This is a genomic window from Pseudomonas sp. GW822-FHT03F08, assembly GCF_058801265.1.
Genome location: NZ_JBXANC010000002.1, coordinates 55793 through 164939 on the forward strand (window position 1 = coordinate 55793; position 109147 = coordinate 164939).

Genomic DNA, 109147 nt, shown 5'->3' on the forward strand with positions numbered 1-109147 from the left:
CACGCCGTCCTCGTGCCAGAAACTCTTGATGTGCAAGCCGTGCGGGTTGCTGCTGCCGCAGCCGAAGCAGACGCCGTCGGGGGCGGCGGTGTCTTGCAGGGAGGTGTCGAGGGTGGACATGCCGGGGTCATCCTTAAACTGTTAGCCGAACCGGGCGGATTCTAACCCCGAATAAAGGATGAAGCGTGATTTAGTCCGGCGCCAGATCCCCATACCAGTAGGCCGCCGTGACACCACCATCCATGAGGAAGTCGCTGCCGGTGATGAATGTGCCCTCGGGTCCCATGAGCAATGCGCCGACTGCCGCCACTTCATCCGGTGTGCCGCCACGACCGGCGGCGCTGCGTTCGATCATGCGCCGGTAGCCTTCACCGCGCGGGCCGCTCAACTCATCCCGGGCCAGTGGCGTGAAGATGATGCCCGGGCTGATCGTATTGACCCGTGCACCCCGTTTACCCCAACGCACGGCCTCTGCCATGACCCGCAGCGAGTTGCCGCGTTTGGAGACTTGATAGGCGTGCAACGGGTCGCTGATGCGCTCGGCCGACAGCATCGGCAACGCCAGCAGTTCCTCGGTCGGTGTCGTGGCCAGCGCCTTGTTCTGTTCAGCGCTCAGTGCCGGCAAGCGGTGACCGGATTGCGAGGCAATCACGATGGCCGAACCGCCGGCAGCGATGACATGGCCGAATTCCTCCAGTACGACGGCCGTGCCGTACAGGTCGACGCGCAAAATGGTTGCGGCTGACGCTTGCGAGGGCGAGACCCCAGCCGCATGAATCACCCCGCTGATGTCACCGAGGGCGGTAGCGGTCTGGACCAGCGCTTGCACCGAGGCGCGAGAGGCGACGTCCACCACGGTGGTGGTCACGTCGAAACCTGCATCGAGCAAGACCTTTGCTGCTGCATCGGCGTTTTCCTGCTTGAGATCGGCCAGCACCACATGCTTGCCGGCACTGATGCGCCGGGCAATCGCCTGGCCGATGGCGCCTGCACCGATCACCACGATCACTTTCGCTGAGTTGTTCATGGGTTCATCTCACGTGAGAGCCGGATTCCCGACGAGGTGAACGACTCTATATTGCTGCTGATTGCTCAACAATATAGGGTTGGCTGCATGCCTTAGTGAGGGATTTTCATCAATGTTGCGCGCAGATCTGCCGGGCCTTACCGCCTTCATCGCCATTGCCGAACAGCGCAGTTTCAGTGGCGCAGCGCGGGTGTTGGGAGTGTCTTCGTCGGCGCTCAGCCATTCGATGCGCAACCTGGAGGCGCGCCTGGAAATGCGCCTGTTCAACCGCACGACGCGCTCGGTGTCGCTGACCGAGGCGGGGGAGCAGTTGCTTAACGGAGTGCGGCCGTTGATGAATGATCTGGCGAACGTGGTCAACGAGGTTACATCTGCCCGGATCAGCCCTTCAGGGTCGATCCGCATCAGCGCGTCGGAGTCGTCGATCCGGCCGCTGATTCGCCACGTGGTTCCCGAGTTCATTGCCCGCTATCCGAACATCCACATCGAGTTCGTGGCCGACGCTGCGCTGCAAGACATTGTCGGCGACGGTTTTGATGCCGGCATCCGGCTGATCGATGACGTGCCACGCGACATGATCGCCATCCGCTTCGGGCCGGACGTGTGTTTCGCTGCCGTGGCTTCGTCGGACTACCTTCAACAGCATCCGGCGCCACAAGCGCCGCAGGATCTCAAGGCCCATCGCTGCATTCGCTTTCGCTTCACCGGTGGTGGTCTGTTTCGCTGGGAATTCAAACAGGGCGAACAAAGCGTCAGCCTGGATGTGGAAGGTCAGTTGACGATGGACAACCTCAACCTGATGGTCGAGGCCGCGCTGGCCGGTGCGGGAATCGCCTGGGTGCCGCAGTCACTGGTGGCGGAGGCAATGCAGGCCGGGCGGTTGGTTCGTTTGCTGGAGCAATGGAGTCCGAATTATTCCGGGCTATGTCTGTATTACCCGTCTAACCGTCATCCGCCCACCGCGCTGCGGTTGTTCGCTCAGGCCGTGCGGGACTGGGCGAGCCAGGGTGTGTCGTAGCTTTGCGTCAGATCAACAACCCCGGCGTATCGCGGCGCATCAGTTGCGCTGCGCCAGGTTGCGTTGAAACTCTTCGAAGCTGCACGGCAGCGTCGTGGCCTTGCGCTTTTTCGACTTGTCGCGCTCGTCCGGCAGTTGATCGCTGAGCTCCCAGACCTCGAGCATCTTCGCGTACTCGAAGGCGTGGCGCGGGTCGGTCTGAATCCAGTGCTGGAATTCCAGGCGCTCGTCAGGCGTGCAGGTTTCGTCTTGCAGGCGCAGGCACCAGTGCGCCGCTTGCGTCAGGATTTCTTCGTCTGCGTCGTTCATTGACGGTTCCCAGGATGGCCGAAGCGAGCAATTTACGTGGCGTCTTGCAAAAAAAACGTCAAAGCACGGTGAGGATTTAGTCCGTGTCGCGGACAGAACGCGCGCCCGCCGGACAGATCGCGCCGCCATTTACGCTTTTCGAAGATTTGCCATATTCAGTCACATTGCGTTGTAGATAGTGGGCAGCCCAACCGGTTTCCAATGAGGCTGCATCGTGTTTCCACGTCTTCTGTGTTCGCTGTCCGTGTTGAGTCTGTCCATCGCCGCCGCCCACGCGGCCGACCTTGATACCCCGCGCCTGAAGGGCATCGACAACTTCCGCGATATCGCCGGTATCACCACGGCCTACTCAACGACCCACGACGGCACGATGCGCGCCGGTGTGTTCTACCGCTCCAACGCGCTGACGCCGACGGCGTCGGACCTGGCGACCCTCAACGGTCTGGGCATCAAGGCCGTTTACGACTTGCGCACCCCCAGCGAAATCGCCGGCACGCCGGACACGATGATCAGCGGCGCGACCTACCAGAACATCGACATCATCGGCGCCACCACCTCGGGTGCGAACATCACCACCGTCTCGTTCAAAAGCGCGGCCGATGCGGTTGCGATGATGCAGGAGACCAACCGTGCGTTTGTCAGCGACGCCGGCATGCGCGGTCAGCTCAATGTGCTGTTCAACGAACTGGCCGGCGTCGACGGTGCCGCGCTGTTCCATTGCACCGCCGGCAAGGACCGCACCGGCTGGACGGCCGCTGTGCTGCAAAGCATCGCCGGGGTCGACAACGCCACGATCATGAGCAACTACCTGGCGACCAACGATTACACCGCCACCCGTGTGGCCAAGACCCTGGCGATGATGCCGCCGAGCATGGCCGCGATCTACGCGCCGCTGCTGGGCGTGGAGGCCAGTTACCTGCAAGCCGGCCTGGATCAGGTGACCGCGCAATACGGCAGCATGGACAACTACCTCAAACAGGGGTTGGGTCTGTCTCAGGAAACCATTTACGTGCTGCGCGGAAAAATGGTCGAGTACAACAGTCTGCCCGGTCAGGCAGGGCTGATCGGCAACGCCGCCGCCGGTGCGCAGCTGTTGCAGGAATTGCAGAACAGTAAGCTCTCGGGCACCTATAGCGCCTACAACTACTACCTGCAATCGGCCATCGACGCTGGCACCCTTGGCGGCGTCGAATCCACCGTCGGTGGTCAGGTGCACGCCGATGCGGCGAGTTACTTGCTGCGTCAGAACGCAATGATCGAGCAGGCCGCCGCACCGTTCGCCAGCGGCACTGATCTGAAGATCGGCCAGTACCGGTTGTGGAGCACCGCGCTTGTTGGCTACCTGGGCACCGACGGTTCGGCCCATGCGCAAAGCAGCAATGAACACAGCCAGGGCCTGATGGTCGGCGTCACCCAGCGCTTCTCCGAGCAACTCAGCGCGCGCGGCGGGATCGGTTATAGCAAGGGCACCGTCGGCGGGGCGGGCGGCGAGTCTGATACAGACTTCACCTTCCTCAATCTGGGTGCCCGTTATGGCTTCACCAGTCTGGAACGTGGTTTGTTTGCCGATGCCAACCTCAGCGCCGGTTACGTCGATTACGACAGCAAGCGCGACCTCGGCGGCGGCCTCGGCTCAGCGAAGGGCGACACTCACGGCAACCTCAGCGGCGCGACGCTGGCCCTGGGTTATCGCCTGCCGCTGAACACTGTGATTCTGGAGCCAAGCCTCGGCGTGCGCGTCAGTCGTCTGGATCTGTCGGGCTTCCAGGAGAAGGGCAGCGAACTGGCCCTCGACGTCGACGACATCCAGCAAACCCGGCGCAGCGCCGTGGCCAATCTCGACGTCTCGTTTGCCCCGATGCCCATGGGCGCGTGGCAACTGGTGCCGGGCGTGCGGGTCGGTTATGAGCGTGTGCTCGGCGATCATCAGGTCGACAGCGAAGGGCACCTGCTGGGGCTGGATATCGAACAACGCGCGGCGTTCGACAACCGCGATCAGTTCAGCGGCGGCGTCAACCTGATGGCCAACCTCGGCGCACTGAGCCTGGGGGCCGAAGTCGGTGCCAGCGGTGGGGGCGACAGCCGCGGCTTCAGCGGCGGGCTCAAGGCCAGTTATCAGTTCTGATCAACCTGAAGGTGAAGAAAAAGGACTGCCTCAGCGCAGTCCTTTTCGCATTTCTGCGGGGCTCACGCCGTAGGCATCCTGAAAATACTGGCAGAACCGGCCGACGTTGCTGAATCCGTATTGCTGGGCCACATCGGTCACCGAAGACGATTGGCCGTGCTTCAGCGCTTCGCAGGCCCGCTCCAGCCTGACCTGGCGCTGATACGCGACAATCGAGGTGCCGACGAATCGCCGGAAGCCTTCCTGCAAGGCCCGCAGGCTGACGTTCACCAGTCCTGCCAGATCCGTCCCGCTGACCAGCTGCTCGGGATGCGCCTGAATGTATTCGATGGCCTGCTTCACATGTCGAGGTGCAATCGATGCCTCGGGGCGGCGCAAGGCTTCGCTGAAGTTGTGCGGCCAGGCTTCCAGCACCGCGTCCACCAGCATTTCCCGCAGGCGCGACGGCATCAAGGAACCGGCGTTCAACAACAGATCGAACTCGGTGCCGGTGGCCAGATCGATCAGCGCGCGAATGCCCTGAAACGCCGGGCTGTTCAGATCCACCCTCGGCTCGAAATGCAGCTTGTGCACGATCGGTCGGCCCAGCAGTGAGGACAGGCGTTCGGTGAGCGCTGCGCGGCTGATCGACATGCCGTGCTGGGCGTGATTGTCGACGAAACGCATCGAGCGCAGGTCCGCCTTGTCGATGGCCAGCCCGATGTGCGGCAGGCCCAGGGATTCGGCCGAGTCGTTGAAGATGATCCGGCCGGCAGTGGGAATCACAAAGGTGATTTCATCGTAGGGCTCGGGGAACGCCACGGTGAAATCGCCCCGGTAATGCATGCGCCGGAAACTGACCCCGTCGTGCCGGCCGTACACGCCCCCGATGATGATGTCCTTGGGCGGTGGCGGTGTGTCGCCATAACGATTGCCGAACATGCGGGAAAACAACGCGCCGAAGTCGTCGCAGGACATATCGGCGGATCTGAGGATGATGGTCTGGCGCGTCGGGCTTGAGTACACCGGGAGGGTCACCTTGGCAGTCGGGGCAAAGAGGCGCGAGGACGTTAGCAACCGAGAGTGACAGCGACATGACACAAACGGATTACGGCGTTTGCCAGTGCGCCTTCAGGAAGTCGATAAACACCTTCACCTTGCGTGTATTGCGCCGATGGGCCTGATACAGCACGTAGATCCACGGTCCGAAAGCGCTGGGCTCACGCCAGTATTCGGGCATCAATTCCACCAGTTCGCCCCGGGCGAGATACGGCGCGGCGCTCCACTGCGGGAGAAATTGCAGGCCCTGGCCGTCGAGCAGGCAGGCCAGCAGGAAATCGTAATTGTCGCTGGCGATGCGCGGTGTCGGCTGGGTCATGCGCAGGCGTCGCTCGCCTTGCTTGACCCACCAGAAATGCCGGTTGAGCAACGGATGACGGAAGATCAGCCAGTCGTGCTGGTGATAGTTGTCCAGTGACACATCGCTGCCCTTGCGCGCCAGATAGGCCGGGCTGGCGCAGAGCTGTACGCGGTTTTCCACCAGCGGTTGAGCGATCACCCCCGGCAGGTCGATCGGCCCGTCACGCAGCGCCAGGTCGTAGCTGCCATCGACCGGGTCGTCGTAGTTGTCGCTCAGATCCACTTCGAGATTCACCTGCGGATGCTCGTTCAGGAAGCGACAGCACACCTGATTGAGAAAGGCCGGTGCGAAGGAGGGTGGGGCGATGATGCGCAACTCGCCGCGCAATTCGTGCTTGAGCTGTTCGACGCCTTCGCTCGCCAGTTGCAGTTGCAACAGCGCCTGACGCGCGCCTTCCAGATAGATCCGCCCGGCCTCGGTCAGTGCCATGCGTCGTGTCGTGCGGTCGAACAAGCGGCTGCCGAGTTCCTCTTCCAGTTGCGCCACGGCCTTGGTCAGGGCCGACGGCGTGTTGCCGAGCACCTCGGCGGCACGGCTGAAATTACCGTGTTCGGCGGTGGCGACGAACATGGTCAGGGCGCTCATTTTGTCCATTGATCTATTCCTGGCGGGCACAGAAGTTGTGCGTGAGACGGCATTCAGTTATCCGGCGGGCTTGGCTAATCTGGCCTCAGCCTAACAAAAATAACGAGAACGCTCATGAAGCAGCTTCTGACCCTGATGGTGTCGTCCGCACTGGCTTGTGCCTCGCTGGAAAGTCTGGCGGCCACCGACCTGATCCTGCACAACGCGAAGATCTACACCGCCGAACCCGGCCAGCCGTTGCAGCAGGCTGTAGCCATTGAGGGCGACAAGGTGGTGGCGGTCGGTTCGGATGCGCAGGTGCTGCGCCTCAAGACCGCCGACACCCGCCTGATCGATCTGGGCGGCAAAGTGGTGATGCCCGGTTTCATCGACTCTCACTCCCACACCATCAAGGGCGGCTTGCAGCTGCTTCAGGCCAATCTCGATGGGCAGATGCTGCCGCTCGATGAGCTGGAATCGCGGTTGCGCCAATGGCGCGAGGACGGCAAGGCCCGACGCGGCGAGTTTCTCAGCGTCGGTGGATTGCCCTCGACCTACTGGAGCCAGACCGACGCGCTGGAACAGCGTTTCAATCAGGGCGAGTGGGCTGATCAGCCGCTGTTGCTGCTGGGCTGGGACCTGCACACCGGTTGGGCGAATCGGGCGATGCTCAAACGTGCCGGCATCGATGCGGCGCGCATTCAGGCCCTCAAGCCCGAAGAGAAAGACACCCTCGGTCATCACCCAAACGGACAACCGAACGGTTTTATGGTGGATGCCGGGCTCTACCCGGTGCAGGCCCTGTTGCCGCCGCCGACCGATGAAGCGCTGCTGGCGGGCGGTCGTGCGGCGCTGGATTACTACAAGAGTCTGGGCATCACCGGGTGGATGGACCCGCTGGCCAACGAACTGCCCGGCGCCGATGTGAAAAACGACTCGCTGGGCGTCTTGCCAACCTATAAGACGCTTTCGGAAAACGGCGAACTCACCGCCCACGTCGCCGCGTTGCTGATGGCCGATTCGAAAGCCACACCCGCCGACCTCGATGAGCTGGACAAGGTCCGCCAGCAGTTCCTCGGCGTGCACAACCTGACGCTGCCGGGCATCAAGGTGTTCGCCGACGGCGTGGCCGAATCGCCCGCGCAAAGCGCAGCCATGCTGGAGCCTTACAAGAACTCGAAAAAGTCCGGCGAGTTGCTGATCGACCCGGCGCACTTTGGCGAGCTGGTCAGCGCCGCCGACGCCCGTGGCTGGCTGGTGCACATCCACGCCATCGGCGACCGCGCGGTGCGCGAATCACTCAACGGCATCGAGCAGGCGCGCAAGGATCGCCAGAGCGGCATCGCTCATTCGATCACCCATTTGCAGATGGTCAACCCGAAAGAGTTCGCCCGCTTCAAGGCGCTGAACGTCATCGCGTCGATGCAGATGTACTGGGCCAGCGCCGATGAATCGAGCATGGATCTGGTCAAGCCGTACGTCAGCGCCATGGCCTTCATGTACACCTATCCGGCGCGCTCGCTGCTCAAGCAGGGCGCCACCATTGCCGGTGCCAGCGACTGGCCGATCACCACGCCGGAACCTTGGAAAGCCATTTACCAGGCCGTCAGCCGCAAGGGCCCGAAAGGCGTGCTCAACGCCGCCGAAGACATCGACCGCCAGACCATGTTCCAGGCCTACACCCTGAATGCGGCCAAGGTTCTGCGCCTTGAAGACAGCATCGGCTCGCTCAAACCCGGCAAGCAGGCCGACCTGATCGTGCTCGACCGCGATGTGTTCACGGTCGCCCCCGAAGCCCTGCGCGACACCCAGGTGCTCAACACTTTCTTCGCCGGCCGCGAAATCTATCGCCGCCAGCCGTAAGCCGCACTCCGATTACAACGCTAAAAAAGGAAACCCTTTCGTGAACCTTCATTGCTTCGTCACAGACACCCATAACCCGCAAACCCGTGGGCACCAGATCGGTGACGCCTTCAGCGCGCAGATTCGCCAGACCGTTGCGCTGTATCTCGACTTTTTCGATCAACTCGATATTCCGTCGCAGCAAGTACGCGACATCGGCGACGCCAGCCTGAAAGCCCTGGAAGACTGGAGCCCGGCACTGGCCGAGGAAATCGTCGCCATGGCCGAAGGCGCGGATCTGCCGCTGTGGCAGCTTGCGGCCCTGAATGCCCGCACCGAAATCCTTGCCGTTATGCCATCGACTGAAGGCGAATGCTCGACGGCGGTCTTCGCCCCCCAGGGCTCGGCGGCACCAAAAACGATTCAGACCTGGGACTGGCACGACACGCTGGTACCCAACGGCCTGATCCTGCAACTCACCACCGACGCCGGGATGACCGTCAAGCTGTTCACCGAATTCGGCATGCTCGGCAAGATCGGCGTGAACAGTGCCGGGCTCGGGCTGCACTTCAACATTCTTCACCATGCCAGCGACAACGGCGCCGCCGGTGTACCGGTGCATGCGATTGCGCGACGGATTCTGGAGCAGGCGCGCAGCGTCGATGAGGCCATCGAACTGGCGCGTTCGGCGCGGGTCAGCGCGTCCACGGTGTTGACGGTGTTCTCCCGCGCCGACTCGACCCTTCGTGCCGCCAGCATCGAGCTGTCGCCAGCCGCCACAGCCGTGGTGTTGCCGAACGCCGAAGGCTGGATCACCCACACCAACCATTTCCTCGATCCGAGCCTGAGCGCTGGCGAACGCACGCCGGACGCCTCGACCACCTACGCCCGCATCGACCATGTGAACGCCTTGCTGAGCGGCATGACCGAGGGCGACCTGATACTTCGGGCCGATGCCATGTGCGGCGCGGCCGGCGAGGAAGCACCGATCTGCTTCCGCCCCGATCTGAGCATGCCGGCCACCGAGCGTTGGGAAACCTTGCTGACCATTGGCATCGACACCGAACTGGGCGTCCTCGAATACGCCGCCGGCAACCCGAAACAGTTGGCCAGAAACGGTTACCAGCGTTTCTGAAACCCTGAAGCAACGCCCCGAAAAACAACAACAAGAGGAGCACCCCACATGGCCAGTCACCCTGAACGCACGGCGGGTTCACCGTCGGCGCTGAGAACCTTCTTCGTCTCCGGCATGGGCACCGCCCTGGAGTTCTATGACTTCGTGATCTACGGAACCGCCGCCGCGCTGGTGTTTCCGAAGGTGTTTTTCCCGCAGATGGATCCGCTCACCGCGACGCTCGTTGCCTTTGGCGCGTTCGGCGCGGGGTTCTTCGCCCGGCCGTTGGGCGGCATGGTGTTCGGGCATTACGGCGACAAGCTCGGCCGCCAGAAAATGCTGGTCATCACCTTGTTGTTGATGGGGCTCAGTACGTTTCTGATCGGGTGCCTGCCGGGCTACGCGTCGATCGGTTTGGGCGCGCCGGCGTTGCTGGTGTTGTTGCGGCTGGTGCAGGGCTTTGCGGCGGGAGGCGAGTGGGGCGGGGCGGCGCTGTTCGGCATCGAGTCGGCACCCGTGGGGCGTCGAGGGCTGTGGGGCAGTTTCACCAGCATGGGCATCGGCATCGGCGGGATTCTCGGCTCGGCGGTGTTCGCTGTGGTCAGCGTGGCGGCCAACGATGACCTCGCCGGTTTTGCCTGGCGCATTCCATTCTGGTTGGGCGGTGTGCTGGTGCTGGTCGGGCTGTATGCACGGTTACAGAAACCGGCGCAGTCGCTCAATGAACCGAACGTCCACGGGCGCATGCCGTTGATTGAAGCGTTGCGTGCGCGACCTCGGGCCATGTTGCTGTGCACCGGCATCGCGTTTGGCTACGTGACCATCGCGTATATCGGCAGCACGTTCTTCCTGTCCTACGCCACGCAGTTGGGTTATGGCAGCACCGATGCGCTGATTTTCGACATCGCGCTGTCGGTCGCCATTGTCATCACCGCGCCGCTGTTTGCCTTGCTTTCCGACCGCATCGGCCGGCGCAAGGTGATGATCCTGGGGGCGTTCATCATGGCGGCCGGGTTCTTCATGTTCTTCCCGTTGGTGGGTTTGAAAAGCCTGTTGATCTCGACGCTCGCCTACATCGTGATCGGTGCCTTCATGGGCGCAACGCAAGGGCCGATCCCGGCGTTTCTGGCCGAGCAATTTCCACGGGACATGCGTTATTCAGGGATGTCGGCGGCGTACCAGATCGGTGCCGCGCTGGGAGGCGGGACGGCATCGAGTGTGGCCACGGCCATTCTGATCGCCAACAACCACGACGCGTTTGGCGTAGCAGTTTACGGCGCGGTGGCGTTGGGGATCGTGGCGGTCTGCTCGTTCTTCCTCAAGGAAACCGCGCACTTGAGCCTGGAAGAAATCGATGCGTCAGTGACGGCTGCTTCGATAATCCCGCCTGCCGTGCAACGCTGGGAAACACGGTGAGGCTGGCGCCGCCCCTTCTTTGCAGAAGCGGGCGGCGCTCTATCCTCAGGTGTGATGGATGTCCCGATCCTTGGTTTCCGGCATGAAGAAAATGCCGAGAATCGCCGTCATCACTGCGATGACAATCGGGTACCACAGGCCGTAATAGATATCCCCGGTGGCCGCGACCATGGCGAACGCCACAGTCGGCAGGAACCCGCCGAACCAACCGTTGCCGATGTGATAGGGCAGCGACATCGAGGTGTAGCGGATGCGCGCCGGGAACAGCTCAACCAGCCACGCCGCAATCGGGCCGTAAACCATGGTCACGTAGATCACCAGCACGGTCAGCAGGAGCAGCACCATCGGGTAATTGGTCTTGGCCGGGTCGGCTTTTTCCGGGTAACCGGCCTCTTTCAACGCGGTGCCGAGGCTGGCGGTGAAGGCGTCGTTGCGGGTCTTGAAGTCGGCGGCCGGCATGGCGGTGCCTTCGAAACTTTCGATGACCTTGTCGCCGATACGCACCTGAGCCACGGTGCCCGGTTCCGCCACCACGTTTTCGTAGGGGATCGCCCGTTTGGCCAGGATGGTTTTCGCCAGGTCGCAGGAACTGGTGAATTTGGCCTTGCCCACCGGATCGAACTGGAACGAGCACTGGTCAGGGTTGGCGACCACTTTGACCGGGTTCTTTTCCTGGGCGACGAATACGTCAGGGTTACCGTACTGGGTCAGCGCGTGGAAGATCGGGAAGTAGGTCACCGCCGCCAGAATGCACCCGGCCATGATGATGCCCTTGCGCCCGATGCGATCGGACAGGCTGCCGAAAATCACGAAAAACGGCGTGCCGATCAGCAGCGAACCGGCGATCAGCAGGTTGGCGGTTTGCGGGTCGATCTTCAGTGTTTGCAGCAGGAAAAACAGCGCGTAGAACTGCCCGGTGTACCAGACCACCGCTTGCCCTGCGGTGCCGCCAAGCAGCGCCATGATCACGATTTTCAGGTTGTCCCAACGGGCGAAGGATTCGGTCAGCGGCGCTTTCGAGGATTTGCCTTCGGCCTTCATCTTCATGAACACCGGTGACTCGTTCAGTTGCAGACGGATGTACACCGACACGGCCAGCAAGAAGATCGACAGCAGGAACGGAATCCGCCAGCCCCAGGCCTCGAACGCCTCGGTGCCCAGCGCGGTGCGGCAGGCCAGAATCACCAGCAGCGACAGAAACAGCCCCAGCGTCGCCGTCGTCTGAATCCAAGACGTGAAATACCCGCGCTTGCCCTTCGGCGCATGCTCTGCGACATAGGTCGCCGCGCCACCGTATTCACCGCCCAGCGCCAGACCTTGCAACAATCGCAGGGTGATCAGAATGATCGGCGCCGCGACCCCGATGGTCGCGTAACCCGGCAGGAACCCCACAATCGCCGTCGACACCCCCATGATCACTATCGTGATCAGAAACGTGTGCTTGCGCCCGATCATGTCACCCAACCGCCCGAATACCACCGCACCAAACGGCCGCACCGCAAAACCGGCGGCGAAGGCGAGCAGGGCGAAAATGAAGGCCGTGGTCTCGTTGACCCCGGCGAAGAAGTGCTTGGCGATGATCGCGGCGAGCGAGCCGTAGAGGTAGAAGTCGTACCACTCGAACACCGTGCCGAGGGAGGAGGCGAAGATGACCTTGCGCTCCTCTCGGCTGACGCTGTGGTGCGGGGCACTGCCGGTGGACATGCTGTCGAGTACTGCCATGGGTGTTCTCCGTCGTGCTTGTTGTTGTAGGCCGGAGCACCTAACAGTGTTGCTGTACCCGTGGCCTGGGGGTGTTGCGCTTCACCGGGTGGGTGGCGCGCGGACAGACTGACGGCCTCGCAGATTGGGCGAGGTTCTATTGAGCATAATTGGGTTTGGGGGGATATCCAGTTGCGAAGAGCTATCAAACAACTCGGTGACGGCGGGGGGAGACCCCGCCGCTGGGTATTACTCGGTCGGTACGACCTTATCCAGAACCTGATTCACCGCCAGTTCCGCCAACATCACAACCTGCGCAATACCCTGCGCGGTCTTGCGGTGGGGGCCCTGGAGGAGGTCGGCGAAGTTGTTGAGCATGACGTTGGCCGAGCCGAGGGTTTCGACGGCGTCGACCAGCAAGGATTCGTTGTTGCTGGCCGGGTTGGCCTGGTAGAGGCGGTTGGGGGAGTAGGGCGCGGCCATCATGTGGGCTGATATCGGGCCGAGGTGGTAGTCGAGGGCGCGGTTGGCGGCTTCGTTGAATCTCTTGGAGTCAGGGCATTCGTAGGGGGACGTTGGGTCGGTGATGCTGGCCGGTTCGGTGACCGGGGGATTTGGAGTTGCTTTGAACATGTTCATTCTTTTCCTATGGTGAAGCCGCCAGACCCGAGCTACTAAACAAGGGGGGAGGCAGCTGTGCGCAGGTTAGTAGACCGGGGAAAAGAAGAAAGCCGGCGTGCCCGGGGGCACCCTACGCACAGCCACCATCAAATCCAGGTATTGAAATACCTGACTGACAGACACTTGTGCATTCTTCAAATACCAACGGGCTACTAAACCCGATCACTGCGAATCAGTGACCCGATCCAAGTTACCGGCCGACCCCAAGGCGCACAAGCCGGCGGATTCTGGCGTAGCCGTAGGCTCTGGCGCAAGGATTTGTGGGCAATTGCGCGTAACTCCAGGTGTCTTTAAACACACGCATCGAAACCTGTTTATCAGCCAACAAAACACGCTGAAACATCCGTCAGAAATCACCCCGAAAACCACCATGGCTTCAAACCCGCCGCCGTGTCTGTAAACTGGCCGCCCGAAACGGCGCGCGATGGCGCCGTCCTCACTGCCAGCGAAGGACTTTCCCATGGCCAACCAAGACATCACCTACACCCCGGATCCGGATGCAGACTCGATCTCTTCGGACGTGACCGAATTCAACGGCATCCTGATGTCGACCCAGATTCCGACCCGTGCCGACGGCAGTCTGGAACTGGGCGACGTCACTGCGCAAAGCGAATGCACGCTGCAGGCATTGAAAGTCGCACTGGAAAAGGCCGGCAGTTCGATGGACCGCGTGCTGCACCTGACCATCTACCTGACCGACATGGCTGACCGCGCCGCATTCAACGAGGTGTACAAGCGCTACTTCGCCAAGCCTTGGCCGGTGCGCGCAGCGGTTGGCGTGGCGGCGCTGGCGGTTGAAGGGATGAAGGTGGAAGTGACTGCGATGGCCGCGAAAGCCTGATTCAGCCCCGGATGATCGTTCCCACGCTCTGCGTGGGAATGCCTCCATGGACGCTCAGCGTCCTGCCGTGGAAGGGACGCGGAGCGTCCCGGGCTGCATTCCCACGCGGAGCGTGGGAACGATCTGAACGATCTGCGTCCGGGCGGGTTTAAAACAGCCACCCGGCAGCACAGGCGTGCCGGCCACGCGTTTCGCGGCTACAATGCGCGCCTCGACCGTGACAGCCTGACTAAAAAAACATATGTCCTTGCCCAAACATCACCTGGAACTGCTCAGCCCCGCCCGTGACGTGGCCATCGCCCGCGAGGCCATCCTGCATGGCGCCGACGCGGTGTACATCGGCGGCCCGAGCTTCGGGGCGCGCCACAACGCGTGCAACGAGGTGAGCGAAATCGCCGAACTGGTGGAATTTGCCCGTCGCTATCACGCGCGCATCTTCACCACCATCAACACCATCCTGCACGACAACGAACTGGAGCCGGCGCGCAAGCTGATCCATCAGTTGTACGACGCCGGCGTCGATGCGCTGATCGTCCAGGACCTGGGCGTGATGGAGCTGGACATTCCACCCATCGAGCTGCACGCCAGCACCCAGACCGACATCCGCACCCTTGAGCGGGCCAAGTTCCTCGATCAGGCCGGTTTCTCGCAACTGGTACTGGCCCGTGAACTGAACCTCAAGGAAATCCGCGCGATCGCCGATGAAACCGATGCCGCCATCGAGTTCTTCATTCACGGCGCGTTGTGCGTGGCGTTTTCCGGCCAGTGCAACATTTCCCACGCGCAGACCGGGCGCAGTGCCAACCGTGGCGACTGCTCCCAGGCCTGCCGTCTGCCGTACACCCTGAAAGACGAAAAGGGTGGCGTGATCGCCTACGAAAAACACCTGCTGTCGATGAAGGACAACAACCAGAGCGCCAACATCCGCGCACTGGTCGAGGCCGGTGTGCGTTCGTTCAAGATCGAAGGTCGCTACAAGGACATGGGCTATGTGAAGAACATCACCGCCTATTACCGTCAGCGCCTCGACGACGTGCTCAACGACCGTCCGGATCTGGCCCGCGCCTCTAGCGGCCGTACCGCGCATTTCTTCATGCCGGACCCGGAAAAGACCTTCCACCGTGGCAGCACCGACTACTTCGTCAGCGAGCGCAAGATCGACATCGGCGCGTTCGATTCGCCGACCTTCACCGGTCTGGCGGTGGGCACGGTCGAGAAAGTCGGCAAGCGTGACATGCAAGTCATCACCCACGAGCCACTGTCCAACGGCGACGGCCTCAACGTGCTGGTCAAGCGCGAAGTGGTGGGTTTCCGCGCCAACATCGCCGAAGCCAAAGGCGAGTTCGAGGAAGAAGGCGAGAAGCGCTACCGCTACCGCGTCGAGCCGAACGAAATGCCGGAAGGCCTGTACAAGCTGCGCCCGAACCATCCGCTGAACCGCAACCTCGACCACAACTGGCAGCAGGCCTTGCTCAAGACTTCTGCCGAGCGTCGTATCGGCGTGAGCTGGCTGGCGAAGCTGCGTGAAGAACGTCTGGAACTGACCGTCACCAGCGAAGAGGGCATCAGTGCCAGCGTTGCGCTGGAAGGCCCGTTCGGCGTCGCCAACAAACCGGAACAGGCGCTGGACACCTTGCACGACCTGCTCGGTCAACTCGGCACCACCGAGTACCACGCGACCTCGATCAAACTCGATGCGCCACAAGCGTTCTTCATCCCGAACTCGCAGCTCAAGTCGTTGCGCCGCGAAGTGATCGAAGCGCTGACCGCCGCCCGTGTTGCCGCCCACCCGCGCGGTGGACGCAAGGCTGAAACCACGCCACCGCCGGTGTACCCGGAGGCGCACCTGTCGTTCCTGGCCAACGTCTACAACCAGAAGGCTCGCGACTTCTACCACCGCCACGGTGTGAAGCTGATCGACGCCGCGTACGAAGCACACGAAGAGGCGGGCGAAGTGCCGGTGATGATCACCAAGCACTGCCTGCGGTTCTCCTTCAACCTGTGCCCGAAACAGGCCAAAGGCGTGACGGGTGTGAAGACCAAAGTCGCGCCGATGCAGTTGATCCACGGCGACGAAGTGCTGACCCTGAAGTTCGACTGCAAACCGTGCGAAATGCACGTGATCGGCAAGATGAAGGGCCACATCCTGAATCTGCCGCAGCCGGGCAGTGTGGTGGGGCATATCAGCCCTGAAGACCTGATGAAGACCATTCCTCGGGCACCGCACTGATGTAACAGGCAAAAAAAACCGGTGACGATAGTCACCGGTTTTTTTATGCCTGCCAGAAACTCAACTGGCTTCGTAACGCGATCCCGTTGTCGGCGCCGCTTCGCCACTCAACGCATCGACCATCGGCGGATGCTCCTGCGCGGCCTGACGCAGATCCTCGGTCACCCGCAGCTCGGCGCCAGTTGGCGAGAAGGTTGCCGCTGCTGCAAACGGAGCAGGATTGGCCGGCACCGGACGCTTGCCACGGCGCCAGAAGAAGAACGTCACCATGCTCAGGTTGACCAGCGCGAAGGCCCAGAACAGGCCGCTTCCGCCATGGGCGTTCATCGCCGGCGAAATCAGCAGCGGGCTCATCGCCGAGCCCAACGAGTTGATCAACAGCATGCCTTGAATCATCGGCACCAACGTTTCGACCGGTGCACGGTCGGCAGCGTGGCTGACGGCGACCGGGTACAGCGCGAACACGCCGCCGCCCAACAGGAACAGAGCCGCCGCGAGCATGGCCGAGGACAGCGGCACCAGCACGATCACCAGCGACAGCACGGTGCACGCGGCGCACAGCACGGTCAGCACTTGCAGGCGATCCTTGCGGTCGGACCAGCGCCCGACCGGGTATTGCAACAGCATCGCGCCGAGGATCGTCCAGGCCATCATGCTGCCGACTTCGCCGACGTTCAGGCCGATGCGTTGCAGGTACAGCGGCAGCAGGGTGTAGATCGCCGCGATGGTGACGCCGGAGCCGAAGCAGCCGACCAGCCCGGTCGGTGATACGCCGAGCAAGGCCCGTGGCTTGAGCGGTTCGACCTGTTCCAGCAACGGCGACACGCGCGGCAGGATCACGATCGGCAACACCGACAACGTCGCGAGCATGCCGGCCACCATGAACGGTGCGGTATCGCCCAGGCCGGTGATTTTCCCCAGCGTGGCCTGGCCGAGCACCCCGGCGCCGTAGAGGACGATCATGTACAGCGCCAGCAGACGCCCGCGAATCTTCGCGTCGCCGGCCAGCAGCAGCCAGCTCTCGATCACCAGAAACACGCCGACCGTGGCCCAGCCGTTGATCAGGCGCAGGACGACCCAGCCCCAGGTGTCATAAAACAGCCCTTGCAGCAGGATGGTCGCGGCGATCAGCGAGGCGAAGCTGCTGTAGGCGCGGATGTGGCCGATGCGCAGAATCAGCCGGTCGTTGAAGATCGCGCCCAGGGTCAGGCCGATGAAATAGGCCGAGGAGACGATGCCGATCATCGTCGCCGATTCGCCGGCAGCGCCCAGGCGCAAGGTGGTCAAAGAAGACAGAAAGCCGTTGCCCAGCGCAACGATGAACAGCCCGAGCAGGGGCGCCAGCGCCATGGCCAGCAAACGCGGTGTCATAAAAACCTCAAGTGATCGAACAGCGGAACGTGCGCCTCTGCGCATGCGAGTGCCAAGCCGAAGTGTGTTGAAGACAAGCGACCGCCGAACGGGCAGGACGATTGAGCCTGGCGCACTGTGTGAAAGTGGCCGGCTGTTCAAACCTGAGGGTTGTCATGGCTGCGGGCAGGCGCCGGTCGGGCGACTGCAAGAGGAGGCGCGATTTTAAGCCTTGTGTGGCGTTTGCCAAGGTGCCGGGCCTGCGACGCTGGGACGCAGGCCCGGCCGATGTTGCCCCGAATGCCGGTCAGCCCACGGACTTCAACGGAATCGGCCCCTTGAGCCGGTCCGTCATCGTGGCGCAGTACCAGTCATCGAACTGGCAGACGCCGGTCTCCGCTGTTTCCGAGAACGGCCCCGGTTCATAGGACGGAGAGGTCACGCCACGCTGGGTACCTTCGACCAGCGTGCGGTCCTGATCATTGGTGGCGACCCAGACTTTGGTCAGGCGTTCGAGGTCGTAATCCACGCCTTCCACCGCCGTGTCCGGCACCAGCCATTTGGTGGTGACCATGGTTTGCGTGGCGCTGATCGGGAGCACCCGGAAGCTCAGGGCGTGGTCGCCGAGGAAGTGGTTCCAGGTGGACGGGTAGTGGAAGTAAAGCAGCGCGCCGATGTCCGGTTCGGCGGTCTTGTCCAGGCGCCCGGCCACCGCAGGTTTGCCGTCCATGGTGTAGCTGACCGCCCCGGACGACATCGGGATGCGGGTCATGCGGTACTGGCCGTTGATGTCCATCACCAGTCGGCTTGGCAGCCCGGCTTTCTCGCAGGTGTTCCAGTAGGCCGTCAGGTGCGGATCATCTTCGCCGCCGGCGCCACCCACGGACGGGTTGTCGACGTAGGATTTCAGCAGTTCGGGGTGGGAGCCGTCGCAGTGGTAGCACTCGCGGTTGTTCTCGAACACCAGTTTCCAGTTACCGTTCTCGATGATGGTCGACTCGAAAGCCACTTTGCAGTTGTCCAGATAATGCGGGGCAATGAACGGGCTGACGGCCTTGCGAAAGCCTTCGAAGTCCGGCGCCCTGGTGGCGACGCAGACATAGATGTAGCTGTGCACGATTTCGCAGTGCACGGATTTGAGGTTGTACTGCGCCTTGTCGAAATCCGGGCCCATGTTGCCGGCGTACAGCAGGTTGCCGTCCAGCTCGTAAGTCCACTTGTGGTAGGGACAGACCATCTTCGCGACTTTGCCGTGCTCGTGTTCGCAGATCTTGGCGCCGCGATGGCGGCAGGCGTTGTGAAACGCCCGGACCTCGCCATCCTTGCCACGCACTACGGCGACCGGGTAATCGCCGATCTGCAGGGTGAAGTACTGGCCGGGCTTGGAAATTTCGAAGGTGTGGCCGGCGAAAATCCAGTCTTTGTGCCAGATCTGTTCGAGGTCCTGGCGGTAGACGTTTTCATCCTGGTAGAGGGCGCCCGGCAGCGAGTGCCAGGGTTTGCGCTGTGCGATCAGGTCAGCCACGGTGTCTTTATTGTTCATTGTTATCCTCGTCATGCGCGTAGGGCCGGAACGGGTTCCAGCCTATCTGTGCCAGGAAAGCCGTCACAAACGACATTTCCGGTGGGCAATCGATGCGTTGAGGTTATGGGTGAGGGCGCGCGAAAACCGGCTCGAGCGTGGCGATGGCCGACGCAGACTGATCCAGATTGCGAATGGCCTTTTTCACCGCGAGGCTGCGTTCGCGGCCGAGGCTTGAGGCGAACTGGTCGAATTTCTGCTCCAGTTCTTCGCGGCTCAGGGCCGTTTCGGGATCGCCGCGTGCGGCGGTGATCGGGCTGACGAGCACGTTGCCGTTTTTCAGGGTGACGGTGACGCGCGAGAGGATTTCAGTGGGGAACCGCGCGGAAATATCGGCCGCCTCGACGATCTCGATGCGTGCGCTCAGGGCGCGAATGTCGGCGGCGTGAATGGATTCGCCAGTGACTTCGTCCGGCCCGAGTTTGCCCCTGACGATCAGCGCTGCCAGCGGAAAGGCCAGGGCGTATTGCGCCTGATCGGCATCCGCCGGGGCATGACCTTGCAGGCACATCGACTCGTAGAAGGTCTCGACGCGGATCGTTTCGATCACCTCGGCATTGAGCGCTGGATTCTCCTTTTGCAGTTGCAGCATCGCGGTCAGCGCCGGTTGCGCCCAGCGGCACACCGGCCAGGGTTTGAAATACTGACTGTCGATTTCCCAGCGCTGACCGAGGTCGAGCCAGTGCTCGGCGACCGAGGCGTCCTCGACGGTTTCCGCCGGCGCACCGGTTACGCCTTCCATGGCCATCAGCAGGGCATTCAATCCGACAAAGGCGCCACTGCCATGGGCGTCGCGCAACATGGTCGGAAACGCGATCAGGCGCATCATCGGGCAACGGGCGCTGAAGTACTCGGCGATGCCGAGTGCATGGCGGAATGTCGTCTCGTCAAAACCCAGCAGCCGGGCGCCGGCGCAGACCACGCCAATCGCCGAAAAACCGCCGGACGCGTGATAAGTCGGGGAGGTCGCCATCAGGGCTGTTCCGGCGCGCAGTCCGGTTTCATAACCGAGGCACAACGCGCTCAACAGTTCATGCCCGCTAATGTCCTTGCCTTGGTGATGCAGGGCATCGGCGAGGGCAAGGAGAGCCGGTACCACGGTCGCGCCGGCGTGCCCCTTGGATCGGAAGTGGCCTTCGTGGGCATCGAGGCTGTCGGCGGAAAAGCCACCGGCCCAACCCGCGCCCAGCAGATTGACGCGCTGACCGTCGAACAGCAGGCGGCTGCCGTACTCGCCGGCGGGGTAGTGTGAAACGGCAAAACGGCGCAGCGCCACACTGGTGTCGTTGGACGCAGCACCGGCCATGACGCCGACGATATCCAGCAAACTGTTCTGCAGGATCTCCCGGGTCTTGGCCGGCGCCTGGAGGAAATCAAAGTCGCGGCAGAATTCGTAGAGTGACATTCAACAGTTCCTTCCTGTGAGGGGAACCGGCCAGATCCCGGCCGGCGCCGCTCCACAATGAGTCAGGAAGGTGATGCCGCTCCAACGACATTTTCGTCGGGCAATTGATAACTAAACCGATGGCTAGCGGCGCGGAAACTTCGACAGGATCCAGTCGCGAAACCGGCGCAGGGCGTCTTCGTTGTCCGCCGTCTCTCGGCAGCTCAGGTAGTGCCAGCTGTTGCGCAACTGCACTTCCTGTTCAATCGGGCGCACCAGCAAGCCGCGCTGCAACAGCGGCGCAACCAGGTGATTCCAGCCCAGTGCGATGCCCTGATGGGTCAGCACCATGCTGATCAGCAGGTTGTAGTCGTTGGCATTGAAAATCTGCGGGCTGGTCGCCGGGCGGTCGTCGATGTCGATGGACTGAAACGCCAGCCACACGCCCCAATCGACATGCTCGGCGACTTGCGAGCGACCATAAGGGCTCAGGTTCAGCAGGGCCGAATCGCGCACGCCTTCGATGGTCGAGATTTCCGGGTGCTGCTCCAGGTACTGCGGCGTGCACACCGGGTAGATCAGGTCGTGGCACAGCGGGTAGCTGCGATAGCCTTCGCGGATGCGCGAAATCTTGGTGATGAACACGTCGGGTTGCACGCCCGGTTCCATGGTCAGGAAATTCTGGGTGGTGATCAGGTTCAGCTCGATGCCTTCGCTCTGGGCGAAGAATTCCGGCAGGTGATTCGACAGCCACAGCGCAGAGAACGCCGGGGAACAGCAGATGGTCAGCACTTTCTTGCCGGACTGGCTGCTGCGGATGCGCTCGGCGGCCTGGGCGATGTTCACGAATGACAGCTGCGCGGCGTCGAAAAACAGCGCACCCGCCGAAGTGAGCTCGACGGCCCGCCCGACACGGGTGAACAACTGCGCCCCCAGGTAGCTTTCCAGTTCGCGGATCTGCCGGCTGATGGCGGCTTGCGAAACGCACAATGCTTCGGCGGCACGGGTGAAACTCTGATACTTGGCGGCAGCGACAAATGCCTTTACGGCCCTCAAGGACGGCATCTTCAGCAAGATGGTGTCAGGGTCGACATGCTTGGTCATTCGTACGGCCTCCTCACGATACGGCTCCCCGGCGAAGCGCGACGAGGGTAGCCCAAGCCTGCGCGCAGGGATATGCCGGCGTCGCAGCAAGGATAGTCGCAGTCGCTGGTGGGCGATGCCCGCTGCAAGGGGCGGATGCCGGCGTGATCGATAACCCGACGTTATCAACTTGCCCCTGTAAATGTCGTTGGATTAAGCGCGGGGATGCTAATAAATTTGAAACGTCCCTCGTTCCTGGGGTCCCAAAAATAATAAAAGGAAACCCGTCGTGACGACATATGACTATTACCGCTGCCGCTTAAAACCAGTTTCGCTCGATTGCATGTTGCTTGAACCCGAATATGCACAACGCGATGGAGGCAAGGTATGACTCGCTCCGACGAAATAATCTGCGTCAAGAATGTATATAAAGTCTTCGGCTCACAGCCAGCACTGGCCATGAAGTTGATAAAAGAAGGTGCATCGAAAGCCGAAGTATTCAAAAAGACCGGGCAGGCCATTGGTGTGTTCGATGCCAACTTCTCGGTCAAGCGAGGCGAGATCTTTGTCATCATGGGTTTGTCCGGTTCCGGCAAATCGACCATGGTCCGACTGTTCAATCGCCTGATTGAACCCACCGCCGGCAGCATCTTTCTGAATGGTCGGGAAATCACCGGTCTGGGCGACAAGGACCTGTTGCAGGTGCGCCGCAAAGACATGGGCATGGTCTTCCAGTCGTTTGCCCTGATGCCGCACATGAGCGTCATCGACAACGTCAGCTTCGGCCTGGAAATCAGCGGAGTCGGCGAAAAGGAACGTTACTGCCGGGCCATGGGCGCCCTTGAACAGGTCGGGCTTTCCGGGCAGGAAATGTGCTTCCCCCATCAGCTCTCCGGCGGCATGCAACAGCGGGTCGGCCTGGCCCGGGCGCTGGCTAACGATCCGGCCATCCTGCTGATGGACGAAGCGTTCTCCGCGCTCGATCCGATGATCCGCAGCGAGATGCAGGGCGAGCTGATCAAGCTTCAGGCTGAGCAGGATCGCACCATCATTTTCATTTCCCACGACATTGAAGAAGCCGTGCGCATCGGCCATCGCATCGCGATCATGGAGGGCGGGCGCGTGGTGCAGATCGGCACGCCCCGTGAATTGCTGTGCAACCCGGTGAACCAGTATGTCCGGGATTTCTTCAACGGTTTCGACACCAGCCGGATATTGCGGGCAGGCGATATCGCGCAAACCGATTCGGGCATTACGTATGACCCGGCCCGTCAAACCCCGATCAAGGCCGACGCTTCCTTGCGCGAGATCTTTCATATAGTCGCCGCTTCTTCAACACCGATGCCGGTGGTCGATGAAGTTGGACTTTATAAAGGGTCGATCTCGCAGGGGCATCTTTTAAGTTGTCTCGGTAATAACTGAACGCTTGTTTAACAGCGCTTCTGTTTAAAAAGAATGATCACGCAGTACGCAAGTGCGAGGTAGCGTCATGTCCGACTTTAACTTTCTGGATCCCTTCCAGAGTTTGAATATTCCTCTGGGGTCGTGGGTTGAAACCGCCCTTAAATATCTGGTGCATAACTTCCGGGATGTCTTTCGATCGATTCGCTGGCCGGTCGATCAGGTGCTCGACGGCGTCCAGTGGGGACTGCTTTCGTTGCCGCCGACGGTCTTCATCATCATCGCCGGGCTTATCAGCTGGCAGATCGGCGGCAAACGCATCGCGATCTTCAGTGTGGCGACGTTGACCGGGCTCGGACTGATCGGCGTGTGGAGCGACGCGATGGTCACCCTGGCGCTGGTGCTGACCTCGCTGTTGTTCTGCGCGGTGATCGGGATTCCGCTGGGCATCCTCTGTGCCCGCAGCGACCGTACGGAAATGATCATCCGCCCGGTGCTCGACGCCATGCAGACCCTGCCGGCGTTCGTGTACCTGGTGCCGGTGGTGATGCTGTTCGGCATCGGCAACGTGCCCGGTGTGATTGTCACGATCATCTTCTCTGTCGCGCCGCTGGTACGGCTGACCAATCTCGGCATTCGTCAGGTGCCGGCGGACAAGGTCGAGGCGGCGCGGGCCTTTGGCTGCACACCGATGCAGATGCTGATGAAGGTTCAACTGCCGCTGGCCGCGCCGACCATGATGGCCGGGTTGAACCAGACCTTGATGCTGTCGCTGTCGATGGTGGTGGTCGCCTCGATGATTTCGGTCGGCGGGCTGGGGCTGATGGTGCTCAGCGGCATCGGTCGCCTCGACATGGGCCTGGCCAGTGTCGGCGGGGCAGGGCTGGTGTTGCTGGCGGTGTTCCTCGATCGCCTGACCCAGGCCATGGGTGAACGCAGCAGCGATCTGGCCACCGGGCAGCGCTGGTATGAGAGCGGGCCGGTCGGCCTGGTCATGAAGTTGAAGAAAAAGAAGAACGTTGCTCGTGCGGTCATTAACTGAACCTTTCTGCTCACCGATCAAAACTCCAAAGCGTGGTGAAACATGAAACTGGCAAATCTCAAGAAAAGCGTCGTGGCGAGTCTGGTTGCTTCCCTGCTGGGCACGGTCCTGTGTTCCGCAGCGTACGCGGCTGACGCCAACAAGCCCGGCGCCGGTGTGTCGATCACGCCGATTTTCCCGACCATCGCCGAAGAGCGTTTTCGCGGTGAAGTGGTCATGGCCGGGCTCAAGGAACTGGGCTACGACGTCAAGCAGCCTAAGGAGACCGACTACCCGGCGATGTTCCTGGCGCTTTCTTACGGCGACGCGGATTTCACCGTGCATGAATGGGAAAACCTGCACGAAGCCTTTTATGAAAAGGCCGGCGGCGATGACGTGATGGTCAAGGTCGGGCAGATCATGAAGGGCGTGTTGCAGGGTTACCTGATCGACAAGAAAACCGCAGACGCCTATCACATCAAGGATCTGTCGGATCTGAAGAAGCCGGAGATCGCCAAACTGTTCGACAGCAACGGTGACGGCAAGGCCGATCTGACCGGTTGCAACCCGGGCTGGGGCTGTGAAGTCATGGTCGAGCACCACATGAAGGCCTATGGCCTGGAGCCCACCGTCGTCGACAACCGAGGCTCGTACTTCGCGTTGATGGCCGACACCATCGCCCGCTACCAGCAAGGCAAGCCCGTGCTGTTCTTCACCTGGGTGCCGCAGTGGATTTCCAGCGTGCTGGTCGAAGGGCGCGACGTGGTCTGGCTGCCGGTGCCGTACACCGACCTGCCTGACGGCAAGGAAAGCAAGGACACCTTCTACGAAGGCAAGAACCTCGGCTTTCCGGTGGACACGATCAATGCCGTCATGAACAAGGAATTCGCCGAGAAGAACCCGGTGGCCCGCAAGTTCCTCTCCGAAGTCAGCATCAGCACCGCCGACGAAAGTGCGCAGAACCTGAAGATGCAGCAGGGCGAAAAGTCCCTGGCCGACATCAAGCGCCACGCCGCCGAATGGATCAAGGCCCACCAGCAAAGCTACGACAGCTGGCTGAGCGATGCGCGCGCGGCGGCCAAGTAAGCCGGTTCGATTTGTCCTCCCTACGATAGACGGTTCAACACTATGAAAGTCAGTTCGCTACCTGCCGATGATGACAGTTGTGGCTGGTTCCACCTGAGCCGCCCACGCAGCCCCGAGCCCGGTCATCGGGGACATCGCTCGGCCCGTTGGGTGATTGTCGGTGCCGGTTTCACCGGGCTGGCCGCTGCACGGCAACTGGCGCTGAGTTTTCCTGATGACGAAGTGGTGCTGGTCGAGGCGCAGGAAGTGGGGTTGGGGCCGTCCGGTCGCAATGCCGGTTTTGCCATCGATCTGCCCCACGACATCGGGGCCGAGGACTACATCGGCGATATCGACCTGGCCCGGACCAGTCTGAAACTCAATCTGGCCGGCCAGTCGATCCTGCGTTGCCTGGTCGACCGGTTCAACATCGAGTGCCAGATGAAAGCCTGCGGCAAGTATCAGGCCGCTGTCGAAGAGCGTGGCATTGCGGTGCTGGAGGCTTATCGCCGGGGGCTCGACAAACTCGGTCAGCCTTATCAGATGATCGATGCGGACGAGTTGCCCTCGCACCTGGGGACGCACTTTTATCGCAAGGCCTTGTACACGCCCGGTGCGGTGCTGGTTCAGCCTTCGGCGCTGGTGAAAGGGCTGGCGGACAGTCTGCCGGCGAACGTCACCTTGTACGAACGCACGCCGATTCTGGAAGTGGAGTACGGCCGCCAGACGGTTCTCAAACACGCTTACGGCAGCATCACCGCCGACAAACTGATCCTCGCCAACAACTCGTTCGGCATGCGTTTCGGCTTTCTGCAGGGGCGAATGCTGCCCATCTACACCTACGCCAGCATCACTCGCCCGCTGACTGAAGAAGAGCAGGCGCGCCTGGGTGGCAAACCGTTCTGGGGCGCGATTCCGGCCGATCCGTTCGGCACCACGGTGCGCCGCACGCCGGACAACCGCTTGCTGATCCGCAACAGCTTCAGCTTCAACCCCGACGGGCGCAGCAACAGCAAATACAACGAACGCTTCGTGCACCGTCACCGAGCCTCGTTCGATCAGCGCTTTCCGATGCTGCCGGGCGTGCCGTTCGAATACACCTGGGGCGGGGCGCTGGCCATGTCGAGGAACCACAACGGCTTCTTCGGCGAACTGGCACCGAACGTTTACGGCGCGCTGGGTTGCAATGGCCTGGGCGTCACCCGGGGCACGGTCACCGGCAAGTTGCTGGCCGACTGGCTGGCCGGGCAGCGTGACGAACTGATCGATTTCCTGCTGCAAGCGCCGGGGCCCAACGGCAATCCACCGCAACCGTTTCTTTCCCTCGGGGTGAACATGAACCTCAAGTGGGGGCAGTACCGCGCCGGTCGAGAAAGTTGAATGAGGTCTTCGAGTCATCGAGGGCTTAGCGATTGAACACTGCAAACACTGGAGAAAACCCTATGAACTTTGACGGCATCTTTACCCCCGCCATTACGCCTTTGTCCGCCGATGGCCAGATCGATTATTCGGCCTTCGCCGAAGTGGTCGAATACCTGATCGAGTCGCAGGTTCACGGCATCGTCATCGGTGGTTCGACCGGCGAGTACTACGCCCACACCACCGCCGAACGGCTGAAAGTGGCCGAACGCGCCAGGGAAGTGATCAACGGCCGCATCCCACTGGTGATTGGCACGGGCGGGATCCGCACCGAAGATGCAGTGGCCTTCGCCGAGCATGCCAAGTCGATCGAAGCCGACGCGATTCTGGTGGGCTCGCCGCCGTATGCCTTGCCGACGCAAAAGGAAATCGCCGCCCACGTGCTGGCCGTGGACAAGGCCGCCGGCCTGCCGATCATGCTCTACAACTATCCGGCGCGGATGGGCGTAGCGATGGGCCCTGAGTTCTTCGATGCGATTGCCGGTTGCAAGAACATCGTCGCGATCAAGGAAAGCTCCGGCGACACCGCCCAGTTGCATCGTCTGGCGCATTCGCATCCTTCAATCCAGCTGTCCTGCGGCTGGGACGACATGGCCCTGGAGTTCTTCGCCTGGGGCGCGCGCAGCTGGGTTTGCGCCGGTTCGAACTTCATTCCGGCCGAGCACATCGCGCTGTACGAAGCCTGCGTTCTGGAGAAGAACTTCGACAAAGGGCGGCGGATCATGTCGGCCCTGTTGCCGCTGATGGACGTGCTGGAAAGCGGCAAGTTCGTCCAGTCGATCAAGCACGGCAGCGAGCTGGTCGGCCTGCGTGCCGGTGGCGTGCGCAAGCCGATGCAGCCGCTGGAAGCGTCCGAGAAGGAAGTGCTGGAAAGCGTGATCAAAACCCTCAAGCAGAATGTGGCGCGCATCGTCGCGGAGGTTTGAAATGGCCGATCTTCTGAGTCAAGCGCAATACCGCGAACTGGCGGCGAAGCTTGAGTTTCGCAATCAGGCGTTCATCAACGGCGAGTTTCGCAGCGCGCTGTCCGGCAAGACCTTCACCACAACCAACCCGGCCACAGAAGCGGTGTTGACCGAAATTACCGCGTGTGGTGCCCAGGACGTGGACGTTGCTGTCGCCGCCGCCAAGGCTGCGTTCGAAGACGGACGCTGGCAGGGGCTGGCGCCGTCGGCGCGCAAATCGGTGTTGCTGCGGTTTGCCCAGTTGCTGGAAGACCACTCTCATGAACTGGCGCTGCTGGAAAGTCTCGACAGCGGCAAACCGATCCGCGAATGCCAGAACATCGACGTGCCCGAAACGATTCATACCCTGCGCTGGCACGCCGAACTGATCGACAAGATCTACGACTCGACCGCACCGACCGGTAACGGCGCGGTGACCATGGTGGTGCGCGAACCGATTGGCGTGGTCGGCCTGGTGTTGCCGTGGAATTTCCCGCTGCTGATGCTCGCGTGGAAGATCGGCCCGTCGCTGGCCGCTGGTTGCTCGATTGTGGTCAAACCGGCGAAGGAAACCACCCTGAGCACCCTGCGCGTAGCCGAGCTGGCGCATCAGGCGGGGATTCCGGCCGGCGTGTTCAACGTGGTGCCCGGCGGCGGCAAGGAAGCGGGCGAACCGCTGGGCCGTCACCCGGACGTTGCGATGGTCAGCTTCACCGGTTCGACCGATACCGGGCGGTTGTTCCTCAAGTATTCCAGCGAATCCAACCTGAAACGCATCGTGCTGGAGTGCGGCGGCAAGAACCCGGCGGTGGTGATGAACGATGTCGAAGACGTCGATCTGGTCGCCCAGCACGTGGTCAACGGCGCGTTCTGGAACATGGGCGAAAACTGTTCGGCCTCGTCGCGGCTGATCGTGCATTCGGACATCAAGGACGAATTGCTCCAGCGCGTGCAGGTGCATCTGGCCGACTGGAAAATGGGCGATCCGCTGGACCCGGAAAACCGTCTGGGCTCGATGATCAGCAAGGCGCATTTCGAGAAGGTCCGCTCGTACCTCGACCATGCCCGGGACGAAAACCTGTCGGTGCTGGCGGGGGGCAACACGGCCGACAACATCTTCGTCGAGCCGACCATCGTCGATGGCGTCAGCCGTGACAGTCGTCTGTTTCAGGAAGAAATCTTCGGCCCGGTGCTGAGCGTGACCACGTTCACCTCCGTCGACGAAGCGATCAGCCTGGCCAACGACACGGCTTATGGCCTGGCCGCGTCGGCGTACACCGGCAGCCTGCGCCATGCACTGAAACTCTCGCGGGGGATCCGCGCCGGCATCGTCACCGTGAACTGCTTCGGCGAAGGTGATGCTTCGACGCCTTTCGGCGGCTACAAGGAGTCGGGTTTTGGTGGGCGTGACAAGTCGATCTGGGCCCATGACCAGTACACCGAGCTGAAAACCATCTGGATCGACGCGTCCTGATCCATCGCGGTTTTTCGCAGGTCACTTTCGCCCCGATCGGTACGCGCGTACCGGTTGGGGCGAATTGCGTTCATTCCCGAGTATTTTGCCGCCCCGGCGGTTAGCATGGCGCTACAACAATGAAACCGATGGACCACACCTTGATCGAACGACGCCAATTCAGCGGTGGCATGAAGGGCAAGAACCTTCGCTACCTGAACGAGCCCGCCAGCGGGCCGGGACGCATGACCCGCACCGGGTTTGTGCTGCTGGAGCATTTTTCCCTGCCAGCGTTTACCCAGGCGCTGGACACCATCATTACCTCGAATCTGCTGCGCCCCGGTCTGTTCTCCACACGCACCTTCGGCCTGAGCGATGGCGAGGTGATCAGCGATCTGGGCCTGGTCATTCGCCCGGATGCGCGACTGGAGGCGGGCGCGATACAAGAATTGGATCTGCTGGTGATCTGCGGCGGCTACCGTACGGAATTGAAGGCCAGTGATGAGTTCGTCGGCCTGCTGAAAATGGCGGCCGAGGCTGGCGTGTTGCTCGCCGGGTTGTGGAATGGTTCATGGTTTCTGGGCCGGGCAGGGGTGCTGGAAGGGTATCGCTGTGCGATCCACCCGGAACATCGGCCGGCGCTGGCAGAAATCTCCAAGGCCACCCAAGTCAGCAGCGAGCCCTACGTGATCGACCGCGACCGGTTGACGGCGTCGAGCCCGTCCGGGGCTTTTCACATGGCGCTGGACTGGATCAAGGGCCTGCACGACAAAGCGTTGGTCGAAGGGATCGAAGACATTCTGGCGTTCGAGGAATCGCGCTACCGGCGGATCAAACCCACCGAAAACATCAGCGTCAGCGCGCCGTTGCGCGAAGTGGTGAAGCTGATGGATGCCAACCTGGAAGAACCGCTGGAGCTGGAACAACTGGCGGTGTATGCCGGGCGTTCCCGGCGTCAGCTGGAGCGGCTGTTCAAGGAACAACTGGGCACCACGCCGCAGCGTTATTACATGGAACTGCGCATCACCGAGGCCCGGCGTCTGCTGCAGCACACCGAGCTGTCTCAGGTGGATGTGCTGGTGGCTTGCGGGTTCGTCTCGCCGAGTCATTTCAGCAAGTGCTACAGCGCCTATTTCGGTTATCGGCCGTCCAAGGAAAAACGGCTCGTCAAATGATAAGAACAAGGTGCATATCGTGGACACCCGAAGTCGCAGCGCTGACACGCTGCCGGAGCTCCACCGGATACAGTTCCGAGACCGGCCCACCGCGGCATGGGCGATAAGCCGGCAACGTTGCACGGTTCAACGCTTGAGCAGATCCAGCGCGACGTCGACGATCATGTCTTCCTGACCGCCGACCATGCGCCGCTTGCCCAGCTCGACAAGAATGTCGAGGGTCTTGAGACCATATTTGGCGGCGGCAATTTCGGCATGCCGCAAGAAGCTTGAATAGACGCCGGCATAACCCAGTGCCAACGTTTCACGGTCGACCCGCACCGGCCGGTCCTGCAGCGGGCGGACGATGTCGTCGGCGGCGTCGAGCAGCGTGTAGAGGTCGGTGCCGTGGTTCCAGCCGAGACGTTCGGCGGCGGCAATAAAAACCTCCAGCGGCGCGTTGCCGGCACCAGCCCCCATTCCGGCCAGACTTGCATCGATCCGGTCGCAGCCTTCCTCGACGGCGGTTATCGAGTTGGCGACGCCCAGCGACAGGTTGTGGTGGGCGTGCATGCCGGTTTCGGTTTCCGGTTTCAGAACGGCTTTGAAAGCCCGGAAGCGCTCGCGAACATCCTGCATGTTCATCGCGCCACCGGAGTCGGCCATGTACACGCAGGTGGCGCCATAGCTTTCCATCAGCCGGGCCTGGGCCGCCAGGTGCTCAGGGGCGATCATGTGGCTCATCATCAGGAAACCGACGGTGTCCATGCCCAGCTCGCGAGCATATTCAATGTGCTGTTTCGAAACGTCGGCTTCCGTACAGTGCGTGGCGATGCGCACCACCCGTGCACCGGCGTCATAGGCGGCCTTGAGGTCGTGCACCGTGCCGATCCCCGGCAGCAGCAGGGTGGTGATTTTGGCGTGCTCGAGGACATCGGCCGCCGCTTCGATCCATTCCAGATCGGTATGGGCAGCGAAACCATAGTTGAAGCTCGAACCCTGCAGGCCGTCGCCGTGAGCGATTTCGATCGAATCGACCCTGGCCTTGTCCAGTGCGCGCGCAATGTCCTGCACATTCTGAAGAGAGTACTGATGGCGGATGGCATGGCTGCCGTCGCGCAGGGTGACGTCGGAGATATAGATTTTCTTGCCGGGATTGAATGTCATGTCGGGCCCCTCAGGCGTTGAGCATCGACTGCGCCATGCGCTCGGCGGTGGCCAAGGCAGCGGAGGTCATGATATCGAGATTGCCGGCGTACGCAGGCAGGTAATGGGCGGCGCCTTCGACCTCAAGGAATACCGAGATTTTGAGGCCGCTGAAGCGCCCCAGTCCCGGAATGTTCAGAGGTGTCGATTCGGCAATGACGTCAAACTGAACCTTCTGTTTCAGGCGATAGCCCGGCACATAGGCCTGGACTGCCGCCACCATCTCCTCGACGGAAGCCTCGATCTGCGCCTGATCGGCGGTTTCGGACAGCACGAATACCGTGTCACGCATCATCAGTGGCGGTTCGGCGGGGTTCATGATGATCATCGCCTTGCCTTTGGAAGCCCCACCCACCATTTCGATGGCCCTGGAGGTGGTTTCCGTGAACTCGTCGATGTTGGCGCGGGTGCCGGGGCCGGCAGACTTGCTGGCGATCGAGGCGACGATTTCGGCGTAGTGAACCCGGGCAACACGGGATACGGCGGCGACCACTGGAATGGTCGCCTGACCACCACAGGTGACCATGTTGACGTTGAGTCGATCCAGGTTTTGCTCCAGGTTGACCACTGGAATGCAGTAAGGGCCGATAGCCGCCGGAGTGAGGTCGATCAGGCGGATACCCGGCTTGATCGAGCGCAGGCGTTTTTCGTTCTCGATATGGGCGCTAGCCGAGGTGGCGTCGAAGACGAAATCGATGTCCTTGAACGCGTCCATGCGGGCCAGGCCTTCAACCCCCTCGTGGGTGGTCGCGACGCCCATGCGTTCGGCGCGGGCGAGGCCGTCGGATGCAGGGTCGATCCCGACCATCACCGCCATTTCCAGGTGTCTGGCGTTGCGCAGAATCTTGATCATCAGGTCGGTACCGATGTTGCCGGAGCCGATGATGGCGACCTTGAGTTTGGTTTGACTCATGGGAGCAATCTCTCAAATTGGCCAGGCCACGACAGCCTGGCGCAGAAGGACGGGCAGGTCAGATGAAGCGGCAACGGATCTGGCCAAGTCGGGTCAGGTGCAAGTGCAGGCTGTCCCCGGCCACGACAGGCGTCATCGGCCCCAGGGCGCCGGAAAGCAGCACCTCACCGGCCTGCAAGGGACGGCCCATCCGGGCCATGGTGCGAGCCAGCCACAGGCAGGCGTCCACCGGATTGCCGAGGCATGCGGCACCGACACCGATCGAAGCCGTGGCGGCATTTTTTTCCAGCAGCATGCCTTCCAGCCGAAGGTCCAGCGAGGCGAGTGGAGTCGGCTGTTTACCCAGCACATACAACCCTGATGAAGCGTTGTCCGCCACCGTGTCCACCAGCGATATGTTCCAGTTCTCGATGGCCGAGTCGACGATTTCCAGCGCAGGCACCACGTACTCGACCGCCCGCAGCAGTTCCGCGAGGGTCGTATCTTCATATGGAAGATCGCGGCCCAGAACGAACGCAATCTCGCCTTCGGCCTTGGGCTGGATCAACTGACTGATCTGGATCTCACCGCCATCGGCGATTTCCATATCGGCGAACAGCATGCCGAAATCCGGTTGATCGACGCCCAGTTGCTGTTGCACGGCAGCCGAGGTCAGTCCGATTTTACGGCCGACCAGACGCCGCCCCTGGGCCAGGGCCCGTTGGGTGTTGATCTCCTGTACGGCATAGGCGCCGGTCAACGAATCGATACCGAAAGTGGACGAGATCCGTGCACAGGGCTCGCGTTGCTCCCGTGCTCTGGCCAAGGCAGCGGCGGCGTCTTGCAGAGGCTGCAAAGGGAACTGGCTCATGCAATTTTCCTCAGCAGCCGAGGCTCGTCTGCGACGACTTCAGCGCCGGGGCTCCATTGCAGCTGGAACTTGAGTTCGTTGATGGCCCGATCCAGATCCGCAGCCTCGACCATGGCGAAGGTGAATTTGTCCGGGCGCACCACGGCGATGGCTCCGCTGGAGAACCCCGAGCGTTTGAACCACGCGACCATCTCACCCTGCACATCCTCCAGTTCGACCAACTCTTGGGTATTGGAACGATCGGTACCGGCGCCCTGTGGACGGGTGCCGAACGGGAAGAGGGTGGCGAAGCGTGTGTGCTGGATATCCAGCAGTTTCCGGGACGCCTGACTCAGGTGGACGCGTGGATCGACCTCAAGACCGATCAAGGCAAAACCGTCGCCCAGCAGGTCATCGAGTAATACGCGCTGGCCTTTGAAGGTGCGGACTTCGGGTTGCGGAATCATCCGGCCTTCCGGCGAACGCCGATGGCGGCGAGGCATGCCCAGATAGCTGTCAGGGGCATAGGTCGGGGCCGGTTTGAAACGGCCTTCGCGAACATAGCGGCCGAGAAATGGCGTCGCCAGGACGGTCTTGACCAGCAGGTTGCGCATCAGGCTGGAAACCGGGCTGGACATCGAGACGAAGTCCTTCATCTGCACCGAAATATCAATCATCGCCTTGGCATGGTGGAAGCGTTCGCTGCCATAGGTGTCGAGCAGCCGCTCACCGGCTTGCCCCTTGATCACGGCGTCGATTTTCCAGGCGAGGTTGTAGGCGTCACGCACGCCGGAACTCATGCCCTGGCCCATGAACTGCGGCGTCATGTGGGCAGCATCGCCGGCAATCAAAACCCGGCCCTTGCGCCAATCCTTCGCCACCAGCGCGTTGAAGGTGTAGACCAGCTTGCGTTTGACTTCGAACTTGTCCGGATCGACGTAACGGCTGATCAGGTTACGCACCACGGTCGGGTCTTCCATCTGTTCGCGAGTCTGGCCGGGCATCAGCATGAATTCGAAGCGATGGAAACGACCGGGCTGAGGACAGCAGACCGTCGGGCAATCAGGGTCGCAGATGAAGCTGAAGTAGGGCAGATGACGCAAGGCATCCTCGCCTTCCTTCATTTCCAGGTCGACCACAAGCCAGGGTTCGGGAAAGTTCTTGCCGCTCATGCCGATGCCCAAGGCCTCACGGACCGTACTGCGGCCGCCGTCAGCCCCCACCAGATAGCGCCCGCGAATGGTTTGCGGATCCGGATCGATTTCGCAGGCCTGACGGGCATCCGTCGCATCACTGAAACGGAAGGTGCTGGTGGCCTGATGGGTCACGGTCACCCCATGTTCATCCTGGGTGAACTGCGTGAGTTCACGACCACGGGCAACCCGCACATTGGGATAGCGCTCGAGCAGATCGCTCAGCGTGGTTTCCAGCCAGGGCTGGTAAAGGAAGTTGATGATCGGCCAGCCGTAGGGGCGATCGAGGCGCCAGTACTGGCCGAGGATCTTGCCATTGGCCAGCACCCACTGAGCGGGCGTATCGACTTGCATGTTGGCTGAAAGCTCGGAGGCAACGCCGGCCGCCTGCATGACGCGCATGCATTCGTCGTCCGTATAGACCGCCCGGGCGTTGCCATAAAACATGGGCTCGCGTTCCAGTACCAGCACCGACAAACCACGCTTGCCGAGCAGATGCGCGAGCGTGGCGCCCGTCGGGCCAAGCCCGGAAATAATCACATCGACGCTCGTTACAGACTCGTTTTTGTTATTCATGACGATATCTCTCTTACAGCGGTGAATATTCGGGCTTGAGCAATGAACGTGTGCCGCGGGCGAAGTTGGCCAGGTTGGTGGTCAACGTGTGCCAGGCACCGCTTTTCTCCGGGCGATGCCCCCAAAGGCTGATGCCTTGATAGGAGGTTGTGCGCCACTGCGCCTCATCGACCACCCTGGCGTTGCAACCCAGTTCCAGCTCGAAACCGCTGGGGCTCATCACGTAGAACGATTGCTCACGGTCGTTGGGGTGCTCACCGATTTCGTGGGCCATTTCGAAACCGAGCGTGCGGCAGCGCAAATAGGCGTTGGTCAGTTCGCTGACCGAGGTGGTCAGCAGGTTCATGTGTTGCACACGGGTACGAATCGGATCCATCGGCAGGCCACGCAAACGGGCGATGGCAATCGAGTGGTGACGTTCGTTGACCCGGAAGAAATCAATGTCCAGGGTCACTCCGGCAATCCGCTCGGCGATGTGGTCGCTGGCTCGTGCATCAAATATTTCCTGCCAGAAACGCTGCATCTGCTGCGGTTTGCGCGAGGTGATCGCCAGGTGGCCCATCCCGGCGGACCCGGTGATAAAACCTGCACTGAGCATGTTCAGTGGCTTGTCGGTCAGCAGCGGCTCCCAGAACAGCTCGACGGCCATGCGTTTGGGGCCGAGCACCCGCCAGAACCTTTTCACGCCGCGTTGTGCGGCTTCTTCCGGCTGGCTGGGTTGCGCTTCGATACCGAGGCGTTGCAGGCGCTTGAGGACTTCATCGAGGGTGGCCTGGTCGCGTAATTGCCAGCCGACGGCAAGAAAATCTTCCTGCGGACCGCGCTGGATAATGATCCGCCGCTGGTGCTGATCCATACGGAAAGCCAGGGTTTGCTCGTCCGAACTGGCCAAGTGCAGACCGATGCCGTGCTGGAGCAGCTCACGCCAACGCGCCAGGTGGCGAGACTCGATCAACGCATAGCCCATGCTGCTGGCGCCGAAGATGTCCGGCGTTGTTCGACTGATCGTTGCTTGATTGTTCATGACGACAACTCAGCGCGCTGTGCGACTGGCGAGGAACGCCAGGGTCACGGAGTTGAATTCGTCCGCACGTTCCCACTGCACCCAATGACCGGTCCGGCTGAACAGGTAGAGGTTGCAATCTGGCATGCGACTGCGTAGCGCCTCGCCACCGCTGGGACGGTTGACCTTGTCTTGCGCGCCCCAAAGCACCAGGGTCGGAACCTGGCAATGCTTGAGGCGTGAATCGCGGGTGAAGTCCCAGCGCGAGAAGCGGGGAATACCGGTTGGCCGGCGCAGGGGAGGGGCCGCAATGACCTGCGGGTCGATACTCGCCTCGAAACGTTCGCGGATCATTTCGTCACTGACCTGGCTGCCGTCATACACCAGGTAGTCGCGGATAAAACGCGTGATCTTGGCCAGCGTCGGGCCTTCACCGTTGTAGTAGTCGAGCAACAGCTTGAGACCGGGTGTCGGCAGGCTGCGAGTGGTATTGACGCCACCGGGGCCCATCAGCACCAGAGCCGACACCCGGCCGGGTGCATCCAGCGCCATGCGCAAGGCACAGGCACCACCCAAAGAGTTGCCCACCACGTGAGCGCTGCTGATGTTCAGGGTGTCGAGCAGGCCGAGCATCGCGCCCGCCAGATCGCCGAAGGGGTCCTTGCGATCCACACCTTTGGTGGATCGGCCGTAACCGGGCATGTCGACCACAATGACGCGGAACTGCCGGGCAAGCGATTCGATATTGCGCGAGTAGTTTGAGAGCCCCGAGGCTCCCGCTCCGCCACCGTGAAGCATCAGCAGGGGATGGCCGACGCCCGTTTCGCTGATGAAAATCTGCCGACGACCCACTTGTACCGTTCGCGAGGTCAGGGCAGGAAGAGGTTCTTTATTGTTCATTGTCAGTTCCTGGCGTAAGGCACTTCGACCCGGGCGGTGGGTCAGTGCTTGCGACAGACTCTAACACTCAAGATTAGAATTGAACAACGGTGTTCAATTATCTTTTTTCGGGCAATAAAAAAGCCAGATTCCCCAAGGGATCTGGCTCAAGAAAATCAGCGTAGGACTTCAGGCTGCGAGAAGGGGCAGATCGTGTGTAGCGATGCCGCGCGCTTCATCCGCTGGCACGCCGAGAGCCCTGAGAATGAATTCGGCCATATCGGAACCCGCGTCGCGCCAGGTCTTGTGACCTTGAAGTACCAGCATCGTGGCCCCCAGTACGCCACCTCCGATCATCGCCATCACCGAAGGCAGTTGCTCCTGTCTAAAGCTGTATTGCTCACTGGTCAGGCCGCTGAGCACATCGTGCATAGGTGGACCGCCCCACATCTGTTGCAGCGTCTCATTGCTGGCCCCGTAGCGCACGATGAATGCCCCCCAGTGCGGCTCTTCATGGGCGCGGCGGATATACAGGCGGATACCGGTGGCCAAGCGGACGGCAGGGGACGCATGGGGATCTGTACTGCGCGCGGCCCTGTCGTTCATTTCGGCACTGAGCTGGCTGGCGACATCTTCGAACAGCGTCTCCACCGAGTTGAGGTTGTTGTAGATCGTGCCGCGCGCTACCCCGGCGATCTGTGCCAGTTCGCTGACATTGACCTCTTCGACACGTTTCTCGACAAACAGCCGGATCGCAGCTTCATGGATGCGCTTCTGCACGGGACTGAGTTTCAAAGCAATGAGCTCCAACGGAGAGATTCAGGACATTGAACAAGCGCGTTCAAAATAAAGCAAATCAGCGTTTGCCGATCATTGACATAATTGAACACAAATGTTCAATATTGATCTCAAGAGCTGTGCGGCCACCGAGCACGGTTCTTTACCCAGTGGCCGCAGGCGCTCGGTCGAAGCCCAAACAAGAGAGTCAGCATGTCAATCAAGCAAGGCCGTATCGATGTCCACCATCACATCATTCCACCTGCATTCGTCGATGCGATGAATGCCAGAGGGCTGCACTCCGTTGCGGGAGCGCCGCTGCCAGACTGGACCCCGGAAAAATCCATTGAGGTGATGGATGCGAACGGCATCGAACGGGCAATTACCTCGCTGTCTGCGCCCGGCGTCCACTTCGGTGACGGGGTCCAACAAGCCAGCGAGCTGGCGCGACGCTGCAACGAGTTCGCTGCGCAGATGCGTACACGCTATCCGAGCCGCTTCGGCAACTTCGCGGTGCTGCCGATGCCGTTCACCGAGGCCGCCTGCCGTGAAGCCGTTCATGCGCTGGACGTGCTTAAGGCCGAGGGCATTGTTTTGCTGGGCAGCACCGACGGGGTGTTTCTGGGTGATCCGCGCTTCGACGAACTGATGGCCGAACTCGACCGCCGAAAAGCCGTGGTATTCATCCATCCCAACATGCACCAGACCAGCGAAAGCATCGGTCTGCAGACCCCGGGATTTCTCATTGAGTTTCTCTGCGACACCACGCGCGCGGCGGTCAATCTGATCCTTGGCGGGACCATGGAGCGCTATCCCGGCATTCGCTGGATTCTGTCCCACTCCGGCGGCTTCCTGCCGTTTGTAGCCTGGCGTGTCTCGCTGGCCAACATGTTGCCGGAATTTCAGCAGCACGCGCCGCAAGGCGTCATGACCTACATCCGTCGCTTTTACTTCGACACGGCGTTGTCACCGTCACCTTATTCCATGGCGGCGCTCAAGGAACTGGTGGAGCCGTCACACATTCTTTTCGGCAGTGACTATCCCTTCGCCCCGGCTCCCGCCACGGCGCTGCAGTGCCGGACGCTGGAAAGCCTGGAGATGTGGTCGCCGGCGATCATGCATGGCATCAACCGTGCCCATGCACTCAGTCTTTTTCCGCAGTACAGCCAGCCAAATGAAGTGGTCACCCCGGCACCGATCTATGAGGGCGAATCCTTCTCTCAACGCTTGCGACGCAGCATGACCCGACCGATCGGTGCGCTGGCAGAGCGGATGCGCAAACGCTGAACCAAACCCGTCGCCATGGATGGCCGGCGACCTATCTCATCATTGAATCCAACGATCCATCCGCGTGCCTTGGGTGTTCGCGCCCACCAAAAAAATAACAAGAGCCAGATCATGACAATAAGAAATCAGCTTTGTGTGCTGGGGCTTTGCCTCACCTCCACTCAACTCCTGGCCAACGGCCTGCAAATCAACGAACAGAGCATCAGCTCGGGAGGCAAGGCTTATTCCGGTCGGGCTTCTGATGTGCAGGACGCCTCGATCGTTTACGGCAACCCCGCCGGCATGTCCCGCCTGGCGGGTGAACACGTCAGTGGCGGTCTCAGTTTCATTGATGTCAGTTCGCGCATCAGCAACGTCAATACCACGGTGTCGGGCACTTCGCACGGCGATATGGTGCCTGATCCGATCGTCGTGCCATCGGGCTTCTACACGCTGCAACTCAACGAGGACTGGCACGTTGGGTTTGGGGTTTACGCCCCGTTTGGCGGGAGCACGGACTACGAAAGCAACTTCCAGGGACGCTACCGCAGCTCGCAGACTCAGGTGAAGGTCGTCACCTTGCAGCCGACGGTCAGTTACCGGATCAATGATCGACTGTCCGTGGGTTTTGGGCCGACGATCAACCGCCTCGACGGGCTGCTCGAAAGCAAGATCGCCAACAGCGCGGTGGGCGGGCAGGGCGACGGGACTGTCAAAGTCACCGGCGACGACACAGCCATGGGCTTCAGTCTGGGCATCCTGTTCGACCCGCTCGACGACCTGACCCTGGGGCTAACCTATCACTCCAGAGTCGATTACAAGCTGAGCGGAAAGACCAAGGTCTCAGGTGCCAATGGATTGCTGGCACCGATCCCGGGGCTGGGGCTGCCGGGGCTCAACGGCAAATATGACGCGAGCCTGGATTTCACTTCACCGGAAACGGTCGATGCCTCGGCGACCTGGCGCATCAATGATCGACTGGATGTCTCCGCCGGTGCGTTGTGGAGTCGCTGGAGTCGCGTGCAGGAATTGAGGGTGCTGAACTCCGGTGTGCCACAGGCCTATGGCCCTTTCGATACGATCCTCGAAACCCTGAAGTGGCGTGATACCTGGTCGTTCTCCACCGGCATGTCCTATCGCCTGAACAAGCAATGGAAGGTTCGTGGCGGGATCGCCTATGAGCCGACGCCGATGCCCAATCAGTACACGTCCACCCGTGCACCAACGGGAGACCGGAAGATTTTCACCGTTGGCCTGAACTGGCAGATGACCGATCAGACCTCTCTGGATCTGGGATACGGCTACATCCACGAAGATCCGGTAAAAGTGTCACAGGACACGTCCCAGGGTGGGCTGCGTCCGGGTTACAGCACCACCTACCAGAACACGATCAACGGACTTGGGCTGCAGTTGAATCACAGCTTCTGATCAGTCTTGCTCGACGACAAGATTGCGCTGGACACCCAGATCGACAATGCCGTCCGCGCTACGGATTCTCGCCTCGACCCTGTCGCCCGGCTTGAGGTAGCGCTCGCGGCTGGCCTGGGCCTTCAGAAACAGTTTCCACTTGAGGGCCTCGGGCAGCAGGGTGGCAATGCGCTGGGTGGCGGGTGATGGAATGGCCAGCGCACAGCCGGCCGGAGTGCCTGTGGCAATCAGGTCTCCGGCCGCGAGGTCTTGCACGGCAGACAGTTCTGTCAGGGTCTGCGCAGGGGTGTAAACCATGTTCGCGGTATTGTCCTCTTGGCGCAGTTGGTCGTTGACGGTCAGGCGCAGCTGCAGGGCCTTGAGGTAATGCATCTGGTTGGCTTCCAAAAGACACAAATAAGGTCCGACCGGACCGAAGGTGCGGAAACTTTTGCCTTTGTAGAACTGCATCTGCGGAATCTGGATGTCCCTCGCCGAATAGTCATTGACGATGACCAGTCCGGCCACGAACTGGTGCAGGTTGCTGTCGTCAATCTGGACCGGGCCGTTGATGTCGCTGCGCATGACCAGGCCCAGTTCAATCTCGTAGTCGAGAAAGCGGACATGGCGTGGCTTGATCAGGTCGCTGTCGGCCGGGCAAATGCAACTGGCTGCCTTGGTAAACATCATATTGTACGACTTGGCGTCCGGATCCATCCCGGACTCGATCATGTGCTGACGGTAGTTGGCACCCTGACAGACAAACTGCTGGTTGCGGGTGACCGGGGAGAGCAGCCGCACTTGATTGAGTTCGAGTGTCGGGCTCTTTAGGTCGCGCAACTGCTCGATGCTGACTTGCCGGATGAACTCGCCGGTTGTCGCGTATTGCCCAGAAACGGGCGTGATGCGCTGATTGTGAATACGTCCCCATTGGACGGTGTTCTGATATTCGAAACGGACAACCTGCACAGCCATGACAACGACTCCTGGGGGGTGAGGAGGGGGCCAGCGCCAACCTCGTGTGGTTTGCGACGCTGCAAAATCAGGCGAACAGGCGTGCCAGTGTGATCAGCTTGCGCACGCTCAGATCCGGACTGCGGCGAAGATGGCGGAACAAGGAAAGAACATTCGCCGGTGTCAGTTTCGGTTTGGTAAAACTTCTGGGCATGGATTTGCCCCACTGGGACATCGCCGCTGCGCTGATACTGTGCACACCTGTGGGCTGGTCGGCAGTGAATCGGTCACCATCACAATAGTGCTCGTGCTTGTCGCCGAACGGGTCCTGCCAGTAATCGAAGATCTGGCTTCCAAGAATGTGCCGGCCAATACCCCAGGCATGGCGCCAACCCCGATCCCGAAGAACCTTCTGGCCCATGCCGACGGCGTCCAGATCGACCACCTCATAAGCGCTATGGCTGTAGGCCGGCATGAATCCCTGGGCCAGGGCCAGCGTGTGATGGTCGGCTGGCGTGTCGCCCAGATTCAGACGCAGGAAGGCCACCGCCGGCGAACCGTCAGGCAACAACTGCACATCGCTGGGAATGAATCCGAAGTGTTGTGTGTACCAGGCGCAGGTGCGCTGGAAGTCCGCCACTTCCAGCACGAGATGGCCAAGGCGGATGATCTCCGGTGGAGCAATCGGCGGACGCTGGGTTGCATTGATGCGCACCACGCTATCCCCAAGGTTGAGTGGCAAGGGCGAGCGATGGGGCCTGGAGCCAACCACTGACTGACCATGAAGGGCCTCGACGAGAAAACCGGACGGATCGCGCAAGGTGACTTGTTCGCCACCGCCGGGGTGATCGCACGGCATGATGGATGATGCTTGCGGTAACAAGCTCAGACGCTGCAGGTCGGGACGGGAATCGACGCTCAGACCGAAACCAATAAAACGTGGCTTCTTGCCGCGATGTACGCGATAGCAATAGGGTGCCGTTCCGGTACCACGCAAAAGCAGCAGATCCGCATTGTGCAGAACCGTCAGCAGTCCGAAGTCCTGAAGAAAGCGCTCGGTCCGTTCCAGATCCGGCCGCTCGAAAATCAGATGAGTCAGCGCATGGGCGCGCACGGTGGGTGCCTCGTGGCGTGCTGGCTGCAGGTTTTTTTGTACATTAACGGGCTGCTGTGCGGGATTAAGCTTCACTACGGGAGCCTCCAGACGCAGGAATACGGCACAGCACAAATTGAACATGATTGTTCAATTTGAGTCAAATTTGTAGTTCTGATGGATTTCGGAGTAAGCATAAATTTTCTCGGCCTGGCCGAGATCAGTTTTCTGCAAGCGCCCATGGACATGGTTCATTCATCGTGAATGCCAAGGTCTGCGCAAGTTTCACGCATGTCCATGGGTTGACATCTTTCCTTTACATCGATGAGCCGTTTGGCGTGCTACTTCAAAGGTGATCGGCGTCGATGATCGCTTTGGCGAAGGTCTGCGGACTTTCCTGCGGCAGGTTGTGGCCGATGCCGCCGTTGATCAGACGGAACTCGTACTTGCCGGTGAAGCGTTTGGCGTAGTCCTCCGGCGCCGGGTGCGGCGCGCCGTTGGCATCGCCTTCCAGAGTGATGGTCGGCACGCTGATCGAAGGCGCGGTGGCGAGTTTCTGCTCCAGCGCTTCGTACTGACTTTCGCCCTGCACCAGGCCCAGGCGCCAGCGGTAGTTGAACACGGTGATGGCGACGTGATCCGGGTTTTCCAGGGCCTTGGCACTGCGGTCGAAGGTGGCATCGTCCAGCGCCCATTTCGGTGAGGCGGTTTGCCAGATCAGCTTGGCGAAATCGTGGGTGTTCTTGGCGTAACCGGCAGCACCACGGTCGGTGGCGAAGTAGAACTGATACCACCATTGCAGCTCGGCCTTGGGCGGCAGCGGGTTCTTGCCGGCGGCCTGATTGCCGATCAGGTAGCCGCTGACCGACACCAGCGCTTTCACTCGCTCCGGCCACAGCGCCGAGACGATATCCGCCGAACGTGCGCCCCAGTCGTAGCCGCCGAGCACGGCAGTTTTGATCTTCAGCGCGTCCATGAAATCAATCACGTCACTGGCGAGCGCCGCCGGCTGACCGTTGCGCACAGTCTTGTCGGAAAGGAAGTGCGTATCGCCATAACCCCGGGCGTACGGCATCAGCACGCGATAACCCTTGGCCGCCAGAATCGGTGCGACTTCATCGTAGCTGTGAATGTCGTAGGGCCAGCCGTGCAGCAGAATCACCACCGGACCATCGGCCGGGCCGGTTTCGGCGTAGGCCACGTCCAGCACACCAGCCTTCACATGCTTCAGCGCGCCGAAAGGCAGGTCGGCTTTCACGCTGGCGGCTTCAGCCTTGACCGGTTCCGGCGCCGCCGATTGCGCGTTGGCGAACGCGCCGAACTGCATCAGGGCGGTGGCGAGAATCGACAGGCCCAGCAGGCGACGACGGGTGTTGCCGGTAGCGGTGGTGTGCAGTGCATGCTTCATGGGAAGACTCCTTTGCAATCGACGGGGGCCGGATTCGGTGTGAACCCTTCTGAACTGGAGTCCAGTAAAGCCCGGCGATGTATCCGCGCTGTTTCCGGTTTGGGCGCCAGATGCAGGCGGGTGTATCCGGGACGGGTGCGTACACACTGAGATACAAACCCGTTGCAATGCGCCGGTTGCTGCACAAATCTTCTAAACGCGCTGGCGTGAAGCGCGGTAATTTAGCCGTTGAACCCATTTCTCTGGAGCCCTGCGTGGACAAACGCAACTGGATCGACCTGTCCCAGGATGCCGACACCGGGATCGAGTCGATTCGTGCCCATTTCCAGGGCCATGCCTACGATCCGCACTGGCATGACAGTTTCCTGGTGGGCGTGACCGAGCAAGGGGTTCAGCAGTTCGATTGCCGGCGCGTGCGGCACTTCAGTACGCCGGGCAAGGTGATCATGCTGGAGCCGGAGGAAATCCACGATGGGCATGCGCCGACCGAGGAGGGTTTTACTTACTCCATGCTCTATTTCGATCCGCACTGGCTGGAGCGCGAGTTGCTTGCGCTGTTCGAACACGTGCCGGACAACAGTCAGCTCGGGTTCGCCGACACCCTGAGCCAGGACCCGCGCCTGGCCACTTCCATCAATCAGGCCTTTCACGCCCTGCATCACGGCGACTTGCGCATCGTCCGGCAAAGCGCTGTCGACCACTTGCTGGGTTCTTTGACGTCCCACCTCGACTGGCGCAAGCGTCAGGTGTTCGATCCGCGCTTGCCGCGGGTGGCTCAGGTCGCGCGGGATTATCTGCATGCTCATGCTTTCGAAGATATCGGACTCGATGATCTGGCCCGGGCCTGTGGGGTTGATCGTTTTCGTCTGACCCGGGCTTTCAAGTCGGCCTTCGGTCTGGCGCCCCATGGCTACTTGATCCAGCTACGACTGGCTCGGGCCCGACAAATGCTGGCGCGAGGCGAAACGCCCGCCAACGTCGCCAGCGCGTTGGGGTTTGCCGATCAAAGCCATCTGGGCCGCTGGTTTCGCCGCGCCTATCACCTGACCCCGGCCGACTACCGCAAGCGCTGCTCAAACCTTCCAGACTGAACGTCTCGCAACCGCGACCATGGCCTCCTGTTTTGATTCGGAGTTCATGCCATGGAATCGTTGTTACCCTTTCTGCTGTTTTCCTTCGTTGCCTCGATCACCCCGGGGCCGACCAATATTCTGGTGATGAGCCACAGTTCGCGGCGCGGGATGGTGGCTACGCTGCCGATCATCCTTGGTGCCTGTCTGTCGGCGGCGCTGGTGGTGCTGGTGGTCGGGCTCGGTGTGGGTGAAACGCTGCTGCGCTATCCCCGCGTGCAGCAGGCCATGGCCTGGGCCGGGGTGCTGTGGTTGAGCTGGCTGGCGTGGCAGATTTTTCGCAGTACGCCGCCATCGCTGGGCTTGGCAACGGCGGGTGATGACGGCTTCAGCGTGTTCGGTGCCGCCGGCCTGCAATTGATCAACCCCAAGGTCTGGATGATGGCCGTGGCGGTGGTGAGTGTGTTCGGCGGGAACGGTGACGAACAGGCGCGGATGGTGCTGTTGGCCTTTGTGTTTCTGCTGGTCTGCTTGCCGTGCATGACGGCGTGGGCGTTGCTGGGGGTGGGCAGTGCGCGGTTCTTTGGTTCACCACGGGCATTCAGGCGAATGAATGCCGGGCTGGCGTTTTTGCTGTTGTTGTCGGCTTGGTTGACGGTGTTGGTGTAGCCCCCCAGAATCGCGCCCCGTTCCGGCCACTGGTGCCGGACGCTCAACGTAAAAGGGGTAGCGGTTGAACGAACAGACATTGTCCATGCGCCTGGAGCGTGTAGCTGCGCACGTACCCGCCGGGGCGCGCCTGGCCGATATCGGCTCGGATCACGGCTACCTGCCGGTGGCGTTGATGCGTCGTGGCGCCATCGAAGCAGCGGTGGCGGGGGAGATGGCGTTGACGCCGTTTCACTCGGCCGAGCGCACAGTGCGTGAAAACGATCTGGGTCAACAGATCACCGTGCGCCTGGCCAATGGCTTGATGGCGATCGAGCCGCAAGACGGAATCACCGCGATCAGCGTCTGTGGCATGGGCGGCGAGACCATCCGCGACATTCTCGAGGCAGGCAAGGCACGTTTGAGCGGCCGCGAACGCCTGATCCTGCAACCCAACGGCGGCGAGCAACCCCTGCGCCAATGGCTGATGGACAACGACTACCGGATCCTTTGCGAGGAACTCTTGCGGGAAAACCGCTTCGACTACGAAATCATCGTTGCCGAACGCGACGGGCCGGTGACCTACACCCCTGAGGAACTGTACTTCGGACCGTTGCAGATGCAGGCGCGCAGCCCGGCGTTTGTCAGCAAGTGGCAGCACAGACTGCGTCATAAACAGCAGACCCTGAGCCACTTCGGGCGTGCGCGGCATGCCGTGTGCGAAGAGAAGGTGCAGGACCTGGCCCGGCAGGTGCGGTGGATCACCGAAGTGCTCGCTTGAGCCCGACTCAGGGCTGATATCATTCAACAACTTTCAAGCAGGGCAAAACACCATGAACCGTCAGAAGAAGCTGCAACAGTTATTCAAGGAAAAAGCCAAAAAGGCCAACGCCAAACTGGCGCCGAAAAGCAACAAGCCGAAGTACATCAGCAAGGCTGACCGGTTGAAAATGGAAGCTGAAGCGGCTCAGGTCTCGGTCGTTTCCACTGAGTGAACGAAAAGGGGACAGATTTATTTTCAGAAAATAAATCTGTCCCCTTTTGTCCCTTTTGTCCTTGTTCAGGGCTTGATCATGGGGCGCCATGGGTTGAAGGGGGCGGCCTATCGGCCTTTCTGCCGACAAAGCCCATTTCAATCGGCGTCCTTATGTAAAACACAGAGAAATCTTCCGTCTCCAGGCGCTTGAACAGTCTGTCGGACTCTTCTTCGGTGATCGCCATTCGGATTTCCGTCGGCTGATCCGCCAGTTCAAAAAAGTGCGAGGAATGCAGTCGCCCGGTATGGCCGAAACCTTCGATGGCAGTGGAGAGGGTCGCACCGCGCAGGCCTAGCTCCTTTGCCAGATCGACAATCCAGTCGCCGAGCATCTTTCCTTGATGACGACGGTTTTGTTGAGTGAAGAAAATCACCAGAAAACCTTTCATTTCGGTCTCCTTAACGCGTGCCAATCAATTGATAGGACAACAGTCCCGCCGCAGTCATTGCCAACGAACCGACGACGTGCAATGAAATCGAGCCGAGCGCCCAGAGCAGTCTGCCTTCCTGAATCAGGGCAACGGTTTCGGCTGAAAATGTGGAAAAGGTCGTCAGCCCGCCACAGAAGCCGGTGATGATCAGCAGCCGCCATTCGGGGCTCAGCGAAGGGGAGGCTGCAAGGAATGCGATAGCCAGGCCGATGATGTAGCCGCCGACCATATTGGCAACCACGGTGCCCGGTGGAATCGCGGGGAACAAGGCGTTTAGTTTCATGCCAAGGATCCAGCGCAACCAGGCGCCCAGTGACGCACCCACGGCAATGACCAGAAGTGATTTCAGCATACCGGGCTTACCTCTTCAGACCGTTGCGGCCAAACAGGTAGCGGAGGGGAAAAGCAAAAAACAGCGGGTTGAATAAAGGGAATCATGATCCTGTCCTGTAGTGGGGGACAGGGAAGCAGGCACGCCTACGCACCCTGTCCAGGGTTCACGTAGGCATCATCAGCACGAGGCGGTTTGAGGAGGAATGCCATCTCCTGCAAAGATCCTAAAGCAATCAGACACGGCACTTCAACGACCAAAAGGGGACAGATTGATTTTCCAGAAAATAAATCCTGAAAATAAATCTGTCCCCTTTAAAGAAGAGATTTTTCTGCAAAGTATCGACTGGGCACTTCTCCCAGCAAGTGCTTGAACGCCGTTGTGAATGCACTCGAGCTGCTATAGCCCAACATCATCGCGACCTGTGTGACCGACTGGCCTTTTCCCAACTGCACAACCGCAGAGAGCAGGCAGGCCTGCTGTCGCCATTCGATGTAACTGATGCCCGTGTGCACTCGAAACTGTCGGGTAAAGGTTCGGCGGCTCATGCCTGCACGTTGGGCCATTTCGTCGATACCCACCTCCAACGAGGGCTGGGCCAGAAATTCGCGGCATACCCGCGCAAGACGCGGTTCTGTCGGCAACGGGGCGTTGAGTGACAGCGCGGGCATCCCGGCAATTTCATGTAGCAGTAATCCCATCAGATGACCGTCGCGCCCCTGAGTGGAATAGCGCGCAGGCACATCGATTGCCTTCAGCAACAACTGGCGCAACAACGGCGATACGTCCAACACCTGACACTGATCCGCCAGCCCGAGACGCTGCGCCGCATGTTTGCGGATATAGGTGTTGTGGAGCGTGACAGGGCCGCGCATCTGCATGGAATGAGGCAGTTGCGCCGGGACCCAGATGCCGCGCTGAGGCGGGACGACCCAGTTGCCGTGATCGGTAAAGACGGTGATGACGCCACTGGCAGCATACGCAAACTGTCCACGCGGGTGGTCATGCAACGGGAACAGCGTTCCATCCGCGTAGTCACGTGCGGTCACGACGGCATCGCGGGGTGTGTTCTGGTAGGTCGGTACGGTTTTTTCGCGCATGGCCCGATATTAATGAAAGTTGGCCTGTGACTGAAAGCAGGCCAGGTCGATTGCTTGCATATTTCTCCTGGCACGAGCATTTCCGCTATGCGCTGGGGAAACACTGAATATGCAAAAGAAGCACTTTTTACTCGCCGTCCTGGTAACGGCTGTCTGGGGATTGAACTTCCCCGTCACCAAGCTCGGGCTGGCCGGTATCGACCCTCTGCTGTTGACGGCGTTGCGTTTCGCACTGGCAGCGTTGCCCTGGGTGTTTTTCGTCAAGCGTCCGCAGGTTGCCTTCGGATGGATCGCGGCCTATGGACTGATCTTCGGTGTCGCGATGTGGGCGTTGATCAATCAGGGGATCGCATGGGGCGTACCGCCGGGTAGCGCGTCGTTGCTGATCCAGTTCAGCGCGTTCTTCACGCTGGGCTGGGGCGTGCTCTTCTTTGGAGAACGCTTGGGACGGCTTCAGTTGACTGGCAGTGTGTTGGCGGCTGCAGGACTGGTGGGGATCGTCTTGTGCAGTCCCGGCGATGTACCGAGGGCTGGTTTTGCCCTGGTGATTGGCAGCGCAGTGGCCTGGAGCATGGGCAACGTGATCATCAAGGTTTCCAGAGTGCGTGAAATCTTTGCCTTCGTCGTCTGGGCGAGTTTGTTTCCACCCATCCCGCTCTTGCTGTTGACGTGGCTGCTACACGGTTCCGCTCCTTTCAATGCGCTGCCTTCGCAACTGAATGGCATGACGCTGTTTTCACTCGCGTTCCAGGTGTACGCCGCGACGCACTTCAGTTACTGGGGATGGAACCTGCTGTTGCGTGAATATCCGGTTTCGCGCGTGGCACCGTTGTCGCTGCTGATTCCGGTATTTGGTATCGTCAGTTCGATGGTCATTCTCGGCCAACACCCTGGCCCCTTTGATTGGGCGTTTATCTTGCTGGTTCTACTGGCGCTGGCCTTGGGTTCAGTGAAGTTGCCCTTCACTCAACAGCGTTCGGCTCCGCAAGTGTCCACATCCCGCTGAGGATCTGCGCTTTCAGCCGGTTTAACCGCATCAGGCACTCGGCTGCACCGGTTTGGCCAACTCAATCCCCGCCGCCCCCAGCCGCTTGAGAATCTCGAACAACAAGTCACTCTTGGTCTTGCCGACAATCCGCGGGCTGTCGACGTAACCGGTCACGGTCAGGGTGATGCCATCGGGCGACAGTTTGCTGAAACGCACGAACGGCGCCGGTTTGCCGAGGATGGTTTCGTGCTCTTTGTAGGTGTCGAGCAACAGGTTTTTGACCTGTTCGGGATCGATGTCCAGCGGGAACATCAGCTCCAGCGTCGCCACGCCCTGGGCGCTGCCGCCGAGGGTGACGTTGCGCAGATTCTGCGAGATCAGTTGCGAGTTGGGCACGATTACGATGGAGCGATCGCTGAGCTGGATCTCGGTGGCGCGCACGTTGATCCGGCGGATGTCGCCCTCGACGCCGCTGATGCTGATCAGGTCGCCGACCTTGACCGGGCGTTCGGTGAGCAGGATCAGACCGGAGACGAAGTTCTTCACGATCTCCTGCAGACCGAAACCGATCCCCACCGACAGGGCGCTGACGATCCACGCCAGGTTGGTCCATTTCACACCCAGCGAAGACAGCGTCAGCAACACCACCAGCGCATAACCGATATTGGAAAACAGCGTGCTGAGCGAGGCGCACATGCCCGGGTCCATGTCGGTCTTGGGCAGGAATTCGTTGTCCAGCCAGCGGCGCAGGGCACGAATCAGGTAAATACCGATCAGCAGCGCGAGCACCGCGTTGAGCAAATGCCCGGGAACAATGTTCAGTTTGCGCAGGCCGGCGCCACCGAGAATCGCGCCGATGTTGGTGGCCAACTGGCCGAGGGTGGTGCCGATGCCGCCGACGAACAGGGTGATCACCGCCAGCAGCAACAACGCGGCGCGGCCCACGCCGGCCAGCAGGGTCGAGGCTTGTTCGAGGCGCCGGTCGCCGACCCCCAGCAGTTGCTTCAGTGCCTTGCCGCTGGAGTGGCGGGGCGAGAAGAAGTATTCGCAGCTGTCCTTGAGCAACTGCATCAGCAGGTAGAAACCGGAAAACACGATAAACGCCCACACCAGTTCGTAGGTAATGAACCGGGCCAGCGACACATACCCCGTCAGCAACGCCCCCAGTGAAATGACCATCGCCAGTGTCGCGAGGGTGTAGACCACGCCGGCGAACGTGTTGCCCGTCACCTGTGCATCGCCGGCCGCCGCCAGCGCCTTGCGCACCTTGCCGACGCGCATCAGCAGCACCGTGACGATGCCCAGCACCACCAGCGCAATCACGCCCCGGCCGGTGATCACGATCTGACTGCTCATGCCGGACGCGTTGCTGACCTGCACCGCCGTCACCAGCACCAGCAGCGTGGCGGACAGGATCCGGGCGAACGGCTTGAGTGTCTGCGCCACCGGCTCGGCAATCACCGGCAGCCGCCACGACGGGTGCTCGGTGGACAGCAACGCGCGGCTCAGGCCGGTGATCATCACGCAGGCATACACCACTTTCTGGAACTCGTCGGAAAACGTCGCCAGCATTGGTGGCAACGGCACATGCCGCGTGCAGGCGTAATACAGCAGCTCCAGGGCGATGGCCGTGGTCGCGAGGGTAGCCAGCGCCGAGGCAAACGCCAGCGAGCTGCGGCGCAAGCGTCCTTCCGGCATGCGATGAATGCACACCCACGCCAGCCAGCGGTCGGCGAGCCGGCGGCCCAGTGTCCAGATGATGAAGGCCAGCACCACCAGCACACTGGTGTAGAACCGTTGCCCCGGCTGCCAGGCCTCGGTGCCGGTTTCCTTGATCTGATCGACGAATGAGCGCAGGCGCTGGCGATCGTCAGGGTCGGGATCGACCAATGGTGCCCAGAAGCCGGGGCTCAGGATGCTGTCGGTGCCGAGGGTCAGCTCGCTTTCGAGCAACGTACGGCGAATGCTGGCAATTTGTGTGATCAGGTCGGTGGCGTTCTGCTTGAGTGTCGCCAGGTTCTTCAGGGCGGTGTCGACTTTGGTCTTCTGCTCGATCAGCGTCGCCCGTTGTGCGGCGATATCGGCCTGTTCAGCGGCCACCGTTTCCGCCGGCGTCGCCCCCAATACGCCCAGTTGCACGGTCAGTTGTGCCTGCTGCGGCAGCAGCGACGCCGACAACCGGTCGATGTCCAGAATGAACATCTGCACCCGATCCTGCGGGCCTTCGAGCTGGTTGTAGTTGTTGGCGGACGAGATTTGCTGCTTGAGGCCATCGAGACGTTGTTGCAACGCTTGCAGATCGTTTTGGCCGACCCCGGGAAGCGGGGCGCCGATGTCGATTGTGCTCGACAAGTCAGCGGCCGACACGGTTGTCAGGCCCGGGCCGAGCAGGGTCAGAGCGACGAATACCAATGACATCAATGCATTGCGCATGGGACTGGCTGATTCCGGTTGATCACACAATCAATGAGGTTAGGTGATCAGGCGCCTGCTGCATCATTTTCTGTTGCTAATCCTGGCTTAATGCGTGTCCGGTGATATCGCCGGGCATCGAATTGAAAGCACTCTTTTTCGCGACTAAACTCCCGGTCATGAAACGCTATCTGCGGTTTTGTCTCATCTTCCTGATCAGCCTGGCGCTTCCCCTCAGCGGGATGGCGGGCGTGCAGGCGCCGACAGAACCCTGCCCGATGCAAGCCATGGGCATGGCGATGATGGACGGCATGAACATGGATTGCTGCAAGGACATGAAAAGTCCTGCCGACCATGGCACTCCCTGCAAGCCAGGCCAGGAGTGCAAGACCGGCGGTGTGCTGCAGGTCTCGATCCTCAAGCCGCCCGTCACTGTGTTCAGCCCCGTGACGCTTTCATTCTTCAGCGATTCCCTGCCTGTAGCGACCCCGTCCGGGGTCTGGCGACCGCCCCGCGTCTGATTCCTGTCTCCCTTCGAAGCTCATTCCGCCCAGGCGGAGTGGATTGGCTGTGCGTGTGTTTTTCACCGCGCGCAGCGGACGATCACAGGAATCGTAAACATGAAATTCAAGTGCAATTGCACGGGGTGGCCGTTGGTGGCCAGTCTCGCGGCAAGTGTGCTGGCGTGGCCGGGTTTTGCCGCCGCGCTGACACTCGATGAAGCGCTGCGGCTGGCGGAAACCCATGCGCCGTCGCTGAATGCGCAAGACGCAAAAATCCAGGCCGCCAGCAGCGCCGCCATCCCGGCGGGGGAGTTACCCGATCCGAAACTGGTGCTGGGCGTGCAGAACTATCCCGTCGGCGGCCCGGATCGCTACAGCCTCAACCAGGACTTCATGACCATGCAAATGGTCGGCTGGCGCCAGGACATGCCCAACGGCGACAAGCGCAAGGCGCGCATCGAGGTCGCCGACGCGGCCATCGAGCGTGCCGCGGCGGAACGTCGCGTCGAGCGCCTGAAGGTTCGTCAGGCCACGGCACTGGCCTGGATCGGCAGTTATTCGGTCGAGCGCAAACAGGGTTTGCTTCAGGACTTCTACAAGGAAAACCGTCTGCTGAGCGACACCGTCCGGGCGCAGATCGCCGGCGGCCGCGCGCAACCTGCCGACGCCGTGACGCCGAAGCAGGAAGCCGCCCGACTGGCGGAGCAGGAAGACAACCTGACACTGGAGCGCACCCAGGCCCGAGCAGCCCTCAAACGCTGGATCGGTGCGGCCGCCAACGACAGGCCCGAAGGCAACTTGCCGCAATGGTCGGTCGACCCCGCCACCTTCAACCATCAACTGCAACACCATCCCGAACTGGCCGCGTTTGCGCCCATGACTCGCGAAGCGCAGGCAAAGGTGCAAGAGGCGGTGTCCGAGAAAAAGTCCGACTGGAGCTGGGAAGTGGATTACCAGCACCGTGCCCGCGAGTTTGGCGACATGGTCAGCGTGCAGTTCTCCTGGGATTTGCCGTTGTTTCCCGAGACCCGGCAGAACCCGAAAATCGCCGCCCGACAAGCCGAGCTCAGCCAACTGGAAGCCGAGCGCGAAGCCCTGTCCCGTGAGCACACCGAGCAATTGGAAAACCAGTTGGCCGACTACGCGCGCCTCGACCGGGCGCTGCTGCGCAGTCAGCAAAGTCTCGTGCCGCTGGCCAAAGAGAAAGTCGACTTGAGCCTGGCCAGTTATCGCGCCGGCAAGGGCGATCTGAACGCGGTGGTCAGCGCCCGCCGTGAACTCATTGAGGCTCGCTTCCAACAGATCGACGTGGAAGAACAGCGCGCGCTGACCGCTGCGCGTCTGCACTTCGCTTATGGGGAGACCCGCCTGTGAACCGACCCAATTTCAATGGCTTCTGGCTGGCCGGTCTCGCCCTCGCAGTGGGCGTTGCCGCAGGCTATGGCGTGGCTTATCAGCGCATGAACGGCGAACCCGGCGCAGCTCCGGAGCAGGGTGCCACATCGAAAGCCCTGTACTGGTACGACCCGATGTATCCGCAGCAGAAGTTCGACAAACCGGGCAAGTCGCCCTTCATGGACATGCAACTGGTACCGCGATACGCCAGCGACGGCGTAGGCAATGCGACGGTCAGCATCGATCCGGGCCTGACCCAGAATCTGGGCTTGCGCACGGCAAAGGTCACGCGCGGGGCCTTTGCCTCCAGCCTCGATGTGACGGGCGTACTGGCGTTCAACGAGCGGGATGTAGCGGTGATCCAGACGCGTACCAGCGGGTTTGTCGAACGGGTTTATGCCCGGGCACCGGGGGATGTGTTGGCGGCAGGCGCGCCGTTGGCAGACATTCTCGTACCGGACTGGGCGGCGGCGCAGACCGAGTTTCTCGCCCTCAAGCGCAGCGGCGACCGGGACCTGATCACAGCGGCGCGTCAGCGTTTGCAACTGACCGGCATGCCATCGAACCTGATTGCCCTCGTGGAGCGCAGTGGCAAGGTTCAGCCGAACCTGACCGTCACCAGCCCGGTGGGCGGCGTGTTGCAGGAACTCAACGTGCGCACCGGCATGACCGTGGCGAACGGCGAAACACTGGCGCGGATCAACGGCCTGGGCAGTGTCTGGCTCGCCGTGGCAGTGCCGGAATCGCAGACCGGTTCAATCACCGAAGGGCAGTCCATCGAAGCGCGACTGCCGGCGTTTCCCGGCACCGTGTTCAACGGCAAGGTCAGCGCGATTCTGCCGGACACCAACCCCGACAGCCGCACCGTGCGCGTACGGGTCGAATTGGCCAACGCTGATGGACGCTTGCGGCCGGGGATGACCGCTCAAGTGCGGCTGAACCGCTCGACCGGGCAAGACAACCTGTGGGTGCCGACCGAAGCGGTCATCCGCACGGGCAAGCGTGCTCTGGTCATGCTCGCTGAAGAGGCGGGGCACTACCGCCCGGTAGAGGTACGTCTCGGTCAGGAAAGCGACGGCAAAACGGTGATCCTCAAAGGTCTGGAGGAGGGGCAGGAAGTGGTGACGTCCGGCCAGTTCCTGCTCGATTCCGAGGCCAGTCTCAAGGGCATCGTCGCCGAGCCGCTTGAGGTCGACGGGAACGCCTCGGGGAGCCAGCCATGATCGCCGCGCTGATTCGCTGGTCCGTGGCCAACCGCTTTCTGGTGCTGCTGGCGACGCTATTTGTCACGGCCTGGGGCGTGTGGTCGGTGCAGAGCACGCCGATCGATGCGCTGCCGGACTTGTCCGATGTGCAGGTGATCATCCGCACGCCGTACCCCGGACAGGCGCCGCAGATCGTCGAGAACCAGGTGACCTATCCGCTGACGACCACCATGCTTTCGGTGCCGGGGGCGAAAACCGTACGCGGTTATTCGTTTTTCGGTGATAGCTTCGTGTACGTGCTGTTCGAGGACGGCACCGATCAGTACTGGGCGCGCTCGCGGGTGCTGGAATACCTGAGCCAGATCCAGAGTCGCCTGCCGGCCAGTGCCAAACCGGCGTTGGGACCGGACGCCACCGGGGTCGGCTGGATCTATCAGTACGCGTTGGTGGATCGCAGTGGCCAGCACGATCTGGCGCAGTTGCGCGCGTTGCAGGACTGGTTCCTCAAATTCGAGCTCAAGACCCTGCCCAACGTCGCCGAAGTCGCTACCCTCGGCGGCATGGTCAAGCAGTATCAGGTGCAGCCCGACCCGGTGCGGCTGGCCAGTCTCGGCATCACCCTGGCGCAGGTGCGTGAGGCCATCGGCAAAGCCAATCAGGAAACCGGCGGCGCGGTGCTGGAAATGGCCGAGACCGAGTTCATCGTGCGGGCATCCGGCTACCTGAAGAGCCTCGACGACTTCCGGGCGATCCCGCTCAAACTCGGCGCCGGCGGGGTGCCAGTGACCCTGGGCGATGTCGCGACGATCCAGACCGGGCCGGACATGCGCCGGGGCATCACCGAGCTGGACGGCCAGGGCGAGACCGTCGGTGGCGTGGTGATCCTGCGCAGCGGCAAGAACGCCCGCGAGACCATCGCGGCGGTCAAGGCCAAGCTCGACGACATGAAAAGCAGCCTGCCGCCCGGCGTGGAGATCGTCACCACTTACGATCGCAGCAAGCTGATCGACCGCGCCGTCGATAACCTCAGCCACAAACTGCTCGAAGAGTTCATCGTCGTCGCGCTGGTTTGCGGGATCTTCCTCTGGCATTTGCGCTCTTCATTGGTGGCGATCATCTCGTTGCCGGTGGGTGTGCTGATCGCTTTTATCGTGATGCGCCATCAGGGGCTGAACGCCAACATCATGTCGTTGGGCGGGATTGCCATCGCCATCGGCGCGATGGTCGATGCAGCCGTGGTGATGATCGAGAATGCCCACAAGAAAATCGAAGCGTGGCACGCGGCCAATCCGGGACAGGAACTCAAGGGCGAGCGCCATTGGCAGGTGATGACAGACGCGGCAGCGGAAGTGGGGCCGGCGCTGTTTTTTTGCCTGTTGATCATCACGCTGTCGTTCACTCCGGTGTTTACCTTGCAGGCGCAGGAAGGGCGGCTGTTCGGTCCGCTGGCGTTCACCAAGACTTACGCCATGGCGGCGGCAGCGGGGTTGTCGGTGACGCTGGTGCCGGTGCTGATGGGCTACTGGATCCGTGGACGGATCCCGGATGAGCGCCACAATCCGCTCAACCGCTGGCTGATCCGGATCTACCAGCCGGCGCTGGATGCGGTGTTGCGCCGACCGAAATTCACCTTGCTGGTGGCGCTGCTGGTGTTCATCAGCGCGGCGTGGCCGATCTCCAGGCTCGGTGGCGAGTTTCTCCCGCCGCTGGACGAGGGCGATCTGCTGTACATGCCGTCGGCCTTACCGGGACTGTCGGCGCAAAAAGCCTCGCAGTTGCTGCAACAGACCGATCGCCTGATCAAGACCGTGCCCGAGGTAGAGCATGTGTTCGGCAAGGCCGGCCGTGCCGAAACCGCCACCGATCCGGCACCGCTGGAGATGTTCGAAACCACCATTCAGTTCAAACCCCACGAGCAATGGCGCCCGGGCATGACCCCGGAGAAACTCGTGGAAGAACTGGACCGTGTGGTGAAGGTGCCGGGCCTGACCAACATCTGGATTCCGCCGATCCGCAACCGCATCGACATGCTCGCCACCGGGATCAAAAGTCCCATCGGCGTGAAAGTCGCCGGCAACGATCTGGCCCAGATCGACGCGGCCACTCAAGCCGTCGAACGCGTGGCCAAAGGCGTGCCCGGCGTCAGTTCTGCGTTGGCCGAACGCCTGACCGGTGGCCGCTACATCGACGTCGATATCGATCGCAACGCCGCAGGTCGCTACGGGCTGAACATCAGTGATGTGCAGTCGATCGTCGCCGGTGCCATTGGTGGCGAGAACGTCGGGGAAACCATCGAAGGACTGGCACGCTTCCCGATCAACATCCGTTACCCGCGAGAGTGGCGTGACTCGCCCGGTGCTCTGGAGCAACTGCCGATCTACACGCCTTCGGGCAGTCAGGTCACCCTCGGCATGCTGGCGAAGATCAAGGTCACGGACGGCCCGCCGATGCTCAAGAGCGAAAACGCCCGACCGTCCGGCTGGGTGTACATCGACGTGCGGGGCCGGGACATCGCTTCGGTGGTGGCTGATCTGCGCCGCGCGGTCAGCGATCAGGTCAAGTTGCAGCCGGGCATGAGCCTGAGCTACTCGGGGCAGTTCGAGTTTCTCGAACGGGCCAATGCTCGCCTGAAACTCGTGGTGCCGGCCACGCTGCTGATCATCTTTGTGCTGCTCTACCTGACCTTCGCCCGCTTCGATGAGGCGCTGCTGATCATGGCCACGTTGCCATTCGCCCTGAGCGGCGGTGCGTGGTTTCTCTACCTGCTGGGCTACAACCTGTCGGTCGCCACCGGGGTCGGGTTTATCGCACTGGCCGGGGTCTCTGCCGAGTTCGGCGTGATCATGCTGCTCTACCTGAAAAACGCCTGGGCTGAACGCGAAGACCTCGGCGATCGCACCGAGCGCGGACTGATCGCGGCAATTCGCGAAGGCGCCGTGCAGCGCGTACGCCCCAAAGCCATGACCGTGGCCGTGATCATCGCCGGTCTGTTGCCGATTCTGCTCGGTAGCGGCTCCGGCAGCGAGGTCATGAGCCGCATTGCCGCGCCCATGGTCGGCGGCATGGTCACGGCGCCCTTGTTGTCCCTGTTCGTCATCCCGGCGGCGTATCGACTGATGCGCCGTCGTCACTTGTCCGTTGAAACCCTCCAACCTGAAGGAAAAACCTCATGAAACTGATCCCGATCACTGTTGCCGGCACGCTGGTTGCGTTTGCATTGACTGCCCACGCCGAGGACATGCCCGGCATGAAGATGGACGACATGCAGGGCATGCAGATGCAGGCCGCCACTCAACAGACACCCGCCGCCAACGCTGAAGGCACGATCAAGGCCATCGATGCCACGAAGCACACTGTGACCATCGCTCATGGTGCGGTTGCGGCGTTGCAGTGGCCGCCGATGACCATGGGGTTTGCGGCAACTGAGGAACAGTTGGCCGGGTTGGCGGTGGGGGACCGGGTGAAGTTTTCGTTCCGGATGGAGGGCAGCAAAGCGACGCTGGTTTCGATCAGCCAGTAAGGCTGTGACGTAAAAAAAAACCGGCGCGAATCATCGCGCCGGTTTTTTATTCAGGTTTTCAGATCGAGCGCTGATTGACCCGTTGCATCAGTTCCTCCGCCGACTCCTTGCGCTCCGAGTAGCGATCCACCAGGTCCGGGCGATCACGCAGCAACAGCGTGAATTTCACCAGTTCCTCCATCACGTCGACCACCCGGTCGTACAGCGCCGAAGGCTTCATGCGATTGCCTTCGTCAAACTCCAGATACGCCTTGGGCACCGACGACTGATTGGGGATGGTGAACATGCGCATCCAGCGGCCCAGCACGCGCAGTTGATTGACCACGTTGAACGATTGCGAACCGCCGCAGACCTGCATCACTGCCAGGGTCTTGCCCTGGGTCGGGCGCACCGCACCGAGCGCCAGCGGCACCCAGTCGATCTGCGCCTTGAACACCGCCGACATCGCGCCGTGCCGTTCGGGCGAACACCAGACCTGGCCTTCGGACCATTGCATCAGCTCCAGCAGCTCCTGGACTTTCGGATGGTCGCCGGGCGCGTCATCCGGCAGCGGCAAGCCCGAGGGGTTGAAGATCCGCGTCTCGGCTCCGAAGTGCTCCAGCAGTCGCGCGGCTTCTTCCACCAGCAATCGGCTGAACGAGCGTGGGCGGGTCGAGCCGTACAACAGCAAAATGCGCGGCTTGTGGAGTCCGTCGTCGCGGGTGGTTTTCTGAATCAGTGATGGATCGAGGTTGGGCAGGTGGGTCATGACGGCTCCGGTCACAGCGTGCTGATGCGGTCGAGCTCGCGCTTGAGGGCATCGCGGTCGAGTTGGGCGAAGGGCAGGGCGAGGAAGGCCCGGCAGCGGGTTTCGATCCGGGCGAGGGTCCCGTGGAAGGCTGCGTTGATGGCGGCTTCATCGCCGCGCACCTCCGACGGATCCTCCAGCCCCCAATGGGCCTTCAAGGCCGGGCCGAAGTAGACGGGGCAGGCTTCACCGGCAGCCTTGTCGCACACGGTGATGACAATGTCCGGCGGGTTGTCTTCGAAGGCGTCGTTGCCCTTGCTGCTCAACCCGGCGATGGCAATGCCGGCCTCCTGCAATGTGGTCAGGCTGCGCGGCAGCACCTGGCCCTTGGGGAAACTGCCGGCGCTGACCGCTTCGAAACCTTGCGGCGCCAGGTGATTGAACATCGCTTCGGACAGAATGCTGCGGCAGCTGTTGGCGGTGCACATGAATAGAACGCGCATGTTCGGTCCTCAGCAGCAGGCGGATGTATTGAGCGGGCGGTCACCCATGGCATCGAGCCGGGCGCTGTTTTCTTCCAGCCACGCGGTGTTGGCGGCCAGGGTGGTTTCAAGCAGTGTGCGGATCCACGCTGGCAGGTCAGGGTTGAGCCGGTAATAAACCCACTGGCCCTGACGGCGATCCAGCAGCAAGCCGCAGGTGCGCAACTGCGCGAGATGGCGGGAAATCTTTGGCTGACTGTCGTCCAGCGCGCAGACCAGTTCGCAGACACACAGCTCACCTTCACGGGTGATCAGCAGCGTGGCCCGGGCGCGGGTTTCGTCGGCGAGGCATTTGAAAACGGAGGCGGGATTGAGCATGACAATGCCTTCAATACATATGGTTGTCCGAATATACGGATTTCCATATGTATTGGACAAGCCTCTTCTTTAATGAACTCTGCGGAAACGCTGTCAGAGAGGATCACGCAAGGTAAGGGGCCAGGATGTCGTGCAGTGGACGGGCAAGGGCGAGCGTCCGTTTGACTGTTGTCAGTTCCGAACCTGCCAGACGCTTGCTGCCCAGTCTGCAGAAAACACCGCCCGGATCGATGTGCAGCGAAAACAGTCCGATGACCTCGTTCCCAATGACTTTTACGATCAACTCCATGAAGGCTTCATGCGGTGTGCTGGCGGTCAGGTAGGTGAACTCCTCAACGGTAGCGCTGCCCGCCCAAGACACCTCATCCCAGGCCAGACGATCCAGGTGTATGAAGTTTTGCTGTGTCTGCAAATCCTCCACAAGCGCTCGCAATACATTCACAAACTGCTCGCAGGTAAGGATTTCGAGTTCGTATCGATAAAGGCCTGAGGGGGCAGTGCCGACGACTTTGGCGGTCAGGAGGTAGCTCTGCGCAATTTCCGAAGGCTGTCCATCCCAGCCATTCAGGTCGGATACCGGCGGGCACCAAATGACCTGAATTGTTTCGCCGGTGCGGATCGGTTCGCGTTGATCAAAACGGGCCGATGTGGTTTGGCCAACACGTGGCAATAAGTCGTGGAGGTGGAGTACCGGGGCACTGTAATCGATGCCGGAGTCCTGTGACCAGAATGTGGGGAAGTGGATTTTCATGGGGTGATCGTAGTTCATCATGTGGCTCTCGGGTCTTCATCAGCCGGTAAAACGCTTACCAGGTTATCGCCAGCCCAGGCGCTGGCTGAAGGCCAGATGCTCGCCAATCCACAACCCGCGAGGGTGACTTTTTCGGGGTGAGTGATAGCATGTGGCCTTCATGGCGAAACAACGCGTGCTTTGACTTGGTCGACTGCCAGGACATCAAGTTTTCATCTTCAATCAATGCAGATTTATCAATGATCAAGATTGCGATACCGACGTTTATCCTGCTGCTGTGCCTGCAGGGTTGTGCAGAGATGCCTGCGTATTCGAACGTACAGTCCGGTGAGCCGAGCGACGAAACCCGTTACACCGTCGTCGAAACCGATACCTATGCCGGAAGGCCTCAGCGCTCTTGGGGGGACGGCGAGCCAAACCTGAACATCATTAGAATCAACGACAAGAAAGTGGGGAACATTCCATTCTCCACTTACTATTACAAGAATGACTCGCCTCAGCGTGCTGTGCTGATCCCGGGGAAGTACACGATTCAACTGGAATACAATCTGCCGTTGCAGTTCCTGTTTGCCGATCTGGAGTTCGAAGGCAAACCCGGTCAAAAGATCATCGCCCGTTCGCAATATGTGGGTCTCAACCGATTGGAAATATGGTTGGAAGACGCGGCTACCGGTGAAATCGTTGGTAAGCGTGTGCACTGACAAGGTTAAAGCGATGGCTGTGAAGTAACGTGCTTTCAGCGATTGAACGAAGAGGGGGATTTTGAATATTTATTCAAAATCCCCCTCTTGTTTTTTGACCTCGTAAGTTCGGGCGACTCAGCGCTTGCTGAAGGCCAGTCGCGCCGCAAACAGCACGAAAATCATCCCGGTGGTGCGATCCATCCAGCGAATCACCTTCTCCCGTCGCAGAAACCCGGACAGGGGCTGTGTCGCGCCGATCAACACCAGCGACCAGATCAACCCGAGCACCACATGAATGCTCACCAGCCCGAACGTCCAGGGCACAAGCGGCTGCCCTTGCGGAATGAACTGCGGCAGAAACGACACGTAGAAGATCCCGATCTTCGGATTGAGCACATTCCCCAGCATGCCCTTCAAAAACCAGTTGGCCCCCGGCTTGCCGTTGGCTTCGGCGGGAGCCAGCGAGCGGCGAGGGCGCAGCAGCATGTTCAACCCGAGCCACGCCAGATACGCCGCGCCGCAGTACTTCAACAGGTTGTAGGCCAGCTCCGACACCGCAATCAACGCCCCGAGGCCGAACGCCACCGCCGCACCCCACAACAGGCAACCGGCGTTGATGCCCAACGCAGCGCGCAAGGCCTGTTGCTTGCCTTCGACGGTGGCGGTGCGCAGGACAAGTGCGGTGTCGAGACCGGGTGTCAGCGTCAGCAGTGTGGCGGCGAAAGTGAAGGCGAGGAGGTTGTCGGCGATGGACATGGCACGTGGGTTTCCTGTTCTGGATGGGGGAACGGTAGCGGTTTCAGGCGGGGGGATCCAGCAGGGAGATGAGGCGGGGTTCGATGGCGTCAGGTTGTATCTCAAGGATTGCCAGGGTGACCGGCAGTTTGAAACGCCGGGGACCGGCGCTGCCCGGATTGACGTAGAGCCGGTCGCCGCGCCATTCGATTCGGGGTTTGTGGGAGTGGCCGGTGATGATGAGTTTCACGTTGGGGTCGAGGTCAGTGGGGACGTCGGCGATGTCGTGGACGAGGAGGGTTGACCAGCCGTTAAGGTTTACGCTCAGGAGGTCGGGGAGGTCTTGGGCCCACGGACTGTTCAGATCGTTGTTGCCGCGCACTGCATGGACGGGGGCGATTTTGGCCAGTTGCGCGAGGATGTCCGCGTTACCGATGTCGCCGGCATGGATGATCTGATCGCAGCCTTGCAACGCGGCCAGGGCTTCGGGGCGCAGGAGGTTGTGGGTGTCGGAGATGAGGCCGATCTTCATACGGAGCTCCGGGTTGAGTATGGCCGGGATGCTGGCTTCCACCGAATTCAGCCTGTCGGCTCAGCGGGTTTCGCTATCTGTTCGCTTGTCAGATCACCTTGCAGTTCCCTGAGACCCGCCGGGCTTGAGTAGAGTTTTTCCAGAGCCAGTATCTCGGTCAGTTGTTCCGGCGAAAGTGTCTTCTCTGCCTTCTCAAGCTCCACGCGCATGGGGACTGCGATATTGTCAGGCAGTGTCTGTTTGAGCGCTACACGCAATAACCCGCAAGCCTTGCGCTTGTTCTTCTCGAAGCCTTGCCCGTTATCGAGATGAACGGCAAGGGTAACGAGCGAAACAGCGTGTCCTTGAAGGGCCGCCTGCAACAACCAGCGATTCGCCAGTGGATAGTTAACCGGCACATCAGTGCCACTGCTGTAGAGGTTGCCGAGGACGAACTGTGCCTTGGCGTCACCCTGTTCGGCTGCGCGGGTATACCAATGCAATGCGGCAGGCAGATCTTTGGGAATGCCTGTGCCAACGCCGTTGAAATAAGCCGCTCCCAACATTCCGGATGCTTGGCTATCGCCGGCAGTGGCCGCTTGGGTAAGTAGTTTCACGGCTTGTTGAGGGTCTGCTGAAACGCCGTGACCAAACAAGTAGAGGTTACCCAGTAATGTCAGAGCCTCGTTATCGCCTTGGGCGGCTGCTTTGCTGGCCCAGTTGAAAGCCTGCCGAGGGTCTGCTTCGACACCACTACCTCTGTAATAAAGGGAGGCGAGTTGACGTTGAGATTTGGCATGACCTTGTTCTGCGGCCTTGCGAAACCATGTAGCGGCCTGGGCAAAGTCCCTCGGTATTTCCAGGCCCGCAATGCTCGAAAACCCCATGAAATATTGGGCGTCTGCGTTCCCGTGCTCTGCCGATTCGCTTATCAACTGCAGGCCCTTGGGTCGATCAACGTCTACACCACGACCGTAATATTCAATGAGGCCGAGCTTGAATTGTGCGACAGGTTCTCCCTTTGCTGCCCCTCTCAAGTACCACTCTGCGGCTTTTCCGGGGTTGCGGCCAACGACCAGGCCTTCCTCATAGGCTGAGGCGATCAAGGTAGTGACGCTGTAAGGGCTTCGCCACAGCGTGATAAAGAAGGACACAACAATGAATGCGAGGATGCTGAGGAATAGAGCAATTGAAAACCGGCGCAATTTCGAATCCGTTCATAACGTGGTAAGCGGGGGAGTGTATCGATGCTTTTTCGTACTGCCCAGTCTTACGGGTTCTAACCTGTTCTCCTCCATAGACAATATCTGGCGTTCACACTTTTCACTCATCCTGAACGTTGTGAACCGGTCACAAGCCTGAGAGGCTAGCGTGAGGTTTACCATCAGGACATACGGACATGAGCACGCCAAAAATTTTGATCACGGGGGCTTCGGGCCAGATCGGCAGAGCCTTCTGGACCGCGCGGGACGATAAATCCGATTTGCGCCTGGCCGATATAGACGTAGCAACACTTCCGGGCTCGGCACAACGTTTCGCTCTCGATATCAGGGATCAGGCCAGTTGTCTCGAAGCCTGTGAAGGCATACACACCGTGATCCATCTCGCTGCTGATCCGAACCCGGACGCCGACTTCACGTCTTCGCTGCTGCCTGTGAATATTATCGGCACCTACAACATGCTGTTCGCCGCAAAAGCTCAAGGCTGCAAGCGTTTCATATTTGCGAGCAGTGCCCAGGCGATTGAAGGTTATCCGAAAGACGTCCAGATACATGAAGGGATGGCACCGAAACCAGGCAACCTTTATGGGGTCAGCAAAGCGTTTGGCGAAGCGCTGGCTTCGATGCATGCAAACGATGGTCAAATGACGACAATCGCGGTCCGTATTGCAAACGTCGCCAGATTTCACGCTGGCGAAACCCACAGCCCCCGGGACGTGGCCGCGTTTATCAGCTTCAGGGATGTCGTTGCGTTACTGGAGCGATGCGTCGAGGCCGAGCTGAGCGGATTCCATGTTGTCCATGGTGTCTCGGATAACCGCTACAAACGGCTTTCAATTGATCAGACCAGAAAAACCGTTGGGTACGCGCCGCTTGATAACTCATTCGAGATTCTGGAAGGGCGCGCTTGATCGAATTGGGTGCAGTGCTTGCGAGTTCGCCTGAGTGAATCAGGAACACATCTGACTGATGCGAAAGGAGTAAAAGGGTGGGGGGATTATTTGAAAAATATATCAACCCCCTTTTTCTTGTTGCCCGGCCGAGAGGTTATGTTATCTGACGAAACCCGCTGGCAAATACGTTGTGCTTACTGAAGGCCTTCTATGCAGACTGACCAAACCCGATTGCTCGCACTCACATTGCTTGAGATCAAGACGTTGCTGGGTGATTACCTGGGAAGTGATGTGGACGCACCAATGAGCGTTCGTATCGCGGCCCACCTTGCCTATGCCGTTCACAATGAAGCTGAGGCGGTGTACGGGCATGAGGATTTTCGGCTCGACAGCGTGGTTCGGAAAATCGCTGCGGTCGATGGAATTCTTGGGGTTTCGGAGGGGGCTGCATTGCTTGGCAGGTTTGGCGCCGAGGCCAAAAATACGATGGGTTAAATTCAGTTTGAATGATCGCTTGCGGCCAGAAACGGGATTCGATTTTGCTATTCATTCACTCACTCATTCACTCCCGAGCGTGCGAAATTATCAGACCTTCAATTGCTCACAGAGGCAGGCTCATGACCTCCACCCTGGCAGTCTCGGATATCGCAGGTCCATGGAGTGGGGATGCCCCCACAGGACTCATTCAGCGTTGCAAGGAGGCCTGGGATACGCCTTTGGAGAGATTGAATGATCTTATGGTTGCTACTTTTTTGAATCAGAACATTGCCACCGATCAGATGCTCATCGAGGCGAAACGCCGCCTGAAAGACCAGGAACGAGATGAAACCGAGTACTTCGACGGCCAGCTCCTCGAAGCAATCGAACGTTTGAAACCCGGGAAGTAATTCTTCCCGACGGTTTGTTGAAGTCGGGAATTGAAGAGACCTGCATGGGGCGGCAGCTTGTATTGCGCCACACAAAAACAAGATTCCGATCCCATGCAGGCCATCCGATTCTGACACAACGCGCTCACCCAAGCGCTTTCGCCAGAACCAGGTTAAACGCCGCTGGCGTACCCCAGAGTACATCGGCCCAGGCACCGCTGCCGGGCGTCAGCAACTGGCGCAGGTGCTGCTCATGGAACGCCTTACCCAGCGAATCGACGCGAAACGCCGCCACCCACTGCTCGCGCCCCAGCTGGTAGGCCTTGCCGAAATCTTCCCAACTGTCGAAACAGTCCTGCGCCCGCTGTGCATTGAGCAGCAGCACACGCCAGGCGAGGTCGGGCTCGAGCCAACGCATCAGCAGCGCACAACGGACCAGAAACGCCACCCGCACACAGGCAAAGGCCATGGCCGCACGCGGCTCATCGCCAACCTTCAGTGCCTGCAGATCGAGGCCGTACCATCGCTGTTCGAGGGTCGCATTGAAATGCGACCGCACCGCTTCGTCATTGCAATCGCTGCGTATCCCGGCCTGGTGCAGCAGCGCTGCCCGCACGATCGTCTGCGCTTGCTCGGTGAAGTGATCGCACGCCGGCGAGTAGAAGCCCTCGACTTCCATCGCATCGGCCATGGGCCTGGCCAGCAGCAGCGACCAGTGCCTGCGTTGGCTGAACAACTGGGCGCCACGCGGTCTGAATGCTCGCCACAACATCCAGGCTGAAACAACAACTGCGATAAGCAAAAACATGCCGCTCTCCTTACCTTGCCCGGGCCTGCCAGGCCTGGATTTCCTCGGCCATTGGCGAGGTCATTTCCGGCCACGGCACACCTTCGGTGAGGTACAACGGGTCTTTGGGCTGACGCTCGATGTGTGTGCTGAAAATATGCCGGATGGCGTACTTGACCGACACCGTCTTCGGGGCAGCCTGCAGGAATTGCTGCGGCTGACGCCCGGCGACCAGCCATTCGACCATGGCGGACGGTGCATCGAGGCGCTCGTAAAGTTGCGGATATCGGGCAACCAGGCGAGTCTGGGCGGTCGGGTCGTTGACCTCCTCGATACGCAGCCAGCCTGCTTCGGTACGCACGATGCCGATGGCGATACAGTCGGCGGGTGTCTGCTGGTCGGTGCCCAGGGCATTCAGGCACTGCAGCAGGTCCTGGTAATAGCGCTCGACCGGAGGCCGGTTTTGCTTACCCTTGACCTGCTCGACCGTCAAGGTGCCGTCGGCCTGGACGATCAGGCTGATGGTGATGTGTGGCTGGCCCTGGCTGTCACGCAAACTGAACACGCGCATGCGCTGCTGTTCCACCGCTTCGGCATAGCGTTCGCCGTAGCCGCCAGTCAAGGCGCGGCGATCGGCGAACTGGCCCAGACAGTGGCGCATCACGTAGCTTTCAAAGGCCATTTCCGCGCGCAGCAAGGAACTTTCGGGACGCAGTTCCTGCAATAGGTGCTCAGCGGTGGTCACCCGCGCAAGCAAGGCCTCGGGCTGGCTCTGGCGCCAGCCTTGTTCGACCCGCGCCGCCATCTGCGCGTGTTCCTTTTGCCACAGCAACAACGCCTGGGGGCAGTTGATGCGTTCGAGCTTGCCCGCGAGCGCTGTGCCCTGGCGCGAGGTCAGGAACTCCACCAGCAAGGCCTCCTGGGCCAGCAGTGGCGCCTGCTGCGGATCGATCCACACCAGCGGTGCAAGTGAATCTCTGCCGGCCTCGCTCAAATGCCTGACTACCCAGGATGGCGGCTCGGCTCCCAATGCCTCGATAGCCTGCCCCATGCTCAGGATTCGTCGCGCAGGCTCGAAATTGCCGACCAGATGACGGTAGAAATGGTTGAGCAACCATTTGCCCACCTCTGGCGCATCACCTCGGGCCTTGCTGCGCTCGGCAATGCCACGCTTGAGTTGATCGGCATTGAGTGCATTGCGCGGGGCGTAACCGGACGTTCGCAGCTCCAGTGTCACTTCCATATCTGCCACCAGGCCTTGCCGGCCGGTTTTGCCTGCGCCTGCAGTTCGGCGATGCACTGGCGGATCAGTTCATTGTTTCCCTGATCAACTTCGTTGTTCGGATCACTGCGTTGAATGGAGCGCTGGTAATAGGCCATGGCCTCTTCCTTGCGCCCCAGTGCCTTGAATACATCGCCGGCACACCCCAACAGAGAGGGTTCGGCGAGTTCATCAATGACCGGCGCGTAACGTAGCAACAGGCTAGTGGCCGCCTCCGGCAGGCTGTATGACAGGTACAGGGCAATTTTCATTCGTGCGAACAGTGGCGAATATTCCAGGTCCTTGTCGCTGATTTCGCGATCTTCCTGCCATTTGAGAACGCGCTCCAGCCAGATCAGAATCTCGCGCTCGCGGTCCAGTTGAAACAGGGCGCGGGTGACGTCCTGTACGTAATCTTCCGGGTCGTGGCGGCCGTAGCCATAGTCGGCTGCGTAGTGCCAGAGTTGTTCGGCGGCTTCGGCGATGCCCGGGTTATCGTTCAGCAGAATGCGGTTGTCGAGGATGCCCTGATAGTGCTCGGCGAACGGGCTGGCGGCGATGCCACGGCTATGCAACTCAAGGGCCAGACCCATCAGTTTGTCGTTGTAGCATTGGTAATTGAGCGCAAGGTTGTTGCACAGCATCGAGTACAGGTGCGCGCAGGCATCGTAGCGGTGCCCGTGGCCGTTGGCGAAGCATTGCTCCATACGGGCCTGGCCCTGTTCGTAAGCAGCCTTTTGTACTTCTCGCAGCCGCCACCAGGCCGAATCTGTCTCCTCGCTTGAAAGGTTCTCGACATGCGCTTCGACCACGCTTTCAAGGGAAGTCGCAAAATTGTAGTAGTACATGCCACTGGCCAATGGCGGCAAGGGTTGGCGCAAGGCATCGGATATGCCGAACACATTGGCGTGGGCGCTGAACAGGCTGTAGACGCTGCGGTAGTCCTGCAGATCGCCGGCCGAAACCGCCTCGCGCAGCATCGTCAGTTCGGTGTTGGCGTCGATGCGCCCGGCCTGACGTTCACGCATCGCCACCAGGCGAGTGATCCACGGGTGATTCGGCGCGCGTCGCCGGGCTTCTGCAAGGGCCAGAGTGAAGACGTTGTCGATTTGCTCAAGGTCATCGCGCGCGTCATGCAGTGCATCGAGCAGCGGGCCCATGGACGGGGTCGACTCGTCCCGCCACGGCAGGCCGGACGTGAATCGCTCCAGCACCCTCTGATCATCACAGGCACGCATCACGCACAACGGCCACCACGCTGACTGATCCTCGGCATCGAGCAGGCGATCTTGTACCCAGTAGGCCGTGCCCGGCCACATTTTGCCGCGCATTTCATAGGTTTCCATGAATGCACGTTGCCCGGCGTCGTCGATCTGGCCGTTTTCAAGCAGCCAAGGCAAATGGAAGTCAACGAAGTTGTCACCGCCGCCGGAATCCAGACTCAGGGTCGCCACTTCACAGATTTTCAAAGCACCGGCCAGGTCGCCCTGGGCCTGCAATGAACGGGCGGCCAGACGTGCCAGGCGCACTTCCCATTCTCGACGCTGGGGCAGCGACAATTCGGCGATCAATCGCACAACCGGCTGTTCGAACATCGCCAGGCGCAACGGAACGATTTCGATGAGCGCATCGCCCAGCCACAGCCAGTCGTTACCGTCGACATCCTGATCTTCGCCAGCGGTGCGTAATGCGGCAATTGCCGCCAGCGCGGCTTCGCGAGCTTCTTCGTCGCGTTCATGGGCGGCCAGCGCCTGGGCCCGTCGCTGGTGTTGATCGGCATCGTCCCAGGCCCGCAGTGCATGACGGTCGGGGTTGATCAGGGCGAGGGTGTGACGCACTTCGATGGTCTTCAGGGCGACGTCGAGTGTGGCGTGTTGGAGATCTTCGAAAATGCGGTAGCGCCGGTACTGCTCGATATCGAACGGCAGCGGCTCGTTGGTCAATTGCTGAAGGGTGTCGAGCGCCTGAAGCAGGCCCTGCTCATCTTTGAGGTAGTTGTCCAGCCGCAGTTGGTAGATCAGCAGGTTGACCTTGAGTTCGTTGCGCTCATCATCAGGCGTAGCTTCGATCAGTGCCTGGCCGTCGTCGGCCAGTACCGCCCTGGCCGCGTCTGCATCACCCGCGTTGACCCACAGCACGTGTAGCCGTCCGATCGATTCCAGCGAGGTTGCCTTGAGCGGTTGGCCGCGCAGCTGGCCCAACAGGTAGTCGACACCATGTTCCTGATGCTCGACCTCAAGACGATCCATGAATTGATCCAGCTGGATGCCGGACAGCACGGTGCTGTTTTGCGTCATTGTGAACTCCATTTGCGAATGACTGTGCATCGCCCGATGCGTCCTGCGTCGGTGCCCTCGAGTGGGGCAACGGTACTCGTGCACGTCTGCCTTTTACAGGTCACGAATGACGAAAGGGATCGGGCAATACAGCGAGGTGCCGCACGCTACCAGTTGGCGTTTGAAAAACCAAGAGTGCGCCGGGAGGCAACGCCAAATGATTGACTTGCACACAGCGAATCAGAGGAAGTGGAGCATCACAACTCAATCGCCCAGGTCTGACTTACAAGCTCTTTTCCAAAGCTCTGAATTGACTCTTCTTCCATTAATTGAAACCCCGCTCGCTGATACAGACGGCGAGCCTCTACCAGATTGCTGGTGGTCCACAAAATCATCTTTTCGTACCCGACATCCCGGGCAAAGCGCAGACACTCTTCAACCAGTCGGTTGCCGATCCCCAACCCCCGAGCACTGGCGTCGACAAACAGCATGCGCAGTTTTGCCGTGGTTTCGTCGTGCCGGATGACAAACACCGAGCCCACCACCTTGCCGTCCTTTTCCGCGATCCAGCAGCGTTCGCTGGCAGGGTCGAACTCACGCAGGTACTTGGCGACGATCTCGGCGACCAGCGCTTCGAACTCCCAGTTCCAGCCGTATTCACGGGTATAGATCACGGTTTGTTGCTGCACCACCAGCCCCATGTCGCCGGGTTGCGGGTCGCGCAACAGGTAGGTCGGCTGTTGGCGGCCCTCGAGCAAGGTCTGGATCTGCCTCATGGACTCGATCAATTGCAGTTGCTGCGGCTCGGCCAGGCGTTCGAGCAGGGTGATGACTTCCTGCCGCGACGCTTGTTCCAGCGGGGCGAGTATTTCGCGGCCGAGGTCGGTGATGTGCAACTGGCTGGCGCGGGCGTCGGTGGCAGAGGGGACTTTCTGGATCAGGCCTTTTTTGTCGAAGCCGCTGATGATCCGGCTCATGTAGCCCGCGTCCAGGCTCAGCATCTGGCGCAGGTCGGCGCTGGTCAGATCGCCGCCGGAGGCCAGTTCGTAGAGGATGCGCAGCTCGGTTAACGAGTAGTCGCTTTGCAGTAGGTGTTCCTGCAGAACGCCGATCTGGTGGGTGTAGAAACGGTTGAACTGGCGGACGATGTCGGCTCGTTCGATGAGAGGGGGCGTGGACATGGTGGGTGCTCAAATGGTTGCCTTGAGCAACTATATAGTTGCTCAAGGCAACCAAGTCAAATGAATTGCTGACCAACGGCAGCCTCCCTTATCCTGCGTGTTCATGGAGCCACACTCACAAGGAAAGAACGTGAAATTACTGATTGCTGCGTCTGTATTGGCCCTTCTGGCCGGTTGTGCATCCCACGGCAAGAGCGACGACGCCATTTACCGTGAAGCCGCCGACGCCCATGTCATGACCCTTCCTGCCGGGCAGAACAAGGTCAGCTTGCCCGCGACCAAAATCCTGAGTCACGGCCTGATCGCCGACAATCTGGCGATTGCAGCGGGAGGCGGGGCCAACGCCACGCTGCTCAAGCAACAACTGCTGATCGCCAAGTCTGCCGGCGAAAGCGGCTTCTTGATCATCGGTGCGGGGACGTCACTCGACGTGGCCATCATCAAGAATGCGTTTGAGTCGCTCGATCTGAATGGCATGCGCATCTATTACGCGGGCGGTGAAGGTCAGAAGGATGCGGCGCGCAGTGCCGTAGAAAAAGCCCAGGCGAAATTCCAGTACATCAGCGTGCAATGAGTGAGGCTGCGTCACGACGTGCGCATTGAGAATGCACACGTCGTGACATGGTCGGCGTTGATCATGCCGGGGACAAACGCATACCCATATCGACGGTGCGGCTCTCAAACCCGAACTCTGCATACATCCGTGCCGCGCGTTCATTGAACGGCCAGACCGATAATCTCAACTCCTGGGCGTTGTGTTCGATGGCCCAGCCTTTGACCCGCTCCATCAATTGACGGCCGATGCCTTTGCCCCAGAAGGCCTCGGCGACGCACACCGATCCGATGCGCACGATGTTCATGGGTTGCATCAGCGGGCTGGTGCTGGCCGAGAGGCTCGCCGCAATGAAACCTGCGGGCTGCTGACCGACGTGTGCAATGAAGACAACCTGACCCGGTTTGTCGAAGTAGTTCATCCAGTGCGGCAGGTCCCGCGCGAAGTCCTCGGTGGTGGCGGTGTAGATGTCGGGGCGCGCTGCGTGGTGGACGGCGTTGAGAATCTGGCCCAGTTCGCAAACGATCAATGCATCTTCAGCGGTGGCAATTCTGTACTGCGTGGTTTCGTCCATGGGGTGTCACGTTCCTTCGGTGGCGGGTGGCTGCTTCAGTTCAGGGGCTCGAGGACGAAGTCCGCCGGATCGAACCGCTCGGTCGTGTCCATTTGTATGTTTCTGAGGCTCACCGTTTCCAGGTGTGTGGCGTAGAGCGATTCAGAAAACCAGGTGATCAACAGAGTGCGGCGGCGTGCGCCGGTGGGGTTCAAGCTGCCGGCGTGGATCAGGTCGGCATCGAATATCAGGATGTCGCCAGCACGGCCGGAAAGCTGCACCGAGCGGGACTCGTCAGTGAAATCGAACGGGGGCTCGCCGAGTGCAGGGCGATGGCTGCCGGGGACGATGCGGGTTGCGCCGTTCTCCGGGCCGTAATCGTCGAGGTACACCAGCGCGTTGACGGTATCGCCGGGGCGTTGCGTCGACAAGTCTCGGTGCAACTGTTGATGGCCGCCACCGGCAAGCGGCTCGCGGCCCTCCACCTGGGAGAGGAAGAAGCGTTCGCCGATCAACTCGCCCACCACCGCCAGCACTTGTGGCAATCGGCACACGGCCTGAACGGTCGGATCCGTGTCCAGCAGCGAATGGCGCCAGTCGATGCCACGGGGCACGGGCCATTCGCTTGAGGGCCTTACGCCGGTGTCGAACGTGTTCCGAAGTCCGGTCAGCCATGCAGCCGGGATTGCCTGGCGGAGCAGGGCGTAGCCGTATTGGTGAAGTTGTCTAGCGCAGGGCGTAGACATAGGCATCCGTTGCCGTATCGTCATCCAGAGTCACCTTGGTCAAAACCCGCTGTTATTCAGCCCTTTCAAACTCATCAAGCGCCGCCCGGTGCTACGCGGGCAACACCGTCATCAGTTCGGGAGTGACCGGGTCAGAAACCCGTCGATCAAGGCCACCACCTGTTGCTGGATCACCTCACGCGAACGGCCGCCGCCATCCCCGCAAATGATGCCGTCGCCTGGTGAGTCTTCTTCAAGCAACTCCACTGCGCCGGGCTTGCACGATGCCATGAAGCTGAAATGGCTGGCGTCGCTGATCTCGACATACTGCGACGATGCCGAAGGCAGCCGCTTGGCAAGATTGGCCGACTCCAATTGGGCGGGCAGGTCTTCTGACGGTACGCCAGCGCCAATCACCAGTGTCGGAATCGGCAGCGCGGCGAGGCTTGTATCGGTCATGCCGCGTGACAGGCCCAGGTCCAGTGAAACGATCGCGCTGACGCGTTTGTCGCTCAAGTCCGCGCTCATCCGGCTCTTCGATTCTGGCGTGTCGGCGACGTTGATCGTCTTGTAGACCGAGCAACTGGCCAGTTTTTGATGGGCTGTGCAGTCCTTCGCAAAGCGCTCGGGATCGAACCGTGAACCGGCGATTTCGAGGGCGGTCCAGCCGCCGAGTGAATGGCCGGCTACTGCAATTCGACGCATCGAAACGGCCCCCGTTTGCTCGGGCCGAGCGGTGACCGCATCGATGACGCGGCTGATGTCGGCAGGTCGTTGCCACAACTGTGCAGCGGCTTGAGGGCTGCGGTCATGCGTCGTGGTGCCGGGATGGTTGACCGCCGCCACGATGTAACCCTGACGGGCCAAGGCGGTAGCCAGCCAGGCCTGGTTGCTCCAGTTCCCTCGGTAACCATGCGAGAGCACCAGTAGCGGATGCTCACCGGCAGTCGGTGGTGCATCGCGCACTGCCGCCGTCCCGACGAACACAATATCGTCGGCAATCAACTGCGGGGTGGCGGTGGTCTTGGCGGGATACCAGACGACCATCTCCAGCGGACGGTCGTTGTGCGCATCCGGCAGTGTGGAGGTCCGGAAACCGATGGGGTTTTCGTCAGCGTGTGCGCTGGCCGAAAGGCAGATCAGAAGCAGGATGCGGAAAGCGTTTTTCATTGTTTTTATCTTCCTTGATCAAATCGGGCAAACAGGACGTTCGCCCAGACGTTCTACCAGTCTTACGAGATAACCGTCGGGATCCTGAACGAGAAATTCACGCTGGCCGACTTCGACATCGTCAGCGCGATACCAGGTGTCTTTGCAGGTTTTATAGAGTGAGACCTGGGCGGTGCCCAGTCTTTCGATGATGGGGGCAACCGCCTCAACGTCAATCTGCAGATTGACGCCTCTTCCGAAAGGCTTGCTCAGATCCGCCGTCAGCCACTGGCCTGCATTCGGTTCAACCTGCTCGAGCATGACTTGAGCGCCATTCAGGTCGAGGTAGGCGAAGCCATCTTCAGGGCGTTGATAAGCGATGTTGAACCCCAGGCAGGAGACCCAGAACGCGAGGCTGGCCTGCAGATCCGTGACCATCAATTCTGGAACCAGTTTGTTCCGTTCAAACATGGGGTGAATTCCTTTTCGTTGAAGTCGGGACGACGGCGCCAGACTTCTTCCCTGCAGTAATACGAGTCGGGCGCATGGTAAGCGCGAATCGGGGAGTACCGGAAGCTGCACGCATCGAAAATCGTCACAAACCGCGATGACAGGGCCGTCTCTCCATACCTGTAAAAAAACTGACTAGAATCCAGAGACACCCATTCACTCAAGGAACGACCGATGTCCGGTTTACGCACATTGATTGCGACCACGACCTGTATTGCGCTGCTGAGCAGTTCGGTGACAGCGCTGGCCGATCCTGGCAACGGAAAGGGGCAGGGCAAAGGCAATCCGCATAACAGCCAGGGCCATGGCAATCAGGGGAAAAAAGGCGGGGACGGGTATCAGGGGCATGGTCCGAGTATCGACTACGCCGGGGTGGTCGGGATTGTGGACGGGTATCGCGGCTACTGGACCCCGGGCCCGGCGTTGCCGCCCGGGATCCAGAAGAACCTGGCCCGGGGCAAGCCGCTCCCACCCGGGATTGCGAAGAAACTCGATGGTCGACTGGTCGGCAGACTGCCGCACTACGACGGCTACGAATGGCAGCAGGTCGGCACCGATCTGATCCTGGTCGCGCTGGCCACCGGGTTGATTTATGAAGTGCTAAACGGCGCCTTCGATTGAAAAATAGATCTGTCCCCATATGATGCAGACATGAGGGGAATTCCGTTTTATTTGTTTCATTGCCTGGCGACGGAGAAGTCAGTCAGGGAGGTAGGGTTTTACCGATTTCTCAAGAAGTTCTACCAGCTCCGGATCCATGTAGTGATAGTCATCCGGAATGTCCAGCGAGTGAACTCGCTTGTGCTCCAGCAGCCGGGCGTACTCGGCCCGCAGGCGATTCAGGTGTTTGGTTTCCATCACAAAAATGAAATCGGCCCAGCGAATATCCGCTGGGCCGATGGTCTTGCGTGCATTGGGGCTGGTGCCCGCTGAACGAACATTGAAGCCGGGCCGGCGGCGCCAGACTGCTTCCGCTGTTGGGCTGCGCCATTGGTTACGACTGCAAATGAACAGTAGGTTCGTCACTCTTGATCCAGCAATTGGCGGGTGGAACGAATGGGGTAGCTCATGCCGAGTTGGCGAGCCCTGACCAGTTTGGTGGATCGGATGTACATCAACTTCCAGTTCTTTTCCGGTTTGAAAGTTGGCGGACGAACCGCTTTGTCATTGCCGTATTTACGGGCCTGGGTGCGTCTCCAGGCGCGGGTTCTGTTCATGGTCTGTCCTCGTGAATACCGGGTTCAGCAGCCGCGGTAATACGAGTTGGGCGTATGGTAAACGCGAATCGGGAGTACCGAAAGCTGGACGCATTGAAAATCGTCATTTGCCGCCATGAATGGCGGCGGTGCGGGATTCTCACCAAGAACTCGCGAAACGCCTTTCAGCCGGAGGCAGGAAAAATAAATCTGTCCCCTTTAAGGACTGTCCCCTTTAAGGACTCAATGCCTTGAGCTGTCGCGCCAACTCCAGCGCCACCCGACCACTACCCACCGTCGGCAACAGATGCGTGAAGGGAATATCGATGATCCGGTTCTCGCGCACCGCCCGCAGGGTCGACAGCACCGGATCCTGCCTCAGCAACTGACGCTTGCGACTGGCCGGCGACCATTGCGCGTCGGCCAGCAGGATCACGTCGGGGTCACTGGCGAGCAGGGTTTCGCGGCTGGCGGTCACCCGGTATTGATTGATGTCGGCGAACAGGTTTCGAGCCCCGGCTGCGGCCAGCAGGGTGGTGACAAATCCACGCCGGCCTTCACTGTCGAGACCGTTGACCTCGCTGTCGAGATAGAACACTGACAGCGGCCTGCCCGGGCGGGTTAAAGCCTTGGCCTTTTCCAGATCGGCATCCATCGCATCGCTCAGTTCTCGAGCGCGCTGCTGTCGGTGCAGCAAGGCTCCGAGGGTCGAGAGGTCGTTGCGGATGTGTTCGAAGTAATCCAGCGAATGTCCGTTGCAGGCCGACTCCAGCAAATACGAAGCCACGCCGTTGCGCCCCAGTCCGCTGCGTGACGTCACGCCGTTGCCAAACGCCGTGGCGAAGCCGCCGACCACCAGATCCGGTTTCTGCGCGTACAGCACTTCGCTCGATGGATAGCGGGGCGAAATCACCGGCACGCCGAAGTACTCGGATTGCGGCGCACCGGTGTCATCCAGATAGGCGACGCCGGCCAGCGCCGGGCCGGCGCCCAACGCCAACACGAGATCGGCCGCATGCTGATTGAGGGCGACAATCCGCGACGGTGGTGATGCCGGCAGGTGCCAGGTCTCGCCACAATTGCGGTAGTCATCTGCCAGAACCGGAGAAGCGCAGAGCAGGGCGCCCGCCAGAAAGCACAGCGTTCTCATGAGCGCTCCTTGATCAACAGATCCTCGACCACTTCGCCGCCCACCAGGTGCACCTCGACCAGCCGTTGCGCATCCGCGTGGCTGCGCACGCCATACCAGCAGGTCTCCGGATACACCGTCATGACCGGCCCCAGGTTGCACGGGAACTGACAGTGCGTGCGGGTCAGCAAAACCCCGCCCGGTGTCTCGATGCGGTCATGCGCCAGCAAGTGTCGACGCAGGGTTTTCCATATCTGCAAGGCGCCGCGCTGGGTGCAGCGCGGGCCGGTGCAGAGGAACACGTGGCGGGCATGGGCGGGAACATGCGACCAGTCCGGGTGCGTGTCGACGCCGTCGATGGTTTTGATTTCAGCCATCAGAAACGGTACGTGTAGCGCACTTCGGAGGTGAACGGCCGTCCGAGGTTGTCGACGTTGTTCGAGCGGCTGGTGACGTAATCGCGGTCGAACAGGTTTTCCACCAGCAGGCTCAACCGGTGCTGGTGCGCGCCGTCCAGGTAGCGATAAGCGTCGGCGTCCACCACGGAGTAATGGCCGTACTCGACCTGTTTCGAGCTGATCACATCGCGAATGTAGCGGATCGCACCGCCGGCCCCCCACATCCGGTCAACCGACTCGTAACCGATGCGCGAGCGGGCGAAGAAGCTCGGCACATCGTTCAGCGTCACCCCGGCGCGCGATTCGGTGAGGTTGCGGGTCATGTCCGCTTGCAGGCTCCATTGCTCGTTGAGCGCCAGTTTCGCGTCCGCCTCGAAACCGCGCATCTGGATCCGCCCCTGGCCGTTGACCCATTGGATGTCGTCGAGGGTGATCAGGTCGTCGATCTTGCGTTTGAACAGGGTGGCGCTGGCGCTGAATTCGCGATCGAGCAGCAGGCCTTTGTAGTCGAGACCCAGTTCGGCGTTACGGCTTTTCTCCGGTTTCAGGTTGCGGTTGCCCAACTCGTCGCCCGGTTCGTTGACGAACAACTGCTCGGCGTTCGGCAGTTTGTAGGCAGTGCCGTACTGGCCGCGCAGTGCCCAGTGTTCATTGAGGTCGTACAGCGAAGTGAGCATGCCGACCGTGGCGCTGTCGCCGCCGCTCATGGCTTCGTGACGAATGCCGATGCTCGGATGCCAGTCGGGCAGGGCGTCGATCTGCGGGCGCAACTGGGTGTACAGCGCGTGGGCTTCGGCCTTGTCATTGTCGATGATCAGCACATCGTCCTGGCCTTTGAACCACTGGTTGTCCGTCCCGAACACCAGCACATGGCCGCCGGGCAATTCGGCTTTGCCTTCGGCCTGCACGCCCCAGTCGGTGAAGCCCCAGTAGTCGTTGTGATTGATGGTTCTGGTGCCGCCATTGGCGGTGTTGTTGATGCGCGTGTAGCGGGTGTCCCAGTCGTTGATGTGGCCTTTGACGAAATAGCTCAGGCGCTCGTTGATGTTCTGTTCGAAGGTCGCCATGGCGATCTGCTGGACGCGGTCGTTGGTGGTCTTGTGGTTGTCGACCGGGCGGGCGAAGTCGAGGTTGGCGTCGGCGTATTGGTAGAACAATTCCATCCGCGCATCGTCGCCAAAGGACTGAATGGCCTTGGCGCCGAAGGTGGTGACTTCGTAGGCGCGCTTCTTGTTGCTGTCGTTCTTGATGTCGCGATTGCGAAACGGCTGATAGCCATCCGAAACGTTATGACTGACGTAGGCCAGCAAGCCCAGATCGCCGAAACCGTTGGTGAAGATGTTCTCGACCCGCGCATCCTCGGTGGTGCCGCCGAAGGTATCCACGCCCATGTTCACTTCGCCGGAGGCTTTGCGAGTCTGCGGGCTGCGGGTGACGATGTTGATCACGCCGGACACGGCCTGAGTGCCGAACAATAGACTTTGCCCGCCCTTGAGCACTTCGATGCGTTCGATGGCGTTGGCCGGCAGGGTGTCCAGGTACAGGCCGCCGTACAGGCGATTGTTCAGACGCACGCCGTCGAGCAGGATCAGCGTGTCATCGTTACGCCCGCCCAGCAGGGAATAGGTGCCGTAGTCGAACGGGCCATTTTTCGGCGCGACGTACAGGCCGGGAATGAACATCTGCATGACGCGGGTGACATCGGCGCTGGGGCCGGCGCGTTCGATCTGCTCGCGGGTGACGATCTCGACCTTGCTGCCGAACTGCGCCATGTCGGCCACGGTCGTGGACTCCACGGACGGTGCGGAAACGATTTGCTGAGTGAGTTCGAGCGGCGCGTCGTCCGCCAGCAACAGGGGGCTGAACAGACAGCCAAGCAACAGGGATGGAGCCGGAGTGTTGAAAGGTCGAATCATTGTCTTCTCGAAAGGATCTTCGCAGAAGAGCATGCAGGAGAAGGCATCGCGCACACGCCGACACCGGCCCATGCCCGCCCACCGCAGGAGTTTGCCAAACAGAATTTCAGGCCGGTCTCCGGGCTCGCGCGTATGGACGCTTTCACCTTCCCATGGCCGTCTGGCCACAGTGGTGTGTCGAAAGCATCACGCGCCTACCGTTGCGGGGGCAGCACCGGACTTGTTCGAAAAGAACGTACCGGTTTCCCGTTTCACCCCATGCACGGCGGCATGGGACACCTGAAACAGGGCGGCATCTGAACATTCGGATGACCGCTCGTCAACTTTCCGGGTCAAGCCTCGTGCGTGTTCTGCTGAACGAAGCGCTCGATCAACCACCGCGCCGCCGGGCCCGGTGGCACATCGGTACGGTAGATCGCATCGAAGGTGTATTGCCCGCTGGCGTACTCCGACAAATCCAGCTGTACCAGTCGGCCGCTGTCCAGATCCTCCTGAATCATCGGCTTCGGCATATTCCCCCAGCCGATGCCCTCGCGCAGCAACATGTGTTTGGCACCCAGGTCCGCCAGGCGCCAGGTGCGGTTGCTCAGCACGGCGAACTCCCTGTCCTTGGTCAGGCGTGAGCGATCGGACAGCACCAGTTGCGTATGCTCACGTCCGGCACCGGGAACGTTGGCTTCGCCCGAAGCCAGCGGATGATTCGGTGCCGCCACCGGAATCAGCTCGACGCTGCCGATGCCGATTCTTTCGATACCGTTGATGCCGTCGTTCATGGGCCCGCTGACGCCGACCACCGCGCCGCGATTGATCACCCGTTCAGTCACGGCGCCGAGTGCTTCCATGTGCAGGTGCAGGGCCACGGTGGGGAATTCTTCCCGAAAGGATTTCAGCGCATCCACCACGCGCTCGGCGGGCAACATCACGTCGAGCACCACGTGCACTTCGGCCTCCAGCCCCTGCAGCAGGCCTTTGACCTTGGCTCGCAAACCGTGCACGCCGTTGGCGATGGTCCGGGCTTCGGCCAGCACGGTGCGGCCGGCGTCGGTCAGTTGCGGTTTGCGGGTGGTTTCGCGATCAAACAGGGTGACGCCCAATTGCATCTCAAGGTTGGCGATCGAGTAGCTGATCACCGACGTCGCCCGGTGAAGCTTGCGCGCAGCGGCTGCAAAACTGCCGACTTCGACGACAGTCAGGAATACACGCAGTTGATCGAGTGTCGGTGTGCCTGGATCGGAGATCATGCCTGTGTCCTTGAGTCGCCATGGGCGCGTTACCGTGGAATATGCAGCTTACCTATTTTATCGAACGTAATGATCTAAATTAGTCGGCTATTCAGATGAGCTGCCGAGGCGCAACATTTCTTCATCCGGACGGTTCAAGTCGAACCGGACCCCATTGAAGGAAATACTCCCATGGCTACTTCTGCAAACATCGCTCAAACACAGGCTTCTGAACAGAACGCTTCCGACACCAAACAAGCTTCGGCTGCCTTGATTGGCCGCGTATTGCTCAGCGTGATTTTCATTCTCTCCGGTTTTTCCAAACTGGCCGCTCCGGCCATGATGATCGGTTACATCGGCTCGGTGGGCCTGCCGCTTCCACAAGTGGCACTGGCAGTGGCGATCATCGTTGAAGTCGGTGGTGGCCTGGCGCTGATCGCCGGATACCGCACCCGCACCGTCGCCGCTGTGCTGGCTGCGTTCAGCGTGTTCACCGCACTGGCCTTCCACAGTGCACTGGCTGACCAGAACCAGTTCATCCACTTCTTCAAGAACATCGCCATGGCCGGTGGCCTGTTGCAGGTCGTGGCCTTCGGTGCCGGCCGCTTCAGCCTCGACGCTCGCCGCGGTTGATACCCGAGCGCGGTGAAGGACAGGTTCCTTCACCGCGTTTCAGCATTTTTTGTTGGCCGTACCCCGCGACAGAACCGAGTAATCATCATGACCGTTCAGCAGCAACTTTCTGGCTATACCCGTGAGACCCATACCCTCCGAGCAATCCGTTATCGCACCAGCGGCAGTGGGCATGGCGCGATCGTGCGACTGATGAGCCCTTCGGATCTGGGGCATCTGATCAAGCCGTTTGTGTTCCTCGATCTGTTTGAAGGCGAGGCTTCTTTCATTCACGGCATGCCGATGCATCCGCATTCGGGGATCGCCACCGTCACGGTGATTACCGAAGGCAACTTGCGTTTCGAGGACGCCGAGTCGGGCAAGGGCATGATCGATTACGGCGGTGTCGAGTGGATGCGGGCGGGCGGCGGTGTCTGGCACGGCAAGGAAATGTCGGTGGGTACTTCGGAGCGGGTTCAGGGCTTTCAACTGTGGGTGGCGCTGCCTCCAGAGCTGGAAAACGCCAGTGTCGACAGCCAATACCTTGAGTCCGGCGCGATGCCTGAAGTGGGGCCGGCGCGGGTGATTCTCGGCTTGCACCAAGGTGTCCAGAGCCCGGTTAGAGCGCCTGCGGGAATGAATTACTTGTTGGTCACGCTGGGTGCCGGGGAATCCTGGACGTACACCCCACCCGAAGGTCACGAGTCGTTATGGCTGAGTGTCAGCCGTGGACTGTTGGCGGCGCCGGATCTGGTCAGCGCGGGTGAAATGGCGGTCTTCGAACCTGGCAACGGCGCCGTGACGCTAAAGGCCATGCGCGAAGGCACGGTGTTCGTGATCGGCTCGGCGCAACCACATCCCTATGACCTGGCGCTGGGAAACTACTCCGTGCACACCAACCCGCAAGCCTTGCGAGAGGGTGAGGCGAAGATTGCGGAAATCGGTGGGCGGTTGCGTGAGTATCTCAAACAGTCGGACGGGTCGGCTGCCGTGCCGGTGTTCAAGTAAACCGGATCTGGTCTGGGAATTCACTCAGGCCATGTATCCCTCGACACCATCCCACAACAGTTTCAGCGCCGTAACTACCAGCAGGCCATAACAGGCGCGGTACATCTGGCGCTGATCCAGTCTGGCGTGCAGCCGCCAGCCCAGCCAGACCCCGCTGGGTACGGCGAGCAGGCTGACGAGCATCAGCGTCAGGACGTTGCCGCTGGGTTTGGCCAGCAGCAGCCAAGGTACGGCTTTGAGCAGATTGCCCACCGTGAAAAACAGGCTGGTGGTTCCGGCATACATCTGTTTGCTCAGGCCCAGCGGCAACAGATAGATTGCCAGCGGCGGCCCGCCGGAGTGCGCGACCATGGTCGTGATGCCCGATGTAAGGCCGGCGGCCAGCGCTTTGGGCGATGAGCGCGGCTTCACGCGGACTTCTCCACCCGCCTTGAACCACAAACCGACAAACAGCAGGGTGACCACCGCCATTACGATGGCGATCGCTCGGTGATCCAGCACCCGAAAAAGCAGATAACCCAGGCCGATGCCGACGACCAGCCCTGGTACCAGCAGGCGCAGATCCGGTTTCGACCAGGTTGAGGGCTTCCAGTAGCGCAGACTGAACAAGTCCATGGCGACAAACAGCGGCGCCAACAGCCCGCCAGCCGTGATCGGGTCCATCACCAACGACAGCAACGGAATCCCGACAATCGCGAAACCACCGCCGAACGCCCCCTTCATGAAGCAGATCAGGAACACGCCGGCGAAGGTGACGAGGAGGGTGGTGATGGTCAGTTCCAAGGTTTTCGCTCACTTCATGAGGGCGGGAAATGGCCATAATTTCGCTCATGATCTGCGCGGTTAACAGTTACAGTTTTGAGGTTATTCCGTGGGCCAGTTGCTGGGCGGATCATGGGTTTGAACCCAGATCGATACTGTTGTCATTGGATGCGGGTCGAAGCTTCGGCTTCGGGCATGTGGAGCGTAATCCATCGATGTGCTCCATCAACCCATCAGGAATGTTCTGCCACATCGGATCAAGTATGAAATCAACGCCTTCGCGGCGAGCCATCTTCGCCGCCGGTACAAAGTCTGCATCACCCGCAATGAGGACGATCTGATCGACTTGTTGCTTGAACGAAAGTGATGCGACATCGACGCCGATTCTCATATCAACCCCCTTTTGTCGGGTGTCTATGCTGACGTCGGTTTCTGTCAGGTCGGATATCTGAATTTTGCCTTTGAGCAGCTCGGCGATTCTTGAGGGTTTGATTGTCCATTTCACATCTTTCGATAGATGTCCCAGCCGCAGGGCCAGTTTGCGTTTGCTTCGCAACCGAATATGTAGCTCTCTACGAAAAACCGCTTCTTTGGATTTGGAGAAGTCCACGAATTTTTTCGTTATGGGGTTGTGCTGCTTTGTGTCCAATGGAGGGCAGTCGTAGAAAAATATTCTATAAAGCTCTTTTCTGGGACGTTGCTGCGGCCCTGAAGGCAGGCCACTTTGACCAGAGAAGGCTCTGGACATCAGGTGAGCTGTTGCCCATCGGTGTACCAGATCGGCAGCGCGTTCGGCATTGAATGCGTTGTGAGGTTCTATCCTTCGAAATCGCTTGATGAAGTAGGCGCCGTCAACCAGAACCGCTGTGGGCATACGTTCTTCCTGAAAACAAAAACGCCCAAGGGTTTGGCACGTCCTGGATGGTTAGGACGGCTTACTGCCTTGGGCGGGATGTGGGTAGGTTAGGGAGCGATGACGGTGCCGTCAATCGCGCCTTCTTTGTTTTGATCAAGGCCTGCCCATCAGTCTTGAATGTGCTTTTCATTCTGTCGATGAGCAGGGACCGGGGGAAAGATAAAGCCTAAGGAATTGGCCCACAAGCCAGCACTTTCTGACGTATTTGTAGGTTTTTGCACAAGGGCTTGTAGCTTGAAGGAATGGGGTATGACTGTTTTGAACGGTCAATATCAAAACACGCAGTCGTACAGATTGGAGTATCTGAAATAAAGGGGAAAAGTTGATGCTTGAAGACATCCTGACCGAAGGCCTGTCCGTAGTGTTCTGCGGGATCAACCCTGGCCTGTTAGCGGCGGAGCAGGGGCATCACTTCGCCGGACGAAGCAATCGCTTCTGGCGCACGTTGCACCTGGCTGGGTTCACACCGCACGAGGTGAGCCCTGAAAGCGATCGTACGATCCTGCAATTTCATTGCGGGTTGACCGCCGTGGTCGAGCGTCCGACGGCCCGGGCGGATCAGTTATCGGCGGACGAATTCACCGCCGCCGCTGCGAATTTCGAACGCAAGATCGCCCGGTATTCGCCGCGCTTCGTGGCGTTTCTCGGCAAGGCTGCCTATGCCGGGTTGTCCGGGGAAAAGTCGATTGAATGGGGGCTGCAAAACACCCCGTTTGGCGGCGCGGCAGTGTGGGTTCTGCCGAATCCCAGCGGCCGCAATCTGGCGTTCAACCAGGAACAACTGGTGACGGCGTATCGACAGCTTTACCTGGCATCGAGCGAAACCACATAAGCACGAAACATGTCGGCCATCGCCTCCGCACGCGCGGTGATTTCCTCGTCAGTACGCGGGCTGAGTGAGAAATCCTTCCCCACCGAACTGAGTGTGGCCAGGATCAGATCGCAGGCCAGTGTACGAGTGGATTCGCTCGCCTCGGGCAGCAATTCAACCATGAACGCCTCAAAGGTTCGCTTGCCCGCCGCCCGTACTTCATGGGCCTCGGGCGCATCACGATAAAGCGGCGCCGCGTCACTCAACGCACCGCGCATCTGCGCCTCCTCACACTCCGAACGGATAAACGCATGCACCAGCGTGCGCAGACGATCCAGTGGCGATGCTTCCCGATTTTGCAGAATCCGTTGCAGCATCTCCGTGGTTTGCAACCACTCATCACTCTGCAACCGAAACAGAATCGCCGCCTTGTTCGGGAAGTACTGATACAGCGAGCCCACGCTCACGCCAGCCTTCTCCGCAACCCGCGCCGTGGTGAATCGGGCCGCACCTTCTTTGGCCAAAACCTGAATAGCCGCCTGCAGAATCGCGGAAACCAACTCGGCGGAGCGGGCCTGTTGCGGCTGTTTGCGTGAGGAAATACGGGCAGTCTGACGGTCGGTCATGGTCGGCTCAGGTGTGAAGAGGGAATGCGAATAGCGAATCGGGCCATTCGCTCGCATCATTTAAACGCGACGAATCATTCGCATTTTAGCCCTCAACTGACGGAAAACCACCATGACAACCTTGACCACTGAACCCCTGGCAACTCTGATCGAACGCCTCTACACCCAGGCCAGCGCCGCCACCAGTCCGCTCCTGAACACCGTGTCCAATGAAGAACGTGAACGCCTGATGCACAGCAAAACCGAGTACCGCGAACTCTACGGCATGCTCAAAGACCTGTGGCTGCCTGTCTCCCGCGACACCGGCAAACTGCTGTACATGCTGGCCCGTAGCACCCAGGCCAAAGCCATCGTTGAGTTCGGAACCTCGTTCGGCCTGTCGACCCTGCACCTGGCAGCGGCGCTGCGGGACAATGGCGGCGGTGCGCTGATCGGCAGCGAATTCGAACCGTCGAAAATCGAACTGGCGCGACGTCACTTCGTTGAGGGTGGCGTCAGTGATCTGATTGAAATCCGCGAAGGTGATGCACTGGTGACCCTGGCGAGCGACCTGCCGGAAACGGTCGATCTGTTGCTGCTCGATGGCGCCAAGGCGTTGTATGGCGATGTGTTGAATCTGGTTGAAAAACACCTGCGACCTGGCGCGCTGGTGGTGGCCGACAACACCAATTACTGCCCGGAATACCTGGCCCATGTGCGCTCGCCGGAGAACGGTTACCTCAGCGTGCCGTTTGCCGATGACATTGAAGTGTCGATGCGGTTGGGCTGAGCGGTGGCATCCGAAATGCCGCGAGGGTGCGTGTTGCTTTAGAAGCGGACCTTCGAGGCATTTTTCGGTTTGATCTTTCATGCGTGCGACAGGATTCGTCTATCGTCATGAAGACCAACACATGGCCAGGATCAGGGAGCTGATCATGAATCGTCAGGACGACCTCAACATCATCTGGAAGCGGATATTCTGGATTTTCATAGCCCTGTTGTTGCTGGCGATTGCCGTCACTTACAGTCTGCCCGACTACAAAGTGCCCTTTATCGTTTGTATCGCCGGGAATATCGGGGGCTACGTAGGGTTTCACAGACGACTGTCGATACTGACCGATCCGGAAATCGAAAACCTCGCCAAGTCATGGTTCGCTTTGATACTGCCTTCATTCATCGGCGGGATACTGGCGGGGCTGTTGTATCTCTTGTTCCTTTCCGGCGTTATCAGGGGCGATCTGTTTCCGGTGATCGTTCCGGACGACGATCCGAAATGTTTGAAGCAAATCTTCAACGATATTTTTTGCCAACATGCGGAAGGGTACGCGGCCTACGCCAAGTTGCTGTTCTGGTCATTCGTGGCGGGCTTCAATCAGGACTATGTCGTTGACCTGATTGAAAACATAAAAGGCACCGACAAAAAGACTGACCAAGGCTGAAGGGTACTGTTGCCCGGCTTAGTGCTGCTTTTTTGAAATGACATCGTTCATGTACTGATTCAAATCGCGAAAATCGCTGACGCTCCAGGCGTGCGGCGGGATCTTTACACCATTCTCGCGCAAGGTTTTTGGAATCAGGTCGCCGTTCGGGCGAAGGATGATCGAGGACACGATCACGCCCGGGTAATCATTGAGCCGCTTCTTGAAGGCAGGTGTTGTCAGATCAGGTGTCGGAGGATTGCTTTTATGGGCCAATGGCCCGGTTCCCTTGATATCGGGTCCGTGGCACACGGCGCATCTCTGTGAGTAGAGATTCTTTCCGTTGAGGTTGTCCGCAAAGGAAGGGCCTGTTTGAGTGAGTAGCAAAATGGCCAGTAAAGAGAAGACTGATGTTTTCATTTTTATAGGTCGATATTGATGGGTTTTGACGATGAAACGCTTCACTCGCTTCAGAAGTTGACGCGAATGACGGATAGCTACCCGCCGCTGTAATGAATGAGCAGGGCGATAAAAACCACAAAAGGTGTGTACAGCACCAAACCGCCGACGACGAGTGCCCAGCCCCAGGCAAAACCGCTTTCGCCCTTGAAACGACCGCCACTCAGCAGGCGCAGCACGAAAACGCCAACCTTGTAAGCCAATACGTTGAACAGGAAGTCCACGATGAAATCCATTTTTGGTCCAGTGCCTCCCTGGGTGCTCATATTTTTACAATCTCTCTCACAGACCAATTCGTCATTGCTGTCATAGCAGATAACTCCCGCTTTTGGTCCACTTCGGGCGGTGCCGACCGGCTGTGTTGGGTCGTTTTCTTCTGTCTCGCGGCGGGTAGAAGATGGCCGATAGCTGTCCACACTCATTAGCCCTTTGCAGGCATTTAGTCACCCGACTTGCCAGCGCAATGCCACGGAACTTCTTGGAACGCTTCGCTAGTGGTCAGTATTGAACCGAGCTCATAAATGAGTTGCCTATTGAGAGTGGCATTATCGGAACACTGGTCGGCTTCTCCGAACGTGCTCCAAGAGTCGCTATCAATTCGAACAGTTCCAAACTTGCTTTCTAGATGGGAGTGGGATGCCCAAATGCCATGCTCAGTGGTGCTGACTGAGAATCCCAATGGCGCCAGTACCAGGCGGAGCGCCTCCTGGAACCCAATATCCGATGGCTGTGGATAGAACTCAATTAGCAGTTTGTTGCTGCCATAGCCTTGTCTAATCGCGAAAGCGTACATGACCGTCCTCTTGAAGTATTTCGAGCACGTTGCACCGTCTGGAGTGAAAAAAGGGGCATGATTTGTTATTTGAAAAAAAACCAGTTCCCTTTTAAGTGCTTATTCCGACTCACTCAGCACGCTGTGCCCCAAACAGAACGGGAACCGCATCCAGAAAATGAAACAACTCGGGCACCTTGGTGTTCAAGCTTCGCGAACCATCATCTTCCTCACTGATTGCGAAGTTGCCACTTTCGAGCTGATCAACCAGCCATTCCATAAACGTAGCGACGGAGGTAGCCACAACGTATTTATCCTCTTCGTCACTGCCAAAGTTGATGACCTGACCCACGGTTCCGCGCGCGCCTGGGTCCAGATCAACGCCGAGATGGTTGCCACAGTAGTCGTAGGCGAAGGGAATCCAGTATCGGTTGGCGTACAACGCCTGGACAGCGTCGGGCGTTCCAGACGTGCAGAAGGCGCTCCCCTCGGTCATTTCCTCGGGCGACCACTCATCGATAATGTCTTTCCAGGATTCCCAATTCTCCCTGGCCTTTGCCAGCGACAGAAACTCAAGACCATAGAAAAGGCCTGAATTCGTAGCACCGCGTTGCCCGTCATGCCACCTGTAGAGATTCTTCAGGCTTTCTGGAAAAGGCCTGCCAACCAGGTTTTCGAACTCGGCGATTGCAGCGTCCGAACATCCCGGCGCCAAATCTTCACGTATTTCAGGAATATTGGTTTCCAACCATTTTTCAAGTCGTTCCATCACTGCTTTCATTGAAGCTTCCCGGCATAAAAACGTGCACGCTAACGTAGCTTGAGGCTTTGTGAAAGGCCGGAACATCCATCGGATGCCCGGGCAATTCCTCGTGCTCCGTCAAATGCTCAACAACGCTTTGGCGAATTGACTGACCTGCTCAGGCGTTACCAAAAAAGAGCCATTCATCTGCCAATCGCAGGCGTCATCGGACGTGGAGCCCAGGTACACACGCAAGTAAATGAACCCGGGAAAGAATGGATCCAAAGTGGCGGACAAAGAAAAGTCCTGGCTTTCAGAAAGCCAATCTTGATCGACCCCCACCTTAATCTGCGCAACCGACGCAAAAAACGCGTCAAGCGGCTGCTGGATATCCGCAGAAAACTTCTCCGACGTTATTTCTGCCTGCATCGCAGTGCCAGTGAGGCGAACCTGAATACAGCCCGACCGACCGCGTGGGCATGGCAGGATGGTCATCGTCAGCCCATCGTGTTGACTTAATTCTGCTGGCATTGCTTCTCCGTTATTGCCGTTCAATCCAGGATTTTACTGAGCATACTTTCCTTGGAACTCGTGAACTCGCTTGCTGAAAAGTAAATAGTGAGCGCTGCGCGCCAGAAACACTGCGGCAGCAATCAAGAAAGCGCTCATATAGATGCTGCTATCGATGATTTCTATGGCTGTGCCGAGAGCGCCCTGAGCAGCAATGGCGCATACGATTGCCAGAACATTGCACGCAATTACACTTCCGTAGAAAGCAAAAAGCGAAACAGTCAATGAAAACGCTACATAGCCCAGGTTGTTTGATGCAGGCCCAAACAGGATTGGCCATACAGAATAGGCGACATACAAAGTGATAATGAGCGCAAGAAAGGCGGGTGGTCTTTTCATGTCTGGATTAGCTTTCGTCCGAGTTGAAGGCTGGCAAAAAACGCCGGAATACTAGCCATATTTTCAGCCGCTGTCGTTACGCGTTCCAACCGATCTCGTTCCAGAACGCCTCGGCCGATACCTGTCAATTGAAGGGCGCTCACGCTATCGTGGCGCCGAACAATCAACAAAAAGGCTACAACAGGATGAAGCCCCTGGACCTGACGCGTTTCGACCTCAACCTGTTGGTGGTGCTCGAGGCGCTTTGGGCCGAAAGACATGTCGGTCGCGCCGCCGAACGATTGCACCTGTCCCAGTCCGCCACCAGCCACGCCTTGTCGAGGTTGCGTACCGCTTTCGACGATCAGTTGTTCATCCGTCACCCCCGAGGCATTGCCCCGACGCCGCTGGCCACGGAGCTAATGCCGAGAGTCGCGGCGGTGCTTGAGTCGGTCAGGCTTGTCGCCAGTCCACGGGGCTCGTTCGATCCCAGCCGTTTACAAGCCGAACTCAACGTGGCGGCCACCGATCACGCGGTGTTGACCGTCATCGCCCCGGCACTGGCCCGAATTCAGGCCGCCGCGCCCGACGTGGTGCTGAAGCTCAGACCAGCCGATGGCGAATCCGCTCTACGCCAACTGGACGCCGGCGAGCTGGACATCGTGCTGGGCTCGGGTTCTTTCGCCCAGATTCCGCAACGTTTTGATTGTCAGCTCGTCCATCAGGAGCGTTTCGTCGGCATCGCGCGCAAGGGCCACCCGGCGCTGCTCAAGCGCGGCAAGAAAATGCACATGGAACTGGATGACTTCGTGCGCCTGCCGCACATCTTGGTTTCGCCACGCGGGGATGCTCGGGGCGCCGTCGACGAGGCGCTGGAGAGCCTCGGTCGGACTCGCAAGGTGAGCGTCACTTGCCCGAGTTTTCTGGCCGTTCCGTTCATGATCGGCGCGTCGCAATCCATCGCCGTGGTGGCCGAGCGCGTCGCCTTGCAGCTGCAAGAAACCGCACAACTGAGCCTGTTCGAACTGCCCTTGGCGTTCCCCACCTGGGAGGTGCTCGTTGTTCGAGCACGAGGGCGCGCCAACGAGCCCGCCATCGAGTGGATCACGAACATGATGATCGCCGACTGAGGCGTCATGAATCTGGTGCATCAACAGACTGTGTAAAAGCCATTGGATCGCCTGAGTCGGTCTTCCTAGAGTTCGGTTGTCGTTCATTCAACCCGCCAGGAATACCCCATGCGCACAGAGCCCACTTTGGTCATGATCCCGTGCTTCGCCGGGGCCCCGTGGCAGCTGAACCAGATGACCCACTTGCAGAACCGCCCCTTGCGCACCCTGCGTTTGCCGGACGACGTGTGCGAGCTGGAAGCATTGGCCAATTTCATCACCGACCAGGTGAAAGACCTCGAAAACTACGTGCTGGTGGGTGATTCCTACGGCGCAGTGTCCTCGATCGCGGTGGCGGCGCGGCAGCCAAAAGGCCTCAGAGGGTTGGTGCTCTCCGGCGGTTTTGCCAGGAGCCCGATCACTTCTCCCTGGCTAAAGACTCTGGCAGCCCTTGCACCATTCTTCCCCGGCCCGTTCTACCGACAGATGACCCTTCGGATTCACGCCGCGCAGTTGGCGTCGGCGTTCGACAGGGAAGGGGAGATCCCTTGGTCAACCGGCAAGAGCCGCGCCTTCTTCATCAAGGAAACGTCCCACAAGGCTTACATCAACCGCATGCGCTCGATCGAGAAAGCGGACTACACGGCGCTGCTGAAAAAGATCGACGTGCCCACACTGATTCTGACGCCCGAGGAAGACAAACTGATCGGCAAAGACGCCGCAGGCGTTCTCCTCAACGGCATCAAGGGTTCGCAGGAAGTCATCCTGCTGCGCACCGGGCACATGTTCAGGTTCTCGCATCCAGGGGCGTATTCGCTGGAGATCAAAAGGTTTCTGGAGCGGGTGTCACTTTAGGTTCATGTAGCAAGACATGATCCGAGTGCCAGAGCAAAGGATGCCCCGAGTTTACTGACCGTGAGGTGTGGCCCGCCGCAACCTGCCGCTCAAACGCAAGCCATCGCGCACATTCAGCCCCATCAGCGTGAGATTGACGGCCCCTGCGATGAGTTCGATGACCTGTACGATGTAAAACCACATGTCGAATCTTCCAGTGGCGGCCCATAGGTTGAGCGCAATTGCGCACGGTACAAGCACCAACAGACCATTGGCGGAAATGAACGGCATACGTTTCTTCTTTGAGCCCACCAGGCGTCCTTGCCGTGATCGGCTCAGCAGCATTCCGTTCGCCCCGGCCAGCACCATCGTCGGGATCAGCACCCAAAGTCCAGGGCTGACGATCAGGTGCTTGAGCTGGGCGATCGACTGCCGGGCTCCCATGGTTTCGACAAGAATCGTCGATAGAAAGAAAGTGGCGATGCAAAACAGTGCCAGCATGCTGGCGGTCAAGTGGAGTCGTTTCAGCATTTATCGAATACCGTCAGTCAATTGGGCGTTACTCAAGCGGTACAGATGTTCGGCACCGCGACCTTGGTAAACAGATGCGGCATGGCCATGGCGCTGGAGGGGTAACGGTTCAGCTAGAAAGCATGATGACCTCCAGTTTGTAAACATGATGACAATGTGGTGCGAGGTGTCGAAACTCTAGTTAATTGACACCATGGTGTCAATATGGAAAGGTTCGCACCATGAAGAAGCCAAACCACACCCCCGCTGGGCGCGCGATGACTGATCTGGTCCTTGAACTCTTTCGAGCAAGTGCACGAATGATCACGGCAGGCGATCGCCTCGTAGCAGAAATAGGTCTCACAAGTGCCCGCTGGCAGCTCCTGGGAACGATTGTCAATGCCGATCGGGCGCAACCCGTTTCATGGATTGCTCGCGACATGGGTGCGAATCGCCAGAACGTTCAGCGGATCGTCAACGATCTCGTGAAGGATGGACTGCTGGAGTTTCAGCCGAATCCTCACCATCGCCGAGCGCAGCTGGTTGTGCTGACGGATGCCGGAAGAGAAGCATTCGAACGTGCGATGAAACTTCAAGCGCCCTGGATCAACACACTTTCGGAGGGGCTGGACGTCGATGACATCCAGACGACCCACAATGTGCTGAACCAGCTCCGCAACAGGCTTGAGGAAGACCAAAGGGACTAACCCGCCGATATCCGGAACCCAATGCGGATCGACATAGCGCTGAGAGGGGACGTATTTATTTTTCCGGAAATAGATACGTCCCCTTTTTACTATGCGGCACTTGCCGACAATGACTGTGCGCCTTTAACAACTCAAGCAGTCAGCGAACATCCAGAAAACGATGACGAGATTGGCCAGTAGAGAAGCAAATCAAAGCCTTGGTCAGTCCGCATCACACCGCGTTTATTTCGCGTCAACTGATCGCACGTTGACACCATAAAGCCATCTCCTATTGTTCTCCGCAGACCGCATCCAGGGACCGGATGAGCCGGACAGCCTTTGCGGGCGCGGTCGTTTATGCCATTCCTCCAAGGAGCAGCAAAATGTCCAGTGCGACCCAAACCTTTGACGTGCTCGTGAACGTCGATGCCGATTACCTATTGGACCATCCCGGCAATGTGGCCGGCGCAATTTCCATGCTGGTAACGCGCTCTGCCATCGACAGCCATGCCAGCGGTGACACCGGCGAAGGCGGCAGCGAGTTGTGGTTCGATGTCAACTCCGGCGACAACATCCGCTGGCGTGCCACGACGCTTTCCCGCAATTTCGACCGTATCGCCGTCATCAAAAGTATCCAGAGCGGCGGCAGCAATGGCGGCGAGTACCCGGGCACCATGTCGCAACCGCAGTCCTACAACCTCCCCGGAGTGGTGGCCTATCTGAACAATGGCGTCGCCGGCGGTCTTTCCAAAACCGATGTGGTCTACACCTTGTGGCAATCCATTGCGCAGAAACCGGGAAAACTCTGGTACACCATTACCTTCGCCTTGTACGACCGTGATCTGAACCAGATTGGCTCGAACTTCAACTGGGACCCCTACATCACCGTCAATAACAGTAACTGAACTGTGTACACAGCCCGGCCCGATACTCTTCGTCAGTGACGAAGGTGTCTGGCCGGGCTTTTTATTGACTTTCGTTAGTCTCGTTCAGGAAGTGTTGGGGAGCGTGCTGCTTGAATAGTCCATGTCGTGGGCTAGGCTCAAAATCAACTTTCCAGAGAGCAGGACTTTATTTTCAGCGTTAGCGCGCTTTCCGGACTGGAGCCAAAAAGAACAACTTCACTAAAGGGTTACCGATGGATCGATATGATGCCCCGCTTGTTGTAGAGCGCACTTGGCGGGCAGGCATGTTGAAGGGATTGATTACAAGAAATCCATGCCTGAGCATTTTCTTCATGACACTGGCCGTGTTCATGGTGTTGCAGTACAAACCTGCCGTCCTCAACTACACAACACGCTTTGTCGACTTCGCCGATTACATGCTGGCGAACGGCGTCACGCTGTTTCCCATTGCCGACGACCTCAAACCGTATCCCGACTATACGGTCCTTAATACCTTACTGGTCTATCTGGCTTCCTTGCCGTTTGGCCGTGTCTCCATACTCTCAATGGGCCTGCCTTCCTGCATTGCCGCTTCTCTGATGCTGGTATTCATTTATCGGCTCGGGGCGTTGCACAGCAAGAAGTGGGGCGCGTATGGCGTACTTTTCAGCCTGTTGACCTGGGCCTTTCTGGACGGCGTGAACTCACTGGCACTTGATATCTATCCGGCACTGTTCACGTTGATCTGCTTCTACGTTGCCTATTCGGCCGAATTGAAAAAAGACCCGCGTCGCCTGGTGTTCCTGTTCGTGGGGCTGGCGCTGGGCTTTGCGTTTCGTGGGCCTATCGGCTTGATCGGGCCCGCCTGTGTCATCGGGGCTTATTACTTCCTGAGCCGTCAATGGCGCATGTTGCTGCTGTTTTCATTCCTCTCGGGCCTGATTCTGGCTGCCGGGGTTGTGCTGCTGGCATGGGCCGCGTACCTGCAAGGGGGCCAAGCGTTCCTCGAAGACGTGCTGAACATGCAGGGCATCGGGCGCTTCGGCTCCGACCACGCGCCGCGCTATTACTTCTACTTCTCCGCAGGCCTGTTTACCTACGGCTTCACGGTGTTTTACGCCATCAGCGTGATTCTGAAGAAGTACAAATTATTCTTCAGCTCGACCCGCGATAAAGACATCGACCTGCTGCTTTATCTAACTGGGTGGTTGTTGGTACTGCTCGTACTGTTCACGATCCCAAGCTCCAAAAAAGCGCGCTACATACTGGCAATCACCCCAGCCATTTCCCTGCTGGCCGCCTACCTCTTTGTCAGCCATGAAGCGGCATTCGTACGCGCCAAAAACGGCTTGATGCAGTTCTGTCTCAAGTTGCCGGCGTTGGGTTTGGGCCTGCTGTTGTCGGTGCTGGTGTACAACAACTTCGCGGAAGTCCCATTGCAGCCCAACTACCTGGGCGCAGGCCTTGGACTGTTTGCGCTGTTGAGCTTCTACCACGCCAAACGCGAGTACTTCGCCGAGCATCGCTACCGTGAGTTCATGACGCTGTCGTTTGGGGTAGGGGCCTTTCTGATACTGGATATGTTCTTCTTCAACCCCATCACCTACCACCTGGAACTCATGATCGAGCCCACGCCGAAGTTTTTGCCGTATTGGTTTTGGTGAGGCGACAGGAGGATTGAGGTGTTTTAGAGAGCCTCAATCCTTCTCAGGGCATTTGAAGCCCCAGGAATAAATCTTCATGTCCTCGACCTCTTCCCCGACAGTCGCCACGCCCAGACAGACGCCGTTCCTGACGTAGTTGAAACTGCAGAATTGAAGACCAACCGTGCACGACTCGACTTCAGTGAAGCCTTTTCTCTGGAGGATGTTTTCGACCCCGTATTCACCTGTGTAGGTCGGGTTCGGCTTCCAGCCATTTTTGATCAAGGCCTTTCGGGCGTTTACGAATGGCATGTGTTCTTTGATCGGAACGTCGGTTGCGTGGGACAGGGGGCTGATGCAGCAGAGAAGGCTGATGAGGAGTGGTTTTAGTTTCATTTGATGGTTCTGACAGAGCCTCTGTGATTTTTCCCGACTGCATTCAAAGTCTGGAGGAGATTTCCTTCCAGATGTAGTCGTAGTTGTATTTCAGCCAACGAACCAATGCCTTATCGAACTGCCTGCGAAACCAGTTACGTTTTCTTGCTGCCAGCCTTTCCTCTATCGAGACTCTGAGTAAATCGGGATCGAACCCCGTCCATACCGGGGGGACGGCTGCCACAAGGTTGGTGAAACAAACCGGTGCGACCTCTTCATAAAGGATTTCGTAAACTACGTCAGGATCGATGTCTCTAACCTTATCCGCGATATAGTCATATTCGACCGGAAAGTCGTTGAATGGCCAGGAGAGTGCAGCTCTGACTTCGGACAGCTGCGGCTCACTCAGAAAATGTCCCAATGCGAAAACTCCTCCGACGAGCAACCGCTTTTTTGGATTGGTCCGAATCGGGCGACGTTGTGTTTAGGTGTCTTCAGTGAAGAGGGACACGTTGATGTAGAAATACTTTATGTCTGACCACGAATCCCGTTTGTCTATTGGCGTCTCTTCGGATCCCATACCCAGCATGTACCCCACATGTGTTTTTTTATCGCGATAGAAGAACGGTGCTGAATCCCATCCGCAACACATGTGCTGAAGCTTTGGCAGACCGAAGCTCTGATTCATGTATCGCTCAGCTTCAAGTGCATCAAGGCCTTTTACTCGGTAGCGAGCAACGAAAGGTTTTCCTTGTATGTGGTTGTGCTGGGTGCACTCCAGAAGCTCAACAAACTCAGGTTTGTCGCTGAGTTTTGCAAGAAAATCTTCACAGTGCGGTTCGGCCTTTGCGCAACCGGACAAGACAAATAGCACTCCGAATAGGGGCCCAAGGAACAACCGTTTCATCTATTTCTCCACGACCCCATTTCTACTAAGACCCTGCGCAGCACCAGAGCTATTCATCGAGACTTCACCGATTGAGTGACGCGAATGGTACCCGAGCCTGACGCAAGTCATGGACGCTCATGATGCAACATTCTGAAAACTGAATGGGCGTTAGACGTCCCACACAAATCGCACTGTAGAAGCAGTCACCGACTGCTCCTACAGGAGTCGACCGGTTACGCGACTTCGACGTGATCCAGCGCCTGATTTACCGCCAGCTCGGCAATCATCACCACTTGTGCGATACCCAGCGCCGTCTTGCGGTTCGAGGGATCGAGCAGGGCGGCGAAGTTACTGAGCATCTCGCTCGCAGAACTCAGGGTTTCGCTCGCATTGGCCAGCAGGCATTCGGTGTTGTACTTCGGATTGGCCAGGTACATCCGCTCGGGCTCGTTGCAGGACGACATGACCCCGGCGGCGGGGAAGAGGTAGTGATCCAGCGCACGCTCGGCGGCGTCGTGGAGTTTTTTGGAGTTGGGGGATTCGTAGGGGGAGGTTGGGTCGGTTTCGGGTGGGTTGGGTGTTGGTTTGATCATGGTGAAACTCCTACATCGTCAAATGGGAGCCGACACTCTCGCTACCAAACGATGGGTGGCGGCCATGCTCAGGTTGGTAGACCGGGACGTAGGAACCGGCGCGCCCGAAGACGCCCTGTGCATGACCACCATGACGCCGAGCCTTTCAGGCACTGCACATCATGATGCATATGCAACCTACGATAATCCGGGGCTACCAAACCCCGTCACTGATTTTTCAGTGACCGGGAAACGATAAGACCCGCGCCGTAGACGCACAAGCCGGCGGATTCTGGCGTAGTCGTAGGCAATGACGCAAGGCGTTGTAGCCTTGGGGAAGTTACGGCTGGTGACTTTAAACGTGGCTGTGTAAATCGCGGATAATTGACATGAGGGACTTGAGTCAGCTTACCTATCAAGGTGCGATTCATGACCGCGTTGCTCGTTGCGAGCGTCCGCTATCGGCCAGAAGCGGACATTGACACAACACGACTGTCGGCCGGAAGGCCATGGTCGCTATTGGCTGCTAACTATCCAATACAAATACGCGTTGCATTCCTTCATACACAGTGTAAAAAAGCGGGTAATCAATTATTTGGCTCAAAAAAATGACAGGTGGCGATGTCTTGCGAATACAGCGTCCCGAAGGTGAATTGCTGAATGTCCTCGAGGATCTGGGGGCTCTGGCATGGAGGCGATACGGTTCGCGGATAGCCCAGACCTGGAATGGTCGCGAATTTGTAGATGTTCCTGGCGGTCTACCTTGGGTGGCCTTTCGTTTCGCACAGGAAGACGATGCCACGATGAAACGCCTGGACGCGGCTGTTTCAAGTTATGAAGGCCATGAGCGTTGGCTGCTGATTGCCCATATCAGAGACTCCCTGCCAGGCACCAACTGGGAAATTTGCCTCGAACGCACCGGCCTGCTCAAGCGTCAGGCCGCGAATGTGAACCTTCCCGTCTGGCAGTACCTCGAACGAGTCGATCCTGGCTATTTAGATTTGGCATATGAAGATTTCAATGGACTGACAGCACACGTAAAGGTGTGCCTGGATCTCCATAAAACCTGATGGGTTTGACACGTGTCTAAGTAGTGACGCCGTGGATCCGCTTCTGGCCGACTCGCGCCCATCATAACTGGAAGTGGTCGGCCAGAAGCCGTCCTCCCTGTTCAAGCCTCAATCCACGATGAACAATCTAGCACCAATGGCGGTCGACGACCGGTGAGCCTCTGCGTTGTCGGCCACCTGATAGCTCATTCCTGCAGTCAAAGTGAACGTGCGACCATCATCGAGTTCGGTCTCCAATCGCCCGTCGAGGCAGAGCAGAATATGCCCTTTGTAGCACCAATGATCGGCAAGATAGCCAGGGCTGTATTCAACCATTCGGACTCTTGCAGTGCCGAATTGACAGGTGCGCCAGAGCGCCGTACCAGTTTCGCCGGGATGAAAGGTGGGTTCTATTTTCGACCAATCGGTGGTGCCAAATGGAATGTCGGTGAGTTGCATGGTTGTCTCGGTCCAGGGAGGAGAATGAATCGTAGCGAGGTGGCAAAAACGCGAATAGATACAGATCGGGTTTAATTCTTTAATACTCGCAGAAATGGGGGCGCGCGCTCCTATGATTGCCGTCCGTGCACGCAACTCTGGCTGACCGCTTTTGGCCGATAGCTGTCACTCCTGACCGTCCGCATTCGGCCAGAAGCGGAAATTCGTGACGTGTAGGTGCGCAGTTCCTGGGCGTGCTCTAGGCGGGTCACGTCGCGCTCGCCGTACTTCGCCCAGCTCGTCGGCTCGGCCTGGACCTGCTTGGCCACCCACTGGATCACCGATTCTGGGAGGTCCCTGTCGGTGCCCAGCGCATAGCCGGGGTAGCGCAGCAGGAAAAAATGCACCGCAAAGCCCAGGCGGTTGGCATCGCCACGCCGCTGGCGGATCAGCGACAGATCGGAGTCGTTGAAGGTGTAATAACGAATCAGGTCATCCTGACTCTCCGGCAGCGCAAGCAGGGTTTCCCGCTCCGTTGCCGAGAGGATCGAGCGACGCGGCATGGATCAGTCATCCGTGCGGAGGTACTGGTAGAGTATTTCCCGGCTGATGTTGAGCTCGCGGGCCAGTTGTGCCTTGGGCTCGCCGGCCGCCGCGCTGCGCCGCAGGGTAACAGCCTGCTCTCCGGACAGGGCTTTCTTGCGGCCTCGGTAGGCACCGCGTTGTTTGGCCAGGGCGATGCCCTCGCGTTGCCGTTCACGGATCAGGGCGCGCTCGAACTCGGCGAAGGCCCCCATCACCGGTAGTCGCCGGCGCCGTTGCGTGTGGCGATGCAAGTGCTGGTGCATAGCTGACGCCGTTTCACCAGTCCATCGGGTAATGCTCGATCCTGCAAGGGTGGCTGTTGCCGTCGCCTTTGCAGATGCCATCCAGGTATTGGTAACGCATCCTTACCCATTGGCCGGACGCAGGCCAGAGCTTACGCGGGATCGTACTTTGCCAGTCGGCGCTCTCCGGCTCGAAGGTGATCACCGTTCCTGTCTTCGGGCACTGAGCGTCTGCGGGGTCAGCCTTAACTGACGCCACACGGCCCTGGAGTTCGGCGTAGGGCTGCTTCCCCCTCGCGGTGATCTCTACTTCTAACTTACAGACCTGCCAGCTGGAAGCCTGCGTGGAGCTTGCCAAGATCGACGCCATAACCCCTACAACAGCTATGATAATGCTTTTCACGGATATTCTTGTGCCCATAGGAATATATGGAAACGCGTGGTCACTGGAAATCGCACTTCACTCACGTACAAGTCGGACCTCAAGGTTCAAAACGAGCGGCTCGCAGGTAGTGTTGCCGTCGCGCCACAACACCCAGACCCTGACCCATGAACTGCTGTCCCGCGTCTCGGAGCCACCGTTGCAGACGGTAGAAGTCCAATAGCCCTCGTGCAGCGGCGATGTTCCGGACGCCGGGAAATCGGCAGCGGGTATGTTCACTATATTGAACCAACGCTCTGCAAGGCTGTTGACTTCTTTGATGGTGGGCAGGCGCCAGCCCGGTTGCGCGCTGGCGTCTACTAAGGCTCGCAGGTAGCGGTAGCGAACAGGCATCCCGATGCAGCGCTGGCCGCTCCATACTTGAGGCTCCTGACAGCGGCGCCACACCAGGCCGGTGTGGCGGTCTTCAACCACACCGCCGGGCACGCCGCGTTCGTCGGCTACTGCGCGATAGCGCCCTGCCTCCGGAGCTTCGGGGCCGCGCACCAAGCGAACAAACAACGGCGCAGTGTCGCTTGTCATCCTGCGGTGGCACCTGTTGACAGATCCGGAGTCGAAGCTTACGCACCACATGCGGGTCATATCGGCAGGCTCGGAGGTCATGTAATTCCCCGACACGGTGTTGGGAAACCATTGCACATCGACGGCCGCCTCTGCGGGCCTTTTATCGGCCAGTACATTGATCAGTTCGTCCATACCGATCAAGCCCTGCAGCTCAGCCACCGTGGGCAGGCGCCAATCGGTAAAGCCGCACAACCGCATCGTATTCACCTGTGCCACATAAGCCATGGCGTCACCCGGCCGTCCATCGCCATAGTAAGAATAAGCGTCGGTATTGGCCCGGCTTCCTGGTGTCGGCTGGTTGTGCGGTCCGTAGGTATTGACCAGCGAGCTATAGCCCAGGTCGGGTGGGCCAATCGGCCTACGTATGAACGCAGGTCTGCCGCTATCTGGCTTGCCCTCCCAGACCAACCCGGACACCCGATCCCGCACGCACGAGCTCAAAGGTTGGCCAGCCACCGTCTCGTAGTCGGGACGGCCTGCACGCAACATGCCGTCCTGTTTTGGTACTAAGGTCAGCGGCCCAGAAGCTGTACACGATTGAGGCGCCGGAGTTTGGCCTTGCTGCCACCCCAGGCATACGCGCGCTCCGGTGGGCGGCACCCTCATTGTTATCTGTTCTGCGGTGCTTGCTGACGGCTGCGCAGCGGCAGACACTGCGCCCAGCCCAAGCATGAAGATCACTGTGGCTGCGACACGCACCACGGTCATCGCGCTGGATTTCTGTTCGGATCGAAGTCGATTCCGGAAAGCCACCACTCCGGAAGCACGAACCATGGCGCAGAGCGCTCGGGGCTTGGGACGGTACCGCGTACTGGCGAGATTGCTGCGGACTTGAAGGTCGGCCTCATGCATTGTACTTGCTCTTCCATCGGGCACATATGCTCGTGTAATGCCACCTGGGGCGCCATCGGGAGTATCCAGCAACTGCAAGCGCTTTTCTAGGTATCGTAAGCTCGAACAACTTCGATCATCCATTTTGAACACTATCCCTAGTCGATCGATTAGCAGAAAAGGGGGCTGATTTATTTTATAAGAAATAAATCAGCCCCCTTTTTCGAAAAAATGGCGAAACGTGCAATATATTCTTTTCTTAGTGGCTTCTGCATAAGTTTCTTCTTCTCTCTCCATGCTTATGATGTCGGCACCTACCTTTTACCTGGCAAAGTTTTTAATTGCGAATCAACATATGAAATAACCTTTTCAGGGCCCGCCACCGGAAAGACCGGTCGCTGTGAGGCAGGCATTTGGATAGAGGACTCGAACACACGACGCAAGATTCATCTCTGCACAACAAAGGCAGACCTGTATGGGCAGAAAAAACAAGGCATGGATGCCGTATGGGTGACGGCTCGTACGAATAAAATTGGCTCTTACATTATTGGTTATGCGTTTTTTCATAGTCAGCACATCAACGAAAGCTGACGCGGCTTTTCCCAGATCTAGAAATCTTTAAACCTGCCAGCCCTTATACGATTTTTTGTATTTCATTTTGTAGCCTGTCTTGAGTTGTTTTGATGATTCCTGTACTGACTTCGACAAGTCCGTACCAGAGCCTATGCGTTTGAAATGCCTGATATTATCCTCCATTTTTTTATTGACCATTTCCCAGTCGCCACTTTCTAACGCATCAATGCTAAAATCTCTCCGAACTAATGCAGCCAGTGCTTCCGAATATTCTCGTTGATAGAAGTCCCATGCCGTAAGAAACTTAGTCCGAACCGCAGGCTCTCTGTGCTCTCTCATTTGAGTATAAACATCTTTTAAGAATCGCACATCCCACGGAGTATTAATTGCGAAATATTCGTTGTATTCACCTCCCAGATTGATAGGCCACGCCTTAGGAGTGAGCGTGCTTAATGCTTGGAGTCCCTCGCAAAGAAAAACGAATGATAGTCCCGGAGAAAAATGTGCTGCTGGCTGTCGAAGACCAAGAACTCGACACTCATCTGAAATAAATAGCCCGAGAGATGGAATGCCTTTTTCAGCTTGGTACGCAGTAATGAGAGCGCTGCCAAAGAAGCAGTTGACATGTTTTCTTTCGTAGTGACTAAAGTCACCTTTAACAATAATAGCGCGAAAGAAAATATCCTGACCGACAAGCCGATGATGAAGGTCGCTAGCAATGTCGACGAGAGTCTGTATACAGTAATTTCTGTCTAGATCATTCGATACTGGAACATCGTTGTAGATAAGGATGGTATCTGAAAAAACGATAACTTTAAAATCAGATCGACTATGCACGTTTAGAGTATCAAGTATTTCATATACCCTAACTACTTTCCTAGGTTCCTTGCTGACCATTTCAGAAAACCCAAGGATGTCAATGTACAGCAGAAATCGATCAGTCATTCCATTGCTCGCTAGTTAAAAACTCTGAAATAGAGAACATAGATTTATTTTTTCCGGAAATAAATCTGTCCCATTTTTTCATTTTTGAGCTCGGCTTGTTTGCTTTGCCTGTCGAATTCACTCTGGAACCATGTGGAAATCCTTGTAGTAGGAATTCACGGTTGAAAGTCCGACCTTATAGAACTCGAGCGTTACGGCTGCTCTGCCAAGCTCTACCCAGAGTAGTTGTGCCTTTTGGATATCATTGAGCAGAGCCCAGCCTGCAAGGGTCTGCCTTGTTGAAACGATGACCGGAGGACGAGAGGTCTGATTCAGTATCCTGCCCATCCGAAGGACATTCATTTGCGTAGTTTTGTTTTGCGTAAAGCGGATGTAGCAATGTGCTGGCAGGTTTGTTCTATTTTGCGCTCCGGCAGCAAGGGCTGCCCGAGTATACAGAACAGCCAAGTCACTTTTGTCCGAGTGGAATACGGATTCTATTAACTCGCCGCCACACCGGACTAGGTTATCCACGTCACTGCTACTGAGGGACTCTACATAAAGCTCGCCAGCCATGCTTATCTCCTTGTCTACTGGAAAATAAATCTGTCCCATTTTTTACAGTCTGGCTGAAGTCTAGGACAGGTTTTACTTTTCGATGAACTCAATTATGAAACCTGGCGTGGTCATTCACAGCCGTCCACGACAGTCAGCTTCTGGCCGAAAGCGGACCTTGGCGAACTCCTGCGTTTACTCGGTTTTACTATCCAACTTACGCCTTAACCCACCGCCCCCGACTCCAAGCACTCAAAAAGTCGACCGCAAACACCAACCCCAACATCGCCAATATCACCGTCCCCGCCTGCGCCTCCTGAAACAAACTCAAGCTCACATACAACATCTGCCCCAACCCCCCAGCCCCGACAAACCCCAGCACACTCGCCATCCGAATATTGTTCTCCCACCGATACAAACAATACGCCAGCAACTGCGGCGCCAAATTCGGCAGCGTGCCGTAGCAGAACGCCAAAACCGGATTCCCCCCTTGCAACCGAATCGCCTCGGCCGGTTCCGGCGGCGTGTTTTCCAGAGCTTCAGCAAACAACCGCCCCAGTACGCCCGTGGTGTGCAGGGCCAGGGCCAGTGTCCCGGCATTCGGCCCAAGCCCGGCCGCAAGCACCATCAACGCAGCCCACACCAGTTCGGGAATGGCGCGCAGGGCATTGAGCAGCAGGCGGGCAACACTCTGAAAAAACCAGCCAAAGCGGCCAGCGGCGGGGAGCGCCAATAGCAGTCCCAGCACGGCAGCGAGGAGGGTGCCGAGGGCGGACATGGCGAGTGTTTCCATCGAGCCGCGAAGGATGGCGCTCAGGTAACCGGGGCTGAGGTCGGGGCTGAGAAAGCGGCCCACGTACGAGCCCATTTGTTTAAGGCTGGTAGCACTGCCGAGTTCTTCGAAGTCGAGGCCAAGGTAGGCGAATGACGCAATGACGGCGGCGACGATGGCGAGGATCAGCAACGGGTTGATCAGGCGTTTCATGCCAGCCTCCAGCGCAGCAGGCGGCTGAGTTGGTCGGCGCCGAGGACGAGGAGGAGGAAGGTCAGGAGCATGCTGGCGACTTCGCCGCCGGCGAACATGCGGATCGACAGGTCGATCTGTTGGCCGAGGCCGCCGGCGCCGACGAAGCCCATCACCACCGAGGCGCGGATGGCGCATTCCCAGCGGTAGACGGTGTAGGAGAGCAGTTCCGCCGCGACGTTGGGCAGTACGCCGTAGGCGAAACTGGCCAGGCGTCCGCTGCCGGCCTGGAGCAGGGCGTGGGCCGGGCGTTGGTCGGTGGATTCGAAGATTTCGGCGTAGACCTTGCCGAGCATGCCGCTGTAGGTGATCGCGATGGCCAGCACGCCTGCCGCCGGGCCGAGGCCGACGGCGCGTACGAACAGCAGCGCCCAGACGATTTCCGGCACGCTGCGCAGGAAGATCAGCAGTCCGCGCACCGGCCAGCGCAGCAGTCGGCCCAACAGGCTCGGGCGGCCGCTGCGGGAGGCGGCGGACAACGACAAGGCGCGGCTAGCAAGCAGGCTGGCCGGCACCGCCAACAACAGCGCCATGGCCATGCCGGCGGTGGCGATGGCCAGGGTTTGCAGGGTGGCTTTGAGCAGTAGTTGAAGAAAGTCCCGATCATGCTCCAGTGGCCAGAACGTCGAGACAAACCGGCCGATTTCGTTCTGATTGTCGGCACGCAACAGCACGCCCACATCCAGTTCGCTGAGCTGAATCCCCGGCCACAGCAAGGCAATCGCCAGCACGGTCAGCAGCAGCCGTGGCAGCGCGGCGGGGTCGCGGGTGTCGGCGCTCAGCATCGGGGAATCTGCACAACCAGCGGGGGTACGGTCGGCGCCGGGGATTGCAGTTGTTCGTTGGCGTAGAGGGTGTCGAGCATCTCGCGGCTGACCTGCGCGGACGGGCAGTCGAAGAGGATTTGCCCCTCGCGCAAACCGATGATGCGCGGGAAGTGCGCCAGCGCCAGTTCCACCGCGTGCAGGCTCGCCACCAGCGTGACGTTGTGCTCCCGGGCATGGCGCGACAGGATCGACAGCGTGTGCCCGGCCAGCACCGGGTCCATCGCCGAGACCGGTTCGTCGGCCAGCAACACTTCCGGTGCCTGATACAAAACACGGGCAATGCCGACGCGCTGCAATTGCCCGCCGGACAGTTGCTGGCATTGGCTGAAGAGTTTGTCCGCCAGATCCAGCCGCGCCAGTGCGGCGCGGGCGCCGGGCACGTCCAGCGGATGCAGCAGGTTGATCAGGCTTTTGCCCAGGCTCCATTGCCCAAGCTTGCCGGCCAGCACCGCCGTCACCACCCGTTGCCGGGGCGGCAGGGGCGGCGCCTGATGGATAAGGCCAATGCGCGCGCGCAGGCGTTGTCGCTGGTGGGCGGACAAGTGCCAGGCGCGCTCGCCGAGCACTTCGACTTCGCCGCTGCTGGGCCGAATGGCAGTCGCCAGCAGGTTCAGCAGACTTGATTTGCCGGCGCCGGACGGGCCGATGATCGCCACCTGTTCGCCGGCCTCGATCTGCAAATCCACGCCGCGCAGGGCTTCGACACCATGGGTGTGGCGCAGAAAACCCTGCCGGAGGCGCAAGGTCATTTCAGCAATTCGGCGGCGCGGGCGGCTTCCTCGATGCCTTTGTAGTTGTCCGGGCTGGTGGCGATGAAACGGCTGGCGGCTTGCAGGTCGAGGATTTTCTTCTGCTCGGGGTTGGCCGGGTCGAGGTCGAGGAAGGCCTGTTTGATCTTCGCTGCCAGCGCCGGGTCGAGGGTGCCGCGCACGGTCCAGTTGTAATCGAAGTAGGTCGGGGTGGTGGCAAAGACCTTGACCTTGTTGGTGTCGACCTTGCCGGCGTCCACCAGTTTCTGCCAGACGCTGGCGTTCAGCACACCGGCGTCGACCTTGCCGGCCTGCACCCAGGCGACGGTGGCGTCGTGGGCGCCGGAGTAGCCGACGCGGCTGAAATAGCTTTCCGGTTTGATGCCGTCCTTGAGCATGAAATAGCGCGGCATCAGGCTGCCGGACGTCGACGACACCGAACCGAAAGCGAAGGTTTTGCCTTTCAGGTCGGCGAGGCTTTTGACGCTCGGGTCGGCGGTGATGAATTTGCTGGTGAACTGCGCGTCCTGCTCGCGCTGAACCAAAGGAATGACTTTGGGATCACTTTTCAGCTGCGCCTGAACGAAGGTGAAACCGCCGAGCCACGCCATGTCGAGGCGGTTGGTGGCCAACGCTTCGACCACCGCCGGGTAGTCGGCCACCGGGACGAACTCGACTTTCATGCCCAGTTTCTGCTCCAGATAAGCCCCCAGCGGCTCGAACTTGCGCAGCAGCTCGGTCGGGGCTTCGTCGGGAATCGCGCTGACCTTCAACACATCCGCGGCGTGCGCCAGCACGGCGGACAGGGACAGGGCCAAACCAGCGGTCAGTGCCAGGGTTCGCTTGAGCATGGAGTTCTCCGTTTCGTGGTCGTCTGGATCGATGCGCGGGTGATGACATTCGTCATCGGGTGCAAAGTCAGGTTAGACGAAACGGCGCGATTGCGAGGGCTCAGTCCACTTGAGAAAAACGCTCCACCAGCCAATCGATGAACACCCGCACCCGATTGCTCAAATGCCGGTTCGGCGGATACAGCAAATGAAACGGGTACGCCGGCGGGCGCCAGTCCGTGAGGATCGGCACCAGTTCGCCGCGCTCGATGGCGGCCCTGACCGTGTAGCTGAAGGTGTGGATGATCCCCAGTCCCGCCAACCCGGCCGCCAGATGCGCGTTGCTCTCGTTGACGCTGACCAGGCCTTTGCCTTCGATCTGATGGCGTTCGCCGTTGCGCTGGAAGTTCGACGGCAGGATGCGCCCGGTGGAGGCCGAGCGGTAGGTGATCATCTGGTGGTTGGCCAACTCCTGCGGGTGGGTCGGTATGCCGTGGCGTTGCAGGTAGTCGGGCGTGGCGCAGGTGGTCCAGGACACTTCGCCGAGGCGGCGCACGGCCAGGGTTTGTTCGGTCAGCGGGCCGCCGCGAATCACGCAGTCGACGCGTTCGCTGATCATGTCCACCGGGCGGTCGCTGACGCCCAGATCAATCTGGATATCCGGGTAGCGCTCGAAGAACTTCGGCAACTCGGGGATCACCAGCATCGTCGCGGTCGAGCCGCCGATGTCCACGCGGATCTTGCCGCGCGGTAACCCCTGGGCCTGGCTGAAACCCTGATCGATGTCGTCCAGTTGATGCAGCAGTTGTTGCGTCAACTGATAGTAGGAAGCGCCGTCGGCCGTGACGGTGAGGCGGCGAGTGGTGCGTTGCAACAGGCGCACGCCGAGGTGGCTTTCCAGTTGCCCGATCAGTTTGCTGACGGTGGTTTTCGGCAGGTTCAGCGAGTCGGCGGCTTTGGTGAATGAGCCGCTTTCCACGACGCGGGCAAAGGTGCGGATCGCCATTAACTGATTCATCGGCTCGGGCTCGGAGGGGAAGGCAGGGCTGAGTATTGTGCATGTCTGTGCACAAACAAAACCGATTTGGCGGATTTTTCAATTCAATCCATCGGCCTAAAGTCGCTTTCAACGGCTCACCTACGACCCGTCACCATCCTCGAAACGGTTACTGGAGATTCATCATGAGCAACAGACTTGAAGGCAAAATCGCACTGATCACTGGCGGCACCACCGGCATCGGCCTGGCCTCGGCGCAGGAATTCGTCGCCCAGGGTGCCACCGTATTCATCACCGGTCGTCGTCAGGCGGAGCTGGACAAAGCGGTCGCCGCCATCGGCCCACGGGCCATCGGCATTCAGGGTGACGTGGCGAATCTGGACGATCTGGATCGCATCTACCGCGAAATCGCCGAGAAGGCCGGGCACCTCGACATCCTGTTCGCCAATGCCGGTGGCGGGGACATGCTGCCGCTGGGTTCGATCACCGAAGAGCACTTCGACCGGATTTTCGGCGCCAACGTGAAGGGCACGCTGTTCACGGTGCAGAAGGCTTTGCCGCTGTTGCGCGATGGCGCATCGATCCTGCTGACCTCATCGACCACTTCGGTGCAGGGCACGGAAAACTTCAGCGTCTACAGCGCGAGCAAAGCGGCGGTGCGCAACTTCGCCCGGTCGTGGTTGCTGGACTTGAAGCCCCGGCGCATCCGCGTCAACGCCATCAGCCCCGGCCCGGTGCGCACTCCAGGTCTGGCGGGGCTGGTGCCGGCGGAACACGCTCAAGGGTTGTTCGATCAACTGGCGTCTATCGTGCCGATCGGGCGTCTGGGTGAGCCGAGCGAAATCGCCAAGGCTGCGTTGTTCCTGGCGTCGGATGACAGCAGTTTCGTCAACGGCATCGAGTTGTTCGTTGACGGTGGCACCGCGCAGATCTGATCTGTGTCGGTCAATGCCCCGGCACTTGTTCAGTCGAGTGCTGGGGTTCGTCCGTTTCTTCGGCCGGCGCGTTATCCCAGATCAGACGCGGGTCGAAACTCATCGCCGAGAGCATGGTGAACACGACCACGAGGCCAAAGAACAGAATCCCCGGTCGCGGCTCGATATCCCCCAGCGCCTGGAACTTCACCAGCGCCGCCACCAGCGCGACCACCAGCACATCGAGCATTGACCAGTAGCCGATCAACTCGACGAATCGGTACAGCTTCGAGCGTTCCCGGCGCGCCCAGTGACTGTCCCGCTGCACGGTCACCAGCAGCAGCGTCAGCGCAACGAATTTCACCCCCGGCACCGCGATGCTGGCGATGAAGATGATCAAGGCAATGTCCCACGCGCCGTGTTCCCAGAACTCCAGCACGCCGCTCATGATGGTGCTGTCGGCGCCATTGCCGAGCAGCGTGGTGTTCATCACCGGCAGCAGATTCGCCGGCACGTAAAACGCCAGAGCGGCGAACATGTAGGCCCAGGTGCGGGCCAGCGAGTTGGTCTTGCGCCGGTGCAGCGGGGCGTCGCAGCGCGGGCATTGGTGGGGCTCGCCGGTCATGTCGCAGGCCAGTCCGCAACTGTGGCACAGGCAGATATTGAGTTCGTTGGCAGTCGGTGGCCGTTTCATAGGATGTCCCACAGTTCACGCACGTCGCGCCCGGCGATGCGGATCAGC

General features: G+C 59.7%; 115 protein-coding genes, 2 pseudogenes and 2 riboswitches (2 of these 119 cut by a window edge). Of the genes and pseudogenes, 44 read left to right on the plus strand and 73 right to left on the minus strand.

The genetic code is table 11. The annotated features are described in order from the left end of the window. Together AC1RME_RS04050 and AC1RME_RS04055 are read right to left on the minus strand one after the other, a co-directional pair. A protein-coding gene (locus tag AC1RME_RS04050; protein WP_096821663.1) for a PaaI family thioesterase crosses the window boundary here: on the minus strand, positions 1 to 120 show its start. It extends 387 nt beyond the left edge of the window; the window shows 120 of its 507 coding nt (coding positions 1–120); its start codon is at positions 118 to 120; the stop codon falls past the left edge of the window. 70 nt (positions 121 to 190) lie between these two features. Then, positions 191 to 1027 carry an SDR family oxidoreductase gene (locus AC1RME_RS04055; protein WP_096821664.1) on the minus strand — a complete coding sequence of 279 codons (837 nt, stop codon included), beginning with the start codon at positions 1025 to 1027 and terminating at the stop codon, positions 191 to 193. Between the two features lie 112 nt (positions 1028 to 1139). Between AC1RME_RS04055 and AC1RME_RS04060 the strand changes: the two genes are divergently transcribed. Continuing rightward, entirely contained in the window at positions 1140 to 2045 is a 906-nt protein-coding gene (locus tag AC1RME_RS04060) for a LysR family transcriptional regulator (protein ID WP_493090541.1), read from the plus strand. 39 nt (positions 2046 to 2084) lie between these two features. Here the strand turns inward: AC1RME_RS04060 and AC1RME_RS04065 are convergent, their stop codons facing one another. Further along, positions 2085 to 2354 carry a FecR/PupR family sigma factor regulator gene (locus AC1RME_RS04065; protein ID WP_096821666.1) on the minus strand — a complete coding sequence of 90 codons (270 nt, stop codon included), beginning with the start codon at positions 2352 to 2354 and terminating at the stop codon, positions 2085 to 2087. 214 nt (positions 2355 to 2568) lie between these two features. Here AC1RME_RS04065 and AC1RME_RS04070 point away from each other — a divergent pair, with 214 nt between their 5' ends. Continuing rightward, positions 2569 to 4479, plus strand: a complete 1911-nt coding sequence (locus AC1RME_RS04070) for a tyrosine-protein phosphatase (protein WP_493090543.1) — start codon at positions 2569 to 2571, stop codon at positions 4477 to 4479. Positions 4480 to 4509: 30 nt separating this feature from the next. Here the strand turns inward: AC1RME_RS04070 and AC1RME_RS04075 are convergent, their stop codons facing one another. Both AC1RME_RS04075 and AC1RME_RS04080 read right to left on the minus strand, forming a co-directional pair. After that, entirely contained in the window at positions 4510 to 5484 is a 975-nt protein-coding gene (locus tag AC1RME_RS04075; RefSeq protein ID WP_493090545.1) for a helix-turn-helix transcriptional regulator, read from the minus strand. 82 nt (positions 5485 to 5566) lie between these two features. Further along, on the minus strand, positions 5567 to 6472 hold the full coding sequence (locus AC1RME_RS04080; protein WP_102621654.1) for a LysR family transcriptional regulator: 906 nt from the start codon (positions 6470 to 6472) through the stop codon (positions 5567 to 5569). 105 nt (positions 6473 to 6577) lie between these two features. Between AC1RME_RS04080 and AC1RME_RS04085 the strand changes: the two genes are divergently transcribed. Genes AC1RME_RS04085 through AC1RME_RS04095 form a run of 3 tightly spaced genes read left to right on the plus strand, consistent with a single transcriptional unit; the run spans position 6578 to position 10814 of the window. Next, on the plus strand, positions 6578 to 8305 hold the full coding sequence (locus AC1RME_RS04085) for an amidohydrolase (protein ID WP_493090547.1): 1728 nt from the start codon (positions 6578 to 6580) through the stop codon (positions 8303 to 8305). Between the two features lie 40 nt (positions 8306 to 8345). Next, positions 8346 to 9419 (plus strand): C45 family autoproteolytic acyltransferase/hydrolase, encoded by a 1074-nt coding sequence (locus AC1RME_RS04090; RefSeq protein WP_493090549.1) that lies wholly within the window; start codon positions 8346 to 8348, stop codon positions 9417 to 9419. Between the two features lie 48 nt (positions 9420 to 9467). After that, the gene (locus tag AC1RME_RS04095; protein WP_493090551.1) at positions 9468 to 10814 is read left to right on the plus strand and encodes an MFS transporter; all 1347 of its coding nucleotides are present in this window, start codon (positions 9468 to 9470) and stop codon (positions 10812 to 10814) included. A 45-nt stretch (positions 10815 to 10859) separates the two neighbouring features. Here AC1RME_RS04095 and AC1RME_RS04100 read toward each other — a convergent pair whose 3' ends face one another. Beyond that, positions 10860 to 12536 carry an MFS transporter gene (locus AC1RME_RS04100; RefSeq protein ID WP_493090553.1) on the minus strand — a complete coding sequence of 559 codons (1677 nt, stop codon included), beginning with the start codon at positions 12534 to 12536 and terminating at the stop codon, positions 10860 to 10862. A 228-nt stretch (positions 12537 to 12764) separates the two neighbouring features. Next, entirely contained in the window at positions 12765 to 13148 is a 384-nt protein-coding gene (locus AC1RME_RS04105; RefSeq protein ID WP_273536471.1) for a DUF6124 family protein, read from the minus strand. Positions 13149 to 13656: 508 nt separating this feature from the next. On the opposite strand from AC1RME_RS04105, the gene AC1RME_RS04110 reads away from it, so the two are divergent. Together AC1RME_RS04110 and AC1RME_RS04115 are read left to right on the plus strand one after the other, a co-directional pair. Further along, the gene (locus AC1RME_RS04110) at positions 13657 to 14037 is read left to right on the plus strand and encodes a RidA family protein (protein ID WP_007955413.1); all 381 of its coding nucleotides are present in this window, start codon (positions 13657 to 13659) and stop codon (positions 14035 to 14037) included. A 241-nt stretch (positions 14038 to 14278) separates the two neighbouring features. Next, complete coding sequence (locus AC1RME_RS04115; protein ID WP_474734869.1) at positions 14279 to 16267, plus strand: peptidase U32 family protein; 1989 nt, start codon at positions 14279 to 14281, stop codon at positions 16265 to 16267. A 60-nt stretch (positions 16268 to 16327) separates the two neighbouring features. Here the strand turns inward: AC1RME_RS04115 and AC1RME_RS04120 are convergent, their stop codons facing one another. The 4 genes from AC1RME_RS04120 to AC1RME_RS04135 all read right to left on the minus strand — a co-directional run bounded on the left by AC1RME_RS04120 (position 16328) and on the right by AC1RME_RS04135 (position 21687). After that, entirely contained in the window at positions 16328 to 17638 is a 1311-nt protein-coding gene (locus tag AC1RME_RS04120; protein ID WP_102621647.1) for an MFS transporter, read from the minus strand. Between the two features lie 286 nt (positions 17639 to 17924). Further along, positions 17925 to 19160: an aromatic ring-hydroxylating oxygenase subunit alpha gene (locus AC1RME_RS04125; protein WP_493090556.1), complete on the minus strand. Its 1236-nt coding sequence runs from the start codon at positions 19158 to 19160 to the stop codon at positions 17925 to 17927. Positions 19161 to 19263: 103 nt separating this feature from the next. Further along, complete coding sequence (locus AC1RME_RS04130) at positions 19264 to 20604, minus strand: MmgE/PrpD family protein (protein ID WP_493090558.1); 1341 nt, start codon at positions 20602 to 20604, stop codon at positions 19264 to 19266. Positions 20605 to 20727: 123 nt separating this feature from the next. Next, a complete protein-coding gene (locus AC1RME_RS04135; protein WP_096821679.1) occupies positions 20728 to 21687 on the minus strand; it encodes a LysR family transcriptional regulator in 960 nt (319 codons plus the stop codon). Positions 21688 to 22053: 366 nt separating this feature from the next. On the opposite strand from AC1RME_RS04135, the gene AC1RME_RS04140 reads away from it, so the two are divergent. The 7 genes from AC1RME_RS04140 (at position 22054) to AC1RME_RS04170 (ending at position 30144) form a co-directional block, all read left to right on the plus strand. Next, a complete protein-coding gene (locus AC1RME_RS04140) occupies positions 22054 to 23088 on the plus strand; it encodes a quaternary amine ABC transporter ATP-binding protein (RefSeq protein ID WP_096821680.1) in 1035 nt (344 codons plus the stop codon). A gap of 67 nt (positions 23089 to 23155) precedes the next feature. Beyond that, complete coding sequence (gene proW / locus AC1RME_RS04145) at positions 23156 to 24109, plus strand: glycine betaine/L-proline ABC transporter permease ProW (RefSeq protein WP_102621643.1); 954 nt, start codon at positions 23156 to 23158, stop codon at positions 24107 to 24109. 42 nt (positions 24110 to 24151) lie between these two features. Then, positions 24152 to 25174 carry a glycine betaine/L-proline ABC transporter substrate-binding protein ProX gene (proX, locus tag AC1RME_RS04150; RefSeq protein WP_493090560.1) on the plus strand — a complete coding sequence of 341 codons (1023 nt, stop codon included), beginning with the start codon at positions 24152 to 24154 and terminating at the stop codon, positions 25172 to 25174. Between the two features lie 42 nt (positions 25175 to 25216). Continuing rightward, a complete protein-coding gene (locus AC1RME_RS04155) occupies positions 25217 to 26533 on the plus strand; it encodes an NAD(P)/FAD-dependent oxidoreductase (RefSeq protein WP_096821682.1) in 1317 nt (438 codons plus the stop codon). 62 nt (positions 26534 to 26595) lie between these two features. After that, the gene (locus tag AC1RME_RS04160) at positions 26596 to 27498 is read left to right on the plus strand and encodes a dihydrodipicolinate synthase family protein (RefSeq protein ID WP_493090562.1); all 903 of its coding nucleotides are present in this window, start codon (positions 26596 to 26598) and stop codon (positions 27496 to 27498) included. Between the two features lies 1 nt (position 27499). Next, positions 27500 to 28990, plus strand: coding sequence for an aldehyde dehydrogenase (locus AC1RME_RS04165; protein ID WP_493090564.1), 1491 nt, complete (start codon positions 27500 to 27502; stop codon positions 28988 to 28990). A 128-nt stretch (positions 28991 to 29118) separates the two neighbouring features. Next, on the plus strand, positions 29119 to 30144 hold the full coding sequence (locus AC1RME_RS04170) for a GlxA family transcriptional regulator (protein ID WP_493090843.1): 1026 nt from the start codon (positions 29119 to 29121) through the stop codon (positions 30142 to 30144). Between the two features lie 126 nt (positions 30145 to 30270). Here AC1RME_RS04170 and dmpG read toward each other — a convergent pair whose 3' ends face one another. The 7 genes from dmpG to AC1RME_RS04205 all read right to left on the minus strand — a co-directional run bounded on the left by dmpG (position 30271) and on the right by AC1RME_RS04205 (position 37517). Further along, positions 30271 to 31290 (minus strand): 4-hydroxy-2-oxovalerate aldolase, encoded by a 1020-nt coding sequence (dmpG, locus tag AC1RME_RS04175; protein ID WP_096821685.1) that lies wholly within the window; start codon positions 31288 to 31290, stop codon positions 30271 to 30273. A gap of 10 nt (positions 31291 to 31300) precedes the next feature. Continuing rightward, the gene (locus tag AC1RME_RS04180) at positions 31301 to 32242 is read right to left on the minus strand and encodes an acetaldehyde dehydrogenase (acetylating) (protein WP_096821686.1); all 942 of its coding nucleotides are present in this window, start codon (positions 32240 to 32242) and stop codon (positions 31301 to 31303) included. A 58-nt stretch (positions 32243 to 32300) separates the two neighbouring features. Continuing rightward, positions 32301 to 33092 (minus strand): 2-keto-4-pentenoate hydratase, encoded by a 792-nt coding sequence (locus tag AC1RME_RS04185; RefSeq protein WP_096821687.1) that lies wholly within the window; start codon positions 33090 to 33092, stop codon positions 32301 to 32303. Next, positions 33089 to 34840, minus strand: coding sequence for a bifunctional 3-(3-hydroxy-phenyl)propionate/3-hydroxycinnamic acid hydroxylase MhpA (mhpA, locus tag AC1RME_RS04190; RefSeq protein WP_096821688.1), 1752 nt, complete (start codon positions 34838 to 34840; stop codon positions 33089 to 33091). Before mhpA ends, AC1RME_RS04185 begins: the two co-directional genes overlap by 4 nt. Before the next feature lie 13 nt (positions 34841 to 34853). Further along, positions 34854 to 35864, minus strand: coding sequence for a VOC family protein (locus AC1RME_RS04195; RefSeq protein WP_096821689.1), 1011 nt, complete (start codon positions 35862 to 35864; stop codon positions 34854 to 34856). A gap of 9 nt (positions 35865 to 35873) precedes the next feature. After that, entirely contained in the window at positions 35874 to 36743 is an 870-nt protein-coding gene (locus AC1RME_RS04200) for an alpha/beta fold hydrolase (RefSeq protein ID WP_096821690.1), read from the minus strand. Positions 36744 to 36911: 168 nt separating this feature from the next. Continuing rightward, the gene (locus AC1RME_RS04205; RefSeq protein WP_096821825.1) at positions 36912 to 37517 is read right to left on the minus strand and encodes a TetR/AcrR family transcriptional regulator; all 606 of its coding nucleotides are present in this window, start codon (positions 37515 to 37517) and stop codon (positions 36912 to 36914) included. A gap of 195 nt (positions 37518 to 37712) precedes the next feature. Here AC1RME_RS04205 and AC1RME_RS04210 point away from each other — a divergent pair, with 195 nt between their 5' ends. Both AC1RME_RS04210 and AC1RME_RS04215 read left to right on the plus strand, forming a co-directional pair. Continuing rightward, entirely contained in the window at positions 37713 to 38786 is a 1074-nt protein-coding gene (locus AC1RME_RS04210) for an amidohydrolase family protein (protein ID WP_096821691.1), read from the plus strand. Positions 38787 to 38897: 111 nt separating this feature from the next. Continuing rightward, positions 38898 to 40193, plus strand: coding sequence for an OmpP1/FadL family transporter (locus AC1RME_RS04215; protein ID WP_096821692.1), 1296 nt, complete (start codon positions 38898 to 38900; stop codon positions 40191 to 40193). Here AC1RME_RS04215 and AC1RME_RS04220 read toward each other — a convergent pair whose 3' ends face one another. From AC1RME_RS04220 to AC1RME_RS04230, 3 genes are all read right to left on the minus strand, one after another. Further along, positions 40194 to 41147: a fumarylacetoacetate hydrolase family protein gene (locus AC1RME_RS04220; RefSeq protein WP_096821693.1), complete on the minus strand. Its 954-nt coding sequence runs from the start codon at positions 41145 to 41147 to the stop codon at positions 40194 to 40196. A gap of 67 nt (positions 41148 to 41214) precedes the next feature. After that, positions 41215 to 42363 (minus strand): VOC family protein, encoded by a 1149-nt coding sequence (locus tag AC1RME_RS04225; RefSeq protein WP_096821694.1) that lies wholly within the window; start codon positions 42361 to 42363, stop codon positions 41215 to 41217. Positions 42364 to 42565: 202 nt separating this feature from the next. Further along, the gene (locus AC1RME_RS04230) at positions 42566 to 43627 is read right to left on the minus strand and encodes an alpha/beta fold hydrolase (protein ID WP_493090568.1); all 1062 of its coding nucleotides are present in this window, start codon (positions 43625 to 43627) and stop codon (positions 42566 to 42568) included. A 254-nt stretch (positions 43628 to 43881) separates the two neighbouring features. Here AC1RME_RS04230 and AC1RME_RS04235 point away from each other — a divergent pair, with 254 nt between their 5' ends. The 4 genes from AC1RME_RS04235 to AC1RME_RS04250 all read left to right on the plus strand — a co-directional run bounded on the left by AC1RME_RS04235 (position 43882) and on the right by AC1RME_RS04250 (position 46340). Beyond that, the gene (locus AC1RME_RS04235) at positions 43882 to 44718 is read left to right on the plus strand and encodes an AraC family transcriptional regulator (RefSeq protein ID WP_096821696.1); all 837 of its coding nucleotides are present in this window, start codon (positions 43882 to 43884) and stop codon (positions 44716 to 44718) included. A gap of 51 nt (positions 44719 to 44769) precedes the next feature. Next, the gene (locus AC1RME_RS04240; RefSeq protein WP_096821697.1) at positions 44770 to 45366 is read left to right on the plus strand and encodes a LysE family translocator; all 597 of its coding nucleotides are present in this window, start codon (positions 44770 to 44772) and stop codon (positions 45364 to 45366) included. Positions 45367 to 45430: 64 nt separating this feature from the next. After that, on the plus strand, positions 45431 to 46126 hold the full coding sequence (locus tag AC1RME_RS04245; protein ID WP_096821698.1) for a tRNA (adenine(22)-N(1))-methyltransferase: 696 nt from the start codon (positions 45431 to 45433) through the stop codon (positions 46124 to 46126). Positions 46127 to 46178: 52 nt separating this feature from the next. Then, the gene (locus tag AC1RME_RS04250; RefSeq protein ID WP_096821699.1) at positions 46179 to 46340 is read left to right on the plus strand and encodes a DUF2986 domain-containing protein; all 162 of its coding nucleotides are present in this window, start codon (positions 46179 to 46181) and stop codon (positions 46338 to 46340) included. A 76-nt stretch (positions 46341 to 46416) separates the two neighbouring features. Here the strand turns inward: AC1RME_RS04250 and AC1RME_RS04255 are convergent, their stop codons facing one another. From AC1RME_RS04255 to AC1RME_RS04265, 3 genes are all read right to left on the minus strand, one after another. Further along, the gene (locus AC1RME_RS04255; RefSeq protein ID WP_096821700.1) at positions 46417 to 46770 is read right to left on the minus strand and encodes a DUF190 domain-containing protein; all 354 of its coding nucleotides are present in this window, start codon (positions 46768 to 46770) and stop codon (positions 46417 to 46419) included. Positions 46771 to 46780: 10 nt separating this feature from the next. Continuing rightward, complete coding sequence (gene crcB, locus AC1RME_RS04260) at positions 46781 to 47164, minus strand: fluoride efflux transporter CrcB (protein WP_096821701.1); 384 nt, start codon at positions 47162 to 47164, stop codon at positions 46781 to 46783. A 143-nt stretch (positions 47165 to 47307) separates the two neighbouring features. Further along, a riboswitch (Fluoride riboswitch) is annotated at positions 47308 to 47368 on the minus strand. A gap of 89 nt (positions 47369 to 47457) precedes the next feature. After that, complete coding sequence (locus AC1RME_RS04265; protein ID WP_096821702.1) at positions 47458 to 48243, minus strand: AraC family transcriptional regulator; 786 nt, start codon at positions 48241 to 48243, stop codon at positions 47458 to 47460. 109 nt (positions 48244 to 48352) lie between these two features. Here AC1RME_RS04265 and AC1RME_RS04270 point away from each other — a divergent pair, with 109 nt between their 5' ends. Further along, the gene (locus AC1RME_RS04270; RefSeq protein ID WP_096821703.1) at positions 48353 to 49249 is read left to right on the plus strand and encodes an EamA family transporter; all 897 of its coding nucleotides are present in this window, start codon (positions 48353 to 48355) and stop codon (positions 49247 to 49249) included. 30 nt (positions 49250 to 49279) lie between these two features. Here the strand turns inward: AC1RME_RS04270 and AC1RME_RS04275 are convergent, their stop codons facing one another. Beyond that, positions 49280 to 51664 (minus strand): DUF3772 domain-containing protein, encoded by a 2385-nt coding sequence (locus AC1RME_RS04275; protein ID WP_096821704.1) that lies wholly within the window; start codon positions 51662 to 51664, stop codon positions 49280 to 49282. Positions 51665 to 51822: 158 nt separating this feature from the next. On the opposite strand from AC1RME_RS04275, the gene AC1RME_RS04280 reads away from it, so the two are divergent. The 5 genes from AC1RME_RS04280 to AC1RME_RS04300 all read left to right on the plus strand — a co-directional run bounded on the left by AC1RME_RS04280 (position 51823) and on the right by AC1RME_RS04300 (position 58266). Then, positions 51823 to 52164 carry a hypothetical protein gene (locus tag AC1RME_RS04280; protein WP_096821826.1) on the plus strand — a complete coding sequence of 114 codons (342 nt, stop codon included), beginning with the start codon at positions 51823 to 51825 and terminating at the stop codon, positions 52162 to 52164. Between the two features lie 99 nt (positions 52165 to 52263). After that, complete coding sequence (locus tag AC1RME_RS04285) at positions 52264 to 53520, plus strand: TolC family protein (protein ID WP_096821705.1); 1257 nt, start codon at positions 52264 to 52266, stop codon at positions 53518 to 53520. Continuing rightward, positions 53517 to 54764, plus strand: a complete 1248-nt coding sequence (locus AC1RME_RS04290; RefSeq protein ID WP_096821706.1) for an efflux RND transporter periplasmic adaptor subunit — start codon at positions 53517 to 53519, stop codon at positions 54762 to 54764. Before AC1RME_RS04285 ends, AC1RME_RS04290 begins: the two co-directional genes overlap by 4 nt. After that, a complete protein-coding gene (locus AC1RME_RS04295) occupies positions 54761 to 57919 on the plus strand; it encodes an efflux RND transporter permease subunit (RefSeq protein ID WP_096821707.1) in 3159 nt (1052 codons plus the stop codon). Before AC1RME_RS04290 ends, AC1RME_RS04295 begins: the two co-directional genes overlap by 4 nt. After that, on the plus strand, positions 57916 to 58266 hold the full coding sequence (locus tag AC1RME_RS04300; RefSeq protein ID WP_096821708.1) for a copper-binding protein: 351 nt from the start codon (positions 57916 to 57918) through the stop codon (positions 58264 to 58266). The genes AC1RME_RS04295 and AC1RME_RS04300 overlap by 4 nt, the downstream gene beginning before the upstream one ends. A gap of 58 nt (positions 58267 to 58324) precedes the next feature. Here the strand turns inward: AC1RME_RS04300 and arsH are convergent, their stop codons facing one another. From arsH to AC1RME_RS04320, 4 genes are all read right to left on the minus strand, one after another. Beyond that, entirely contained in the window at positions 58325 to 59014 is a 690-nt protein-coding gene (gene arsH / locus AC1RME_RS04305; protein ID WP_096821709.1) for an arsenical resistance protein ArsH, read from the minus strand. A gap of 11 nt (positions 59015 to 59025) precedes the next feature. Continuing rightward, a complete protein-coding gene (locus AC1RME_RS04310) occupies positions 59026 to 59496 on the minus strand; it encodes an arsenate reductase ArsC (protein ID WP_096821710.1) in 471 nt (156 codons plus the stop codon). Between the two features lie 9 nt (positions 59497 to 59505). Continuing rightward, positions 59506 to 59853, minus strand: coding sequence for a metalloregulator ArsR/SmtB family transcription factor (locus AC1RME_RS04315; protein ID WP_096821711.1), 348 nt, complete (start codon positions 59851 to 59853; stop codon positions 59506 to 59508). 103 nt (positions 59854 to 59956) lie between these two features. After that, positions 59957 to 60625 (minus strand): hypothetical protein, encoded by a 669-nt coding sequence (locus AC1RME_RS04320; RefSeq protein ID WP_255261943.1) that lies wholly within the window; start codon positions 60623 to 60625, stop codon positions 59957 to 59959. 218 nt (positions 60626 to 60843) lie between these two features. Between AC1RME_RS04320 and AC1RME_RS04325 the strand changes: the two genes are divergently transcribed. Next, a complete protein-coding gene (locus AC1RME_RS04325) occupies positions 60844 to 61305 on the plus strand; it encodes a hypothetical protein (protein WP_096821712.1) in 462 nt (153 codons plus the stop codon). A 117-nt stretch (positions 61306 to 61422) separates the two neighbouring features. Here the strand turns inward: AC1RME_RS04325 and AC1RME_RS04330 are convergent, their stop codons facing one another. The 3 genes from AC1RME_RS04330 to AC1RME_RS04340 are packed head-to-tail and all read right to left on the minus strand — an operon-like array spanning position 61423 to position 63738. Further along, the gene (locus AC1RME_RS04330) at positions 61423 to 62043 is read right to left on the minus strand and encodes a LysE family translocator (RefSeq protein ID WP_096821713.1); all 621 of its coding nucleotides are present in this window, start codon (positions 62041 to 62043) and stop codon (positions 61423 to 61425) included. 43 nt (positions 62044 to 62086) lie between these two features. Continuing rightward, the gene (locus AC1RME_RS04335) at positions 62087 to 62554 is read right to left on the minus strand and encodes a metallophosphoesterase family protein (protein WP_096821714.1); all 468 of its coding nucleotides are present in this window, start codon (positions 62552 to 62554) and stop codon (positions 62087 to 62089) included. A 47-nt stretch (positions 62555 to 62601) separates the two neighbouring features. Further along, positions 62602 to 63738 (minus strand): tetratricopeptide repeat protein, encoded by a 1137-nt coding sequence (locus AC1RME_RS04340; RefSeq protein WP_096821715.1) that lies wholly within the window; start codon positions 63736 to 63738, stop codon positions 62602 to 62604. Positions 63739 to 63932: 194 nt separating this feature from the next. On the opposite strand from AC1RME_RS04340, the gene AC1RME_RS04345 reads away from it, so the two are divergent. The 3 genes from AC1RME_RS04345 (at position 63933) to AC1RME_RS04355 (ending at position 65533) form a co-directional block, all read left to right on the plus strand. After that, complete coding sequence (locus AC1RME_RS04345; protein ID WP_096821716.1) at positions 63933 to 64664, plus strand: NAD-dependent epimerase/dehydratase family protein; 732 nt, start codon at positions 63933 to 63935, stop codon at positions 64662 to 64664. Positions 64665 to 64856: 192 nt separating this feature from the next. Beyond that, a complete protein-coding gene (locus tag AC1RME_RS04350) occupies positions 64857 to 65141 on the plus strand; it encodes a hypothetical protein (protein ID WP_493073568.1) in 285 nt (94 codons plus the stop codon). A gap of 122 nt (positions 65142 to 65263) precedes the next feature. Further along, the gene (locus AC1RME_RS04355) at positions 65264 to 65533 is read left to right on the plus strand and encodes a hypothetical protein (protein ID WP_141401793.1); all 270 of its coding nucleotides are present in this window, start codon (positions 65264 to 65266) and stop codon (positions 65531 to 65533) included. Positions 65534 to 65657: 124 nt separating this feature from the next. Here the strand turns inward: AC1RME_RS04355 and AC1RME_RS04360 are convergent, their stop codons facing one another. From AC1RME_RS04360 to AC1RME_RS04375, 4 genes are all read right to left on the minus strand, one after another. After that, positions 65658 to 66320 (minus strand): DUF1266 domain-containing protein, encoded by a 663-nt coding sequence (locus tag AC1RME_RS04360; RefSeq protein WP_096821717.1) that lies wholly within the window; start codon positions 66318 to 66320, stop codon positions 65658 to 65660. Positions 66321 to 66330: 10 nt separating this feature from the next. Further along, positions 66331 to 67542 (minus strand): hypothetical protein, encoded by a 1212-nt coding sequence (locus AC1RME_RS04365; protein WP_096821718.1) that lies wholly within the window; start codon positions 67540 to 67542, stop codon positions 66331 to 66333. After that, a complete protein-coding gene (locus tag AC1RME_RS04370) occupies positions 67533 to 69857 on the minus strand; it encodes a hypothetical protein (RefSeq protein WP_096821719.1) in 2325 nt (774 codons plus the stop codon). The genes AC1RME_RS04365 and AC1RME_RS04370 overlap by 10 nt, the downstream gene beginning before the upstream one ends. 236 nt (positions 69858 to 70093) lie before the next feature. Further along, complete coding sequence (locus AC1RME_RS04375; RefSeq protein WP_096821720.1) at positions 70094 to 71017, minus strand: bifunctional helix-turn-helix transcriptional regulator/GNAT family N-acetyltransferase; 924 nt, start codon at positions 71015 to 71017, stop codon at positions 70094 to 70096. Positions 71018 to 71147: 130 nt separating this feature from the next. Here AC1RME_RS04375 and AC1RME_RS04380 point away from each other — a divergent pair, with 130 nt between their 5' ends. Beyond that, positions 71148 to 71591 carry a hypothetical protein gene (locus AC1RME_RS04380; protein WP_096821721.1) on the plus strand — a complete coding sequence of 148 codons (444 nt, stop codon included), beginning with the start codon at positions 71148 to 71150 and terminating at the stop codon, positions 71589 to 71591. Positions 71592 to 71652: 61 nt separating this feature from the next. Here AC1RME_RS04380 and AC1RME_RS04385 read toward each other — a convergent pair whose 3' ends face one another. From AC1RME_RS04385 to AC1RME_RS04400, 4 genes are all read right to left on the minus strand, one after another. Next, positions 71653 to 72144 carry a GNAT family N-acetyltransferase gene (locus tag AC1RME_RS04385; protein ID WP_096821722.1) on the minus strand — a complete coding sequence of 164 codons (492 nt, stop codon included), beginning with the start codon at positions 72142 to 72144 and terminating at the stop codon, positions 71653 to 71655. Between the two features lie 35 nt (positions 72145 to 72179). Next, positions 72180 to 72869, minus strand: a complete 690-nt coding sequence (locus AC1RME_RS04390) for a phytanoyl-CoA dioxygenase family protein (RefSeq protein ID WP_096821723.1) — start codon at positions 72867 to 72869, stop codon at positions 72180 to 72182. A 111-nt stretch (positions 72870 to 72980) separates the two neighbouring features. Next, positions 72981 to 74018, minus strand: a complete 1038-nt coding sequence (locus AC1RME_RS04395; RefSeq protein ID WP_096821724.1) for an alpha/beta hydrolase family protein — start codon at positions 74016 to 74018, stop codon at positions 72981 to 72983. Positions 74019 to 74036: 18 nt separating this feature from the next. Then, a complete protein-coding gene (locus AC1RME_RS04400; RefSeq protein WP_096821725.1) occupies positions 74037 to 74468 on the minus strand; it encodes a bleomycin resistance protein in 432 nt (143 codons plus the stop codon). 213 nt (positions 74469 to 74681) lie between these two features. Here AC1RME_RS04400 and AC1RME_RS04405 point away from each other — a divergent pair, with 213 nt between their 5' ends. Beyond that, positions 74682 to 75128, plus strand: a complete 447-nt coding sequence (locus tag AC1RME_RS04405; protein ID WP_096821726.1) for an anti-virulence regulator CigR family protein — start codon at positions 74682 to 74684, stop codon at positions 75126 to 75128. Between the two features lie 78 nt (positions 75129 to 75206). Here AC1RME_RS04405 and AC1RME_RS04410 read toward each other — a convergent pair whose 3' ends face one another. From AC1RME_RS04410 to AC1RME_RS04435, 6 genes are all read right to left on the minus strand, one after another. Next, positions 75207 to 75533, minus strand: coding sequence for a low molecular weight protein tyrosine phosphatase family protein (locus AC1RME_RS04410; protein WP_096821727.1), 327 nt, complete (start codon positions 75531 to 75533; stop codon positions 75207 to 75209). Then, entirely contained in the window at positions 75530 to 75724 is a 195-nt protein-coding gene (locus tag AC1RME_RS04415; RefSeq protein ID WP_096821728.1) for a hypothetical protein, read from the minus strand. Before AC1RME_RS04415 ends, AC1RME_RS04410 begins: the two co-directional genes overlap by 4 nt. A gap of 214 nt (positions 75725 to 75938) precedes the next feature. After that, positions 75939 to 76853 (minus strand): ABC transporter substrate-binding protein, encoded by a 915-nt coding sequence (locus AC1RME_RS04420; RefSeq protein ID WP_096821729.1) that lies wholly within the window; start codon positions 76851 to 76853, stop codon positions 75939 to 75941. Then, positions 76850 to 77209, minus strand: a complete 360-nt coding sequence (locus AC1RME_RS04425; protein ID WP_096821730.1) for a (2Fe-2S) ferredoxin domain-containing protein — start codon at positions 77207 to 77209, stop codon at positions 76850 to 76852. The genes AC1RME_RS04420 and AC1RME_RS04425 overlap by 4 nt, the downstream gene beginning before the upstream one ends. Further along, positions 77209 to 79146 (minus strand): TonB-dependent receptor plug domain-containing protein, encoded by a 1938-nt coding sequence (locus tag AC1RME_RS04430; RefSeq protein WP_493090580.1) that lies wholly within the window; start codon positions 79144 to 79146, stop codon positions 77209 to 77211. Before AC1RME_RS04430 ends, AC1RME_RS04425 begins: the two co-directional genes overlap by 1 nt. A gap of 92 nt (positions 79147 to 79238) precedes the next feature. Continuing rightward, positions 79239 to 79444: riboswitch (cobalamin riboswitch) on the minus strand. 34 nt (positions 79445 to 79478) lie between these two features. Next, positions 79479 to 80387 (minus strand): LysR family transcriptional regulator, encoded by a 909-nt coding sequence (locus AC1RME_RS04435; RefSeq protein ID WP_096821732.1) that lies wholly within the window; start codon positions 80385 to 80387, stop codon positions 79479 to 79481. A gap of 171 nt (positions 80388 to 80558) precedes the next feature. Here AC1RME_RS04435 and AC1RME_RS04440 point away from each other — a divergent pair, with 171 nt between their 5' ends. Both AC1RME_RS04440 and AC1RME_RS04445 read left to right on the plus strand, forming a co-directional pair. Continuing rightward, positions 80559 to 80999, plus strand: a complete 441-nt coding sequence (locus tag AC1RME_RS04440; RefSeq protein WP_096821733.1) for a DoxX family protein — start codon at positions 80559 to 80561, stop codon at positions 80997 to 80999. 87 nt (positions 81000 to 81086) lie between these two features. Beyond that, on the plus strand, positions 81087 to 81986 hold the full coding sequence (locus tag AC1RME_RS04445; RefSeq protein WP_096821734.1) for a pirin family protein: 900 nt from the start codon (positions 81087 to 81089) through the stop codon (positions 81984 to 81986). Between the two features lie 24 nt (positions 81987 to 82010). Here the strand turns inward: AC1RME_RS04445 and AC1RME_RS04450 are convergent, their stop codons facing one another. Further along, positions 82011 to 82769 (minus strand): sulfite exporter TauE/SafE family protein, encoded by a 759-nt coding sequence (locus AC1RME_RS04450; protein ID WP_096821735.1) that lies wholly within the window; start codon positions 82767 to 82769, stop codon positions 82011 to 82013. A gap of 109 nt (positions 82770 to 82878) precedes the next feature. Further along, positions 82879 to 83622: an NYN domain-containing protein gene (locus AC1RME_RS04455; RefSeq protein ID WP_096821736.1), complete on the minus strand. Its 744-nt coding sequence runs from the start codon at positions 83620 to 83622 to the stop codon at positions 82879 to 82881. Positions 83623 to 83989: 367 nt separating this feature from the next. Between AC1RME_RS04455 and mug the strand changes: the two genes are divergently transcribed. Continuing rightward, positions 83990 to 84496, plus strand: coding sequence for a G/U mismatch-specific DNA glycosylase (gene mug / locus AC1RME_RS04460; RefSeq protein ID WP_096821737.1), 507 nt, complete (start codon positions 83990 to 83992; stop codon positions 84494 to 84496). Here mug and AC1RME_RS04465 read toward each other — a convergent pair. Continuing rightward, entirely contained in the window at positions 84469 to 85101 is a 633-nt protein-coding gene (locus AC1RME_RS04465) for a TetR/AcrR family transcriptional regulator (RefSeq protein ID WP_096821738.1), read from the minus strand. The genes mug and AC1RME_RS04465 overlap by 28 nt on opposite strands. A 112-nt stretch (positions 85102 to 85213) precedes the next feature. Between AC1RME_RS04465 and AC1RME_RS04470 the strand changes: the two genes are divergently transcribed. Beyond that, positions 85214 to 85870 carry an O-methyltransferase gene (locus AC1RME_RS04470; protein WP_096821739.1) on the plus strand — a complete coding sequence of 219 codons (657 nt, stop codon included), beginning with the start codon at positions 85214 to 85216 and terminating at the stop codon, positions 85868 to 85870. 145 nt (positions 85871 to 86015) lie between these two features. Further along, entirely contained in the window at positions 86016 to 86519 is a 504-nt protein-coding gene (locus AC1RME_RS04475; RefSeq protein WP_096821828.1) for a hypothetical protein, read from the plus strand. Between the two features lie 18 nt (positions 86520 to 86537). Here the strand turns inward: AC1RME_RS04475 and AC1RME_RS04480 are convergent, their stop codons facing one another. From AC1RME_RS04480 to AC1RME_RS04500, 5 genes are all read right to left on the minus strand, one after another. Continuing rightward, positions 86538 to 86918 carry a c-type cytochrome gene (locus AC1RME_RS04480; protein WP_096821740.1) on the minus strand — a complete coding sequence of 127 codons (381 nt, stop codon included), beginning with the start codon at positions 86916 to 86918 and terminating at the stop codon, positions 86538 to 86540. Positions 86919 to 86995: 77 nt separating this feature from the next. After that, positions 86996 to 87379 (minus strand): hypothetical protein, encoded by a 384-nt coding sequence (locus AC1RME_RS04485; RefSeq protein WP_255261945.1) that lies wholly within the window; start codon positions 87377 to 87379, stop codon positions 86996 to 86998. 480 nt (positions 87380 to 87859) lie between these two features. Then, complete coding sequence (locus AC1RME_RS04490) at positions 87860 to 88510, minus strand: SMI1/KNR4 family protein (RefSeq protein WP_096821743.1); 651 nt, start codon at positions 88508 to 88510, stop codon at positions 87860 to 87862. A 99-nt stretch (positions 88511 to 88609) separates the two neighbouring features. Next, a complete protein-coding gene (locus AC1RME_RS04495; protein WP_096821744.1) occupies positions 88610 to 89002 on the minus strand; it encodes a hypothetical protein in 393 nt (130 codons plus the stop codon). A 33-nt stretch (positions 89003 to 89035) separates the two neighbouring features. Further along, entirely contained in the window at positions 89036 to 89380 is a 345-nt protein-coding gene (locus AC1RME_RS04500; RefSeq protein ID WP_096821745.1) for a hypothetical protein, read from the minus strand. Between the two features lie 185 nt (positions 89381 to 89565). On the opposite strand from AC1RME_RS04500, the gene AC1RME_RS04505 reads away from it, so the two are divergent. Continuing rightward, the gene (locus AC1RME_RS04505; protein ID WP_096821829.1) at positions 89566 to 90489 is read left to right on the plus strand and encodes a LysR family transcriptional regulator; all 924 of its coding nucleotides are present in this window, start codon (positions 89566 to 89568) and stop codon (positions 90487 to 90489) included. Positions 90490 to 90597: 108 nt separating this feature from the next. Beyond that, positions 90598 to 91323, plus strand: a complete 726-nt coding sequence (locus AC1RME_RS04510; protein ID WP_096821746.1) for an alpha/beta fold hydrolase — start codon at positions 90598 to 90600, stop codon at positions 91321 to 91323. A gap of 51 nt (positions 91324 to 91374) precedes the next feature. Here AC1RME_RS04510 and AC1RME_RS04515 read toward each other — a convergent pair whose 3' ends face one another. Next, the gene (locus AC1RME_RS04515) at positions 91375 to 91833 is read right to left on the minus strand and encodes a hypothetical protein (protein ID WP_096821747.1); all 459 of its coding nucleotides are present in this window, start codon (positions 91831 to 91833) and stop codon (positions 91375 to 91377) included. A gap of 221 nt (positions 91834 to 92054) precedes the next feature. Between AC1RME_RS04515 and AC1RME_RS04520 the strand changes: the two genes are divergently transcribed. From AC1RME_RS04520 to AC1RME_RS04530, 3 genes are all read left to right on the plus strand, one after another. Next, positions 92055 to 92519, plus strand: a complete 465-nt coding sequence (locus AC1RME_RS04520; RefSeq protein ID WP_176504876.1) for a MarR family winged helix-turn-helix transcriptional regulator — start codon at positions 92055 to 92057, stop codon at positions 92517 to 92519. Positions 92520 to 92881: 362 nt separating this feature from the next. Further along, on the plus strand, positions 92882 to 93403 hold the full coding sequence (locus AC1RME_RS04525) for an AidA/PixA family protein (RefSeq protein WP_096821748.1): 522 nt from the start codon (positions 92882 to 92884) through the stop codon (positions 93401 to 93403). A 332-nt stretch (positions 93404 to 93735) separates the two neighbouring features. Then, on the plus strand, positions 93736 to 95046 hold the full coding sequence (locus AC1RME_RS04530; protein ID WP_096821749.1) for an ArnT family glycosyltransferase: 1311 nt from the start codon (positions 93736 to 93738) through the stop codon (positions 95044 to 95046). A 33-nt stretch (positions 95047 to 95079) separates the two neighbouring features. Here the strand turns inward: AC1RME_RS04530 and AC1RME_RS04535 are convergent, their stop codons facing one another. The 4 genes from AC1RME_RS04535 to AC1RME_RS04550 all read right to left on the minus strand — a co-directional run bounded on the left by AC1RME_RS04535 (position 95080) and on the right by AC1RME_RS04550 (position 96882). Further along, complete coding sequence (locus AC1RME_RS04535) at positions 95080 to 95421, minus strand: hypothetical protein (protein WP_255261947.1); 342 nt, start codon at positions 95419 to 95421, stop codon at positions 95080 to 95082. Between the two features lie 43 nt (positions 95422 to 95464). After that, the gene (locus AC1RME_RS04540; protein ID WP_096821750.1) at positions 95465 to 95821 is read right to left on the minus strand and encodes a DUF7079 family protein; all 357 of its coding nucleotides are present in this window, start codon (positions 95819 to 95821) and stop codon (positions 95465 to 95467) included. A gap of 63 nt (positions 95822 to 95884) precedes the next feature. Further along, positions 95885 to 96307, minus strand: coding sequence for a DUF4952 domain-containing protein (locus AC1RME_RS04545; protein ID WP_096821751.1), 423 nt, complete (start codon positions 96305 to 96307; stop codon positions 95885 to 95887). Positions 96308 to 96522: 215 nt separating this feature from the next. Continuing rightward, the gene (locus AC1RME_RS04550; RefSeq protein ID WP_096821752.1) at positions 96523 to 96882 is read right to left on the minus strand and encodes a DUF6124 family protein; all 360 of its coding nucleotides are present in this window, start codon (positions 96880 to 96882) and stop codon (positions 96523 to 96525) included. A 587-nt stretch (positions 96883 to 97469) separates the two neighbouring features. Here AC1RME_RS04550 and AC1RME_RS04555 point away from each other — a divergent pair. Beyond that, entirely contained in the window at positions 97470 to 97931 is a 462-nt protein-coding gene (locus AC1RME_RS04555; protein ID WP_493090585.1) for a hypothetical protein, read from the plus strand. Between the two features lie 108 nt (positions 97932 to 98039). Here the strand turns inward: AC1RME_RS04555 and AC1RME_RS04560 are convergent, their stop codons facing one another. The 12 genes and pseudogenes from AC1RME_RS04560 to AC1RME_RS04615 all read right to left on the minus strand — a co-directional run bounded on the left by AC1RME_RS04560 (position 98040) and on the right by AC1RME_RS04615 (position 107512). Continuing rightward, complete coding sequence (locus tag AC1RME_RS04560; RefSeq protein ID WP_096821754.1) at positions 98040 to 98369, minus strand: DHCW motif cupin fold protein; 330 nt, start codon at positions 98367 to 98369, stop codon at positions 98040 to 98042. Between the two features lie 212 nt (positions 98370 to 98581). After that, positions 98582 to 98911 (minus strand): annotated as a pseudogene (locus tag AC1RME_RS04565) (DUF4158 domain-containing protein); the annotation flags it as partial. Positions 98912 to 98914: 3 nt separating this feature from the next. Next, positions 98915 to 99154 (minus strand): annotated as a pseudogene (locus AC1RME_RS04570) (helix-turn-helix domain-containing protein); the annotation flags it as partial. Positions 99155 to 99209: 55 nt separating this feature from the next. Continuing rightward, on the minus strand, positions 99210 to 99380 hold the full coding sequence (locus AC1RME_RS04575; RefSeq protein ID WP_255261948.1) for a hypothetical protein: 171 nt from the start codon (positions 99378 to 99380) through the stop codon (positions 99210 to 99212). 255 nt (positions 99381 to 99635) lie between these two features. Further along, positions 99636 to 101156: an Lcl C-terminal domain-containing protein gene (locus tag AC1RME_RS04580; protein ID WP_096821755.1), complete on the minus strand. Its 1521-nt coding sequence runs from the start codon at positions 101154 to 101156 to the stop codon at positions 99636 to 99638. Between the two features lie 474 nt (positions 101157 to 101630). After that, complete coding sequence (locus tag AC1RME_RS04585) at positions 101631 to 102530, minus strand: hypothetical protein (protein ID WP_493070504.1); 900 nt, start codon at positions 102528 to 102530, stop codon at positions 101631 to 101633. A gap of 117 nt (positions 102531 to 102647) precedes the next feature. Beyond that, the gene (locus tag AC1RME_RS04590) at positions 102648 to 103085 is read right to left on the minus strand and encodes a hypothetical protein (protein WP_096821757.1); all 438 of its coding nucleotides are present in this window, start codon (positions 103083 to 103085) and stop codon (positions 102648 to 102650) included. Between the two features lie 196 nt (positions 103086 to 103281). Beyond that, the gene (gene phnE / locus AC1RME_RS04595) at positions 103282 to 104049 is read right to left on the minus strand and encodes a phosphonate ABC transporter, permease protein PhnE (protein WP_096821758.1); all 768 of its coding nucleotides are present in this window, start codon (positions 104047 to 104049) and stop codon (positions 103282 to 103284) included. After that, entirely contained in the window at positions 104046 to 104873 is an 828-nt protein-coding gene (locus AC1RME_RS04600; protein WP_096821759.1) for a PhnE/PtxC family ABC transporter permease, read from the minus strand. Before AC1RME_RS04600 ends, phnE begins: the two co-directional genes overlap by 4 nt. Next, the gene (locus AC1RME_RS04605; protein WP_096821760.1) at positions 104867 to 105664 is read right to left on the minus strand and encodes a phosphonate ABC transporter ATP-binding protein; all 798 of its coding nucleotides are present in this window, start codon (positions 105662 to 105664) and stop codon (positions 104867 to 104869) included. Before AC1RME_RS04605 ends, AC1RME_RS04600 begins: the two co-directional genes overlap by 7 nt. Then, positions 105661 to 106515 carry a putative selenate ABC transporter substrate-binding protein gene (locus AC1RME_RS04610; protein ID WP_096821761.1) on the minus strand — a complete coding sequence of 285 codons (855 nt, stop codon included), beginning with the start codon at positions 106513 to 106515 and terminating at the stop codon, positions 105661 to 105663. The genes AC1RME_RS04605 and AC1RME_RS04610 overlap by 4 nt, the downstream gene beginning before the upstream one ends. A 100-nt stretch (positions 106516 to 106615) precedes the next feature. Then, positions 106616 to 107512 (minus strand): LysR family transcriptional regulator, encoded by an 897-nt coding sequence (locus AC1RME_RS04615; protein WP_096821762.1) that lies wholly within the window; start codon positions 107510 to 107512, stop codon positions 106616 to 106618. 164 nt (positions 107513 to 107676) lie between these two features. On the opposite strand from AC1RME_RS04615, the gene AC1RME_RS04620 reads away from it, so the two are divergent. Next, entirely contained in the window at positions 107677 to 108426 is a 750-nt protein-coding gene (locus AC1RME_RS04620) for an SDR family NAD(P)-dependent oxidoreductase (RefSeq protein ID WP_096821763.1), read from the plus strand. A gap of 10 nt (positions 108427 to 108436) precedes the next feature. On the opposite strand, the gene AC1RME_RS04625 is transcribed toward AC1RME_RS04620, so the two are convergent. Both AC1RME_RS04625 and AC1RME_RS04630 read right to left on the minus strand, forming a co-directional pair. Next, entirely contained in the window at positions 108437 to 109099 is a 663-nt protein-coding gene (locus AC1RME_RS04625) for a paraquat-inducible protein A (protein WP_096821764.1), read from the minus strand. After that, positions 109096 to 109147, minus strand: the 3' end of a protein-coding gene (locus tag AC1RME_RS04630) for a paraquat-inducible protein A (RefSeq protein ID WP_096821765.1). The gene runs 545 nt beyond the window's last position; 52 of the gene's 597 nt are visible here — the last part of the coding sequence; its start codon lies off the right edge, out of view; it ends in the stop codon at positions 109096 to 109098. The genes AC1RME_RS04625 and AC1RME_RS04630 overlap by 4 nt, the downstream gene beginning before the upstream one ends.

What these genes read in the sequence shown, in the direction of transcription:
- AC1RME_RS04055 (WP_096821664.1), bottom strand. Translation starts at nt 1,027, where the DNA reads ATGAACAACTCAGCGAAAGTGATCGTGGTGATCGGTGCAGGCGCCATC.
- AC1RME_RS04060 (WP_493090541.1), top strand. Translation starts at nt 1,140, where the DNA reads ATGTTGCGCGCAGATCTGCCGGGCCTTACCGCCTTCATCGCCATTGCC.
- AC1RME_RS04065 (WP_096821666.1), bottom strand. Translation starts at nt 2,354, where the DNA reads ATGAACGACGCAGACGAAGAAATCCTGACGCAAGCGGCGCACTGGTGC.
- AC1RME_RS04080 (WP_102621654.1), bottom strand. Translation starts at nt 6,472, where the DNA reads ATGGACAAAATGAGCGCCCTGACCATGTTCGTCGCCACCGCCGAACAC.
- AC1RME_RS04085 (WP_493090547.1), top strand. Translation starts at nt 6,578, where the DNA reads ATGAAGCAGCTTCTGACCCTGATGGTGTCGTCCGCACTGGCTTGTGCC.
- AC1RME_RS04095 (WP_493090551.1), top strand. Translation starts at nt 9,468, where the DNA reads ATGGCCAGTCACCCTGAACGCACGGCGGGTTCACCGTCGGCGCTGAGA.
- AC1RME_RS04100 (WP_493090553.1), bottom strand. Translation starts at nt 12,536, where the DNA reads ATGGCAGTACTCGACAGCATGTCCACCGGCAGTGCCCCGCACCACAGC.
- AC1RME_RS04105 (WP_273536471.1), bottom strand. Translation starts at nt 13,148, where the DNA reads ATGTTCAAAGCAACTCCAAATCCCCCGGTCACCGAACCGGCCAGCATC.
- AC1RME_RS04110 (WP_007955413.1), top strand. Translation starts at nt 13,657, where the DNA reads ATGGCCAACCAAGACATCACCTACACCCCGGATCCGGATGCAGACTCG.
- AC1RME_RS04115 (WP_474734869.1), top strand. Translation starts at nt 14,279, where the DNA reads ATGTCCTTGCCCAAACATCACCTGGAACTGCTCAGCCCCGCCCGTGAC.
- AC1RME_RS04120 (WP_102621647.1), bottom strand. Translation starts at nt 17,638, where the DNA reads ATGACACCGCGTTTGCTGGCCATGGCGCTGGCGCCCCTGCTCGGGCTG.
- AC1RME_RS04125 (WP_493090556.1), bottom strand. Translation starts at nt 19,160, where the DNA reads ATGAACAATAAAGACACCGTGGCTGACCTGATCGCACAGCGCAAACCC.
- AC1RME_RS04130 (WP_493090558.1), bottom strand. Translation starts at nt 20,604, where the DNA reads ATGTCACTCTACGAATTCTGCCGCGACTTTGATTTCCTCCAGGCGCCG.
- AC1RME_RS04135 (WP_096821679.1), bottom strand. Translation starts at nt 21,687, where the DNA reads ATGACCAAGCATGTCGACCCTGACACCATCTTGCTGAAGATGCCGTCC.
- AC1RME_RS04140 (WP_096821680.1), top strand. Translation starts at nt 22,054, where the DNA reads ATGACTCGCTCCGACGAAATAATCTGCGTCAAGAATGTATATAAAGTC.
- proW (WP_102621643.1), top strand. Translation starts at nt 23,156, where the DNA reads ATGTCCGACTTTAACTTTCTGGATCCCTTCCAGAGTTTGAATATTCCT.
- proX (WP_493090560.1), top strand. Translation starts at nt 24,152, where the DNA reads ATGAAACTGGCAAATCTCAAGAAAAGCGTCGTGGCGAGTCTGGTTGCT.
- AC1RME_RS04155 (WP_096821682.1), top strand. Translation starts at nt 25,217, where the DNA reads ATGAAAGTCAGTTCGCTACCTGCCGATGATGACAGTTGTGGCTGGTTC.
- AC1RME_RS04160 (WP_493090562.1), top strand. Translation starts at nt 26,596, where the DNA reads ATGAACTTTGACGGCATCTTTACCCCCGCCATTACGCCTTTGTCCGCC.
- AC1RME_RS04165 (WP_493090564.1), top strand. Translation starts at nt 27,500, where the DNA reads ATGGCCGATCTTCTGAGTCAAGCGCAATACCGCGAACTGGCGGCGAAG.
- AC1RME_RS04170 (WP_493090843.1), top strand. Translation starts at nt 29,119, where the DNA reads ATGGACCACACCTTGATCGAACGACGCCAATTCAGCGGTGGCATGAAG.
- dmpG (WP_096821685.1), bottom strand. Translation starts at nt 31,290, where the DNA reads ATGACATTCAATCCCGGCAAGAAAATCTATATCTCCGACGTCACCCTG.
- AC1RME_RS04180 (WP_096821686.1), bottom strand. Translation starts at nt 32,242, where the DNA reads ATGAGTCAAACCAAACTCAAGGTCGCCATCATCGGCTCCGGCAACATC.
- AC1RME_RS04185 (WP_096821687.1), bottom strand. Translation starts at nt 33,092, where the DNA reads ATGAGCCAGTTCCCTTTGCAGCCTCTGCAAGACGCCGCCGCTGCCTTG.
- mhpA (WP_096821688.1), bottom strand. Translation starts at nt 34,840, where the DNA reads ATGAATAACAAAAACGAGTCTGTAACGAGCGTCGATGTGATTATTTCC.
- AC1RME_RS04195 (WP_096821689.1), bottom strand. Translation starts at nt 35,864, where the DNA reads ATGAACAATCAAGCAACGATCAGTCGAACAACGCCGGACATCTTCGGC.
- AC1RME_RS04200 (WP_096821690.1), bottom strand. Translation starts at nt 36,743, where the DNA reads ATGAACAATAAAGAACCTCTTCCTGCCCTGACCTCGCGAACGGTACAA.
- AC1RME_RS04210 (WP_096821691.1), top strand. Translation starts at nt 37,713, where the DNA reads ATGTCAATCAAGCAAGGCCGTATCGATGTCCACCATCACATCATTCCA.
- AC1RME_RS04215 (WP_096821692.1), top strand. Translation starts at nt 38,898, where the DNA reads ATGACAATAAGAAATCAGCTTTGTGTGCTGGGGCTTTGCCTCACCTCC.
- AC1RME_RS04220 (WP_096821693.1), bottom strand. Translation starts at nt 41,147, where the DNA reads ATGGCTGTGCAGGTTGTCCGTTTCGAATATCAGAACACCGTCCAATGG.
- AC1RME_RS04225 (WP_096821694.1), bottom strand. Translation starts at nt 42,363, where the DNA reads ATGTTCAATTTGTGCTGTGCCGTATTCCTGCGTCTGGAGGCTCCCGTA.
- AC1RME_RS04230 (WP_493090568.1), bottom strand. Translation starts at nt 43,627, where the DNA reads ATGAAGCATGCACTGCACACCACCGCTACCGGCAACACCCGTCGTCGC.
- AC1RME_RS04240 (WP_096821697.1), top strand. Translation starts at nt 44,770, where the DNA reads ATGGAATCGTTGTTACCCTTTCTGCTGTTTTCCTTCGTTGCCTCGATC.
- AC1RME_RS04250 (WP_096821699.1), top strand. Translation starts at nt 46,179, where the DNA reads ATGAACCGTCAGAAGAAGCTGCAACAGTTATTCAAGGAAAAAGCCAAA.
- AC1RME_RS04255 (WP_096821700.1), bottom strand. Translation starts at nt 46,770, where the DNA reads ATGAAAGGTTTTCTGGTGATTTTCTTCACTCAACAAAACCGTCGTCAT.
- crcB (WP_096821701.1), bottom strand. Translation starts at nt 47,164, where the DNA reads ATGCTGAAATCACTTCTGGTCATTGCCGTGGGTGCGTCACTGGGCGCC.
- AC1RME_RS04265 (WP_096821702.1), bottom strand. Translation starts at nt 48,243, where the DNA reads ATGCGCGAAAAAACCGTACCGACCTACCAGAACACACCCCGCGATGCC.
- AC1RME_RS04270 (WP_096821703.1), top strand. Translation starts at nt 48,353, where the DNA reads ATGCAAAAGAAGCACTTTTTACTCGCCGTCCTGGTAACGGCTGTCTGG.
- AC1RME_RS04275 (WP_096821704.1), bottom strand. Translation starts at nt 51,664, where the DNA reads ATGCGCAATGCATTGATGTCATTGGTATTCGTCGCTCTGACCCTGCTC.
- AC1RME_RS04280 (WP_096821826.1), top strand. Translation starts at nt 51,823, where the DNA reads ATGAAACGCTATCTGCGGTTTTGTCTCATCTTCCTGATCAGCCTGGCG.
- AC1RME_RS04285 (WP_096821705.1), top strand. Translation starts at nt 52,264, where the DNA reads ATGAAATTCAAGTGCAATTGCACGGGGTGGCCGTTGGTGGCCAGTCTC.
- AC1RME_RS04295 (WP_096821707.1), top strand. Translation starts at nt 54,761, where the DNA reads ATGATCGCCGCGCTGATTCGCTGGTCCGTGGCCAACCGCTTTCTGGTG.
- AC1RME_RS04300 (WP_096821708.1), top strand. Translation starts at nt 57,916, where the DNA reads ATGAAACTGATCCCGATCACTGTTGCCGGCACGCTGGTTGCGTTTGCA.
- arsH (WP_096821709.1), bottom strand. Translation starts at nt 59,014, where the DNA reads ATGACCCACCTGCCCAACCTCGATCCATCACTGATTCAGAAAACCACC.
- AC1RME_RS04310 (WP_096821710.1), bottom strand. Translation starts at nt 59,496, where the DNA reads ATGCGCGTTCTATTCATGTGCACCGCCAACAGCTGCCGCAGCATTCTG.
- AC1RME_RS04315 (WP_096821711.1), bottom strand. Translation starts at nt 59,853, where the DNA reads ATGCTCAATCCCGCCTCCGTTTTCAAATGCCTCGCCGACGAAACCCGC.
- AC1RME_RS04320 (WP_255261943.1), bottom strand. Translation starts at nt 60,625, where the DNA reads ATGATGAACTACGATCACCCCATGAAAATCCACTTCCCCACATTCTGG.
- AC1RME_RS04325 (WP_096821712.1), top strand. Translation starts at nt 60,844, where the DNA reads ATGATCAAGATTGCGATACCGACGTTTATCCTGCTGCTGTGCCTGCAG.
- AC1RME_RS04330 (WP_096821713.1), bottom strand. Translation starts at nt 62,043, where the DNA reads ATGTCCATCGCCGACAACCTCCTCGCCTTCACTTTCGCCGCCACACTG.
- AC1RME_RS04335 (WP_096821714.1), bottom strand. Translation starts at nt 62,554, where the DNA reads ATGAAGATCGGCCTCATCTCCGACACCCACAACCTCCTGCGCCCCGAA.
- AC1RME_RS04345 (WP_096821716.1), top strand. Translation starts at nt 63,933, where the DNA reads ATGAGCACGCCAAAAATTTTGATCACGGGGGCTTCGGGCCAGATCGGC.
- AC1RME_RS04350 (WP_493073568.1), top strand. Translation starts at nt 64,857, where the DNA reads ATGCAGACTGACCAAACCCGATTGCTCGCACTCACATTGCTTGAGATC.
- AC1RME_RS04355 (WP_141401793.1), top strand. Translation starts at nt 65,264, where the DNA reads ATGACCTCCACCCTGGCAGTCTCGGATATCGCAGGTCCATGGAGTGGG.
- AC1RME_RS04360 (WP_096821717.1), bottom strand. Translation starts at nt 66,320, where the DNA reads ATGTTTTTGCTTATCGCAGTTGTTGTTTCAGCCTGGATGTTGTGGCGA.
- AC1RME_RS04365 (WP_096821718.1), bottom strand. Translation starts at nt 67,542, where the DNA reads ATGGAAGTGACACTGGAGCTGCGAACGTCCGGTTACGCCCCGCGCAAT.
- AC1RME_RS04370 (WP_096821719.1), bottom strand. Translation starts at nt 69,857, where the DNA reads ATGACGCAAAACAGCACCGTGCTGTCCGGCATCCAGCTGGATCAATTC.
- AC1RME_RS04375 (WP_096821720.1), bottom strand. Translation starts at nt 71,017, where the DNA reads ATGTCCACGCCCCCTCTCATCGAACGAGCCGACATCGTCCGCCAGTTC.
- AC1RME_RS04385 (WP_096821722.1), bottom strand. Translation starts at nt 72,144, where the DNA reads ATGGACGAAACCACGCAGTACAGAATTGCCACCGCTGAAGATGCATTG.
- AC1RME_RS04390 (WP_096821723.1), bottom strand. Translation starts at nt 72,869, where the DNA reads ATGTCTACGCCCTGCGCTAGACAACTTCACCAATACGGCTACGCCCTG.
- AC1RME_RS04395 (WP_096821724.1), bottom strand. Translation starts at nt 74,018, where the DNA reads ATGAAAAACGCTTTCCGCATCCTGCTTCTGATCTGCCTTTCGGCCAGC.
- AC1RME_RS04400 (WP_096821725.1), bottom strand. Translation starts at nt 74,468, where the DNA reads ATGTTTGAACGGAACAAACTGGTTCCAGAATTGATGGTCACGGATCTG.
- AC1RME_RS04405 (WP_096821726.1), top strand. Translation starts at nt 74,682, where the DNA reads ATGTCCGGTTTACGCACATTGATTGCGACCACGACCTGTATTGCGCTG.
- AC1RME_RS04415 (WP_096821728.1), bottom strand. Translation starts at nt 75,724, where the DNA reads ATGAACAGAACCCGCGCCTGGAGACGCACCCAGGCCCGTAAATACGGC.
- AC1RME_RS04420 (WP_096821729.1), bottom strand. Translation starts at nt 76,853, where the DNA reads ATGAGAACGCTGTGCTTTCTGGCGGGCGCCCTGCTCTGCGCTTCTCCG.
- AC1RME_RS04425 (WP_096821730.1), bottom strand. Translation starts at nt 77,209, where the DNA reads ATGGCTGAAATCAAAACCATCGACGGCGTCGACACGCACCCGGACTGG.
- AC1RME_RS04430 (WP_493090580.1), bottom strand. Translation starts at nt 79,146, where the DNA reads ATGATTCGACCTTTCAACACTCCGGCTCCATCCCTGTTGCTTGGCTGT.
- AC1RME_RS04435 (WP_096821732.1), bottom strand. Translation starts at nt 80,387, where the DNA reads ATGATCTCCGATCCAGGCACACCGACACTCGATCAACTGCGTGTATTC.
- AC1RME_RS04440 (WP_096821733.1), top strand. Translation starts at nt 80,559, where the DNA reads ATGGCTACTTCTGCAAACATCGCTCAAACACAGGCTTCTGAACAGAAC.
- AC1RME_RS04445 (WP_096821734.1), top strand. Translation starts at nt 81,087, where the DNA reads ATGACCGTTCAGCAGCAACTTTCTGGCTATACCCGTGAGACCCATACC.
- AC1RME_RS04455 (WP_096821736.1), bottom strand. Translation starts at nt 83,622, where the DNA reads ATGCCCACAGCGGTTCTGGTTGACGGCGCCTACTTCATCAAGCGATTT.
- mug (WP_096821737.1), top strand. Translation starts at nt 83,990, where the DNA reads ATGCTTGAAGACATCCTGACCGAAGGCCTGTCCGTAGTGTTCTGCGGG.
- AC1RME_RS04465 (WP_096821738.1), bottom strand. Translation starts at nt 85,101, where the DNA reads ATGACCGACCGTCAGACTGCCCGTATTTCCTCACGCAAACAGCCGCAA.
- AC1RME_RS04470 (WP_096821739.1), top strand. Translation starts at nt 85,214, where the DNA reads ATGACAACCTTGACCACTGAACCCCTGGCAACTCTGATCGAACGCCTC.
- AC1RME_RS04475 (WP_096821828.1), top strand. Translation starts at nt 86,016, where the DNA reads ATGAATCGTCAGGACGACCTCAACATCATCTGGAAGCGGATATTCTGG.
- AC1RME_RS04480 (WP_096821740.1), bottom strand. Translation starts at nt 86,918, where the DNA reads ATGAAAACATCAGTCTTCTCTTTACTGGCCATTTTGCTACTCACTCAA.
- AC1RME_RS04485 (WP_255261945.1), bottom strand. Translation starts at nt 87,379, where the DNA reads ATGAGTGTGGACAGCTATCGGCCATCTTCTACCCGCCGCGAGACAGAA.
- AC1RME_RS04490 (WP_096821743.1), bottom strand. Translation starts at nt 88,510, where the DNA reads ATGAAAGCAGTGATGGAACGACTTGAAAAATGGTTGGAAACCAATATT.
- AC1RME_RS04495 (WP_096821744.1), bottom strand. Translation starts at nt 89,002, where the DNA reads ATGCCAGCAGAATTAAGTCAACACGATGGGCTGACGATGACCATCCTG.
- AC1RME_RS04500 (WP_096821745.1), bottom strand. Translation starts at nt 89,380, where the DNA reads ATGAAAAGACCACCCGCCTTTCTTGCGCTCATTATCACTTTGTATGTC.
- AC1RME_RS04505 (WP_096821829.1), top strand. Translation starts at nt 89,566, where the DNA reads ATGAAGCCCCTGGACCTGACGCGTTTCGACCTCAACCTGTTGGTGGTG.
- AC1RME_RS04510 (WP_096821746.1), top strand. Translation starts at nt 90,598, where the DNA reads ATGCGCACAGAGCCCACTTTGGTCATGATCCCGTGCTTCGCCGGGGCC.
- AC1RME_RS04515 (WP_096821747.1), bottom strand. Translation starts at nt 91,833, where the DNA reads ATGCTGAAACGACTCCACTTGACCGCCAGCATGCTGGCACTGTTTTGC.
- AC1RME_RS04520 (WP_176504876.1), top strand. Translation starts at nt 92,055, where the DNA reads ATGAAGAAGCCAAACCACACCCCCGCTGGGCGCGCGATGACTGATCTG.
- AC1RME_RS04525 (WP_096821748.1), top strand. Translation starts at nt 92,882, where the DNA reads ATGTCCAGTGCGACCCAAACCTTTGACGTGCTCGTGAACGTCGATGCC.
- AC1RME_RS04530 (WP_096821749.1), top strand. Translation starts at nt 93,736, where the DNA reads ATGACACTGGCCGTGTTCATGGTGTTGCAGTACAAACCTGCCGTCCTC.
- AC1RME_RS04535 (WP_255261947.1), bottom strand. Translation starts at nt 95,421, where the DNA reads ATGAAACTAAAACCACTCCTCATCAGCCTTCTCTGCTGCATCAGCCCC.
- AC1RME_RS04545 (WP_096821751.1), bottom strand. Translation starts at nt 96,307, where the DNA reads ATGAAACGGTTGTTCCTTGGGCCCCTATTCGGAGTGCTATTTGTCTTG.
- AC1RME_RS04550 (WP_096821752.1), bottom strand. Translation starts at nt 96,882, where the DNA reads ATGATCAAACCAACACCCAACCCACCCGAAACCGACCCAACCTCCCCC.
- AC1RME_RS04555 (WP_493090585.1), top strand. Translation starts at nt 97,470, where the DNA reads ATGACAGGTGGCGATGTCTTGCGAATACAGCGTCCCGAAGGTGAATTG.
- AC1RME_RS04560 (WP_096821754.1), bottom strand. Translation starts at nt 98,369, where the DNA reads ATGCAACTCACCGACATTCCATTTGGCACCACCGATTGGTCGAAAATA.
- AC1RME_RS04580 (WP_096821755.1), bottom strand. Translation starts at nt 101,156, where the DNA reads ATGGATGATCGAAGTTGTTCGAGCTTACGATACCTAGAAAAGCGCTTG.
- AC1RME_RS04585 (WP_493070504.1), bottom strand. Translation starts at nt 102,530, where the DNA reads ATGACTGATCGATTTCTGCTGTACATTGACATCCTTGGGTTTTCTGAA.
- AC1RME_RS04590 (WP_096821757.1), bottom strand. Translation starts at nt 103,085, where the DNA reads ATGGCTGGCGAGCTTTATGTAGAGTCCCTCAGTAGCAGTGACGTGGAT.
- phnE (WP_096821758.1), bottom strand. Translation starts at nt 104,049, where the DNA reads ATGAAACGCCTGATCAACCCGTTGCTGATCCTCGCCATCGTCGCCGCC.
- AC1RME_RS04600 (WP_096821759.1), bottom strand. Translation starts at nt 104,873, where the DNA reads ATGCTGAGCGCCGACACCCGCGACCCCGCCGCGCTGCCACGGCTGCTG.
- AC1RME_RS04605 (WP_096821760.1), bottom strand. Translation starts at nt 105,664, where the DNA reads ATGACCTTGCGCCTCCGGCAGGGTTTTCTGCGCCACACCCATGGTGTC.
- AC1RME_RS04610 (WP_096821761.1), bottom strand. Translation starts at nt 106,515, where the DNA reads ATGCTCAAGCGAACCCTGGCACTGACCGCTGGTTTGGCCCTGTCCCTG.
- AC1RME_RS04615 (WP_096821762.1), bottom strand. Translation starts at nt 107,512, where the DNA reads ATGAATCAGTTAATGGCGATCCGCACCTTTGCCCGCGTCGTGGAAAGC.
- AC1RME_RS04620 (WP_096821763.1), top strand. Translation starts at nt 107,677, where the DNA reads ATGAGCAACAGACTTGAAGGCAAAATCGCACTGATCACTGGCGGCACC.
- AC1RME_RS04625 (WP_096821764.1), bottom strand. Translation starts at nt 109,099, where the DNA reads ATGAAACGGCCACCGACTGCCAACGAACTCAATATCTGCCTGTGCCAC.